Raw genomic sequence first — 115,343 nt, forward strand, 5'->3', positions numbered from 1 at the left:
TGTTAAAGAGCGGTTGGTTAAGAGCTTTCGTCTCAACCGAGGCGCGCATTCTACAGCAGCCTCTGTTGCTGTCAAGCGGTTATTTTCAGAAGTTTTCAAAGTTTCCTCTGCAACTTCAACCACTTGCGCTTCCGATCTCTCGTTAGCGGGAGGCGAATTCTACAGCGTTAGTCGCTGCTGTCAACACCTCTTTTTCTCCGCTTTCGACCGAGAAGATCGAGCCATCAATAAGGCGACAATACCCTGCCCTACCAACTCCTTCTGGCTTCGATGAACTGAAGCGTAACCGCTGTCGAAAACTGCGTAACTCGTTGTTTACCAAGGAGTTTTCCGTTTCGACTGCGCCGGAAGTGGGGCGAATTATAGACGTCCAGGATCTGCCGTCAACCTCTAATTTCACATTTCTGTCATATCGGTCAAAACAGCCCGAAAACACAAAGGCCGACCTCAAGAGGTCGGCCTTCTGCCCTTCTACTTACAAGCTAGGGAATGCGAATTGCGAAGCTTCATGGCTTGCCCGTTGCGGCCAGCGCTGGGTAATAGCCTTGCGACGCGTATAGAACCGCACGCCATCCGGGCCATAAGCATGCAGATCGCCGAACAGCGAACGCTTCCAGCCGCCAAAGCTGTGATACGCCACTGGCACCGGCAACGGTACGTTGACGCCGACCATACCCACTTCGATCTCATCGCAGAACAACCGCGCCGCTTCCCCATCACGGGTAAAGATGCAGGTGCCATTGCCATACTCGTGATCATTGATCAGTTGCATCGCCTCTTCAAGGCTGTTGACCCGGACGACGCACAGCACCGGCCCGAAGATCTCTTCTTTATAGATGCGCATCTCTGGCGTGACGTTATCGAACAAGCAGCCACCCAGGAAGAAGCCGTCCTCATGACCGGCCACGCTCAGACCACGACCGTCCACCACCAGCTTCGCACCGGCGGCTACGCCGTCTTCAACATAACCGCTGACCTTGTCCCGCGCCTGACCGGTGACCAGAGGCCCCATGTCCAGGCCACAAGTTGTACCAGCGCCGATTTTCAGTGCCTTGATCTGCGGTGTCAGTTTGGCCACCAACGCATCCGCCACCTGGTCACCGACACACACGGCCACCGAAATCGCCATGCAGCGCTCACCGCACGAACCGTAAGCGGCGCCCATCAACGCGCTGACCGCGTTATCCAGATCCGCATCCGGCATCAATACCGCATGGTTCTTCGCCCCGCCCAGCGCCTGGACGCGTTTGCCGCGCTTGGTGCCTTCGGCGTAGATGTATTCGGCAATCGGCGTCGAACCGACGAAGCTCAACGCTTTGACTTCCGGCGCTTCAATCAGTGCGTCCACTGCGGCCTTGTCGCCATGCACCACACTCAGCACGCCTTTCGGCAGGCCGGCTTCCAGTAACAATTGAGCGATCAGCAGCGTGGAGCTTGGATCGCGCTCGGACGGCTTGAGGATAAAGCAGTTGCCACAGACAATCGCCAACGGATACATCCACAGCGGCACCATGGCCGGGAAGTTGAACGGGGTAATGCCGGCCACTACGCCCAATGGCTGGAAATCCGACCAGGCATCGATGTTCGGCCCGACATTACGGCTGTACTCACCCTTGAGGATTTCTGGTGCCGCGCACGCGAACTCGACGTTCTCGATCCCGCGCTTCAATTCACCGGCAGCATCTTCCAGGGTCTTGCCGTGTTCTTCGCTGATCAGTTGTGCGATGCGGGATTCGTTCTGTTCCAGCAGTTGCTTGAAACGGAACATCACCTGAGCGCGCTTGGCCGCTGGCGTATTGCGCCAGGCCGGGAACGCAGCCTTGGCCGAGTCGATGGCTTTCTGAATGGTTTCGCGGCTGGCCAACGGCAGCTTGTGGATAACCTGGCCGGTGGACGGGTTGAACACATCGGCCGTGCGACCGTCTTCGGTCACCAGTTCGCCATTGATCAAATGCGGGATGAGGCTCATGCGGGGCTCCTGAAATTGTCCACAGGCGTCCTTTGAAAGGACGCCTTTATATAGAAGAGGGAATCAGTCGATCTTGTTCAGCACTTCGCCGACTGCATCGAACAGACGATCAAGGTCCTGCGGCTTGCTGTTGAAGGTTGGGCCGAACTGCAGGGTGTCGCCGCCGAAGCGCACGTAGAACCCGGCTTTCCACAGCGCCATGCCAGCTTCGAACGGACGCACGATGGCATCGCCGTCGCGAGGTGCAATCTGGATCGCACCGGCCAACCCGTAGTTGCGAATGTCGATGACGTTCTTGCTGCCCTTCACACCGTGCAGTGCGTTTTCGAAATGCGGTGCGACTTCGGCCACGCTCTGCACCAGGTTTTCCTTTTGCAGCAGGTCGAGTGCCGCCAGGCCTGCGGCGCAAGCCACCGGGTGCGCGGAATAGGTGTAGCCGTGCGGGAATTCCACCGCGTACTCAGGCGTCGCCTGGTTCATGAAGGTCTGGTAGATCTCGGAGCTGGCAATCACCGCGCCCATCGGGATCGCGCCGTTGGTGACTTGCTTGGCAATACACATCAGGTCCGGAGTGACACCAAAGCTGTCGGCACCGAACATCGAACCGGTACGACCGAAACCGGTGATCACTTCGTCGAACACCAGCAGGATGTTGTGCTGATCGCAGATCTCGCGCAGACGTTTGAGGTAACCCTGCGGCGGAACCAGCACGCCAGCGGAGCCGGCCAATGGCTCGACGAATACCGCGGCGATGTTCGAGGCATCGTGCAGTTCGATCAACTTGAGCAATTCATCCGCCAGCGCGATACCACCCTGCTCCGGCATGCCACGAGTGAAAGCATTGCTCGCCAACAAGGTGTGCGGCAGATGATCGACATCCATCATCGCCTGACCGAACAGTTTGCGGTTGCCGTTCACGCCGCCGAGGCTGGTGCCGGCGATGTTCACGCCGTGATAACCACGAGCGCGGCCGATCATCTTGGTCTTGGTCGCCTGGCCTTTCAGGCGCCAGTAGGCACGCACCATTTTCACCGCGGTATCTGCACATTCGGAACCCGAATCGGTGAAGAACACGTGATTCAGATTGCCCGGGGTCAGGTCGGTGATTTTCTCGGCCAACTGGAACGACAGCGGGTGACCGTACTGGAAGCCCGGCGAGTAATCGAGAGTGCCCAATTGCTTGGCCACCGCCTCCTGGATTTCCTTGCGGGTGTGCCCGGCGCCGCAGGTCCACAGACCCGAGAGCGAATCGTAGACCTTGCGGCCCTTGTCGTCTGTCAGCCAACTGCCCTCGGCCGCCACGATCAGGCGCGGGTCGCGCTGGAAATTGCGGTTCGCGGTGTAGGGCATCCAGTGAGCGTCAAGCTTGAGCTGGCTGGCCAGGGAAGTCGGGGCGTTTTCAGGCACGTTCATGGGCAAAACCTCGCAGGGCAAAATAAGCGGCGTGGAGATCAAAAGCGTTCTTGCAGCTAAATTGCCACGGGGATAAAGTCGGTGAAATCCAACTTTTCTAACCTTCAGTCAGACCCGGACTAAACTATGAGTACCCGTCGCCCCGATCCGCTGGCGCAAGTCAGTGACTTTGATATCCGCCTGCTGCGGATTTTTCGCAGCGTGGTGGAGTGTGGCGGCTTCTCCGCGGCGGAATCGGTGCTGGGTATCGGTCGCTCGGCCATCAGCCAGCAAATGAGCGATCTGGAGCAACGCCTGGGGCTGCGCCTGTGCCAGCGAGGTCGCGCGGGGTTTTCCCTGACCGAAGAAGGCCGTGAGGTCTACCAATCTGCGTTGCAGCTATTAAGTGCGCTGGAAAGTTTCCGCACCGAGGTCAACGGCCTGCACCAACACTTGCGCGGCGAATTAACCATCGGCCTGACCGACAACCTGGTCACCCTGCCCCACATGCGCATCACCCACGCCCTGGCCCAATTGAAGGAACGCGGCCCCGACGTGCAGATCCAGATCCGCATGATCGCGCCCAATGAAGTTGAACAAGGCGTGCTCGACGGTCGCTTGCATGTCGGCGTGGTGCCACAAGCCAGCGCGTTGTCGGGGCTGGAGTATCAGCCGCTCTACAGCGAACGCTCGCTGCTGTATTGCGCGGTCGGCCATCCGCTGTTCTATGTCGACGACAAACAACTGGATGATGAGCGCCTCAACAGCCAGGACGCCATCGCCCCGACCTTCCGTTTGCCCGCCGAGATTCAGGCCCATTACCAGGCGCTCAATTGCACCGCCAGTGCGTCGGATCGCGAGGGCATGGCCTTTCTGATCCTGACCGGGCGCTACATTGGTTACCTGCCGGATCACTACGCCAGCCTCTGGGTGCAGCAAGGCCGTTTGCGTGCACTGAAACCCAAGGCACGTTTTTATGACCTGAGCCTGGCATCGGTTACACGCAAGGGCCGTCGCCCGCATCTGGTTCTGGAGAGTTTTTTGGAAAGTCTGGCGGCGACTCGCTGAAAGCTTGTGGGAGCGGTGCCCAAGGTTTTATCGCCATAGGACTTGTCTGAGGCCCGTGGGTGCGCTATCAACGCATCTGGTTGCACCCATCTACCTGTTCGGAAGTGCCTATGACCTTTGAAGTCCCAGCCCACGGCGGCAAACCCGCCGGCCGCATTCGTCAGAAGAACGAAGAGACCATCATCAAAGCCGCCGAAGACGAGTTCGCCCGTCACGGGTTCAAAGGCACCAGCATGAACACCATCGCGCAAAAAGCCGGGTTGCCCAAAGCGAATCTGCATTACTACTTCACCAACAAACTCGGTTTGTACGTGGCGGTGCTGAGTAACATTCTTGAGTTGTGGGACAGCACTTTCAATACCCTGACCGTCGAGGACGATCCGGCAGAAGCATTGACCCGATACATTCGCGCAAAAATGGAGTTCTCCCGGCGCCAGCCACAAGCTTCGCGGGTCTTCGCCATGGAGGTCATCAGCGGCGGTGATTGCCTGACTGAGCATTTCAACCAGGACTACCGCACCTGGTTTCAAGGTCGGGCCGCGGTGTTCCAGGCGTGGATCGACGCCGGCAAAATGGACCCGATCGACCCGGTGCACCTGATTTTCCTGCTGTGGGGCAGCACCCAGCATTACGCCGACTTTGCCACGCAGATCTGCCGTGTCACCGGGCGCACCAAGTTGACCAAGCAAGACATGGAAGACGCCGGCAGCAACCTGATTCGCATCATTCTCAAAGGCTGCGGCCTGACGCCGGCTATTTAAGACACCCATGCCTTTTACCCTCAGCGGTTTTTGCGAATACCGCGAAGAGATTCGCAAAAGCCGCTTCATCGCCCTCGCCGCGCCGATCGCCAGCGCAGCCGATGCCCAGGCGTTCATCGAGCAACACAGTGATTTGAACGCCTCGCACAATTGCTGGGCCTGGAAGCTCGGCGATCAATACCGCAGCACTGACGATGGCGAACCCGGTGGCACCGCTGGCCGGCCGATCCTTGCGGCGATTGAAGCGCAGGATTGCGATCAGGTCGCGGTCGTAGTGATCCGCTGGTATGGCGGCATCCAGTTGGGCACCGGCGGCCTCGCCCGAGCGTACGGCGGCAGTGCCAACAAATGCCTGCAAGGGGCACCGAAAGTCGAGTTGATCAGTCGGGTGCCGGTCAGTTGTGCCTGTGCATTTGGCGAGTTGGCGTTGGTGAAGCTTCGGGTCGCGGAGCTGGGTGGTTTGGTGGTGGAGGAAACCTTCACGGCCAATGGTGTGGAACTGCAATTGGCGATTGGCGACGGGCAGATAAGTACGCTGCAAACGCAGCTGGCGGACTTAAGTCGCGGGCGTATTTTGTTGCAGCGTTAAGATCAAAAGATCGCAACCTTCGGCAGCTCTACGCGCCTATGGGCGCTGCGATCTTTTGGGGCACCCCGATTTTCTTTGCTCTCGACACTTGCCCACATCTGCTGTGCACCCGGCTGTGGATAACCTGAGCACATTCTGCTGTAACCCTTCTGTCATGCGGCTTTGCGGGCTTTGCTCATTTTTCGTCCAACTCGCCATCCGCAACGTTTATTCCACGTAAAAACAATCAGTTAGAGTGGTTTATCGCCATTAGAAGAAAGCCCCTCGGTGCTTATGCCCACACGGTCGGCTTGCGCACAGATACTGTGGAACAAGCTGTGGATAACCCGTTCATGGCTGGCGCAGCCCCATGCCTGACAATGCCTGCAGCTTATTGCTCGTTTTTTGACCAATTGATCGCGCGCAAAACCGGAGCCTGATCCAAAACCTTGCCCTCAAGTGGTGCCTCTCCAGGAGTTGGAATAGGTCGAGGCAGCGTCCGCAACGGCTGTGCCAACAGGCTTTTGCCGATTTCCTGACTCAATGGCCAGGAAATTGCTTTATCCACAGGCATATCCTTTTGCGACCCGAGCCTGTCATGTCCAACCCTGCGCCTCCCCCCGATCAAACACCCCGCCTGCAATTGCGCAGAATCAGCAAACGTTACCCCGGTTGCCTGGCCAACGATGCCATCGACTTGAGCATTGCGCCCGGTGAAATCCACGCCCTGCTCGGCGAAAACGGTGCGGGCAAAAGTACCCTGATGAAGATCATCTACGGCGTCACACACGCCGACTCAGGGGAGATGATCTGGCAGGGCCAGCGCGTGACCATGCGCAATCCGGCCCAGGCCCGCAGCCTCGGGATCGGCATGGTGTTCCAGCATTTCTCGCTGTTCGAAACCCTGAGCGTGGCGCAGAACATCGCCTTGGCGATGGGCGCTGCGGCCGGTACGCCGAAGCAGCTTGAACCGAAAATCCGCGAGGTGTCCCAACGCTATGGCATGGCGCTGGAACCGGAGCGACTGGTCCACAGCCTGTCCATCGGCGAGCGTCAGCGGGTGGAAATCATTCGCTGCCTGATGCAGGACATCCGCCTGCTGATTCTCGATGAACCGACGTCGGTACTGACCCCGCAAGAGGCCGACGAATTGTTCATCACGTTGCGCCGACTGGCCGCCGAGGGCTGCAGCATTCTGTTCATCAGCCACAAGCTCGGCGAAGTGCGCGCGCTGTGCCACAGCGCCACGGTGTTGCGCGGCGGACGAGTGGCCGGGCATTGCGTGCCGGCCGAGTGTTCGGACCGGCAACTGGCGCAGTTGATGGTCGGTGAAGCCGCTGAGCTGATTACTGACTATCCGAAGGTCAGGGGGGCTGACGCGTTTCTGAACGTGACCGGATTGTCCTGGTACAACCCGGACCCGTTCGGCTGCTCGCTCAAGGGCATCGATCTCGAGGTGCGCAGCGGCGAAATCGTCGGTGTCGCCGGAGTGGCCGGCAATGGCCAGGATGAGTTGCTGGCCTTGCTCAGCGGTGAAGAACGGCTGCCGGGAAATGACGGGGCGAAAATCAGTTTCGGCGGGCAACCGGTGGCGCACCTGCGGCCGGATGCACGACGCAAACTCGGCCTGGCCTTCGTCCCCGCCGAGCGCCTGGGGCATGGCGCGGTACCGGAACTGAGCCTGGCGGATAACGCCCTGCTCACCGCATTTCAACAAGGGCTGGTCAGCAATGGATTGATCCAGCGCAGCAAAGTCGAGGCACTGGCCGAAGACATCATCCGCCGCTTCGGGGTCAAGACACCCGATGCCCAGGCAGCGGCTCGCAGCCTGTCTGGTGGCAACTTGCAGAAATTCATCCTCGGCCGGGAAATCCTTCAGCAACCCAGGTTGTTGGTGGCCGCGCACCCGACCTGGGGCGTGGACGTCGGCGCCGCCGCAACCATTCACCGAGCACTGATTGCCTTGCGCGACGCTGGCGCGGCGATCCTGGTGATCTCCGAAGACCTCGACGAACTGTTCCAGATCAGCGATCGCCTCGGCGCCCTGTGTGGCGGTCGACTGTCGACACTGCAGCCCACCGTCGACACCCGCCTGATCGATGTCGGTGGCTGGATGGCCGGCCAGTTCGACACCCCTCAATCACCTGCACCCGTAACGCTTTAACGGAGTTTCACATGCTGCTTTCTCTCGAACCCCGTGGCCAGCAATCGCGCCTGATGTTGTGGTGCTCGCCGTTGCTGGCGGCTGTGTTGACCCTGGGCTGTGGCTCATTGTTGTTTATTGCGCTGGGCCACGACCCATTGCTGACCTTGCACACCCTGTTGATTGCACCGATCAGCGACCTGTATGGCGTCTCCGAACTGTTGGTCAAAGCGTTGCCGATCCTGCTCTGTGCATTGGGCCTGGCAGTGGCGTATCAGGCACGGATCTGGAACATCGGCGCCGAAGGTCAGTTGCTGCTCGGCGCCTTGGCCGGCAGTGCATTGGCGGTGAACATCATCGACCTGCAAAGCCGTTGGGCGCTGGTGTTGATCCTGCTCACCGGCACCCTGGCCGGTGCCGCGTGGGCCGGGCTGACGGCATGGCTGCGTACACGCTTCAACGCCAATGAAATCCTCACCAGCATCATGCTCAATTACATCGCGTTGAACCTGCTGCTGTTCTGCGTCCACGGGCCGCTGAAGGACCCGGCCGGGTTCAACTTTCCGGAGTCGGCGATGTTTGGCGATGCCAGTCGTTTGCCGTTGTTGATGGAGGACGGTCGGGTCCATGCGGGCGTGTATTTCGCCTTGCTCGCGCTGGTTGCGGTGTGGGTGTTGTTGCAGAAGAGCTTTGTCGGTTTCCAGATCAAAGTGCTCGGGCTGGACAAGCGCGCGGCGGGTTTTGTCGGCTTTCGCGAGAAGCGGCTGATCTGGCTGGCGCTGTTGATCAGCGGTGGCCTGGCGGGGCTGGCCGGGGTTTGCGAAGTCACCGGGCCCATCGGCCAACTGGTGCCGCAGGTTTCGCCGGGTTATGGCTATGCGGCGATCACCGTGGCGTTTCTCGGGCGGCTGAATCCCATCGGCATTCTGTTTTCCAGCCTGTTGATGGCGCTGCTGTACATCGGTGGCGAAAGCGCGCAGATGAGCATGAACCTGCCGCAAGCCATCACTCAATTGTTCCAGGGGATGATGCTGTTTTTCCTGCTGGCCAGTGACGTGCTGATTCTCTACCGACCACGTTTGAACCTGCGCTGGGTACGGCGCACCTCGACCACCGCCGTACAAGCAGGAGCCTTGTGATGGATATCGATCTGCTGAGCAATATTTTCTATGCCATGGTTCGCTGTGGCACACCGCTGCTGCTGGTGGCGTTGGGCGAGTTGATCTGCGAGAAGAGCGGCGTCCTCAATCTTGGGCAGGAAGGCATGATGCTGTTTGGGGCGGTGATCGGTTTTATCGTCGCCCTGAACAGCGGCAACCTCTGGCTCGGCGTGTTGCTGGCGATGTTCGCCGGGATGCTGTTGTCGTCACTGTTCGCCCTGGTGGCGCTGGTGTTCAACGCCAACCAGGTGGCGACAGGGTTGGCGTTGACGATCTTCGGCGTGGGCCTGTCGACCTTCGTTGGCGCTGCGTGGGTCGGCAAACCGTTGGCGGGTTTCGAGCCGCTGGCGATTCCTTATCTGAGTGAAATTCCGCTGATCGGGCGGATGCTGTTTGCCCAGGACCTGCTGGTGTATCTGTCGTTTGCCCTGTTTGCGCTGGTGGCCTGGGTGATTGTGAAAAGTCGCGTCGGGTTGATTATTCAGGCGGTCGGCGAAAGCCCGGACGCCGCCAGTGCAATGGGCTTGCCGGTGTTGCGCGTGCGTACGCTGGCGGTGCTGTTTGGCGGGGCGATGGCGGGGTTGGCTGGGGCATATTTGTCCCTGGCCTATACGCCGATGTGGGCGGAGAACATGAGCGCCGGTCGCGGCTGGATTGCCCTGGCGCTGGTGGTGTTTGCCAGTTGGCGAGTGTGGCGGTTGCTGCTTGGAGCGTATCTGTTCGGTCTCGCCAGCATCCTGCATTTGGTGGCGCAGGGCTTGGGGCTGGCAATTGCGTCGAGTCTGCTGGCGATGCTGCCGTATGTCGCGACCATTGTGGTGTTGGTGCTGCTGTCCCGGGATGCCGTGCGCACACGATTGTATGCGCCGGTGTCGTTGGGGCAGCCGTGGCGGGCGGGGCATTAAGTGGTGGCCCGCGAAGGCGTACGAACAGGCAACGCTTGGGCCACACCCCACATCAGTTCAAAGAACAGGAAAATCACCAATAGCGAACTCGCCCCACGGGCCAGCGCATAAGCCTGCCAGGCCGAAAACAGAAACCTCCCCACCGCGTCATATCGCCCAAACATCTGCTGCGGATCGCGAATCCGCAGCACGGCCCATACGCACACAATCGAGCCCAACAGATTCGCCATCAACATGTGCACCGGCTCGAACGGCGGTAGCTCGCCGGGCAGATTGAAAGTCTGACTCAGGTTTAACAGCACGCCATGCAACGCCGCAAAACTCCACGGCGTGGCAAATGCCGCCGTGACGATCAGGTCGTACCACCCGCTGCCACGCACCAGTTGACGATATTGCGTTGAAGTCCACATTGGCATTGCTCCATACATTCAGGGAGCAACAAGGCTAAAGCCTGGAGTATGCTCCAGGGTCAAGCCCTCTCGAGACATCAAGGAAGCCATTCATGTCCACGGCAAAAACCGCACTCATCATCGGCGCCTCCCGGGGACTGGGCCTCGGTCTGGTGAAAACCCTGCTGGCCGACGGCTGGCAAGTCACCGCCACCGTGCGCAACCCACAGGGTGCCGAAGCCTTGCAGGCGTTGGGCAAGGTACGGATCGAAAAACTCGACATGGACGACCAGCAAGCGGTCATCGCCCTCAGCCAACAGCTCAAGGGCGAGGTGTTTGACCTGTTGTTCGTGAATGCCGGGGTCAAGGGGCCGGAGGTCCAGACGCCGGGTGGCGCGACCCTGGCCGAGGTCGGTCAACTGTTCTTCACCAACGCCGTGGCGCCGATCAACCTGGCCCAGCGTTTCGTCGCGCAGATTCGTGAAGGCAGCGGCGTGCTGGCGTTCATGAGTTCGGTGCTGGGCAGCGTGACCATGCCCGACGCGCCGGAGCTGGCGCTGTACAAGGCCAGCAAAGCGGCGCTGAACTCGATGACCAACAGCTTCGTCACGCAATTGGGCGAACAGAAACTCACCGTGCTGTCGCTGCACCCGGGCTGGGTGAAGACCGACATGGGTGGCGAAGGTGCCGACATTGATGTGGAAACCAGCACCCGCGGGTTGATCGATCAGGTGAATGCGTATGCCGGCAAGGGCGGGCATCATTTTGTGAACTACCGGGGTGAAACCATTCCCTGGTAATCGGGTGTTGGATTTGACGCCTTCGCGGGCAAGCCTCGCTCCTACAGGTCCGACGCATGACTCTGTAGGAGCGAGGCTTGCCCGCGAAGCTTTTTTGATTGAAACTCCGCACCTCGCCCCCCGCGGCGACCCTGGATCAGCAGACAGGGCAACACTGAGCTGGCAACCCTGAACCCCACTTTCAGAGGAGCCGGCCACTATGCCTGCGACCCGTACCTGGTTAAAAAATCCCCTCGCCATTTTCACGGCCAACGCGCTCGATGCCCGTGGCGGTCTGGTGCTGCAAGACGGTTTGATCGTCGAAGTGCTCGGCGTCGGCCAGCAACCGTCAGCACCCTGTGGACAAGTCTTTGATGCCCGCGAACATGTGATCTTGCCGGGGCTGATCAACACCCATCACCACTTCTATCAAACCCTGACCCGCGCCTGGGCGCCGGTGGTCAATCAGCCATTGTTCCCGTGGTTGAAAACCCTCTATCCGGTCTGGGCCCGGCTCACGCCGGAAAAACTCGCCCTCGCCACCAAAGTCGCCTTGGCCGAGTTGCTGCTGTCCGGCTGCACCACCGCGGCCGATCACCATTACCTGTTTCCGGAAGGCCTGGAAAATGCGATCGACGTGCAGGTCGAGAGTGTCCGCGAACTGGGCATGCGCGCCATGCTCACTCGCGGTTCAATGAGCCTTGGTGAAAAAGACGGGGGGCTGCCGCCGCAGCAGACCGTGCAGCAGGGCGAAGTGATTCTCGCCGACAGCCAACGCTTGATTGCCGAGTACCACGAACGTGGTGACGGCGCGCAAATCCAGATCGCTTTGGCGCCCTGCTCGCCATTTTCAGTAACCCCGCAAATCATGTCCGCCAGCGCCGAACTGGCAAACACCCTCGACGTGCGCCTGCACACTCACCTGGCCGAAACCCTCGACGAAGAAGACTTCTGCCTGCAACGCTTCGGCCTGCGTACCGTGGATTATCTGGACAGCGTCGGCTGGCTCGGCCCACGCACCTGGCTGGCCCACGGCATTCATTTCAACCCCGACGAAATCGCCCGCCTCGGCGCGGCCGGCACCGGTATTTGCCATTGCCCGAGTTCGAACATGCGCCTGGCTTCAGGGATTTGCCCAACCATCGAGTTGACCGACGCTGGCGCGTTGCTGGGCCTGGGCGTGGACGGTTCGGCGTCCAACGATGCCTCGAACATGATGCTCGAAACCCGACAGGCGCTGTACATCCAGCGTCTGCGTTATGGCGCGCAGAAGATCACCCCGGAACGCGTATTGGGCTGGGCCACCAAGGGTTCGGCGCAGTTGCTCGGGCGCAGCGACATCGGCGAACTGGCGGTGGGCAAGCAAGCGGATCTGGCGCTGTTCAAACTGGATGAGCTGCGCTTCTCCGGCAGCCATGATCCGGTGTCGGCGCTGCTGCTGTGCGGCGCGGACCGGGCAGACCGGGTGATGATCGGCGGCAAGTGGCGGGTGATCGATGGGCAGGTCGAGGGGCTGGACCTGAAAGGGTTGATCGCCGATCACAGCCAGGCGGCTCGGCAGTTGATCGCCGGCGTCTAAGTCGACGCAGACCTATTGCGGGAGACACTCGCACCAGCGGATGGCGTGAATTCGCGAGGGTGCACCGGGATGGTTCTGTGGTGGTCGTTAGGGCCCCTTCGCGGGCAAGCCTCGCTCCTACAGGAATTGTGCCTATCGCGGGATTGGGTGCAACGCAAAACCTGTAGGAGCGAGGCTTGCCCGCGAATGCCGTTATGCGGCCACGGATTTTGTTGTCCTGTTGGTCAGCAATTTGCATTGACCCGATACACCTCACAACAAAATGGAGTTCCAGTTCATGCACAAACGTCCGTTGAAGCAGCTGCTTTGCGCTGTCGCCGCAGCCATCGGTCTGAGCGCCAGCCTGACCGCCAGTGCTGCCGCCCCGCTGAAAGTCGGCTTCGTCTATATCGGCCCGATCGGTGATCACGGCTGGACGTATCAGCATGAACAGGGACGCAAGGCACTGGCGGAGAAGTTCGGTGACCAGATCACCACCAACTACGTGGAGAACGTCGCCGAAGGCGCCGATGCCGAGCGGGTGATCCGCAACATGGCCAAGGACCAGTACGACCTGATCTTCACCACGTCTTTCGGCTATATGAACCCGACCCTGAAAGTTGCCAAGCAATTTCCCAAGGTGACCTTCGAACACGCCACAGGCTACAAGCAGGACAAGAACCTCGGCACTTACCTGGCACGCACTTACGAGGGCCGCTACGTCGGCGGTTTCCTTGCGGCGAAGATGACCAAGACCAAGAAAATCGGCTACGTCGCTTCCTTCCCGATTCCAGAAGTGATCCGCGACATCAACGCCATCCAGCTGGCCCTGAACAAGTACAACCCGGGCACCGAGATCAAAGTGGTGTGGGTCAATTCCTGGTTCGATCCGGGCAAGGAAGCCGACGCCGCCAATGCGCTGATCGATCAGGGCGTGGACGTGGTGTTCCAGCACACCGACAGCCCGGCGCCGATCCAGGCAGCAGAACGGCGTGGCGTGTATGCCGTCGGCTATGCATCGGACATGGCGCACTTCGGGCCGAAAGCGGTGTTGACGTCTATCGTCAACGACTGGGGCCCGCACTACATTCAGGCGACCCAAAGTGTGCTCGACCATGCATGGAAATCCCAGGATTACTGGGGCGGTTTGCAGGAAGGCACGGTTGAGCTGCCAATCAGCGACCTGGTGCCGGCCGCAGTGAAAACCGAAGCCGAGCAGATCATTGCCGACATCAAGAGCGGCGCGTTGCATCCGTTCACCGGGCCGATCAAGGATCAGGCCGGCGTGGAGAAAATCCCGGCGGGCGTGAGCGCGACCAATGCGCAACTGGCGTCGATGAACTACTACGTCGAAGGCATGAAGGCTGAGATGCCGAAGTGATTTTTTACCCGTGACACCGCCAAGATCGCAGCCTGCGGCAGCGCCTACATGGATTGACTTACACCTGTAGGAGCTGTCGAGCGAAGCGAGGCTGCGATCTTTTGGCCCCAGCATAAAACCTCGCCTGGAACACTTCATGAACCAACTCCCGATCATCGACATCGCCCCGCTCTACAGCGATGACGCTCAAGCCTGGCAATCGGTCGCCACAGGCATCGACCGCGCCTGCCGCGAATGGGGCTTTTTCTATATCAAGGGCCACCCGATCGCTTCGTCGCGCATCGAGGCAGTGCTCGACCATGCCCAACGCTTCTTCGCCCTGCCCGCCGCCGAAAAACTCAAGATCGACATCACCCGGACCCGCCACCACCGCGGCTATGGCGCCATCGCCACCGAACAACTCGACCCGAGCAAACCCAGCGACCTGAAAGAAACCTTCGACATGGGCCTGCATCTGCCGGCCGATCATCCCGAGGTGCTGGCGGAAAAACCCTTGCGCGGACCCAACCGTCATCCGTCGATGCCCGGTTGGGAATCGCTGATGGAGCAGCACTACGTCGACATGCAAGCACTCGCGCAAACCCTGCTGCGAGCCATGACCCTGGCATTGGGCATCGAGCGTGACTTCTTCGATAGCCGTTTCAAAGAACCGGTCAGCGTGCTGCGGATGATCCATTACCCGCCGCGCCACACTGCCAGCTCCATCGATCAGCAAGGTGCCGGCGCCCATACCGATTACGGTTGCATCACCCTGCTCTACCAGGACGCCGCTGGGGGGTTGCAAGTGCGCAACGTAAAAGGCGAATGGATCGATGCACCGCCGATCGAAGGCACGTTCGTGGTCAACCTCGGCGACATGATGGCGCGCTGGAGCAACGACCGTTACCTGTCGACGCCACATCGGGTGATCAGCCCGCTGGGAGTGGATCGGTACTCGATGCCGTTCTTTGCCGAGCCACACCCCGACACCCCCATCGAATGCCTGCCCGGTTGCCAGGACGAACAGCATCCGGCGAAGTATCCGGCCACCACTTGCGCCGAATTCTTGCTCTCGCGCTTTGCCGACACCTACGCTTATCGACGGGAACAGGAAGCCGTGTAATGAACCGGCTGGTCAGGTTTTACTCATTGTTTCGGCGGGCATCTGTAGAATGCCCCCATTGCACTTGATGAGATTTCAAAAATGTACGACTGGCTGAACGCTCTGCCCAAGGCAGAATTGCACTTGCACCTGGAAGGTTCGCTGGAGCCTGAGCTGCTGTTCGCCCTGGCCGAACGCAACAAGATCGCCCTGCCGTGGAACGACGTCGACACCCTGCGCAAGGCCTACGCCTTCAACAACCTGCAAGAGTTTCTCGACCTGTATTACCAGGGCGCCGATGTGCTGCGCACCTCCCAGGATTTCTACGACCTGACCTGGGCCTACCTGTTGCGCTGCAAGGAACAGAACGTGATTCACACCGAACCGTTCTTCGACCCGCAAACCCACACCGACCGTGGCATCCCGTTCGAAGTGGTGCTCAACGGCATCGCCGCCGCATTGAAAGATGGCGAGCAGCAACTGGGGATCACCAGCGGTTTGATCCTCAGCTTCCTGCGCCACTTGAGCGAAGACGAAGCGCAGAAAACCCTCGACCAGGCGCTGCCGTTCCGTGATGCATTCGTGGCCGTGGGCCTGGACAGCTCTGAAATGGGCCACCCGCCGAGCAAGTTCCAGCGCGTATTTGACCGTGCCCGCCACGAAGGCTTCCTGACCGTGGCCCACGCCGGTGAAGAAGGCCCACCCGAGTACATCTGGGAAGCCCTCGACCTGCTGAAAATCCAGCGCATCGACCACGGCGTGCGCGCCATCGAAGACGAGCGCTTGATGCAGCGGATCATCGATGAGCAGATCCCGCTGACGGTGTGCCCGTTGTCGAACACCAAGCTTTGCGTGTTCGATCACATGTCCCAGCACAACATCCTCGACATGCTCGAACGCGGCGTGAAGGTCACGGTGAACTCCGATGACCCGGCGTACTTCGGTGGCTATGTCACCGAGAACTTCCACGCGCTGTACACCGATCTGGGCATGACCCAGGATCAGGCCAAGCGTCTGGCGCAGAACAGCCTGGATGCGCGGTTGGTGAAACCTTAAAGGTCACCCGATAAACCTGTAGGAGCGGGCCAGCCCGCTCCTACAGGTTCGGTGACTAATTGATGATCACCGGCTCGCTCAATTCTTCCAATGTCTTGCCCCGGGTTTCCATCCCGAAGATCCACACCACTGCCGCCGCAATCGCAAAGCACATCGCCCCCAACGCAAACACCCCGCCCTGCCCCGTCATCGGGAATACCAGCCCGGTCACCATTGGCCCGAGCAGCGAACCCACGCGGCCGATGGCCGAAGCGAACCCCGAGCCCGTGGCCCGTGCCGACGTCGGGTACAACTCCGGGGTGTAGGTGTAGAGCACCGCCCACATGCCGAACAGGAAGAACTGCATCAGCAGCCCCGATGTAATCAACAGGCTGACGTTGCCGCCGAACACCGCGCTCTGACCATAAAGAAACGCCATCACCCCGCCGCCGAGCAAGGTCACGACGCACACCGGTTTGCGCCCCCAACGCTCCACCAGCCAGGCAGCCATGAGGAACCCGGGAATCCCGCCGAGGGAAATCAGCACCGTGTAATACACCGACTGGGTCACGGCGAAACCCGACTGTTGCAGCAGCGCACTGAGCCAGGACGTCAGGCCATAGAAACCCAGCAAGGCGAAGAACCACACGCTCCAGATCATCATCGTGCGCCGGCGATATTGCACCGACCAGATTTCCCGCAGCGCGGAGAAGAAGTTGCCCGGTTGACTCGCCACCCGTGGCAGGCGAATCGGCTCAGGCAGATCCGAACGGCCCAATGAAGCCCGAACCCGTTCTTCAATGCGGTGTAAAACCGTGTCCGCTGCATCATGATGCCCGGCCTGTTCCAGCCATCGCGGTGACTCGGGTATGAAAAAACGAATCGCCAGGACGAACACCGCCGGCACCGCCAACACCAGGAAGATGTCGCGCCAGCCAATCACCGGCAACAGGAAGTACGACAGCACCCCGGCCGCGACGAAACCGAGCGGCCAAAAGCCGTCCATCAATGCGATGTAACGCCCACGACGCTTGGCCGGAATCAGCTCCGACAGCATCGACTGCGCAATTGGAAACTCCATGCCCATGCCGATCCCCAAGAGGATACGGAACAACGTCAGCATTTCGACGTTCTGCGCCGTGGAACACAGGTAGCTGGCGATGCCCCACAACACAATGCTCCACTGGAACACCGGTTTGCGCCCGAAGCGGTCGGCCAGCATGCCGGACAGCGAGGCACCCACGACCATGCCGAAGAAACTCGAACTGGCCAGCAACCCGGCCTGCGCCGTGCTCAGGCCGAACTCGGTTTTGATCGAGCCTAGCAGGAAGGTCATCATCGCCAGGTCCATGGAGTCGAAGAAAAACGCCAAGGCAATGATGATGAAAATGATGCGGTGATAACCACTGATGGGCAGCCGTTCCAGTCGTTCTGCCGCGCTGAAGCTTCGTGTTTCCATGCCACCTTCCCCCAATCCGAAAGTCCCCGGATCGAGTGTGCGCGATAGTGACTGGGGGTTATTGCTGGATACGACCTGCCCACAGCTCTGAACGACGCCTGAAGCCCAGAATCCCGGACATCGTCCCCCAATGGCTCTAAAGCGCCATTTCCAGCTCGGTTTCCTTGGCGAAACGATGGATTTCACGTTGCCCCGTGGCCGTGATCTGCAAGGCTCGCGAATCGCTGGGCAGGCTCAACCAGCCGGACTGCATGAACAGTTGCAACAAGGCCGCCCCCAAGGAACCACCCATGTGCGGGCGTCTTTCGCTCCAGTCCGGGCACGCGCAGGCGACTCTGCCGTTGCGGTGGGCCAGCGCCTGGATGAACACACCGCGTGCTGCCAATTGCGTGGAACCCTTGTGAGTGATCATGACCCGCTGATCGAGCTGCTCGATCCAGCCGGCATCCAGCAGACGCTGGTAAAGATCGGCGGCCAGGGTACCGCCCAGATGGTCGTCACAAAGCCTGGCCCGTAGCAGTGACGAAGGCGCCGCCTGAGGTTTGGCGATAGGGCTCGTGCGTTTGAACACCTCTGGAATATCCCGAGGCGCGCTGGCCAGGGTAGCACTGGCCAGGGCTTCTATCGCGGCGCCGACTTCGGGCGCGGCAAGCCGGAAAAACCGTTTGCGCCCACGGGTTTCGACTTTCAACAGACCGCCGGTGGACAAGCGCCCCAGATGCGCACTGGCCGAAGACGGCGACAGGCCCGCCAGCAACGCCAGCTCCTCAGTGTGCCGTGCCGTGCCGTCCATCAAGGCCCACATCATTGCGCTGCGCTTTGGGTCAGCCAGCAACGTGGCAATCTGGCTGATGCAAGGTGCATGTTCCATGTATTCACTCCCTGTTGAATCGTTTCGTCTACTGCTCAGAGACATCTTGACCAGTAATGTGTCCTCGGCCAAGACGCGAAAACCGCCATAAGCCGGGCAAAGCCACCCGCTCACCCAGGCCATTGCTTCGCGGGTGCAGCGAAGGTCCGGTGATGACCGTAGGGTCTGACCGACTCGAACGTGGACTCGCCATTGCGAGATCGACGGCGCGTACATGAGGCGGGCGCTAGTATAAGCGGGTTAACCGCCGGTTCCTGCCCTCGGGAATCCATTGGTGGTGATAGTTCCTGACAGAAATTTCGCTATTTGCCTGCGACTAATGATCGACACCCGATATCGTCGGAAATTGACTGCTTATCCGAGCGCATCGGCTGGCAAGCATTTCCCGCAAAAGGTTCACCGGCTTACTCAATTGTGCGCGATGGGCGCACAGTAAATTCAGCGGTGCGCGCTCACAGAGCAATTCAGGCATCAGCACTTTCAAGCGACCGGCGAGCACATCGGTGGCGACATCGAGCCAGGACTTATACGCAATCCCCGCTCCCGCCACGGCCCACAGCCGCACCACATCGGCATCGTCACTGAAGCGATCGCCGCTGACGGTCAGGCTCACCTCACGTTTTCCGTCGTGAAAACTCCAGTGATCGTGGACCCGGCTACCGAGCATAAACAGCAGGCAATTGTGCTGCGCCAATTGCTCCAGCTGCCGTGGTTCGCCATGTCGGGCCAGATAACTCGGCGCAGCACACAGCACGCGGCGGTTCTGCGGTGCGATGGGTAAGGCTACCAGGCTCGAGTCTTCCGGCTCGCCGTAACGCAAGGCGATGTCCACCGGTTGGCGGAACAGGTCGGCGATGCGGTCGCCCAGCAGCAACCGTACAGTGAGTTTCGGATGCTCGCGCTGAAACTCGTCGAGCCATGGCAACAGCAGGTTGCGCCCGAAATCCGAAGGCGCCGACAGCTGCAAAATCCCACTGACCTGATCTTGCCCACTGGCCAGCAAACGGCGGCCCTCATCGAGATTGCTCAAGGCGGCCCGGGCGTACTCCAGAAAGCCCTCGCCTTCGGCCGTCAGGCGCAGGCTACGGGTAGAGCGGGTGAGCAAGCGTGCGCCAAGTTGTTGTTCGATGCGCTTCAACGCCGCGCTGGCCACCGCCGCCGACATATCCATCCCCCGTGCCGCCGCCGACAGACTGCCCAGGTCCGCCGCCCGAACGAACAACTGCAAGTCATCGAAACGCAACATCTTCAGCCCCGATTATCAAAAAAATGTTGAAAGAGACTGCTCTTTTAGCGGGTTTTATCTTGCAGAGAAATAACCAATCATCTGTGCCATCGAAATCATCTCTCTCCCAGGATCCCACTATGAAAGCCATTGCCTACTTCGCCTCCCTGCCGATCAGCGACGAAAAATCCCTGCAAGATATCGAACTGCCAGAACCGGTCGCCGGCCCGCGTGACCTGTTGGTGGAGGTCAAAGCCATTTCGGTCAACCCGGTGGACACCAAGATTCGCCAGAACGTGCAGCCTGAAGGTGGCGCGGCCAAAGTGCTGGGCTGGGACGTGGCGGGAGTGGTCAAGGCTGTTGGCAGCGAAGTGACCTTGTTCAAGGCCGGCGACAAGGTGTTCTACGCCGGCTCCATCGTCCGTGCCGGCGGCAACAGCGAGCTTCATGTGGTGGATGAGCGCATCGTCGGCCATATGCCCAAGACCCTTGGTTTCGCCGAAGCCGCCGCCCTGCCGCTGACCGCCATCACCGCGTGGGAACTGTTGTTCGAACGCCTGCAAATACGCGAAGGCAAAACCGATGAGGGTCAGAGCCTGCTGATCGTCGGTGCCGCCGGGGGCGTTGGTTCAATCCTCACGCAATTGGCCAGCCAGCTCACCGGGTTGAAAGTCATCGGCACCGCGTCCCGTGCCCAAACCCAGAGTTGGGTGCGTGACATGGGCGCCGATCAGGTGATCGATCACAGTCAGCCGCTGAGTGAAGCACTCAAACGTGCCGGGGTCGAGCATGTGACCCACGTTGCCAGCCTGACCCAGACTGACCAACACCTGGATCAATTGGTGGAGGCATTGGCGCCGCAAGGCAAACTGGCGCTGATCGATGATCCGAAGGCGCTGGACGTGACCAAGCTCAAACGCAAGAGCCTGTCGCTGCACTGGGAGTTCATGTACACCCGCTCGCTGTTCGAAACCGCCGACATGATCGAGCAACACAAACTGCTCAACCGCGTCGCCGGGCTGATCGATGCCGGCACACTGAAAACCACGGTCGGTGAGCACTTCGGAACCATCAACGCCGCCAACCTGCGTCGCGCCCATGAACGGCTGGAAAGCGGCAAGTCCAAGGGCAAGATTGTGCTTGAAGGGTTCTGACCCGAAGATCAAAAGATCGCTGCGCCAGCGATCTTTTGCCGTCAGTCAGAGAGTTGATCGTTGTCACAATTGCGATCGTATTCAGGTCTACAATCGAAAACTCTGCGAACAATCTTTTACGTGATGTCTTTTGCGAGACGTCTTTCACAAGAGGAACTCAGCAATGAAGATCCTGATAAAAGAATTGGCAACATCCCGCTGGCAGGTTCGCCTGGATCAACACGCTGTGACGTTCCGCAGTGAAGCCGAAGCCTTGGCCTTCACTAAAACCCTTGAAGCGCGCTTGCTCGCGCCCCATCAGATTCCCGGCCGTCAGCAGCGCACTGCTGGCTGAGTCCGTCCTCAGGCCTGGGCTTGTTCCAACGCCCGGGCATTCTGCAAACGCCGGGTGAGCATCGCCACGCTCACCACCACAATTGCGCACAGGCTGATGACCATGGCCATCGGCATGGCACTGCCATCGTGCAAAACACCCACCAGCGCCGCGGCCCCGGCGGCGACGCTGAATTGCAGGCAACCGAGCATCGCCGAGGCACTGCCCGCACGTGCACCCTGGCCGCTCATCGCGCAGGCCGAGGCATTGGGCACGATACAACCCAGGCTGGCGATGCAGACAAAAAGTGGAATCAGCAACGGCCACAAGTGCGCAGGGTGCAGCGAGCTGACCGCCAACAGAGCCAGGCCGCCCGCCAGGTAAAGCCAGACAGTGCGCGCCAGCAAGAAGGCCGGACCGCGTCTCGCCAGCAACCGGGCATTGACCTGGGCCACCAGAATGAACCCCGCCGCGTTGATCCCGAACAGCCAGCCGAAATGCTCGGCCGGCACACCATAGAGTTTGATGAAGACGAACGGCGAGCCCGCGATGTAGGCAAACATCCCGGCGATGGCGACACCACCGGTCAGGGCATGACCGAGGAATATCGGGTCCGCCAGCAACCGACCGTACTGGCGTAGCGCACCCGACAACGGTTGGCGCGGCACATGGGCCGGTAGACTTTCCGGTAGCCCGAGGGCCACCGCCAACCCGGCCAGCGCACTGAAACCGGTCAGCACAAGAAAGATCGACTGCCAACCCGTCGTGTTGACCAACAACCCGCCCAGCATCGGCGCAAGAATCGGCGCCAGGCCCATCACCAGCATCAACTGCGAAAAGACCTTCGCCGACCCCACCGCATCGCATTTATCGCTGACCACTGCCCGGGCGATCACAATGCCCGCGCAACCACCCAGCGCCTGGACAAAGCGGGCGCCGATCAGCCACTCAAGACTCGGCGCGTAAGCACAGGCCAATGAGGCCACAGTGAATAAACCGACACCGGTCAGCAAGGGAAGCCGTCGCCCAAAGCGATCCGCCACCGGGCCGTACGCCAGTTGGCCGATGGACAGCCCTAGGAAATAGGCTGCCAGGGTCAGTTGAACGTGTTTTTCGTCGGTGCCGAAAGCGAGCGCCATCGCCGGGAAGGCCGGCAGGTAGAAATCGATCGCCAGCGGGCCGAAAGCGCTCAAGGCGCCGAGAATCAGGATTGTGCGCAGGTTCATCAGGCGTCCAGGTTGGGCAGACAGGTTAGCCATGGATCGGCAGGCTGACAGTCTAGCCGGGCGTGGACGCCTTGAACATTCCGATAGGTCGCTAACTATTAAAAATAGCTCAGGCCTGTTTTACCCCGTAACCCTCTTCAGTGATGGCGGCGATTACCTGATCGGCTGTCAGCGCACTTTCTACGCCGACTTCTTTTGCCGCCAGATCGATGCGTACGCTGGCTGCCGGATCCTTGGCTTGCAGCGCCTCAGTGATAGCCTTGACGCAGTGACCGCAGGACATGCCTTCAACGTTGAACACTTGCATGGGACGTCTCCTTTAATGAAGCCCTTACATGAGGGTTGCGCGCAGTCTCGAGCTTGCCACCATGGCAAGGTCAAGTTCTGAATCAAGCTGCCGGGCTGGCAATCGGCGTCGCGCTCGGCCAAGCTGCGTCCATCTATGACTCGACATCAGGAGATTCAGCCATGCGCTGGTCAGCTCTCAGCCTGTTTGGCTTCCTCAGCCTCTTTGCCGCGACACCTTCGGTTCAAGCCGCCGGGGAGGACTACGGCGTGCTGATCATTTCCCGCGAGCGTCTGGAAGTGTCGACTTCCTGCGAGATCGGCGTGTACATCCAGGATCAGTTGGCCGGGCGGCTGTTCCAGGAACAGAGCACCTCGTTCAACCTGCCGCCGGGCAATGTGTCCCTGCGCCTCAAACTGCTGCCGGGTCAGGCGCCGGGCTGCAACCCGGGCATGCTCGCGCCGGGGTCGCAGGACATCAAACTCAAGGCTGGGGATGTGTTGAAGTTCCGGATTGCGATGACGCAGGAAGGGATGTACCTCAAGCCTGCAGCTTTGGAATACTGAGTCGGCTGCGATCTTTTGATCTGAGACATGGCACTTGACCTTGCCAGCATGGCAAGGTTGATCCTGTAGGCAATTTCTACAGGGAGCGTGACCGATGTCCGAATCCACCACTTTCGATCTGCCGATTGCCGGCATGACCTGCGCCAGTTGCGCCGGGCGTGTCGAGCGTGCCTTGAGCAAAGTCATCGGCGCCACGGCCGTCAGCGTCAACCTGGCCACCGAACAGGCCCGGGTGCAAGCGCCCAGTGACAGCCTGCCGGCCTTGATGGACGCCGTGCAGCGGGCTGGTTACAGCGTGCCGCAGCAGACCCTTGAATTGAGTATCGACGGCATGACCTGTGCGTCTTGCGTCGGCCGCGTCGAACGGGCGCTGACCAAGGTGCCGGGGGTGAAAAGTGTCAGCGTCAACCTGGCCAACGAACGGGCGCACCTTGAGCTGCTCGGCCAGGTCGATCCGCAAACCTTGATCGGCGCCGTGACCAAGGCCGGTTATTCCGCCCGCGTCTGGGAAGTCGAACACCCGCAAACCGATAATCAGCAACAACGCCTGCAGCGCGAACGCTGGGCCTTGCTGGCGGCCATCGCCCTCGCCTTGCCGCTGGTGCTGCCGATGCTGCTGCAACCTTTCGGTGTGCACTGGATGCTCCCGGCGTGGGTGCAGTTCGCGCTGGCAACGCCCGTGCAATTCGTCTTCGGCGCCCGCTTCTATGTCGCTGCGTGGAAAGCCGTGCGCGCCGGTGCCGGCAACATGGATTTGCTGGTGGCTCTGGGCACCAGCGCCGGCTACGGCTTGAGCATTTACGAGTGGGCCACCGCTGCCGGTCGCATGCCGCACCTGTATTTCGAAGCCTCGGCGGTGGTGATTGCCTTGGTGTTGCTGGGCAAATACCTGGAAAGCCGTGCCAAGCGCCAGACCGCCAGCGCCATCCGCGCCCTCGAAGCCTTGCGTCCGGAGCGAGCCATTCAAGTAATCGACGGCCGCGAGCAGGAGGTTGCGATCAGCGCTTTGCGCCTCAACGATCTGGTTCTGGTCAAACCCGGCGAGCGCTTCCCGGTGGATGGCGAAGTGGTGGAAGGCCAGAGCCACGCCGATGAAGCATTGATCAGCGGCGAAAGCCTGCCGGTGCCCAAAGCTCCGGGCGACAAGGTCACCGGCGGTGCGATCAACGGTGAAGGTCGGCTGCTGGTGCGGACCATGGCGCTCGGCGCAGAAACCGTGCTGGCGCGGATCATCCGCCTGGTCGAAGACGCGCAGGCGGCGAAAGCGCCGATCCAGAAACTGGTGGATAAAGTCAGCCAGGTGTTCGTGCCCGTGGTGCTGCTGATTGCACTGGCGACCCTGGTTGGTTGGTGGCTGTATGGCGCGCCGCTGGAAACTGCATTGATCAACGCCGTCGCGGTGTTGGTGATCGCCTGTCCTTGTGCGCTCGGGTTGGCCACTCCGACCGCAATCATGGCAGGCACCGGTGTGGCGGCGCACCACGGAATTCTGATCAAGGATGCCGAAGCCCTGGAGCGCGCCCACGAAGTCAGCGCCGTGGTGTTCGACAAGACCGGCACACTGACCTCGGGCACGCCGCGCATCGCACATTTGAGTGCCATCGAGGGTGACGAAGCCGCCTTGCTGCAAATGGCCGGAGCGCTGCAACGCGGCAGTGAGCACCCGCTGGCCAAGGCGGTGCTGGATGCCTGCGCCGAGCGCGGCTTGACCGTGGCCGATGTCAGCGACAGTCAATCGCTGACCGGGCGCGGCATTGCCGGCAGCCTCGCTGGTCGGCGATTGGCCCTGGGCAATCGGCGCTTGCTGGAAGAAAGTGGCTTGAATGCCGGGCCATTGGCCGACTCCGCAAGCGCCTGGGAAACCGAAGGCCGGACGCTGTCCTGGTTGATCGAGCAAAGCCCCGAACCTCGGGTGCTGGGCCTGTTCGCCTTCGGTGACACGCTCAAGCCCGGCGCCCTGCAAGCGGTGCAACGCCTAAGCGCCCGCAATATCAGCAGCCACCTGCTGACCGGCGATAACCGCGGCAGCGCCAAAGTCGTCGCCCAAGCGCTGGGCATCAAGGATGTTCACGCCGAAGTACTGCCGGCGGACAAAGCCGCCACTGTCGCCGCGCTGAAAAAAACCGGCGTGGTGGCGATGGTCGGCGACGGCATCAACGACGCCCCGGCCCTGGCTGCTGCTGATATCGGCATTGCCATGGGCGGCGGCACCGATGTCGCCATGCACGCTGCCGGTATCACTCTGATGCGCGGTGACCCACGGCTGGTGCCGGCGGCGCTGGAGATCAGCCGCAAGACCTACGCGAAAATTCGCCAGAACCTGTTCTGGGCCTTCGTCTATAACCTGATCGGCCTGCCACTGGCGGCATTCGGCTTCCTCAACCCGGTGCTGGCCGGCGCGGCCATGGCGCTGTCGAGCGTCAGCGTGGTCAGCAATGCGTTACTGTTGAAAACCTGGAAGCCCAAAGACCTGGAGGACAACCGATGAACATTGGCCAAGCGGCCCGCCAGAGCGGTCTGAGCGCGAAGATGATCCGCTATTACGAATCCATCGGCCTGCTCAAGGCGGCCCATCGCACCGACAGTGGCTACCGGGTCTATGGCGACGACGACCTGCACACCCTGGCGTTCATCAAGCGCTCTCGGGACTTGGGTTTTTCACTGGAAGAAGTCGGCAAACTACTGACCCTCTGGCAGGATCGCCAGCGCGCCAGTGCCGATGTGAAGGCCTTGGCCCGTCAGCACATCGATGAGCTGAACCAGAAAATTCGCGAACTTGGTCAGTTGCGCGACACCCTGCAAGACCTCGTAGAACACTGCCACGGCGACCACCGCCCGGACTGCCCGATTCTCAAGGAGCTGGCCTCGGGTTGCTGCGTCGAACCCGCTCATTCTTGAGCGCCAACCCCTTCACCACCAGCAACAGGGTGAGGGGAATGCCGTGGAACAACAACACCACCGCGCCGGGTGTCCACCAGGAATAGAACGGCGCGGCGATCAACATGCCGACGCCAAACCCGGTCATTTGCAGCAGCGTCAGAAAACTGAAAATCGGCAGGCGCAGGCTGTCCGGTTCACGTTGCAGGCGCGACATCAGGCCAACCTCCGAGAACCCGTCGCCTATCCCGGCGGGCAACGAAAACAGCAGCAAACCGTACAGGGTCTGCTGCTGAAACGTCAGGATGAAACCGCAGGACATCAGCAACACGCCAAAGAAAAATCGCCGCTCAAGGTGCGCGTTGTCCGTGCCTTTCAGGCGACTGGCGATTCGCGCACCGATGAACTTGCCGCAGGCCCACACCGCCAGCATCAGGCCCAGGGTGGTGCTGGCCGACTCGGGTGTGAGCAGTTTTGAAATGATTGGAAGACCGACGTTGTGCGCGGCGCTGCCCAGGGTGTCAGCCATGGCAACGGCCAGCATCGCCGCCAGTACCGGCGCCGTGCGCAAACCCTGGCGCAAGGCCTGCCATTCGCCCTGTTTGTGAAGAGGTTCATCACAGCTGGGGGCCGGTCCGCAAAACCGCAGTGGCACAATCAGCAGCGCTGCCAGCAGGTACGTGACCACGTTCAATGCAAATACTGTTTCAAAGCCAAATCCCGCCACCAACAACCCAGCCACCAGACTCCCGCTGACCATCGCCGCAGACGACGCTGAGGTTATCCAGGCGTTGGTCTTGAGTAATTGCGCCTCTTCGATCAGGTGCGGCAATTGGCTGTTGAGGCCGATGGCGAACATCGAATTACCAAACCCCAGGCCGAACGCGATCAGCGGCAATAGCAACGCTTGTTGGCTGACCGGCAGCACCAGCAGCAGACCCAGCAAACCGGCACGCAGCAGATCGAAGGCAATCAGCGGCAGGCGCCCGGCCCAGCGGCGATAGAACCGGGTACCGATCAGGCTGGCCAGGATACCCCCGGCGACACGGCTGGCGAGGAAGATGCCGACGCTCATGGCGCTATTGCTGAGCAGGTAGACGTAGGTAGCCAGGGCGACCATGTTGAGGAAAGCGCCGAAGTCCGAAATCAGCCGGGCGGCGACGATCAACTGAGCATTGCGGATGGAGTTCACATTCAGTCCTTGAGTGTGCGGGGTATTGCTGGTGTAAAAAACCCGGCCAAAGCCGGGTTTTGGGTCAACCGATCACTGCATCCACGGCGGAGGCGGTTCTTCGGCTTTGCTCGGTGGCGCATCGTCCGCCGCCCGAATCGCTTGGCGACGCTCTTCGTCGAGACGGGCCGCCTCGATCTCGCGCATGATCCCGCCGACGTCCGCCAGTTCTTCCGGCTCGTCGAACTCGCCGGTCAACACGCTGGCCGGGTGCAAGGTGCCGGCTTCGTACAATGCCCACATTTCCTTGGCGTACCGGGTGCGTTTCAACTCCGGCGCGAAGCGTCCGAAGTACGACGCCATGTTGCCCACGTCCCGCTCAAGCATGCTGAACGCGTGGTTGTTGCCCGCCGCATCCACTGCTTGCGGCAGATCGATGATGACCGGGCCGGTCGGCGTCAGCAGCACATTGAACTCGGACAGGTCACCGTGCACCAGACCGGTACACAACATCAGCACGATTTGCGAAATCAGATAGGCGTGATATTCGCGTGCCTGATCCGGCTCCAGCACCACATCGTTCAGGCGTGGCGCGGCATCGCCGTACTCGTCGGCCACCAGCTCCATCAGCAGCACGCCTTCGAGGAAGTCGTACGGCTTGGGCACCCGCACCCCGGCACTGGCCAGGCGGAACAGCGCCGCCACTTCGGCGTTCTGCCAGGCGTCTTCGGTTTCCTTGCGGCCAAACTTGGAGCCCTTGGCCATTGCGCGAGCCTGCCGGCTGTTGCGCACCTTGCGACCTTCCTGATACTCGGCCGCCTGACGAAAACTGCGTTTGTTCGCCTCCTTGTAGACCTTGGCACAACGCAGCTCGTTGCCGCAGCGCACCACATAAACAGCTGCTTCTTTACCACTCATGAGTGGGCGCAGCACCTCGTCGACCAGACCGTCCTCGATCAGGGGTTCAATGCGTTTTGGAGTCTTCATCAGCTTTTATTGTGGGTCCTTTATTACCAAACACGCGAAAGTCATTCGTTATACGGCAATCCTCTCATTCGGGGGAGGGGTTGCCGACCTATGAACGTTCCCATGAACATCAAGAAGCACACAATGTGCCGGATTAATCAGGCAAAACTCATCGACCGCCCCGGATCATAGCTGAGCGAGAACCACTTGTTGACGACGGAGTGCCAAGGTATTTGCGACAGAATCTAACCTCGATCCCTGGCGTTCGCAGGATTTTTCTCAAAAGACCTCAATTTCCCCGCGCTTCAGCCGAAGTCATTAGAGAGAAAAGGAATTGTCTGACAATCGCCTCAACAACAATCAAGAAGGCGCGCTCAAGGATCGGGGCGTATCAAACGTTTTCGGCTGCCAATAATCCGCGAGTCATCAGTACTGCGTGGGCCTACAAGAAAAACTGGAGCGCGGATGAACATCAAACAGAAGTTGACCTGGGCGTTTGCAATCATCGCCTGCTTGCCCGTGGTGCTGGTCGCCACCCTCGTCGTGCTGAACTTGCGCAGTGATGCCAAGGACAATTTTGTCGACGGCAGTGGCCGCGAGATTCGTCAGGTCAGCAATGCCATGCAGCTGTTCTTTGATGGCATCAGCCAGAACGTTGACTACCTGGCGACCCAACCGCTGATCAAGAACTCCGACGACAGCCTCAAGACCTACATGAGCGCCAATGCCGAGAGCATTCCCCAAGGCGAAATGGACAAGAAGGTCTTCGCCCTCCTCCAGGATCTGGGCAACAGCCATCCGGCCTACGCCTATGCGATTCTCGGGACGGCGGCGGGCGGTTACGTGTCCTGGCCGGACGATGCGAAGCTGAGCAATTACGACCCGCGCCAGCGCCCGTGGTACAAGGCGGCCCAGGCCAAGCCGGGCAAACCGCTTCGCACCGAGGCCTATTACTGGGCCCAGGATGACGCGACCTACGTCAGCACCGTGCGCACCATCGATAACAAACTGGGCAGCAATGGCGGCGTGGTCAGCATCGACGTGACGCTCAAGCAGCTCACCGAAATCGTCAAACAGATCAAACTCGGCGAAACCGGCTACCTGATGCTGGTGGAAAACACCGGCACCATACTGGTCGATCCCAAGCAGCCGGAACACAACTTCAAAGCACTGAGCAGCCTCGGCGACGGTTACGCGCAACTCGGCAAGGCCGGCAAAGGGCTGGTGGAGGTTGAGCTCAATGGCGAGCGCTACATGGCCAACGTCTGGCCGTCGGAGCAACTGGGCTGGACCTTTATCGGCCTGATCAAGCAGACCGACGTGATGAGCTCGGCCACTCAACTGACCTGGCTGATCGCGATCATCGCGGCGGTACTGGCGGTGTTCTTCGCCATCGTCGGCGCCAGTTTCGCCAGCCTGATCGTGCGGCCGATCCGCAGCGTGGCCAGCGGTCTGGAAGGCATCGCCCAGGGCGAAGGCGACCTGACCAAGAACCTGCACATCCGTGGCAGCGATGAAACCGCGCAACTGGCCAACTGGTTCAACCAGTTTCTGGCGGCGATCCGCAACCTGATTCAAAGCATCGGCGGCGCCGCGACCAAGATCCTCGCCACCTCCAAGAGTTCGACCCAAGTGTCCAGCGACATGGCCGAAGCCGCCGGGCGTCAGCGTGAAGCGGTGGACATGGTGTCCACGGCGTTCCACGAAATGGTCGCCACCGCCAACGAAGTCGCGCGCTCTTGCAGCCAGGCCGCCGAGTCGGCCGACAGCGGTCAGCGCCAGGCCCGTGAAGGCCAGCAGCAGATCGATGCCGCGGTGAGCAGTGTCGATCGCTTGAGCCAGGAAATCGAACAGTCGGCGCAATCGATGCAACAGCTTGAGCGCGACAGCAACGACATTCAGTCGATCCTCGGGACCATCCGTTCCATCGCCGAACAGACCAACTTGTTGGCCCTGAACGCGGCCATCGAAGCAGCCCGGGCCGGTGAACAGGGTCGTGGCTTTGCGGTGGTGGCGGATGAAGTTCGCGCCCTGGCCAAACGAACTGCCGATTCCACGGCGGAAATCGACGGCCTGCTGGGCAACCTGGCCAAGCGCACCAGTCAGGTGACGCAACAGATGCACGCGAGCCTGGAGGTGTCTCAGCAATCGGTGACCCGCATCGGTGAAGCGCGCAGCAGCTTTGGGCAGATCCGTGAGTCGGTGGATGTGATTCGTGACATGAATACTCAAATCGCCACGGCGGCTGAGGAACAGCATCAGGTGGCCGAGGACATCAATCGGCATATCAGCCAGATTCATGGCGATGCGCAGTTGGTGGCGGAATTGGCAAACTCGGCGCGGCTGGATTCTCAGAGCCTGGCAGGCTTGTCGAATGAGCTGGACGGGTTGGTTCGCCGCTTCAGGACCTGAAGTCACTGATCCAACTGGTCGAAACCGATACCTGTGGCGAGGGAGCTTGCTCCCGCTCGGCTGCGAAGCAGTCGTAAACCGGCAAACGCGGAATATCTAATGCACCGCGTTGGCTGAATTGGGACCGCTTCGCGCTCCAGCGGGAGCAAGCTCCCTCGCCACAATTACTGCTTGAACAACTCACCAGGGGTAAACCCGAACAACCCCTTGAACGCCGCAATAAACGCCGATGTCGAGTCATACCCGCAAGACAGCGCGGCATTGGTCACGCTGTCCCCCTCCTCCAGCAAACTCAACGACGACAGCAGCCGCATGCGCTGCCGCCAACTGCGGAAGCTCAACCCGGTCTCGCGCTGAAACAGCCGCATCAGGGTTTTCTCCGACATGCCCAAACGCTCGGCCCATTCCTGCAAGGTCACCGAGCACTCGGGACTTTCGATCAGTTCGTTGCACAAACCCAGCAGTCGCTCATGCCGGGGCAGCGGCAAGGAAAACCCCACCTCCGGCAGACTCGCCAACTGATCGAGCAGCACGCCCACCAATCGCGCCTCCTGACTGTCGCCCTGTGGATACTCCACCGGCAACTGGCAAAAGCGCTTGATCAGCTCCCGGGCCAAGGGCGTGACTTCCAGCACCCGGCAACGCCCGTCCGCCCATTGGCAGTCCTCGCGGCGCACATACAGGCTGCGCATTTCAGCACGCATCGAGGTCACGACCTGATGCTCGAGATCCGCCGGAATCCAGATGCCCCACTGCGGCGGCGCAAAGAAACTGCCCTCGGCGGTGTGCACGCCGAGAACACCGCTGATGGCGTAGGAAAACTGCACCCAATCATGACGATGAGGCGGCGTCCACGAACCGGCGTTCAGGCTTTCCGCCCGCGCATACAACGGACGCGGCAACACCGTCAGCGCCGGGATGGTCCGCTCGAGGGTAAGTTGTCCGTTAGTCGGCATTGATTGGCCTTATGTCGCAAGACGGCTGATAGGGCCGACGTTAGGCTAAGTCATCAATTCTTACAAATGGATTCGGTGCCGGTTATGCATGCCTTCAAACACCTTAAACGCGTGGTCACCGACTGGTTCTTGTGCGGCATGCTGATCGCCACGCTGCTGGCGTATTTCTTCCCGACCTTCGGCGCTACCGGCGGCGGGATGCACGCTGAGTATGTAATCAACATCGGCGTGTTCCTGGTGTTCTTCCTGCACGGGGTCAACCTCTCCAGCGAGCAGATCCGCCACGGGCTGAAAAACTGGAAGCTGCACGTGATGGTTCAAGTCTTCACCTTTGCGGTGTTTCCGTTGATCTGGCTGCTGAGCGACACACTGCTGGGCTCACACATTCCATCGTTGTTGATGCTTGGTTTCCTCTACCTCTGCGCCCTGCCCTCGACCATTTCCTCATCCGTGGCCCTCACCGGCAGCGCGGGCGGCAACGTACCGGCGGCGATTCTCAACGCGAGCCTGTCCAGTGTGCTGGGGATTTTCCTGACACCGTTGCTGGTGAGTTTCGTGGTCGGCAGCGGCGCTGGCGGCATCGACCTGGGTTCAACCCTGCTCGACCTGTGCGCAATGCTGTTGTTGCCGCTGGTACTCGGGCAATTGCTGCGGCCATGGCTGGGCAGGTTTTTCGCTCGGCACAAGCGCTACACCAACATCGCCGACAAGCTGGTGATCCTGCTGCTGGTGTACTCGGCGTTCTGCAACTCGATGGTCTCGGGGATGTGGCAGCAACAGGGCAACAGCGTGATTCTCACGGCGTTGATTGGCAGCGCGATTCTGCTGGCGATCATCCTGTGGATGACCACCCGCACCGCCCACGCGCTGAAGTTCAGCCCCGCCGACGAGATCGCCGCGGTGTTCTGCGCCAGCAAAAAATCCCTGGCGGCCGGAGCACCGATGGCGGCGTTGATCTTTGGTGCCAACCCCGGCCTTGGGTTGATCCTGCTGCCAATCATGATCTACCACCCGTTGCAGCTGATCGTGTGCTCGGTGATGGCCGAGGGTTACGCCAACCGCAACCGGCAACTGGCCGCGCAGCAAAACGCCGCAGTGCTCAGCCCTCAATAATCAGCGCTCGATAATCGCCGTCACGCCCTGACCGCCGGCGGCGCAGATCGAGATCAACCCTCGGCCCTTGCCCGCCGCGTCCAGCAGCTTCGCCAGGTTGGCGACGATGCGCGCACCGGTGGCGGCAAACGGATGCCCGACGGCCAGTGAACTGCCTTTGACGTTGAGGCGACTGCGGTCGATGGAACCCAGCGGCGCGTCGAGGCCGAGACGGGTTTTGCAGTACTCCGGATCTTCCCAGGCCTTCAACGTGCACAGCACCTGCGCGGCAAACGCTTCGTGGATTTCGTAGTAATCGAAATCCTGCAAGGTCAGGCCGTTGCGCGCCAGCAATCGCGGCACCGCATACACCGGCGCCATCAGCAGCCCTTCGGCACCGTTGACGAAATCCACCGCCGCCGCCTCGCCATCGCGCCAATAGGCAAGCACCGGCAAACCGCGCTCCTTCGCCCATTCCTCGCTGCCCAACAGCACCACCGACGCACCATCGGTGAGTGGCGTGGAGTTGCCCGCGGTCAGGGTGCCCTTGGCACTTTTCTCGAAGGCCGGTTTCAGTGAGGCGAGTTTTTCCAGGGTCAGCTCCGGGCGCAGGTTGTTGTCCCGGGTCAGGCCGAGGAACGGCGTCATCAGATCGTTGTGCCAGCCTTCGGCGTAGGACGCCGCCAGTTTCTGATGGCTTTCGAGGGTCAGCCGATCCTGCTCGTCACGCGGGATGCCCCAGGTCTGGGCCATCAATTCACAGTGTTCGCCCATCGACCGGCCGGTGCGCGGCTCGCCGATACTTGGAAAGTCCGGGATCAGGTGTCGGGGACGCAACTGCAGGAAGGTTTTCAGTTTGTCAGCGGTGCTTTTGGCACGGTTGGCTTGCAAGAGAATCTTGCGCAAGTCTTCGTTGACGCCGATCGGCACGTCCGAGGCCGTGTCGACACCACCGGCAATGCCACATTCAATCTGCCCCAGGGCGATTTTGTTCACCACCAACAACGTCGCCTCCAGCCCCGTACCGCAGGCCTGCTGGATGTCGTAGGCCGGCGTCGTCGGCGACAACCGCGAGCCCAATACGCATTCACGGGTCAGGCCGTAGTCGCGCAAATACTTGAGCAAGGCCCCGGCGGCCACTTCGCCCATGCGCACACCGTGCAGGTTATAGCGCTCGATCAGGCCTTCCAGCGCTGCGGTGAACATCGCCTGGTTACTGGCAGTGGCGTACGGCCCGTTGGAACGGGCAAAAGGAATACGGTTACCACCGATAATCGCGACGCGACGCAGCTGAGTCATGAAAAAAGCTCCTTCTGATAGTCAATGGTGAACACACATCCCTGTGGGAGCGGGCTGCAATTCCTGAAAGACCCGCTAAACCCAAGCTCAAACCAACCTGCAATGTTCAAGCGTAGGCCTTATCTCGTGGATCGAACGACTAATTGCCATTCCTGGTCCACACTTTTAACCCCGGCTTCTGGAGCGTGATTCATGTCTGACCGCTATATCGACTTCGCCAATTCGTCCATCGGCCATCGTGTGGTCGCTGCCCTGGGTCTACCGTCGCCGGTACGGCTGGAACGCTGGCAAGCAGGCCGATTGCGGCCTGTCGAGGGGGCGCTGTTGATTGGCGGTGGCCCGCTGACGGAAAAAATCAGCACCCTCGCCAACCGCTTGACCGACACGATTTACAGCTACTGCACCGACCCGACCCTGGCCACCGCGTGGATTCCCGGCCACGGCCAGAAACTCAAAGCCGTGGTGTTCGACGCCAGTGACCTGGTGCAGGTCGATCAGTTGAAACAGCTGCGCGAATTCTTCCAACCACTGATGAAAAATCTCGATCACCATGCGCACCTGGTGATTCTCGGTCGCGCGCCAGAGACCTTGAGCGACCCGTTCGCCGCCAGCACCCAACGGGCGCTGGAAGGGTTCAGCCGTTCGCTGGCCAAGGAACTGCGCAACGGCGGCACCTTGCAGCTGATCTATGTCGGCGAAGGGGCCGAAGATCAACTCGAAGGCCCGTTGCGGTTTTTCCTCTCGCCCAAAAGTGCGTTCATTTCCGGACAAGTCATACGTTTGAAGGCGTGTGCGACGCAGGTGATGGACTGGACACGCCCCTTGTCAGGGCGCAAGGCACTGGTAACCGGGGCAGCCCGGGGCATCGGCGCCTCGATCGCCGAAACCCTGGCCCGGGACGGCGCCGAGGTGATCCTGCTCGACGTGGCGCCGGCCAAAACCGATCTCGACGCCCTGGCCGCGCGCCTCGGCGGACGCAGCATCACCCTGGACATCTGCGCCGAAAACGCCGCCACGCAACTGATCGAACACTTGCCGGACGGCGTCGACATCGTGGTGCACAACGCGGGCATCACCCGGGATAAAACCCTGGCCAACATGACCCCGGAATTCTGGGACGCGGTGCTGGCGGTCAACCTCAACGCACCGCAAGTGCTGACCAAGGCGCTGCTCGACAGCGGCACCCTGCGCGACGACGGCCGAGTGATCCTGTTGGCGTCCATCAGCGGCATCGCCGGCAATCGCGGGCAAACCAATTACGCCGCGAGCAAGGCCGGGCTGATTGGCCTGGCCCAGGCCTGGGCGCCACTGCTGGCAGGGCGCGGCATCAGCATCAACGCGGTGGCGCCAGGGTTTATCGAAACCCAGATGACCGCGCACCTGCCCTTCGGCGTACGCGAAGCCGGGCGGCGCTTGAGTTCGTTGGGCCAGGGCGGCCTGCCGCAAGACGTCGCCGAAGCCGTGGCCTGGATGGCACAACCAGGCACCGGAGCGTTTACCGGGCAAGCGCTGCGCGTGTGCGGGCAAAGCGTGTTGGGAGCCTGACCATGACCACCGACTGGCACACACTCAATAGCGAACCGGGCCTGCAGACGCTGTATTTGAGAGCGGCGACGCGACGCAAAATCACTGGCACCGCACTGCCTGAGCTGGGTTATCACTGTTGGGTCAACGTCGATACGAAACGCCTGGAGGCTTATCGCAAAGTGTGTGGTTTCGCCGACAACGGGCTGCTGCCACCGACGTATCCGCACATCCTGGCGTTTGCCTTGCAGATGCAACTGCTCACCGCCAAGGCGTTTCCCTTCCCGCTGCTGGGGCTGATTCACTTGAGCAATCGCATTCGAGTCATGCGCCCCATGGGCGGCGTGAGCCGCGTGCGGGTCAGCGTGAAGGTGCAGAACCTGCAACCCCATGCCAAGGGCGCGACCTTCGAGTTAGTGACGACGCTCGACGACCAATTGGGGCTGCTGTGGGAAGCCGAAAGCCAGATGCTCTGTCGCGGGGTCAAACTGGCAGGCGAGCCTGTCGAGCAAGCGTTTGCAACGACCTTGTCGCTGACCGAAGTGGCCCACTGGAAAGCACCGGCGGACATTGGTCGCCGGTACGCCAAAGTGTCTGGAGACTACAACCCGATTCACCTGAGCGCGATCAGCGCCAGACTCTTCGGCTTTCCCAGCGCCATCGCCCATGGCCTGTGGAACAAGGCGCGCACCCTGGCTGCCCTGAGCGATCATCTACCGACGGCCAACGTCGAGATTGCGGTGCAGTTCAGAAAACCGGTGCGTTTGCCCAGCGAAGTGACGCTGATGTCCAGCGCGGCGGGGTCCAGTGGGGACTTCCAGTTAATGGGGGCCGGGGAGATCGAGCATATGGTGGGGCAGTGGCGGCCGGTTGCCTGATGGATTGTGGTGAGGGGGGCTTTCCCCCTCGCCACAGTACGCTCAGGAACTCAGCAAACCCCGAGGCTGCGGAAACAAATTATTCAACGTATCCAACAACCGCACGTGATAGATCGGCTTGCGAAACAGATCCAGCACCTGCAACCGCAACATGTCACTCACATCCTCCATATCCGCATGCCCCGACGTCACAATCACCGGCAAATGCTGACGAGCCGTGTGCTCACGCAGACGCTTGATCAACGATATGCCGCTTTCCTCCGGCATCCGCAAATCAGTAATCACCAGCGCAATATCAGGATGACGAGTCAAATGATGCAGGGCGAGCTTGACCGACGTTGCCGTAAAACAAGTAAAACCCTCGCCCTCCAGCAACTCCGCCAGTTCCAGTAACGCATCCTCCTCATCATCGACCAGAAGAAGCTGTTGCCGAGGGAGGGCTGGAGCGTTCATGGGGCAACACCTGCAATGGACTAAGCCTTGACGTTAGAAGCCCTTTGCAGGATTGGCAAATGACTGCCCATTGCCAGTCTTCAAATCAAAGCGCGGCTGAAATCGTGTTGAACATTGCGGTGACCGCCGTGGAGATGGGTGCCACAAACGTTGCCAGCACCACGGCCACCATGCCTGCAATGATTGCGTACTCGATGCCCGAAGCGCCTTCGGTGTCTTTGGCAAGGTCTTTGTAAAAAGCGATGTGGGATTTGATCTTCTGAACCGTTTTAGAGAAGGACATGACGCGTCTCCTGAATGACAGCGGTTGTTGCACTGCCGCAACATGATTCCCATATGCCAGCATCAGCATTGTCGGCAAACCCATGCCCAACAACTGTAAGAACGCATTAATACTTAAGCAGTAACCGGTTGATTAACGTCACAAAACAGTACTTTGGGCATCAGCCCGTTACTTTTGTCAGATATTTACCGCTCAGTGATGGCATTTTGCTTTACCTGCGCTACCGTCAAATAGCGAAACAGTCCCACGTTCATAACTGCCTGATTACGAAGTCATCTCGTTAGAAGGCTTGGGGGCGTTACGCCGCAGGAAAGGGGGAGAGCCTTCATGAACAGCCGCGTCACCCTGGGCCTGGCCGGGCTGTTTCTGGCAGGCGCCATCATTGCCGGTTACTGGGGGCTGGCGCTGAGTCGCCAACCGGCCCCCGAGCCTGTCGCGCAAATCGGCACATCAACGCCCTCGATACAGGTCTCGGTGGACGACCCGACCCGCCAACCGGTGGTGGTGCTGCTGCGTGATATCGCACCGTTCGAGCAGATCACCGCCGCCGACGTGACCCTGGAAAAACTGCGTACCGCCCCGGTGGGCTGCCTGACCCGTCTCGAACAAGCCATTGGCCGTACACCCTGGCGCGCGCTCACCGCCGGCAGTTGGCTCAATGATCAGAGTTTCGAAGCCGGCGGTACGCTGGCGCGGATGATCCGCGCCGATGAACGCGCCCTCGCCGTGGCGGCGGATGATGTGATCAATGTCGGCGGCCAATTGAGCCCCGGCGATTATGTCGATGTGCTGCTGTTTCTGCGCATGGACACCAACAACCTCCAGCAGTCGGCCCAGGTCGTGGTCCCGGCGTTGCGCGTACTCGGGGTCGGCGAGCAGTTGGGGCTGACGAATGATGGCAAGCCTGCCAACCCGGCACTCAGCCATGAAGAGAAACTCAAGCAGGAACAACTGCGCACCAGCGCCCGCACCGTGTTGCTCGCCGTCCCTGAATCCCTCTTGAGCCGCCTGATGCTCGCGGCACAGGTCGGGGTTTTGCGTCTGGCTGTGCGCAGCGCCGAAGAACAACGCCTGAGCCAATACTGGGCCGGCCGTGGTGACTCATCGGCGAGCCTGGCCAACGCCAACCGCGAGCTGGTGCAGTTCAGTCAACTGGCCCTGGCCGGCACTCCACAATCCCCCGCCCCCAGAGGCGCAGCACCTCGCAAGCCGAGCGTGGAAGTCATTCGCGGCAATGCCGTCACCCAACAAACGCCCTGAATCGAGCGAGGACTCTCCATGCGCAGAAGTTTCACGCCGCACTTCCTCGAAAACGGCCGCGTCGATAAACACGGCGGATTATCGCAATGAGCCAAAGCCAGAACCTGAGCCAGACCTTCCTCGCGATCACACGCAACAACACCGACTTCGAGTGGCTGCAAGGGGCGCTCGCCCCTTTGGGTCGAGTGATCAGCGCCGGGGGCGGCAACCTCGACGAGCTCCTGACGCTGGTGGACGTGACCTTCGCCAGCCTGGTGTTCGTGGGCCTGGACCATGAGCATGTGGTGGCCCAGAGCGCGTTGATCGAAGGTGCCCTGGAAGCCAAACCGATGCTGGCGATCGTGGCCCTGGGCGACGGCATGGACAACCAACTGGTGCTCAACGCCATGCGTGCCGGTGCGCGGGATTTCGTCTCTTACGGCTCGCGGTCCAGCGAAGTCGCCGGCCTGGTGCGACGCCTGAGTAAACGCCTGCCGACCGTGGCGCCGAACACCCAACAGATTCCACAAGGTGGCCTGACCGTACTTTACGGCGCGCAGGGCAATGGCGACGGCGCGTTGCTCGCCAACCACCTGGCGCACGTGGTGCAAAAGAGCGGCCAGCAAACGCTGTTGCTGGATCTGGGGCTGCCCCGTGGCGACAGCCTGGCCTTGCTGGGGTTGGAGAGTTCGTTTCATTTCGGCGATGCATTGCGCCACCTCAGGCGCCTCGACGAAACGCTGATCGACAGCGCCTTCACCACCTGCGACGCCGGGCTGCGAATCCTCGCCTACGCCAGCAACGATGAACCGCTCGAACAGACCAGCGCCGCCGAGCTGTACATGCTGCTCAGTGCCTTGCGCCAACATTTCCAGCACATCGTGGTGAACCTCACCGGCCAGTCGGACAGCGAAGCCTTGCGCACCTTCGTCAGCCATTGCGACAAGTTGCTGTGGTACACCGATCAAAACGTGCTCGACTGCCGACGCAACCTTGAGGTGCTCAGCCGCTGGCGCGAAAAAGGCCTGAAGCTCGACCACGCCAGGTTGCTGGTGGACCGCTACCTGCGCAGCGTCCCGCCGGACTCCGACACCTTGGGCAAAACTTTCGGCATGGAGGTGATCGCGGTGTTTGCCTACAGCCCGGAAGTGCGACTCAACGCCAAGAATCAAGGGCTGAGCCTGTTCGAGCTGGCCCCGCGCGAGGGCCTGACCCAAAGCCTGCGCGCCCTCGGCGAACAGCTGGCCAAACGCTCCGAAAGCCCGGATAAGCCCAAGGCCGGCTGGTTCAACCGGTTGAGGGGCGTGCAATGAGCGGGGAAAAACTCTTCGGCGCGCCTTCGCACGGGCCGACCGGCAATACCGACCACGAAGGCCTGAAACTGGTGCTGCACCGCTACATCATCGACGCCATCGAAGAGTCCGGAAAAAACCTGCTGGAAGGGTCGCGGCCCATGCTGTCGCAGTTCGTCACCGACAAAGTCGCCGAATACATCGCCCGTCTGCACCTGGCGATTTCCCGCTACGAGATGGAACGGCTGGCGGAAGAAATCGTCGACGAACTCACCGGTTTCGGTCCGCTGGAAGTGCTGCTGCGCGACTCGGCGGTGACCGAAATATTGGTCAACGGCCCGCACCGGGTGTTCGTCGAACGTGAGGGAGTGTTGCACCTCAGTGACCTGCGGTTCATCGACGACCACCACGTCGAGCGGGTCATGCAACGGATTCTCGCGCCCCTGGGCCGACGGCTCGATGAGTCTTCGCCGATGGTCGATGCGCGCCTGCCCGATGGCAGCCGGGTCAACGCGATCATCCCGCCGATTGCCCTCGACGGCCCGTGCCTGTCGATTCGAAAATTTCGCAAGGACATGCTCAAAAGCACCGACCTGATGGCGATGCAAACCATCGACCAGGCGATCTTCGAGTTCATTCAGGAGGCTGTGGGCAAGCGTTGCAACATCCTGGTCAGCGGCGGTACCGGCACCGGCAAGACCACGCTGCTGAACATTCTCAGCCAATTGATCGCCCCTCACGAACGGCTGGTCACCATCGAAGACGTCGCCGAACTGCAACTCGGCCATCCTCACGTGGTACGCCTGGAAACCCGGCCGCCGAATGCCGAAGGCCACGGCGAAGTGAAGGCCAGCGACCTGATTCGCAACGCGCTGCGGATGCGCCCGGACCGGATCATCCTCGGCGAGATTCGCGGCGTCGAAGTGGTCGACGTGCTCACCGCCATGAACACCGGGCACGACGGCTCCATGAGCACCGTGCACGCCAACAACGCCCAGGATGCACTGTTGCGCCTGGAGACGCTGGTGGGCCTGACCGGGCGGCTCATCGCCGAACGCACCCTGCGGCAAATGATTTGCGCGGCGCTGGACGTAGTGATCCAACTCACGCGCCTGCCCGATGGCCGCCGCTGCGTCAGCGAAGTGGTGGAGGTCGTCGGTATTCGTGACGACGTCTACGTGACCAACACCCTGTTCCGCTTCGACCGACACACCGGCCGCGGTTTTCTGCGCGAGGCGGCCAACCCCGCCGGCGACAAACTGCGTCGCGAGTCGGCACTCTCTCCCTTGGCGCATTGAGGGTCACGGCATGCTCAAACCGGCGCTGCTCATCCTGCTTTGCCTGACGCTGTTGGGGGTGTCGATCCGTTTGTTCTACAACAGTCTGCGCCAGGCCGGCATCGACCGAACCCTCGCCCGCCTGGCCCAAGGGCAACCGCAACTGACCGTGGCGAAATCATCCTGGTCTGGCCTGGAACGGACCTTTCTACGCGCCGGCCTCGGGCGCCCCACCGAGCGCATCGGGTCGTGGCTGCTGCTCTGGGCCTTGGGCGCCCTGCTGGGGTTTGCCCTCGCGGGCTGGATCGGTTTGTTGATGTTGCTACTGGTGCCGCCCCTCGCTCTGCGGTTGTACATCAGCTGGCGTTATCAGCGCCGGCTCAAGCGCATGATCGAACAACTGCCGACGTTGCTCGATCACACCGTGCGCAGCCTGAAGTCCGGACGCACCCTGGCCGATGCAGTGCTGGGCGCCATCAACGCCGCCGAAGCGCCACTGAAAGACGCCATGGCTCGGGTTCAACGCAACGTGCACTTGGGCGTCAGCCTGCCGGACGCCATCTCGGACCTCGCCGAGCTGTATGAGAAAGACGAGTTTCGCCTGTTCGCCCTGGGCCTGAAGGTCAATCACCGCTACGGCGGCAATGCCAGTGAGCTGTTTGAAAACCTGATCAAAATGATCCGCGAACGAGACCAGGCGGCGCGCCAACTGCGCGCCATGACCGGCGAAACCCGCGTCACGGCCGTGGTGCTGGGGCTGATGCCTGTGGGGCTTGCCGGTTACTTTTTGGTGTCCAATCCGAAATACCTGTTGGCCATGTGGAACAGCGGCTCGGGACAAATGATGCTGGCGACCGCGTTCGGCTTGCAGGTCGTGGGCTGCCTGGCGCTGTGGCGCATGTTGCGAAGCGTATGAAAATCGCCCTGCTGCTGAGCGCACTGCTGTTTCTGGCGGCCACGCTGTTGCTGCTCAGTGGCCTGCTGGACCAGCACCGGCGTGCACGCCAGGTAGCCCAACGGCTGGACGGCAAACCGCTGAGCGACCATCGCGTCAGTCACTGGCTACAACTGCTGGGCGACAGCCGCATCGGTCAGCGTTCGATCCAACTGGACAACGAAACCCAGACCCTGCTCAACCGCCTCGGCTGGCGCAGCGCCCGACAACGCTCGCTGTTCGCCGCCTGCCAGATCGGCACACCGGTGCTGGCGTTGGCCCTGTGCCTGTTGATTCAGGGCCTGTTCTTCCCGCAGGTGAACAACCACTGGATCACTCCAACCCTCGCCACAGCCCTCGGTTACCTGCTGCCCAAACGCTTGCTCGCCGCCGCCGCGCAGCAGCGGCAAAAACAACTGGCGATCGAGGTATCAACCTTCATTCCACTGCTGCGCATCCTGTTCGAATCCGGCATGGCGGTGGAACAGTCACTGCGAGTATTGAGCGTCGAAGGCAAACAACTGCTACCGACCCTGACCCACGAATTGCGCCTGATACTGGCGCGGGTCGATTCCGGTCTGGAACTGGGCGAAGAACTGAACAAGGCCACCCAATTGCTCGCGGTGGACGAATTCACCGACACCTGCGTGATCCTTCAACAACTGATTCACCAGGGCGGCGGCGCGATGAAATCACTGCTGGCGCTCAAGCTGCTGCTCGATGACCGACGCCTGACACGCTTGCAGGAATACATCTCCAAAATGTCCGCGAAAATGTCCGTGGTGATGATGTTGTTTCTCTTCCCGGCGTTGCTGATCGTGCTGGCCGGACCGAGCTTCACCGCGCTGGCGCGGGCTTTTGGTTCTTGAAAGACCGGTGATCCTGCAGGAGCGAGCCCGTGGTGAGGGGCTCGCTCCTGCAAGGGGTCAGCTGTGTGGCGCGGGTTTTGGTACGTCGACGTTATCCAGCACCCGGTTCACCGCCAGCTCGGCCAGCATGATCACCTGCTGAATCGCCAGGAGCGTATGCCGCTGTGGGGCGTCGACATACGCAGCAATGTCGCTGGTCATGACGCTGGCTGAGGCCAGTGACTCGCAGACATGAGCGAGCAGGCTTTCGTTGTCCATGTCCGGGGCGACCTGAAACATCCTGCTTGGTTTGCGGCCTTCGGGTTGTTTGGGTGGTGGCTTGAGGTAGTGGTCGAGCGCGCGTTCGGCGGCTTCGTTGAGTTTTTTCGAATCGGGGGATTCGTAGGGGGAAACGTCGTCGGTTTCAGGGGGATTCGGTGTGGCTTTGAACATGATTACACCTCCGGGATGAAATGGAGCCACTTCCAAATTGCCGCGACGCAATTTGGGGTGGCAGCTGTACGCGGGTTCGCGGACCGACCCCTGAGGCTTGCTCGGCATACCCGAAGGTATCCCGCGCACAGTCGCCATGACACGAAACGACAGACACCAAAAAGTGTTGTTGTTCGGTGGAGCGATTATGCCTCAAGAATCGAGCCGCGACGCCCGGTCGCTGAATTGTCAGCGACGGACAAAGGCTAGAGACGCCGCTTCCGACGGGCAACCTGAAAAACATGTGGGAAGGTTCTGACGTTTTTACCGACCAATAAACATCGTTGCCTGTAAGGCCGTCTTCGCGGGCAAGTCGGATCGCCGCACCGCTCGCTCCTACAAGTGGGTCGGTGTATGTCTGGGAGAGATTGGTCGGCTGTCAGGCCGCCAGGATCAAAAGATCGCAGCCTTCGGCAGCTCACAGGGGAGCGGCATACACCCGCCAAACTACAGGCCGAGCGTTAGCTCGCCTGCCGCTTTTGATCTTGATTCACCCGCCCCTTCGGGAGGCTGAGTGGAGGTGTTCATCTGGGGATTGGCGCGTAGCGCCGTTCGACGCAGTCGAACACATCGCATGTAGGTTGAAGCGAAGCCAACCGTAGGGCGATGCCCCCAGATGAATACCGGAGCGAAGGAACCCCGAGCCTTAGCGAGGGGCCGTACGTTCGGGGCGTGACCTTTTGGTTACTTTTGGGGCGTTTGCCAAAAGTGACCCGCTGTAAGAGCGGAACCCTAAGTGGCCGTTACCGCAGAAATGGATATGTACCCGATCAACAAGAACCTGGTCGGCCCAAAGGCCGCCAAGATCAGTGCGCAGAAACCCGCCGCCCCCCGGCATTCCCGGGCGACAACGCCAACGCCACCTGCGTACGATTATGCATATGCGTCAACCGCAACACCTGCGACACATAAAGCTTCACCGTGTTCTCGGTAATCCCCAACTCACAGGCAATCTGATAATTGGTCTGCCCCTTGCCCACCAACTGCGCCACCTCCAACTGCCGCGGCGACAACTGATTGAACACCGCCGGCATCCCCACCACCCGCTCCGGTTCACCGACCACACCGTCAACTGAACCTGACACAGGTTCCGGAGACGCCCCCCGACGAACCTTGTCCAGATCCTGATAAAGCTCATCGATCGATTCACAAAGATACTGCAGCTTCTGACTCAAATGCCCCAACTGCAGATTTCTCTGCCGCTCCTGCAAGGCCACCTCCTGACGCTGCAAACCTTCGAGCAACTCAGCCAGATCAATCGGCTTCTGATAGTAATCGGCGAACCCGATACGCAAAGCCTTGATCACATCCTGCTTGTTCGCATGCCCGGTGAGCATGATCGCCTCAAATGCCCGATGCTTGCCGGACAACCGCTGCAGCGCCTGGACAAGCTGGATGCCATCCATGTCAGGCATCTGCAAATCACACAGCACCAAGCCGATATTCACGTCTTCGCTGAAACGCTCGATCGCCTGATGGCCGGAGACACAAGACACACAGCGATAACCATTGAGCTCGATGAACTCGCAAAGCTCTTCGACAATCAACGGCTCATCATCAACCACAAGAACTTTTACTGCCGAGGTAAGCTTGTTCACGTGCCACTCCATGCCAAGTCTGGCTTGGCTGCTCCTGCACCGACACCACAGGCTGTACAACAACAATTTTGAAAGTAGACGCACTTTCCAACTATGTACATAGAACAGGGGACGCCTGCGATTAATGCATCCAGGCCAGTGTGAGCAGCACACCCACCAGCACGAACGGCGCAAAGGGCTGCTTTTTTGACGCGCCAGGCTCCAGGTAACGAAGACGCGCTCTAAGCCTCTGCCCCATATGCAGCCAGAGTCTTGGCGCCAGCAGCAGCCAGAGCACACTGGCCACCCCGGCGCCGATGAAACCGCCGAGCAGGTGCGTACCGTCCGTCGCAAGGCCCAGCGTCGCCATCAGCTTCACGTCGCCTGCCCCCATGCGTCGCACTGCATAACCGGGCAAGGTGAAGGCCAATGCCAACAACAAAGCCCAGCCGCCCTGCACCGCCTCGGCCCCCAGCCACGTAGTCCCTGTCCACAACAGATAGATAAGCGCCAGCACACCTGCACCGACGGTCAGGCCATTGGCGATGTGGCGCTCTCGGGCATCCTGTGCTGCGCAAAGCGTCAGCCAGATGAGTAGGACAAGGCTCTGCATCCGGTAAAAAACGTCCGTTTTGGCTGAATGATTCTATGCTGACACTACGCAGTAATTGTCAGGGTAGACGCACTCATGAAAACAGGCCTCCCCCGCAAGCAAAAAGGTGCCGTGGCGATTGAGTTCGCCTTGGTATTCGTGATTTTTTTCGCCGTGTTTTATGGGTTGGTCAGTTACAGCCTGCCGCTGTTGCTGATGCAATCGTTCAATAAGTCCACGGCCGAAGCGGTGCGTCGCAGTGTGGCGCTGGACCCGAGCACCGCCAATTACGACACGGCGGTCAGAAACATCGCGACCACCGAACTGACCCGGCAGCTGGCCTGGATTCCCGCCGCGCTGAACTTCAACGTGGCCACCGACGCCAGCGCCACCTACACCGGCGGCGTGCTGACGGTCAGCATCAACTACCCCACCAGTAAACTGAATCAAGTGCTGCCGTTCCTGGTGCTGCCGGGGATCGGCTCGGTGCCCAATCTGCCGCCGACCCTCACGGCCCAATCGAGCCTGCAGTTTTGAGCTCCGGGGACAAACTCTTCGGGCGTCTGCTCAATCGTCACCCGCCACAGACCCCGAACACGCCAGACCCTGCGAGCGTGCAGCGTGTCGGCTTGCAGCTGCATCTGAATGATGAAGGTCGAGTGATTCAGCTGAGCGGTCCGTTGCGGCATCTGCTGGCGCAACAGATACCCGACGCGCAGTCACCGCACCTGCTCGATTACCTCATGCCCCATAGCGCCCTGTCGGTCGAAGGCACACCGGCCGAGTGGCAAGGACAAAACCTGGACCTGGACTTTTTCAGCCTCGCCGGACAACCGCTGCACCTGCGCGGCTGGGTGCAGCCGTTGGGCGAAGGATGGTTATTGCAGTTGATCGACATCGGCGATCTGTTGCTCGAACGTCGACAAGCGCGCAGTCGTGAACAGTGCCAGTTGCTCGCGGCGCAGGTCAGCGAGCAGTTGCGCCTGTGCAGCCTGACGCGCCTGCCCGAGGTACTGGCCGAACAACTGCAAGGCCTGGCCCAGCGTTTTCAGATCCCGTGCATGGCCATGGCCTTGCTCGATGAACAGGCCGAGGGTTGGTTGATTCACCAGCAGTACGCGGCCTTCGATGCACCAAGGTTGTGGGAAACCCATCAACGCCTGGGCACCGGCCTCGACAGTTTGAATGGCTCAGTCCCCCAACAGCTGACACCCAGCGAGCACCCACGCCTGCAAAGCATCTTCGGCAATGCCGAAGGGTTCGCGGTGCCCTATCGCAATGCCCTGGGCGTGGTCGCGTGGTTGCTCTGTGGTTTCTACCCGGTGCAAGAACGTGCCCCCGACTTGAGTGAGCGCGACTGGTTGCAACTCACCGCCGCCCTGGCCGGGCCGCTGCTTGAGCGCTTGCGCGAGCATCAGCACCACCTGCAACTGGAGCGGCTGGAATCTCTACAAGCCTTGCTCGGTACCGGTTGGTGGGAGGTCTTCAGCGACCATGCCGAAGTGCAATTGGCGCCGTCGCTCGCCAGTACGCTGAACCTTGCGAGCACTCGTTTTCCGCTGCACGACTGGCTCGAACAGATTCATCCCGCCGACCGTGAAGAGCTGACGATTCGCCTGCAATCCTTGCAAGACGAAGGCGCGCCGTTGCTGTTGTGCGTACGGCTGCATCGCCCCGACACGACACAAACGCCGATCTGGTACCGACTGCAAGGCCAGGCGTTGGGCATCGGTAAAAACCGCCGGATGGTGGGTTTCATGCTCGACATCAGCGACATCAAAAACCAACAGCAGAACGCCGCTGCCGCCCATGCCCGGCTGGACAACCTGATCGCCAGTTCACCGGCGGTGATCTACGTGCAGCGCTATGTCGAAGGTGCGCTGCAACCGACGTTTTTCAGCGACAGCCTATTGCCGCTGCTCGGTTGGTCGCTCGCCGATTGCGCCGCAGGCTCGCTGGTGGAGCGGGTCCATCCCGAAGACCGCGACGGCTATTTCGAGCGTACCCGGCAACTGCTGCGCGAGGGTTCGGTGAGCGCCCGTTATCGACTGCGCGACAGTCACGGCGATTACCACTGGCTGCTCGACGAAGCCAAACTGCTGCGCGATGACCTCGGGTTGCCGGTGGAAGCCGTGGGCCTGTGGCTGGATGTCACCGAGGCGACCCTGGCCACCGAGAAAGTCAAACAGAGTGAAGAGCGCTACCGGATCCTGGTGGAAGACTCCCCGGCGATGATCTGCCGCTACCGCCCCGACCTGACGCTGACCTTCGGCAACCGGCCACTGGCGACCTATCTGGAATGCCAACCCGAGCAGCTGCCGGGGGTGAATCTGGGCAGCTGGATGTCGCCGGAGCAGCGCGAAGCGTTCCTCCAGCGCCTCAGTAGACTGAGCCCGGAGTTCCCGGTCAGCACTGCGGAGATCAACCTGCAACTGCCGGGACGGGAACATGCCTGGTGGGTCTGGTCGGATCGCGGCGTGTTCGACGACCAGGGTCGTTTGCTGGAAATTCAGGCCGTGGGCCGCGACAACACTGAGGTCAGGCGCGCCCAGCAGCAGCTTACCCAGAGCGCGAAAATGGCCACCCTCGGCGAAATGGCCACCGGGCTTGCCCATGAAATCAATCAGCCGCTGAACGTGATGCGCATGGCCATCGTCAATGTGCTCAAGCGTCTGAGCAATGGCGATGCGCAAATCGATTACCTGACTGACAAGCTCAATCGCATCGACGCACAAGTCCAGCGCGCCGCGAAGGTGGTGGATCACATGCGGGTGTTCGGCCGGCGTTCGGAGGTCGAGCAGCAGCCGTTCAATCCGGTTCAAGCCATCGAGGGCACGCTGGCGCTGCTGTCCGAAGGCTTGCGCGGCAAAGGCATTGAGCTGCGGGTCAGCGAGAGCGGTTTTGATGTGCAGGTGCGCGGTTACGTCGATCAGCTGGAACAGGTGCTGATCAACCTGATGGTCAATGCACGGGATGCGTTGCTGAGCAAACGCGAGGCCGACCCGGCGTTCAAACCGTGGATTTCGCTGTACGCCGAACGTGATGAGCATTCAGTGCGGCTGTGGGTCGAGGACAACGGCGGCGGCATCGACTCACGGTTGCTGGAGCGGATTTTCGAGCCATTCTTCACCACCAAACCGGTGGGCGTCGGTACTGGGCTCGGGTTGTCGGTGAGTTACGGCATCGTCGAGAACATGGGCGGACGGTTGAGCGTAAGAAACGCGGCCGAGGGCGCGCGTTTCTGCATTGAGTTGCCGATTGTCACGGGCGATCAGATCACCAGCGACGCGCGCCCTGAGTGACAACTGAGGTTGGCGCCGACGTCGACCTTGTTCAAGTCGACCCCAAGGCTTATCAGCAATGTGTTGATCAGACTGTCGAGCAACGGGTTGAGCACGCCGTTGATTGCGCTGACCAGCAAACTGGTCACGCTGCTCAGGATCGCCCCCAGACCGCCGACGAGACTGCCTGACGGGCCATACATATCGACGTGAAGGTTGACCGGGGTGTTGAGCAAGTTGCTGACAATGCTGCTGGTGGAAAATGAGTAGTAAAACGGCGGCTGGTTGATGTCCGGCAGGCTGTTGGCCGGTGGTGCGGAGTAGACATGGGGCATGTTGGTGTTCGCCGCAACACTGGTGTCGGCAACGACATCGATGCCACCACCGACGCCTGGCACACGCGGATCGCAGGTGATGGGCACGAACAAAAACCTGCGGCAGGTTTTGATCCCGATATCGATCAGCTTCAACGGCTGCACCGTGACCGTCGGTGGTACGGTGTTGCTGCCGAACATACTGGCGGCATCGATCCGGCCGATTTTCAGGTTCACCAGCGATGCGCTGGTGTTGGTGGTCAGGGTTTTGTTGGTGTTGCTGATGCAGCTGTAAGCCGTGACGTAACTATCGGCACTGGCGACGTCCAGCGCCACGTCGAGCCGTATCGGCCCCGGTAGCACGATGACGTCGGGCGTCTGACAGGGCACGCCGATGGCACAGGTCAGTGAATTGAGCACCGCCACCAGGTCGAGATTGAGCAAGGCGTTGAGGGTGTTGGTCAGCGGTCCTGCCAGATCCGCCGCGGCATTGACCAGCGCCGCGATGGCGTCCAGCGCCGGCAAGTCGATCGACAACAACGTGCGAAGCTGTGCGGTTCTCACGTAGATCCGATTGGGCCCCAGCGGATCCAGCGCGGCGTTTTTCGGATTGCCGATCGCGGAGAGTTGCGGCGGCTCCAACACCTGCACCCGAGCGGTGATTTGCGCCAGCCCTGCCAGATTGATCGGCACTGTCGCCACCACACCGTTTTTCTTGTTGGCCAGTTGCACGACGCCTTCGATCAGGTTGAACACACTCACAGTCGTCGCGAACGTTGAGACGTCGCTGCCGTTCTCGACGTGCAGCAGATTGCCCAACACCACAGTCGTGGAGCCAGCGGCCACCTTGAGGGCTTGCAGACCGACAATAGTCGCCGTCGCGCCGAGGGTGCCGCCGGGGTCCAGCACATTGACGGCGGTCTGGATCAATTGGCTGACGGCCACCGAAGCGCCCAATACCTGGTTATACCCGGCGGCGTTGAGGCCGAGGTCGACCTTCAGTCGATCAAGGTAACCCAGCAGCCTGATGTTGGTGTTCACCAACCCATCCCACCCTGCCACGGACACGTTCAGACTGCCGCCGAGCAAACCGCCGAACAGCGCATTGAGGGTGGCCGACTTGCTGCTATCGATGCTCAGCGCTGTGGTGCGCAGGGTCAGCGATGCCAGCGGTGGCGGCAGCGCCGCAACGGCGGTCGCCGTCAGGTTGAGGGTGGCCCCGGCCGGCGCACCGCCGAACAGGGCGCCAACGCCACCGGCGAAACTCTGCGGCACTGAATGACTGACGATCACCCGAATGGCTTCGCTGCTGCTTGGGTTAGCCACAAAAACCCGAAGACTGTTGGCGTCCAGGCTCAAGGTGCCACAGGCTACCGCCAGGCTGCGCGTGGGGTCAGGAAGGGTGAAGCCGTTGCGGTTTACGCTGGCGGTGGCATAGGCGGTAGCGCTGGCACCCACGGCGCAATCACCGTTGCGCGTGGCAGCCTCCAGTGCGGCCATGTCGGCTATCCGCTGCAAGCTGCGTTTCTCCAGGTACAAGCGGCCACTGTCGACCACGATCAGCAGGAACACCAGGGCCATGCCGAGGGTCAGCACTGCCATCAAACCGATCGATCCCCGTTGCCGGGCCGGGCTACGAAACTGCAAGCAGGGAGACATGGCGCACTCCTTTGCCGGCGCACCGCCGAGGGCTACCTCCATTGATGAACAGCAGTGTAGACAAGGGTTTGCCGGATTGCTGGCAACTAGCCACCCCACCAACTTATTGTGGGCTTGTGTGACGACGAAGATCCTGTAGGAGCGAGGCTTGCCCGCGAAGAACGATAACGCGTAATGACTGAAAAACCGCGGTGTCTTCTTCGCGGGCAAGCCTCGCTCCTACAGGGGCTGTAGTGTTAGAGGGTTAAGCCATTTAGCGCGGTGGATAGTTAGCCAATATGCGCCCGACCGTCTGGCGTATCGTACTGCTGCGGTCCTCTGGCTTCGGTGTGCGGCTGAGGGTTTGCTCGTCGCTGCCACGCCACACCAGTTTGCCGTCCTTGCCATCGAGCAGGTCGATCTGGATGGTCGCCACCTTGTAGCTGACGTTGCGGGTTTCGTTGTACATCGGCCCGCCCCAATAACCGTTCCATGGGCCACCATAACCGCCACCATAGGAGGTGGTCACTTGTTGCTGGCGATCTTCAACGATCAGGTAGGTCTGCACCTTAAGGTCTGCCTTAGCGCCGGCGGCGGCCGGACGCAAGCCACGCTGATCCAGTTGATCGGCAACGGCCTGGCGGATGCGTTGCTCGGTCAGGTCACTCTTGATCCTTGGGTCGTCGGGACGGTATTGCACGGCGGGCTCTTTCCAGCTCCAACTGCGATAGGCGGCAAAGTCGCGACTGGCATCGAAGTCATGATTGACCTCGTTGGCGGCGCAGGCAGTGAGCAGCGCGGCGATGGCCAGTAAAACGAGACGGCGGAACATGATTTTTCTCCGATTGAAGACATGCACCTGCGGGAGGCTTCCTGAACAGGAAGCTAACTAGGAGGATACGCCGACATGGCCTTTTCGACAGCTTCGCGCAGGGCATCGGCACGTTCGCTCTGGTTGCCCTGACTGCTGGTTTCGGCACTGGCACTCCACACCGGTTGACCGGTGCTTGCGTCGAACAGATCGACCCGCACCACCACAACCTGTACCTGATAAGTACGGACGACCGGCACGCTGTTGTACATGCCGTAACCCGTGCCGTAGCGGTTGTAACCACCGCCGTAATACCCGCCGCCATAGCCGCCACCGTAACCAGAGCCGTCCTGCACCTGGCGCAAGCGGGTTTCCAGATGCAGGTCGGCGCTGACCAACAGGTCCGCCGGGCGGTTGTCGTGCAGTGGGCGCAAGCCGCGCTGGTCAAGGGCATTGCTGACGACTTCGGCCACCTGCTCCGAATCGGCCCAGGCCGTGCCCGCAGGCAGGCGCCCGTTGAGCCAGGCCCAGCTGCGGTAGCGACCGTAATCCCGTGGCGCCGCCGGGTAGGCGCTGCGGTCGAAAGTGCCGGCGGCCTGGGGCGGTGCCGGTGGCAAGGGATTGGACGTCGCGATGTAAGGGTTGCTGCCCTGACAGGCCGCCAACCCGAGACAGATCACCAGTAAACCTGAACGACTATTCATTGCGCACTCCGGTCAGATCGGCCGACAGATCCAGTGCAAGTAGCGCCCAAGCCCGGCGAAGCTTGGGTGACGGCGGTGAGCCAGTTCCATTTCGAGCAAGTCGAGCAGTTCGGCGCGGGCCTGGAATTCCACCGGCATGTAGTCATGAAAAACCCGCACTCCACTCTGGGTTTCGACCCGCCACAGACCCTCAAGTTGCGCTGCCAGCTCCCGTGGATCAAGCGGCTGTTGCGGCGTCAGGCTCTGCTTCTCGCCGGCCATGTCGTTCTTGCGCATCTTGCGGAAATGGCCCTTGAGCAGGTTGCGGTAGATCAGCGCATCGCGGTTATAGAACGCCAGGGACAACCAGCCGTCCGGCTTCGTCAGTTGATGCAACACCGGCAAAATCGCATGGGGTTCGGCCAGCCATTCCAGCACGGCGTGGCACAGCACCAGGTCGTAGGGTTCGGTGAGCTGACCAAGCAACTCCTGCCACGGCGCCTGAATGAACGTCGCTGTCTGCCCGGCTTCGGCAAAACGCTGGCGAGCACCTTCAAGCATCGGCTCGGCGGGTTCGGCCAGGGTCACCTGGTGACCGCGCTGGGCCAGCCACAACGACATGTGGCCCAGGCCGGCGCCGATGTCCAGTACGCGCAACGGACGGTCCGGCAAGGTTTCGGCCAGGTCGGCCTGCAGCACCGCGAGGCGGATCGCCCCTTTTGCGCCACCGTAGATTTTTTCAGCGAAGCGGGTCGCCAACTGATCGAAATGACGGTCGCTCATCAGCTGAACCGCCGTTCGCTGTCCGCGAGCTTGTTACGTACCACTTCATTCATGTCCAGTCCCAACTCGCTGCACAGCAGCAGTAAATACAGCACGATGTCGCCGATTTCCTGCCCGGCATGGGCCAGTTTGTCCGCCGGCAACTGGCGCGACTGGTCTTCGGTCAGCCACTGGAAGATTTCCACCAGCTCGGACATTTCCACGCTCGCGGCCATGGCCAGGTTTTTCGGGCTGTGAAATTGCCGCCAGTCATTGCGGTCACGAATGGCGTGCAGGCGTTCGGTCAGTTCAACAAGGTTCATCGGGCTCTCCTGAAGGCGTATAGCTTCAGGGGGATGACGGGTGAAGGCAAGTGGCAGCGTTGTGCCTGCGTACTTGCGCCATACTCAAAAAAATCGCAGCCTTCGGCAGCTTCCACGGGAACCCGGGAGCACGATCAATAGCCCAAGGCTCGGATCCGGCAACCACGCCACCACTCCATCAGGACGTACACATGCAGGTAGACAGCTTTTTCGAATGGCTCGGCCAGGCAATCGGTTCGGTCATCCGTTTTATCATCGACACCCTCAGTGGCCTGTTCAACCTGTTGAGCAACGCCGGCAGCAATTTTGTCGAAGGGCTGGCCCAGGCATTGGGCATGGAAACCTCGATCATCAGCATCATCACCTTGATCCTCGGGCTGATGCTGCTGTGGTCGGCGATCCGCGCCTTCATGAACGCGTCGATCATCATGGGGATTATCTGGTTGCTGCTGGGGTTGTGGTTACTGAGCTGGATCATTCACTAAGGCAGCCACACAGGCTCGCTTCCACAATGGATCGATGCGGATTCCGAGTTCGTCGCTACAATGCAGGCGCCCCCAAGGAGCCTGCATGTCCAACCTGATTGCCGACTGGCGCGACCGTCCGACCCATCGCCGCGTCTGGGCGCTCGCCGCCCCGATGATTCTCTCGAACATTTCCGTACCGCTGGTGGCGCTGGTCGACAGTACCGTCATCGGTCACCTGCCCTATGCTCATCAGCTCGGCGCCGTCGCGGTGGGCGCCAGTCTGTATACCTTTCTTGCCTGGGCCATGGGCTTTCTGCGCATGGGCTCCACCGGATTTGCCGCCCAGGCGGCCGGGCGTGGGGATGGCGCTGCGTTGCGGCAGATTTTGCTGCAAGGTCTGTTGTTGGCCATGGGCCTGGCCATTCTGTTGGGAGCGTTGGGCGTGCCGTTGAGCGGGGTCGCGTTGCACTTCATGCAACCGTCGGCGGAGCTGGATCAACTGACCCGCGAGTTTTTCCACACACGGCTGTTCGGGCTGCCGGCGGCGCTGGCCAGTTATGCGCTGGTCGGCTGGTTTCTCGGCACCCAGAATGCCCGGGCTCCGCTGGCGATTCTGCTGAGCACCAACCTGGTCAACATCGCACTCAACCTGTGGTTTGTGCTTGGCCTGGAGTGGGGAGTGGTCGGCGCGGCACGGGCCTCGGTGATCGCCGAGTGGACCGGCGCATTGATCGGCCTATTCATGACCCGCAAAGCCCTGCGCGCCTATCCCGGCCATATCGCCTGGGCCGCATTGGCGTTGTGGCAGAGCTGGCGCCCATTGTTGGCGGTCAACCGCGATATTTTCATCCGCAGCCTGGCGTTGCAGTCGGTGTTCTTCCTGATCACCGTGCAGGGTGCACGACTGGGCGATGCCACGGTCGCCGCCAATGCGCTGCTGCTCAACGGCCTGCTGCTGACCGCCCATGCGCTGGACGGTCTGGCCCACGCCGTGGAAGCCCTGTGCGGACACGCCATCGGCGCTCGCGACCGTGATGCCCTGCGCCGCTCACTGGTGGTGGCGTGCGGTTGGTCGCTGCTGGCAAGCCTGGGGTTCGCCTTGCTGTTTCTGTACGCCGGGCACCTGTTCATCCAGATGCAGACCAACATCCAGAGCGTGCGCGACACCGCCTTCATCTACCTGCCGTACCTCGCCGCGCTGCCGCTGATTGCGGTCTGGAGTTATCTGCTCGACGGCCTGTTCATCGGCGCCACCCGCGCCCGGGAAATGCGCAACGGCATGCTGTTGACCGTGATCCTGCTACTGCCCTTCGCCTGGATACTGCAAGGCTTGGGCAACCATGGACTGTGGATAACCTTCCTGCTGTTCATGGTGCTGCGCAGCCTGACCCTTGGCACATTCGCCTGGTACTTGCGCAAGAACGACGGCTGGTTAAAAGGATGACGAGCGACATACCTTCAACCCGTTCAGGGTTGATCGTTCTGCCACAGGTTGCGCAGGCTATCGAGACGCTCCTGCTGGGTGGTTCCCGATAACGACTGCCCTGGCACGGCGTCAGGGTGCTGCAAGCGCAGCCATAACCAGCCATCGAGCACCGGGCGCTCACTGAAACCCAGCGCCAGCCCTTCCTGCAGGTGAGCCCACAAGCTGTTGTAGTCGGTGCCGGTGGATCGGCTCCAGCGCCAGGCATGCTGCTCCAGCAGGCAGGTCTGCAAGCTGTCTCGCTGACGCGAGCTGAGGTTTTCTTCGATGGCCAGCGGCCTGACGGCAAGCCGTGGATTGAACAACTGTTGCCAGCCCAGACAGCCAATGGCCCGATCGGCCCAAGTGCCGCCGAACCAGCGTAACTGATCGATCGGACCGAGCCAGCGACTCAGCTCCTGCGCATCGCAGGCATCGAAAAAGTAACTCGCCGTTTGAGGGTTGTAGTAACTCAACAAGGCCCGGTGATGCAGGCTGAAGGTGACGGTGAGCATGCGGCGCAAATGCTCCAGCAGTTGTGATGAAGAGGCTTCACTGACCAGCAGCAACCCGCCCCATGTATGCGGCTCACTTGAGTACAGCTCGGCGAGTGCCGGGCATTCGCGAAGGTCGACCAACACTGGCCCGTGCTCACGCAACGGATGAAACTCGCTGCCTTCGAACAGCCAGAACCATCGGACATGAGCAAACTGTTGCCGCAACATCGCACCGGCCTGAGGCACGCCCGGCACATCGAGCAACAGCCATTGCGGGGTCGAGTCGGGCGCCTGAACGGCAATCATGCCGCACCGCTCTGGCCAAGCTGCGTCGCTGCCCGGCAAGTGCATAAGGATTGCGCGCAATGACTGAAACTGCCCCCACCTGGCAGCAAACACAGGAGTACCAAGGGTTCGCTGGATTGCAGCAAGCCCAATAAACCATCAACCGCGCGGCTGGCTTCAGTGGTCGAGGCGGATAGCAGCTCGGCCATGCCCGGCTCTGCGCTGGACGGTGCTCCGGGAAGAAATCCGCTGATCAACGGTTGATCAGGATCACCTTCGATAAAGCTCACCAGCACTTGCGTGCCCTCACTCAAGGGCATGACACCCGCGCTTTCCAGCTCGCCAGACAACGGCAACCAACAGTGGCTGGGGGCTGCGCCTTCGCCCTGATATAGCCAGTCAAACTGCACGGCGACCGATCTGCCGGGATCGGGGCGAGATTCACCGACGTCGACTACCCATCCCCTTTGCAGGCTGTGCATCCTGGGTTTCACAACGGGATGAGCCGCGATGTAAGGCACCTCCTGCGCAACGACGCGCAGCTGGTTGCGATACAAAAAATCTGGCTGTTGTCCTCCCTGATGCTCGACATGGGTCACTAGCCAGAGACGATTCCAGTCCGCATACGGATGACCGGACAACGGCATCAGTTGACCGCTGCGCAGCGTTGGCAGGTTCGTCTGCCCCTCGGCAATCTGCCCGCAGCCATGAAGCTTGGACTGATGCACTCCCGGTCGTTCGCTCACATCCTCGAAGACCCTCTCTTCGCCACGGCGAAACTGCCCCGGACCGTCGCCCAAGACCAGACAATGCCCGCGCGTACGGTGCTCGAAGTAGTAATGAAGCCGCTCCTGGGCGCATAGACGCTGGAAAAACTGCAGGTCCGACTCCCGGTACTGCGTGCAGAAATCACGGGACGGGTAATCGCCGTTCAGGTCGAAACGACGATCCTTGCCGGCAATGCCGTGCTCCTTGAGAACCTGGGCGAGAATGTCCGGCACCGAGCGATCGCTGAAAATTCGCTGATTGAAGCGCTGGGCCAGGCAAGCAAGCCTGGGGCCCAGACGCACACGACAAAGCCTGGGCTCATTGCCATGGCCGGGTTGAACGAGGCCAAGCAACTGTCCGTGAATACCCTCCCACTGCGGCCCGAAGTGCAAAAAGGCCGAGCGGTACAGCAGGCTTGCAAGGTCCAGTGTCGGGTCATCGTTCAGTAGATCCACGTCGAACGCAAAAGGCTCGCTGATCGCTTCACTACCGGTAAAGGTCAAGACCTCAAAGGGGTCGGCAAGACCCGCTATATCCAGACGAAATGACGGCTCGTTGACTGAATCGAACATCGGCGATTCTCTACAGGAGGGGCGGCCGGGGATTCTCGCTGAGAGACATGGCCGAGTAGAGTGCCGAAGTACAACTTAGGAAATGACCTACGCGAAAAGAAGACCACATCGCTTGGATTGCTCGGTATGTGGGCTATTTCGCGTGACAAAAGAGAAGCCCCGCACCAGGTCATCTGAAATTTCCGCAACCTACGGAGAAATTTCAGACAACCTGATGGGCGCGGTGCCCTACCTCAAGAAGACAGGTAAGACGAACGGGTCAGGCCCAGACGCAAGGCATCAAGGAACTGGGTGCGCTCGCTGGCGCTGATGCGGGCACTGGCGCACTTGTCGCGGTAGTGAGTCATCAGCTCTTCCGGCGACAAGTGCACGTAACGCAGCATGTCTTCGATGGTGTCGTGGGTTTCGATACCTGCGTGGTACACGCTGCCGTCAGCATTCTGATAGATGTTCACCGAGTCGGTGTCACCGAACAGGTTGTGCATGTCGCCAAGAATTTCCTGGTAGGCACCGACCAGGAAGATCCCCAGCAGGTAGTCTTCACCCTCGTTCAGACCGTGCACCGGCAGGCTGGTCTCGATGCTCTGCTCGTCGACGTACTGCTTGATCTTGCCGTCGGAGTCGCAGGTCAAGTCTTGCAGCACTGCACGGCGCAGCGGCTCTTCGTCGAGACGGTGCAGCGGCAGGATCGGCAGGACCTGGCCGATGGCCCAGGTGTCCGGCAGGCTCTGGAATACCGAGAAGTTGCAGATGTACTTGTCGGCCAGCTTGTCGTTGAGTTCGTCGAGCACCTGACGGTGGGAACGCTGACGGGCCTTCAACGAGTTGTGCAGGCGGCGGCAAACGGCGAAGTAGCATTGCTCGGCCAGGGCTTTTTGCGCCAGGGTCAGCTTGCCATCGGCGTATTGGGTGGCCACGTCACTCATGTAGTGCGTGGCGCGCCAGTAGGTCTCGGTGACCATTTCGATGTCGGTCGGGCCGAGCAGGTCAACCAGCCACTGCACGGTTTCCGGCAGTTCTTCCTTGTTGTCGATCTTCGGCACGTCGTCGTTGTGTTTCTCGACGTCGGTCACCTGCACCACCAGCATCGCGTGGTGGGCGGTCAGGGAGCGGCCGCTTTCAGAGAAGATGTTCGGGTGCGGCAGGCTCTGCGCATCGCAGAATTCCTTGAGCATCCCGACCACGACACCGGCGTAATCGTCCATGTCGTAGTTTATCGAACTGGCGTTACGCGAGTGAGTACCGTCGTAGTCCACGCCCAAACCGCCGCCGACGTCGATGTGATCGACCGGCAGGCCAAGGTTGCGCAGTTCGCCGTAGTAACGAATCGCTTCCTTGAAGCCGTGCTGGTAGTCCGCCAGGTTGGCGATCTGCGAACCCATGTGGAAGTGCAGCAGGCGAATGCCCTGGTCCAGGCCAGCGGCACGGAAACGCTCGACCACCGACAGCAGTTGCGCCGCCGACAGGCCGAACTTGGATTTTTCGCCACCGGTGTCTGCCCACTTGCTCGACGCCAGGGACGACAGACGCACACGCAGGCCGACCTGAGGCTTGACCTTGAGCGACGCCGCTTCTTCGATCACCAGACCGACTTCGGATTCTTTCTCGATCACGATGAACACGTTGTGGCCCAGCTTCTGGCCCATCAGCGCCAGACGGATGAACTCACGGTCCTTGTAACCGTTGCAGACAATGGTGCCGCCCTTCGGCGCCAGCGCCAGTACCGCCAGCAGCTCAGGCTTGGAGCCGGCTTCCAGACCGATCGATACGTTCTGGGTGGCGATGATGTTCTCGATCACCGCTTCCTGCTGGTTGACCTTGATCGGGTACAGCGCGGTGTACTTGCTCTGGTATTCCAGGCGCTCGATGTTGGCGTCGAACGCACCGGTCAGCTGACGCACGCGGTCTTGCAGGATGTCTGGGAAACGCACCAGCAGCGGCAAGGACAAACCGCTTTTGCGCAGTTGGTCGACTTGCTCGAACAGGTCGATAGGCGAACTGGTCGGGCCGTTCGGACGAACTTCGACGCGACCGGCGTCATTGATCGCGAAATACCCGGCCCCCCAATGGCGAATCCCGTAAACACTGCGGCTGTCCGCAACTGTCCATTGGCTGCCATCGTCTTTGCGTGTGCGTCTTACGGACATCGAAGTCCCCTATAAAGAAGTCATAGAGCGTCGCCTTGAGTTCAGGCCGGCGCAGTCTAAAGAATGAAAATGACGTTTCGTCAACGAGGGGGTAGACCTCGCTGACCGCAGTGAGTTTAGAAACCGGTCTTGAACAGGCTCTGTGAAAACCATGGAGACGACGCCAGACCAGAATGAAATCAGGACTGGATCAAGCCGCGGGTGGTTTTCACAGAGGCTGCTAGCCGCCGGACTTCTTCGCTTTGAAACCGTGTTTGATCAGCTCAGCCAAGAGTAGCTCGACATGATCGCCCTGGATTTCGATGATCCCGTCTTTCAACGCCCCACCGGTCCCACAACGTTTCTTCAACGTGGTGGCCAGTTCCTTGAGCGCGTCTTCGGCCAACGGCACGCCGGTGATGGTCGTCACCGTCTTGCCGCCACGGCCCTTGCTTTCACGACGCACGCGAGCGATGCCGTCGCCGGCCGGGATAACGGTTTGTTTGCAGATGCAGGCATCCACCGGTTTACTGCATTCCGGGCAATGACGACCTGCGTCGGTGGAAAATACCAGGCCACCAAGGGCGGCGAAGGATGCGGCTTTTTTGGCCACCGGCAATCCTCTTGGGAGGACAAAGACTGATCGCAACCTTGGGCAAGGTTATCGACCGCGAAGCCCCACTCAGGCAGGGGCAGCGCTACTGAGCCGGGCACTGCCGGTTCAGCTTGAAAAGGTCGCGCAGTGTAACGGCAAAAAGCCGACTTGCTAAGAGCCAATCGGCGCCAATTTACAGCTCTTTTGCGACGTCATCCCCTTGGGCGCGAAGATAGCGCTTCAGGGCTGCCAAAGAGTCCGGGCAGTACGGCTTTTGCTGGATTTCCAGCAGGACCTGATCGATCGGGATAAAGCGCGCTTCCAGCACCTCTTCCGGCTGCAGGATCAATGGGCCGTCCCACACCGCCGAAAACGCCGAACACCAGAGCCGGTTGCCGGTGTCCTCGAAGAAAAAGTGATCGTGGGCGGTCAGTTCCACACCGCTCACCCCCAGCTCTTCTTCCAGCTCGCGGGCCGCCGATTCGGCGTAGGTCTCGGTGGCCAGCACCATGCCGCCGGCCGCCACGTCCCAATAACCGGGATAAATCGCCTTGCTCAGGGTGCGCCGGTGAACGCACAGCTCACCGGCAGAATTGAACAGCATGATGTAGGTGCCGCGCCCGATCAGCCCACGCTCACGCAGGTCGGAGCGCACCAGGGCGCCGAGCAGGTTGTCCCGCTCGTCGACCCAGGCGATCTGTTCGGCATCGGAGGCCGCGCGGTGGGCGGCCTCTTTAGCGCTATCTACCATGACTCAGCCCTGATTGAGCAGTTGACGCAAGTCGATCACCGCGGCGTTGGCCCGGGAGATGTAATTGGCCATGACCAGCGAGTGGTTGGCCAGCACACCGAAGCCGCTGCCGTTGAGGATCATCGGGCTCCAGACCGGCTCTTGCGAAGCCTCCAGCTCACGGATGATCTGGCGCACGCTGACCGTAGCGTTTTTCTTCGCCAGCACATCGGCGAAGTCGACTTCGATGGCGCGCAGCAGATGGGACAATGCCCAGGCCTGACCACGGGCTTCGTAGAACACGTTATCGATCTGCATCCACGGGGTTTCAACGACTTCTTCGTCAACCTGCGGCACCTGGCCGAGCGCCGGGATTTCGGTTTTCAGCGCAGTGTTGAGCTTGACCCGACCAACGCTGGCCGACAGCCGTTGCGACAGCGAGCCCAGACGGGTCCCTACATCACCCAGCCAGTTGTTCAGGTTGTCGGCGCGGGCGTAGAACAGCGCGCTCTTCTGGTCAGGCCCCGACAGGCGTGCCTGATAGCGGCTCAGGGAGTTGATGCCTTCCTGATACTCGGACTCACTGGATGGCAACACCCAGCTCTTGTTGTCGAAGTTGAAGCGCGGCTCGGCCTTGGCCAAATCGGCGTCTTCGGCGGACTGCGACTGGGAACGGGCGAAGTCTTTACGCAGCGCACGGCTCAGGTCGCGGACCTGGACCAGCACGCCATATTCCCAGCTCGGCATGTTGTCCATCCACAGGCCCGGCGGGAAACGGTCGTTGGAAATATAGCCACCCGGTTTGGTCAGCAAGGTACCGGCGACGGTCTTGAGGGTTTCCACCGTGGTGTACCCGACCACCATCTGCTTACCTTCTTTCTCAGCTGCCATCTGGGCATTCTGCTGAACCGGGAACAGCGCGGGTTCCTGGCTCCAGTACCAGCCCAGCGCGATAGCCACCAACAAGTAAAGGCAAATCAGAGTGGCCAGCGCCCGGCTGAACAACAGGCCACCAAAATAACTGCGGGTGGCCGATTTCGGTTCAGCGGCACGCTCAGGCGCGCTGCCCGTGCGGTTCTTCCAGTCCAGCATGGCGATATCCTTTCAATCACTTGAGTTCATCGGTTCGACTACAACCCTACGCCATCGTGCCTTATTTGCCGCGCATTAAATCCTGCGGGACACAGCGAGCCATACAATGACTGCAATCGAAGCCATCACTATAAATGAAGCACAGCGTTGAGCCTATGCGACCAGTCGGTCGGGAACTGAATGATGTCGCTTTGCAGATTATTGACGCAGGACACTCATGCAATTGAAAAGAGATGCTAGCATAGAGCCACCAGTCGATCTCAGCATGCACCCTAACTAGTAGTCAGGATATGACCGAGCCAGAAGACCCCAGCCGTGAGCGCCTCAAGCACCACTTTGCCCAGCGGGTAATTCATCAGGCACGTCAGATTCTTGAGATATGGCAACGTCTGCAACGCAATGAATGGTCCATCACCGACCTGTCGGAGCTGAGCGAGGCCAATCTGCGCCTGCTGCGCTTTGCCGAACGTTTCGAACAACCGGAACACACCCTGCTGGCCCGTCATATCGGCCAGTCGCTGGAGGCCGTCGACGCCAATCGCGGACGCCTGAGCAGCGGATTGATCACTGACCTCAACCGCCTGATGCAGCGCTTGTCCCGCACCGGCCTGCGCCATGGCGATCAGCTCGAACACACCTTCCTGCCGCCGCTGCGCAAACCGATCTACGTGATGCTGCAGGATCACGACCGGGCCGAACGGCTGGCCAAGCAACTTGAATTCTTCGGGCTCAGCGCCCAAGCCCTCGACAGCGTCGCCGCGTTCCGCGCCTCGATGGTCGAGCGCTTACCGGCGGCGATTGTCATGGACGTCGACTTCAGCGGCGCCGGCATCGGCCTGAAACTGGCGGCCGAAGCCCAGCAAGGCTTGGACCAGCCCTTGCCGCTGTTGTTTTTCAGCCTGCACGAAACCGACACCCCGACCCGCCTCGCCGCCGTGCGCGCCGGCGGCCAGGAGTTTCTCACCGGCACCCTCGAAGCCTCGAGCCTGCTGGAAAAGATCGAAGTGCTGACCTGCGTCGCCCAGTACGAACCCTATAAAGTGCTGATCATCGACGACTCCCGCGCACAGGCCTTGCACACCGAACGCCTGCTCAACAGCGCCGGGATCGTCACGCGGACCTTGATCGAACCGATCCAGGCCATGGCCGAGCTGGCGGATTTCCAGCCGGACCTGATCATCCTCGACATGTACATGCCGGCCTGCACCGGTACGGAACTGGCCAAGGTAATCCGCCATAACGACCGCTATGTCAGCGTGCCGATCATTTATCTGTCGGCCGAAGACGATCTGGACAAGCAGCTCGACGCCATGAGTGAGGGCGGCGACGACTTCCTGACCAAACCGATCAAGCCGCGCCACCTGATCACCACCGTGCGCAACCGCGCGGCGCGGGCGCGCAATCTGAAAGCGCGGATGGTGCGCGACAGCCTGACTGGCTTGTACAACCACACCCATATTCTGCAATTGCTCGAAGACTGTTCATTCCGCGCCCGTCGCGAAAACAAGCCGCTGAGCTTTGCGATGCTCGACATCGACCACTTCAAACGGGTCAACGACAGCCACGGCCATCCCATGGGCGACCGGGTGATCAAGAGCCTGGCGCTGTTCCTCAAGCAACGGTTGCGCAAGAGCGACTTCATCGGCCGTTACGGCGGTGAAGAGTTCGCCATCGTCATGCCGGACACCGATATTGAATCGGCCTACAAGGTGCTCGATGAAATCCGTCAGCGCTTTGCCGAAATTCACTACCCCGCGCAGCCCCAGGACCTCTGGTGCACCTTCAGTGCCGGCGTCGTCGAACTGCACGAAGGCTCCGACAGCCTGATGATGGCCACACAGGCAGACGAGGCGCTGTACCGCGCCAAGGACGCCGGACGCAACCGCGTGCAAGCCGCGCGGGAGTCAAAGCAAAGTGCCACTTTTTCATCGGAATCGACCGATTCGGTCATAACGCTGTAACAGAAACGCAATAACTTCAGGCACTTACCATTCTGCCGTTGGTAGTCCGCAATGCGCCTGAAGCTGTTGACCAATCTCAATACCCTCCTTCTGGTCGCCGTGTGCGTGGCCCTCGGCGCGACCCTCTGGTGGTCGCAAAAAGCCCTGGAACGCCCCTATCTGTTGATGGAGCGTTACCTGGGCCTGTCCCAGCAGTTTCAAAATGAAGTGGCGCGCAACGTCGAGGATTACCTGGCCAGCGGCGATGCCCTGCGTCTGAGCAGCGCCAGCCAGGCCATCGACAACCTGCAAAAGGAGCTCGGCGAATTACCTCCGTCCCTGGCCGATACCTTGCACCCCAGCCTGTCGAATCTGGAGGAGTTCAGCAAGACGGACCTGCTGGCCGCTGGCAAACTTGCCGGCGATCCACAAGCCCTGCTGTTGCAAGCTGAACGCGAGCTCGGTGCCAGCCTCGATCAGCTCAGCCAGTACGCCAACGGCAACGCGGCGTACCTGACGCCTTTGCTCGCAGCTTCCCAGCATCTGGGCAAGTTGTCTTTGGCCCGGGACAAACTGGTCAGCAGCGGGCGCAGTGAACTGGCCGCCGATGTCGAGCGCGAAGTCGCCAGCATCCGCGTTCAGGCTGAACAATTGAACAGCTTGCCGCTGCTGGGGGTGACTGCCAGCAGTGAATCGAACACCGATGACTTCTCCGCCATGATGGGCCTGGAGAACACCGAGAAAGCCGTCGCCGAAGACGCCGGCGTCAGCCTCAAGCGCGAACTCAACAGCCTGCTCACCCGCTACCCGACTGAACTGGCACGTACGCGCGAACAGATCCAGAAACGCGCCGACCTCGGCGCCGCGACTCACTTGAAAATCACCGCCGTGCAGCAGGCCATCGCCGGGCTGGAACCGGTAGTGCGCGCCCAGCACGGGCAAATCCAGGGCGAAGTGCGGCTGATGCAGGGCGTGATGATCGGGCTGATTCTGCTGATCGCCTTGCTCATCGATACCTTACAGCGACGCCTGGCCCGAACCCTGACCAATCTGGCGCCAGCCCTTTCGATCTGGGCCGAGGGCGACTTCAGTCGCGACATTCAACTGGGTGCGACCAACCGCGAACTGCATGACATTCAAGCTTCGCTCAATCGCTTGCGTGCCTATCTGGTAGACCTGGTGGGGACCATTCGCCTCAATGCCGAGCAAGTCGCCGGCAGCAGCCGGACGCTGGCCGAATTGAGCAATGACCTGCACAGCGGCGCCGAGCATCAGGCCGGCGACACCGCGCTGATCCGCGACTCTCTCGGTGAACTCGAAGCAACGATTCAACAAGTCGCCGGTGATGCCAGCCAGGCCGCGGACGCCAGTCGTCATGCAGGGCTGGCGGTGGAGCATGGTCAGAAGGTCATCGGCCTGAGCCTCACCGGGCTGCATGCGCTGGTGGGTGAAGTGCAAGGCAACGCGCAGATGATCGAACATCTGGCCGAAGAGTCGGCGACTATCGGCGGCGTGCTGACGGTGATTCGCTCGATTGCCGATCAGACCAACCTGCTGGCGCTGAATGCCGCCATCGAGGCAGCCCGCGCCGGGGAGATGGGCCGGGGATTTGCGGTGGTGGCCGAAGAGGTTCGTTCACTGGCGCAGCGCACCGCCGGTGCCACCGCCGAGATTCAGACACTGATCGCCGGCCTGCAAACCGCCGCGCGACAATCGGTCGAAGGCATGCGCGCCCAGGTCGAACACGCCGAAGCCACGGCCAACCAGGCCCAGGCCGCCGACGGTGCGCTGGATAAAATCGTCGGAGCGATCCAGACCATTTCCGACACCGCCGTGCGCATCGCCGATGTCACTGCCCAGCAGAGCGGCGCTGTCAGCGAAATCCGCGATCACAGTGAGCGGATTCATCAATTGGGTGGGGATAACTTGCTGCGCATCGGCGAGGGGCGTGAGCAAGGAGAGAATTTGCTGGTGCTGGGCGGACGGTTGCATACCGCCGTTCAAGCCTTCCGCGTCTGATAAATCGCCATCGCGGGCATGTTCACCACCCATTCCCCATTCTGCACACCAGCCCATCGTCCGCTATCATGCCCGCACCTCCAATACGCGAGATTGTCATGCGCCGTTTGCTCTGCCTGCTGTTTTTAGTGCTCGCCCTCCCGGCCTTCGCCGCCGGGTTGCTGGACAGTCGCCCCAGTTCCACCCTGGGTTCGATCAACAACAGCGCCGACTTCCTGCCGGTGCGCGAAGCCTTTCAGTTGAGCCTGGTAGAGAGTACGCCGCAATCGATCAAACTGCGTTTCGTCGCCACCGAGGGTTACTACCTCTACCGCCATCGCTTCCAGTTTCGCGCAGATCCGGCCGACGTTGGCCTCGGTGCGGCTCAACTGCCCAAGGGCGAACAAAAGCACGATGAATACTTCGGCGATGTCGAGGTTTACCACGGCATTCTCGATGTAGAACTGCCACGCACCGATTCCCGCGCCTTTACGCTGGCCGTGACCTATCAGGGCTGCGCCGACAAAGGCCTGTGCTACCCGCCCGAGACCGAGCGCCTGAGTATTGATGGCAGCGGTGCCACGACCACAGCCTGGGGCTGGCGCGAACTGGCGCTGTTCTTCCTCGCAGGCCTCGGCCTGACCTTCACCCCCTGTGTGCTGCCGATGCTGCCGATCCTCTCCGGGGTAGTCCTGCGCGGGCAGATTGGCGGTTTACGTGGCTTCAACCTGTCGCTGGCTTATGTGCTGCCGATGGCCATCTGCTTCGCCCTGTTGGGTGCATTGATGGGCATGTTCGGCGCACAGCTTAATCTTCAGGCGCGCTTGCAATCGGCTTGGGTGCTGGTGCCGTTCGCGTTGTTTTTCGCAGTGTTTGCCTTGGCGATGTTCGGGGTGTTCGAACTGAAACTTCCCTACGCCATCAGCAGCCGCCTGGACCGGATCGCCGGGCGCACCGAAGGTGGCTCACTGTGGGGCGCGGCGGTGCTGGGCGTGGTGTCGAGCCTGCTGGTTTCGCCCTGCGTCTCGGCTCCCCTGGCCGGTGCGCTGCTGTACATCAGCGCCAGCGGCGATGCCTTGGGCGGCGGATTGAAACTGTTCATGCTTGGCCTGGGCATGGGCGCACCGCTGTTGCTAGTGGCGACTGGCGGCGCGGCCTGGTTGCCGAAAAGCGGGCCGTGGCTGATCTACGTGAAAAACGCGATTGGTGTGCTCTTGCTGGGGCTGGCGATCGGTTTGCTCAGCCGAGTATTGCCAGGCCAGATCACTTTACTGTTGATCGGCTTGCTCGCCGGTGGCGTCGGTTTGTTCATGGGCGCGCTGGAGTTTGCCTATAAGCCGCCGAGAAAACGCCTGGGGCAATTGCTGGGGATGTTTCTGCTGTTTTATGCACTGGCCTGTTGGTACGGTGCGTTCAGCGGTCAGTCCGATCCATTCAACCCCATTGGCCAGACGCGCCTCGTCGCCAGCAACGAGCAGCAAGCGCCAATCGCCAGCACCTGGCAAACCATAACCTCTCCAGCAGAACTGGATCGTGTCCTCGCCGAAGCCAAATCCTCCGGCACACCGCTGCTGCTCGACTGGTACGCCGACTGGTGCATCAGTTGCAAAGTCATCGAACACGAAGTGCTCAACGATGCCAACGTCGTCGAACGTCTTAAAGGCTATCGACTGATCCGTTTCGACATCACCGCCAGCAACACCGAACAGCGCGCCCTGCTCGACCGCTACAAGCTGTTCGGCCCTCCGGCGCTGATGTTTTTCGGCAGGGACGGCGTCGAACGCACCGATGTGCGAGTGATCGGCGAGATAAACGCCACGGACTTCGCCGAACGTGTTGCGAAAGCAAATGACCGGATTTAATCACCCGGTCACATATTTCGCGCAAACATCGGCCATCGTGCTGCCTATTGCATAGAACTGGACAGTCACAAAGTCTTTGCGGCATAGTCGCCGGGTTCTGACAATTGCACACGGATCACAAAGGAGCAGCAGATGGCGACCCTATTGGTTTTGCACGGCCCTAACCTGAACCTGCTCGGCACCCGGGAACCGGGCGTCTATGGTGCAACCACCCTGGCACAAATCAACCAGGACCTGGAACAGCGGGCGCGCAATGCCGGCCACCATTTGCTTTACCTGCAAAGCAACGCCGAGTACGAATTGATTGACCGCATCCACGCTGCTCGCGGCGAAGGTGTGGACTTCATTCTGATCAATCCAGCAGCTTTTACGCATACAAGTGTCGCGTTACGTGACGCGCTGCTGGCGGTGAGCATCCCATTCATCGAAGTGCATTTGTCTAACGTGCATAAACGCGAACCTTTCCGCCATCACTCTTACTTCTCCGATGTAGCGGTGGGAGTGATCTGCGGCCTTGGCGCCAGCGGTTATCGACTGGCCCTGGAGGCCGCACTAGAGCAGCTTGAAAGACAGGCAACGGCTTGAACAACAAGCGTTAAACGCCCCTGACCGACCCTTGGGAGTTGATGATTCATGGATATCCGTAAAGTTAAGAAATTGATCGAATTGCTGGAAGAGTCCGGCATCGACGAGCTTGAGATCAAGGAAGGCGAAGAGTCCGTACGCATCAGCCGTCACAGCAAGACGCCGGCTCAGCAGTACTATGCACCGGCTCCGATGCATGCGCCGGCACCGGCTCCAGTTGCTGCCGCCGCTCCGGTTGCTGCCGCTGCGCCTGCGGCTCCAGCGGCTCCAACGCTGAACGGCAATGTTGCCCGTTCGCCGATGGTCGGCACGTTCTATCGCAAATCTTCGCCGTCCTCGCCATCCTTCGTTGAAGTTGGCCAGACCGTGAAGAAAGGCGACACCCTGTGCATCGTCGAAGCCATGAAGATGATGAACCACATCGAAGCTGAAGCCAGCGGTGTGATCGAATCCATCCTCGTCGAAGACGGCCAGCCGGTTGAGTACGACCAACCGCTGTTCACCATCGTTTGAATCGCGGAGAGCCTTTGATGACTGCGAAGTTGGAAAAAGTTCTGATCGCCAACCGCGGTGAGATCGCCCTGCGGATTCTGCGTGCCTGCAAGGAAATGGGCATCAAGACCGTCGCCGTTTACTCCAAGGCCGACAAAGAGCTGATGCACCTGGGCCTGGCAGACGAATCCGTCTGCATCGGTCCGGCCTCCGCCGCTCACTCCTACCTGCACATTCCGGCCATCATCGCCGCTGCTGAAGTGACCGGCGCTACCGCCATTCACCCAGGCTACGGCTTCCTTGCGGAAAACGCCGACTTTGCCGAACAGGTCGAGAACTCCGGTTTCGCGTTCATTGGCCCGAAAGCCGATACCATCCGCCTGATGGGCGACAAGGTATCGGCCAAGCACGCCATGATCGCCGCTGGCGTTCCAACTGTTCCGGGCTCCGACGGCCCACTGCCTGAAGACGAAGAAACCGCTCTGCGCATTGGTCGCGAAGTCGGTTATCCGGTGATCATCAAAGCCGCTGGCGGCGGCGGTGGTCGTGGCATGCGCGTGGTGCACAAAGAAGAAGACCTGATCTCCTCGGCGAAACTGACCCGCTCCGAAGCGGGCGCAGCGTTCGGCAACCCGATGGTCTATCTGGAAAAATTCCTGACCAACCCACGTCACGTGGAAGTTCAGGTGCTTTCCGACGGTCAGGGCCACGCCATCCATCTGGGCGACCGCGACTGCTCGCTGCAACGTCGTCACCAGAAGGTTCTCGAAGAAGCGCCGGCACCGGGTATCGACGAGAACGCGCGCGAGGAAGTCCTCGCCCGTTGCGTCAAGGCTTGCATCGACATCGGCTACCGTGGCGCCGGCACTTTCGAGTTCCTGTACGAGAACGGCCGCTTCTACTTCATCGAGATGAACACTCGTGTCCAGGTAGAGCACCCGGTATCGGAAATGGTCACCGGCATCGACATCGTCAAGGAGATGCTCAGCATCGCCGCCGGCAACAAGCTGTCGTTCACCCAGGATGACGTGGTCATCCGCGGTCACGCGCTGGAATGCCGGATCAACGCCGAAGACCCGAAAACGTTCATGCCGAGCCCAGGCACGGTCAAGCATTTCCACGCACCAGGCGGCAACGGCGTTCGCGTCGATTCGCACCTGTACAGTGGCTATGCCGTTCCGCCGAACTACGACTCGTTGATCGGCAAGCTGATCACCTACGGCGCAACCCGTGACGAAGCCATGGCGCGCATGCGTAATGCGCTGGACGAGATCGTTGTCGACGGGATCAAGACCAACATCCCGCTGCACCGTGATCTGACCCGTGACGAAGGCTTCTGCAAAGGGGGGGTGAACATTCACTACCTCGAGCACAAGCTGGCTGGCGAGAAGCACTAAGCTTCAGCCGGAACATGACAAGGCCGCCTTCGGGCGGCTTTGTTGTTTCTGGAGATGCCGCCCGGAAACCTTGTGGCGAGGGAGCTTGCTCCCGCTCGGTTACGCAGCAGCCGCAAGACCATTCATCCGAGTTGTGTCAGACAGAGCCGTATCTGCCATTTTGGGACCGCTTCGCGCTCCAGCGGGAGCAAGCTCCCTCGCCACAGAGACCGACGTCTCCGCTATTGGATGGCAACCCGGTCGTCTTCTGCCGCGCGCTCGCGTAAACTTGCGCGCTTCTCGCAGCCCGCTAGGCTGCAATCTATATTTTTCAAAGGTGCCCGCCATGCCTTGGCTGCAAGTCCGTCTCGCCATCAGCCCAGAACAAGCCGAAACCTACGAAGACGCTTTCCTTGAAGTGGGCGCCGTATCGGTGACCTTCATGGACGCCGAAGATCAGCCGATCTTCGAGCCGGAACTCAACACCACTCCGCTGTGGTCGCACACACACCTGCTGGCCTTGTTCGAAGGCGGCACTGACGCCGCCAGCGTGCTGGCCCACCTGGAGTTGCTGACCGGCAGCCCGCTGCCCGAGCATCACAGCGAAGTGATCGAAGACCAGGACTGGGAACGCAGCTGGATGGATGGCTTCCAGCCGATGCGCTTCGGTCAGCGCCTGTGGATTGTCCCGAGCTGGCACGCCGCCCCTGAGCCTGACGCGGTGAACCTGCTACTGGACCCGGGCCTGGCGTTCGGCACCGGCACTCACCCGACCACCGCGCTGTGCCTGGAATGGCTCGATGGCCAGGACCTGAAAGACTGCAACGTGCTGGATTTCGGCTGCGGCTCGGGGATTCTGGCGATTGCCGCCCTGTTGCTGGGCGCCAAACAAGCCGTCGGCACCGATATCGATGTGCAAGCCCTGGAGGCCTCCCGCGACAACGCCGGACGCAACAACATTGCCGACGAGCTGTTCCCGCTCTATCTGCCGGAAGATTTGCCGCAGGTTCAAGCCGACGTACTGGTCGCCAATATCCTCGCCGGCCCGCTGGTTTCCCTGGCGCCGCAACTGTCCAGCCTGGTCAAGTCCGGCGGTCGCCTGGCACTGTCGGGCATCCTCGCCGAACAGGGCGAAGAGGTTGCCGCTGCCTATGCCCGGGACTTCGATCTGGATCCGATCGCCAATCGCGACGGCTGGGTACGCATCACTGGCCGTCGGCGCTAGAATGAGCGCCTGCATAAACCGGATTGCCGCATGACCGATAGCTTCGTCACCCAATGCCCGCATTGCCAAACCAGCTTCCGCGTCAGCCACGCTCAGTTGAGCGTGGCCCGTGGGGTGGTTCGTTGCGGCTCGTGCTTGCAGGTGTTCAACGCCGCCAGGCAGTTGCTTGAGCAACGGGCCGGCAAGGAAGCGGTAAAACCGGCTGCATCGGCGCCCGTAGAACCGCCCGTGCAGCGGGCCATCAGCCAAAAGCAATGGACCGCGGCCGAGATGGACCTGGACAGCCTGGACCTGGACGAAGAGCTCGCCCGGCTCGAACAGCGGGAAATCCAGCCGACGACGGAGTTCGGTCACCCCCGCGAAGACAGCCTCAGTGCTCGTCGCGACAGCACCGAACACGACGAAGCCCCTTGGCCCGACAGTCTCTTCAGTGAGTCGGCCGCCGATCGTGCGCAAGCCGCCGACGTGCAGACGCCATCACCGATGGTCGAACCGACGATCGAGCCAAGCAAACACTCGCGCACCGAGCCTTCGCTGTCCATGGAGCCCGTGCCGCTGGACGATGAGCCCGAGATACAGCAGCTGCGCCTGCACGACCCGCTCGACGCCCCGATCCCTTTTGGCAGCCTGTCGGCGAAAACCGATGACGACGAGATCGACGATGACCTGCCCTCCGTCGAGCCCCTGCGCAAGCGACGCGAACGCAGCGAACCGGCCATGCGCGCTGAAGTGCTGCAGGACCTGACCGACGACCCGCTGCAACTGGATTGGCAAAAACGCCGCTCCCCCTGGGGTCGGCGCTTTTTCTGGCTGCTGCTGATCCTGCTCGGCGCCGCCGGCCTCGTTGGCCAGTACGTCGCCTACCACTTCGACGAACTGGCGCGCCAGGACCAGTATCGTCCGTGGTTCCAGCAACTCTGCCCGCACATCGGTTGCACAGTGCCGTCCAAGGTCGACATCGCGAAAGTCAAAAGCAGCAATCTGGTGGTCCGCAGCCACCCGGACTTCAACGGGGCGCTGGTGGTCGATGCCATCATTTATAACCGTGCGCCCTTCTCCCAGCCGTTCCCGCTGCTGGAGCTGCGCTTTGCCGACCTCAACGGCCACCTGATCGCCAGCCGTCGCTTCAAGCCCGGCGAGTACCTCAACGGCGATCTCGAAGGCCTGGCCGAAATGCCGCCGCAAACGCCGATCCACATCGCGCTGGACATTCTCGACCCAGGCCCCAAAGCGGTGAACTACAGCCTGAGCTTCCATTCGCCCGAGTGAAACACTCAAGCGTTGCAGGCTTGACGGCGGTTTCCTGACTTTGACCGTTCAAACCAAACCGCTGGCGATAACGAATTAGTTGTTCAGATTTTGTTCAATTCAGCCTTTATCCAGTCATCGAGAGCGGGTATCATGCCAACCCTTTTTCGAACTCTCATGATCCGGCCCCACAACAGGGAAGTCCTATGTCGGCGGTACGCATCGGTCCATATACATTGCACAACGGCTTGATCCTCGCCCCCATGGCGGGCGTCACCGACCAGCCCTTTCGTCAGCTGTGCAAACGATTGGGCGCAGGACTTGTAGTCTCGGAAATGGTCACCAGCGACATGAGCTTGTGGAACACCCGCAAATCGCGGATGCGCATGATCCACGAAGGCGATCCCGAGCCCCGCTCGGTACAGATCGCCGGCGGAGATGCGCAGATGCTGGCGGATGCGGCCCGGGCCAACGTCGAGCTGGGCGCACAGATTATTGATATCAACATGGGCTGTCCGGCGAAGAAGGTCTGCAACAAGGCCGCCGGTTCCGCACTGTTGAAAGATGAAGCATTGGTGACCGAGATCCTGCAGGCCGTGGTGGCTGCGGTCGATGTGCCGGTCACCCTGAAGATCCGCACCGGCTGGGACCGGGCGAACAAGAACGGTCTGACGGTGGCGAAGATCGCCGAACAGGCAGGCATCACGGCGTTGGCCGTACATGGCCGCACGCGTGCCGACCTGTACACCGGGGAAGCTGAGTACGACACCATTGCCGCGATCAAGCAGGCGGTGTCGATTCCGGTCTTCGCCAATGGCGATATCGATTCGCCCGAGAAAGCCCGGTACGTGCTCGACGCGACCGGTGCCGATGGCCTGTTGGTGGGCCGGGCTGCCCAGGGGCAGCCATGGATTTTTCGTGAAATCGACCATTATCTGCGTACCGGTGAAAAACTCCCGGCACCGGAACTGATCGAGGTGGAATGTATTCTGCTTGAGCATCTGGCCGCGCTGCATGCCTTCTATGGCGACGTCATGGGCGTGCGCATAGCTCGCAAGCATGTGGGCTGGTATCTCGCAACCTTGCCGGGCGCCAGGGAGTTTCGCGCCCACTTCAATCGTTTGGAAGATACGGAAGCACAATGCGCCTACGTTCGAGGCTTCTTCGCCGAACGTTACAAGAGCCTGACAGGGGACGGAGAAGGGGTGGCCGCATGACGATGATGACCGAGACTTTAGTGAGTGGAACAACACCCGTGAGCGACAACGTGAATTTGAAACAGCACCTCAATACACCGAGCGAAGAAGGTCAGACCCTTCGCGGGAGTGTCGAGAAGGCGCTGCACAATTATTTCGCCCACCTTGAGGGCGCTGCCGTCACGGATGTGTACAACCTGGTGCTCTCCGAAGTCGAGGCCCCCCTGCTCGAATGCGTGATGAACTACGTCAAGGGCAACCAGACCAAGGCCAGTGAGCTGCTCGGACTGAACCGGGGCACCCTGCGCAAGAAACTCAAGCAGTACGATTTGCTGTAAGCATTCAATCAAACCAGAAAGGCGCCCACGTAAAACCGGTCGCCTTTTTTGCTGACTCCTTTGCTTTTGATGGAAATTGAGATGACCGACCAGACTACCCGCCTGCCGATCCGCCGCGCCTTGATCAGCGTTTCCGACAAGACCGGGATCCTTGAATTCGCCAAAGAGCTCGAAGCCCTGGGCGTAGAGATCCTCTCCACCGGCGGGACGTTCAAGCTGCTGCGCGACAATGGTGTTGCCGCAGTGGAAGTCGCGGATTACACCGGTTTCGCAGAAATGATGGACGGCCGGGTGAAAACCCTGCACCCGAAAATCCACGGCGGGATCCTTGGTCGTCGCGGTATCGACGACGCCATCATGAGCGAGCACGGCATCAAGCCGATCGATCTGGTAGCGGTCAACCTGTACCCGTTCGAAGCCACCATCAACAAGCCAGGCTGCGACCTGCCGACTGCCATCGAGAACATCGACATCGGCGGCCCGACCATGGTCCGTTCGGCGGCAAAAAACCACAAAGACGTGGCCATCGTGGTGAACGCCAGCGATTACGCCAACGTTCTGGAAAGCCTCAAGGCCGGCGGCCTGACCTACGCTCAGCGTTTCGACCTGATGCTCAAGGCCTTCGAACACACCGCCGCCTACGACGGCATGATCGCCAACTACATGGGCACCGTGAACCAGGCGGCTGAAACCCTCTCGACCTCCGGCCGCAGCGAATTCCCGCGCACCTTCAACAGCCAGTTCATCAAGGCTCAGGAAATGCGCTACGGCGAGAACCCGCACCAGAGCGCGGCGTTCTACGTTGAAGCCAAGCCTGCCGAAGTCGGCATCGCCACCGCGACCCAACTGCAAGGCAAAGAGCTGTCGTACAACAACGTGGCCGACACCGACGCCGCGCTGGAATGCGTGAAGAGCTTCGTCAAGCCGGCCTGCGTGATCGTCAAGCACGCCAACCCGTGCGGCGTGGCCGTGAGCCCGGACGCCGAAGGCGGCATCCGTCAAGCCTACGAACTGGCCTACGCCACCGACACCGAGTCGGCGTTCGGCGGCATCATCGCGTTCAACCGCGAGCTGGATGCTGAAACCGCCAAGGCCATCGTCGAGCGTCAGTTCGTCGAAGTGATCATCGCCCCATCCGTCAGCGCAGAAGCCCGCGCCATCGTGGCCGCCAAAGCCAACGTACGCCTGCTGGCCTGCGGCGAGTGGTCGGCTGACCGCGTTCCAGCCTGGGACTACAAACGCGTCAACGGCGGTTTGCTGGTACAGAGCCGCGACATCGGCATGATCGGCAGCGAAGACCTGAAAGTGGTGACCAAGCGCGCGCCAACCGAGCAGGAAATCAACGACCTGATCTTCGCCTGGAAAGTCGCCAAGTACGTCAAGTCCAACGCCATCGTCTACGCCAAGAGCCGTCAGACCATCGGTGTCGGCGCCGGCCAGATGAGCCGCGTGAACTCCGCGCGTATCGCCGCGATCAAGGCTGAACATGCCGGCTTGCAAGTGCAGGGCGCGGTCATGGCGTCGGATGCGTTCTTCCCGTTCCGCGACGGCATCGACAACGCAGCCAAGGTCGGTATCACTGCGGTGATCCAGCCAGGTGGCTCGATGCGTGATAACGAAGTGATTGCGGCAGCTGATGAAGCCGGCATCGCCATGGTCTTCACCGGCATGCGCCACTTCCGTCACTAATAAGACAACGGCCGCACTGAACCCGGTACCTGCTGCGTTGGAGCCGACCTCGATGATGCTCATTGCCAAAAGGCAACTCCGCTCATCGAGGTCGACTCCGCCTTGCATCTACCGGCTTCATTGCGACCTCCTACGGCGTGAAGCGCTTTAGGTTCCAAAACAGAATTAGCGTCATCCGAGGTTTTTGAAATGAATGTTTTGATCATTGGCAGCGGTGGCCGTGAACACGCCCTGGCCTGGAAAGTGGCTCAGGATCCGCGCGTGCAGAAAGTGTTCGTTGCCCCGGGCAACGCAGGCACCGCCATTGAAGCCAAGTGCGAGAACGTCGCCATCGACGTGCTGGCCCTCGAGCAGCTTGCAGATTTCGCGGAGAAAAACGTTTCCCTCACCATCGTCGGCCCGGAAGTGCCGCTGGTTGCAGGCGTTGTCGACCTGTTCCGCTCCCGTGGCCTGGATTGCTTCGGCCCGACCGCAGGTGCCGCGCAACTGGAAGGTTCGAAAGCCTTTACCAAGGATTTCCTGGCGCGTCACAAGATCCCGACCGCCGACTACCAGAACTTCACCGAGATCGAGCCGGCCCTGGCTTATCTGCGTGAAAAAGGCGCACCGATCGTGATCAAGGCCGATGGCCTGGCCGCCGGCAAAGGCGTGATCGTGGCCATGACATTGGCTGAAGCTGAAGACGCGGTGCGCGACATGCTCGCTGGCAACGCGTTTGGCGATGCCGGCTCCCGCGTGGTCATCGAGGAGTTCCTGGACGGCGAAGAAGCCAGCTTCATCGTCATGGTCGACGGCAAGAACGTGCTGCCGATGGCCACCAGCCAGGACCACAAACGCGTCGGCGACGGCGACACCGGTCCGAACACCGGCGGCATGGGCGCCTACTCCCCGGCACCGGTCGTCACCGCCGAAGTCCATCAGCGGGTCATGGACCTGGTGATCTGGCCAACCGTGCGCGGCATGGCCGAGGAAGGCAATGTTTACACCGGTTTCCTCTATGCCGGCTTGATGATCGACAAGGCTGGTAACCCAAAAGTTATCGAGTTCAACTGCCGTTTCGGCGATCCTGAGACCCAACCGGTGATGCTGCGTTTGCAGTCGAGCCTGGTGTTGCTGGTCGAAGCGGCCCTGGCGCAAGCGCTGGACAAGGTCGAAGCACAGTGGGATCCACGTCCGAGCGTCGGTATCGTATTGGCCGCTGGCGGTTACCCGGGTGACTACGCCAAAGGCGTTGCCATCAACGGTCTGGATGCAGCCGCGGCACTGGAAGGCAAAGTCTTCCACGCTGGCACTGCACTCAAGGACGGTCAGGTGGTGACGGCCGGTGGTCGGGTACTGTGCGCAACCGCCATGGGCACCAGCGTCGACACAGCCCAGCAGCAGGCTTACAAACTGGCGGCTAAAATCGACTGGGAAGGCTGCTTCTATCGTAAGGACATTGGCTACCGTGCCATTGCCCGCGAGCGTGGCGAAAATCAGGAATAAGCCATCCATTCGGCCAGGCAAGGGCTTGCAGCCCTTGCCGGACTATTCCGGCGCCGCGCATAGTTATATTCTGGCATCAACCTACGAAGGGATTTCGCCGTGCGCTGGCTCAGGATTGCCATAGGCTTCACCGTCACTCTGCTGACCTTGCTCTGCATGCTCCCGGCCCAGGCCTCGCAAGGCAGTGGCTGGGCGGTATTGCTCGACGAACAGGGCGATCTGCAGCTGAGCGACATCCGCTCCGGCCGCTACACCAATCAATTCAGCCCCGTTGAACTCGACCGCCTCACCGCAGCCGGGCCTGACGGTGCGCTGTGGCTGCGTTTCAGGCTGGCACCCGGCAAACACGAACAGTTGCTGAGGGTGTTCGCTCCCGACCTGTCGCACCTCAATCTGTATGTGCTCGATGGCGACCAGCTGATCGATCAATTGAATACCGGCACCGGGCAGCCTCAGGCTGAGCGCCCCCTGCCCGGCAACGACTTCATGTTGCCGCTGCCGCAAAGCGACAAAACCCTCGACGTCTATATGCGACTGGTCTCCGAACACCAGTTTCGGCCTTACATCACCCTGCAATCGGCGGTCATGAGCGCAGCCACTCAGAACCAGACGTTGATCTACGGTCTGCTCTTTGGCTGTCTCGGGATGCTGATCCTGCATAACCTGACCCGCTACACCTACACCCGCTCGCGCAGCAGCCTCTGGCTGGCAGCGTGCGAAGGGTTGTTGCTGCTCAGCCTGGTGCTGCTGCTGAACCTGGCCCGACCATGGTTGCCGAACTGGTCCGTCGTACAAACACCCGGTGCCTATCTTGCCTTGCTGCTGACCGCACCTTGCGGCCTGATGTTCGCCTACCGTTTTTTCGCCCCGCTCGGCCCGCACCCGCTGAACAAGCTGCTGCTGGGGGACATCCTGTTCATCGTGGCCTGCGGCCTGCTGCTGTTGTTCGTCAACACCCTGCCGCTGAACCTGATCACGTACGCACTGGTTGCCCTGGCCGGCCTGAGCATGTTGTTCGTCAGCGCCCATCACTGGCAAAAAGGTTATCGCCCGGCTCGCCTGTTCGTGGCGGCCATGGTGGTATTCAACCTTGGCACGTTGATTATCCTGCCGGCGCTGCAGGGGCTGACCCTTGTCGCCCCGCAAGGCCTGATCATCACCCTGCTGGTGTTTATCTGTATCAGTGGCCTGTTGATGAGTGTGGCCCTGGGCGAGCGACAGCGTAGCATCACCGAAGACCGTTTCAGCGTCAGTCGCGACCTGGCTGCCAGCAATGCCGAAATAAACGCCAAAGCTGAATTCCTGGCGAAAATCAGCCACGAAATCCGCACCCCGATGAATGGTGTGCTGGGCATGACCGAACTGCTGCTGGGCACACCGCTGTCGGTCAAGCAGCGCGACTATGTGCAAACCATCCATAGCGCCGGCAACGAACTGCTGACACTGATCAACGAAATTCTCGACATCTCCAAGCTCGAGTCCGGACAGATCGAGCTGGACGATGTGCAGTTCGACCTCAATGCCCTGATCGAAGACTGCCTGAGCATCTTCCGCGCCAAGGCCGAACAACAGAACATCGAGCTGATCAGCTTTATCCAGCCACAGGTACCGCGCGTCATCAGCGGCGATCCGACGCGCCTGCGCCAGACCCTGCTGAGCCTGCTGGAAAACGCCCTGAAGAAAACCGACGAAGGCGAGATTCTGATCGTTGTCGCCCTGGATGAACGCAGCGCCAAACCGCGGCTGCGCATCGCCGTGCAGGACAGCGGCCAGCCGATGGAGGCTGAAGAACGCGACGCACTGATGCACGCCGAGCTGCACAGCAAGCATTTCCTCTCGGCCACCAGCCTGGGGGGCAATCTGGGGCTGGTGATTGCCCGTCAGCTGATCCGTTTGATGCAGGGCGAATTCGGCATCAAGAGCGGCGCCAACCAAGGCAGCACATTGTGGCTGACCCTGCCACTGGACCCGGACCGTCTCGAGCATCCGACCTCGGACCTGGACAGTCCGTTGCAAGGCGCACGCGTACTGGTCGTGGACGACAACGACACCTGTCGCAAGGTGCTGGTGCAGCAGTGCAGCGCCTGGGGCCTGAACGTCAGCGCCGTACCCTCCGGCAAGGAGGCCCTGGCGCTGCTGCGCACCAAGGCCCACCTGCGCGATTATTTCGACGTGGTCCTGCTGGACCAGAACATGCCCGGTATGACCGGCATGCAACTGGCCGCCAAGATCAAGGAAGACCCGAGCCTGAACCACGACATTCTGCTGATCATGCTCACCGGCATCAGCAACGCGCCGAGCAAGATCATCGCGCGCAACTCCGGGATCAAGCGCATCCTCGCCAAGCCAGTGGCCGGCTACACCCTCAAGACCACCCTGGCGGACGAACTGAACCAGCGCAACAACGGCCCGGCGACCTCGCAGCACCTGCCCACCGGCCCTACCCTTCCGGTCAAGGTGCCCAGCGACTTCCGCATCCTGGTGGCCGAAGACAACAGCATCTCGACCAAGGTCATCCGCGGCATGCTGGGCAAGCTCAACCTGCAACCGGATACCGCCAGCAATGGCGAAGAAGCCTTGGTGGCAATGAAGGCCCAGCGTTACGACCTGGTGCTGATGGACTGCGAAATGCCAATCCTTGACGGCTTCTCCGCCACCCAGCAATTGCGTGCCTGGGAAGTCGGCAACCAGCGGATTCGCACCCCCGTGGTGGCGTTGACCGCGCACATCCTCGCCGAGCACAAAGAGCGCGCGCGTCAGGCCGGCATGGACGGGCACATGGCCAAACCGGTCGAGCTGTCGCAGTTGCGCGACCTGATCGAGCATTGGGTTGCCCAGCGCGATCATCAGAATCGTACGGCTTCGACGTTCTGAGCAATCTCCCGTCGCGCGCCGACAACTTTCTAAACCGGCTGATAGACTCCGCTCCAACAATCTCCTGCCGCGAGCCGACATTATGCTCCACGTGTTATTCAGCGTTTATCTGAAGATGCTGGTGCTCTACAGCCCGTTCTTCGTGTTGTCCTGTTTCATCAGTCTGAGCCGCGGTTATTCGCGCAAGGAACAACGTCGCCTGGCCTGGAAAGTGGCAATTGCCACACTGGTTTCCAGCGTCTTGCTGTACCTGTTCGGGAGGGTGATATTTGACGTGTTCGGCATTACCGTGGATGCATTTCGCATCGGCGCCGGCAGCGTGCTATTCATCTCGGCGCTGGGCATGGCCCAGGGTAAGTCGGTGGTGCAAACCGACAACGTGCAGCAAGACGTGACCATCGTCCCGCTGACCATCCCCCTGACCGTCGGCCCGGGCACCATCGGTGCGCTGTTGGTGATGGGTGTCAGCCAACCGCACTGGGACGACAAACTCACCGCGATCCTCAGCATTGCCCTGGCCAGTTTCACGGTGGGGGTGGTGCTTTACTTGTCGAACCGTATCGAGCGGATTCTTGGCGATCAGGGCCTGCAAATCGTCAGTCGCTTGATGGGACTTTTTGTCTGTGCGCTGGCAGCACAGATCATCTTTACCGGCGTAAAAGGCTATCTGGTGCCCTGATAGGCGAACAACTCCGTCATCCCGTGAGCGTGGTGATCGCCACACCGCCCCCATCATGTCAAAGGCCGCGAACGGAATCGTTCGCGGCCTTTTTTCATGAACCCGGCGCCAGTCGCTGCTTATCCTGCGACTGCCGGCTCCGCCAACAACTCCTGCAGCGTTGCACTGCCGTTTTTTTCTTTCCTGTCGCGCAACCGCGCCACGAACATCGATACCGGATGGGATTGCAGCTTTTCAAACGCTAGGAACACATCACCGCGCAATGCCGGGTCGACGGAACACACATCACGGAAGATCAGACTGTGCTCACTGTCCGGGTCAACGATGACCAGATGTTCCTGAACAATCTCGAACAGCAATCTTTGCGGATCATCGAAGGCCCAGATCAATTTGCCTGGAATGGCCGGCACTTCACCCAGTGCGTGCCGGCAGTCGACGATGACTGAGTCGAGCCTCAGCCAGACAGCCTTCGTCAGGCGATAAGTCACGGCACCCTGCCCCAATCGCAGAATCAACGTATTGACGTCATCGGGAATCAGCGGCAGGAGATCACCCAGGGTCTTTTCTCCTTCGACAACCAGCACTTCGGCGTTGCGCTGGACATAATCGAACGGCCCGATGCTTCGCCTGTCCGGATACACACGCACCCGTCCTTCCCGGGCCTCATGCAGCAACACATTGACCCGGCCTTGAGCGCCCAGCAGCGAATAATCTGCGGGCAGATCCTTACCGGTAATCCGGATCAACCGGGCGCTTTGGACGGCATACCACTGCAAGCTGCCGGGTTCGGACTCCACAGATACAAATTCGGCATGTTCCGTCGTTTCCAGTAACGCCTGGAGACTTTCGATCAAGTGTTCGCCATGGGCGCTCACCCAGTCGTGGCTGACGCCAGTGATGATCTCCACCTCTTGATGGCGGAGTTCGAGCAGTACGCCGTCAACGGTTGTCCCACGCAAGCCGGCGCCCTCGATGGTCACGTCGGCAAAACGCCAATCCGCCCACTCTGGTTGATGAGCCGGCAACCTGTCGCCCAGTAACAATCGCGAGCCCGTGCCGAATGCCTGATCAAGTTGCTGCGGATCGATGAACGTCTGATTCCAGATTTCACCGCTGGACAGATCGAACAGCCAGACCGCCTGATTGTCCGGGGTAACGCCAAGCAGGCGAATTTCCTTGTCGAGTCCCGGATCGCACAGCACCAGGCGGTTACTCACATACCAGGCACCCACGTTGCCGTTATCGGCGAAATTGCGCAGGCCGACAATGGCAATATTTTTGCCTGGGTAACGCTCGGCAATCGGCTCCAGCGCCTGCCACCACTGGGCGCGGCCGTTGAGCCACTGCTCGCTCAGGCCGCCCAGCTGCACCTCGCCTTGCGCGGTCAGGTTGAAAAACAGCCCCTCCTCATCGAGTGCCACATAGCCGCTCTCGACGGCCACGACCTGCTTGAGCCCGGCGGGCTGCACCCATTGGTGGGCCCATTGTCCCTTGCCCTCTGTCACGGTCCGTTGCAGTCGGCAAAGGGTCTGGGCGAGTCGGTCGTAAATGAAGAATATGTCGCTGTCATCGGCCATCGGCAACAGCATCAGATCGTTCAGGTGCTTGATCGAATCGGCCCAGCCACGCGCGTGTTGAGGTCGGGGCAGCGGATGAATGAGCAATTGATCGCGACTGCGAACCCACGCCATGTCTCGCCGATCCGGGTCAAACTTCCAACAGATCGAAACGTAAGGCGCCGGCTGCCAGTCGACCGTTGTGAAGCCGTCCCGCTCAGGAACAGGATTGAAAGACACATACTTGCCGAACACCGATGACCAGTCGGCCAGCGTTTCGCTGGCAAACACCAACGCCTGCAGTTCCCGCGCCATATCGTGAGTCACGGAACTCAACAGCAATCGACCTTCATGAATCAGGTAACGGTACTGCCTGGCGGCCTGATTGCCCGTGACGTACTCCTGCACGACATGAATCACACCATGAGCATCCGCTTCGATACTGCGAATGGAGCCTTTGCTGTCCTCTAGCAGTAAGCGATAGCGATTCTTGAGCAAGCCTGTGGCGGCATCGACTTGCCAGATCTGGTGGCCCTCCGGTTGGTAGAAATAAGCAGAACCCTCGACCACCATCGACAGCTGCGCCTCGTCGGCCTCAAGGACGGTCTCGTTGCGGATATACAGGAAACGATCTTCAGCGCAGTCATACCAGGCATTGGTGTAACGGGGCTCGTCCGGCGCCTCGTACGGAATCAGGTAACGATGGATCTGCGTGTACGGCAATACCAGTCGATGCTCCTGCGCGAGGCCTTTGTAGTGCGCCAGCAATGCCTGTTCATCGAGTCCTTCAGGCGCTGTCTGCTGGAGAATGTCCAATTGGCGTTTGCCAGGGTCAACGCTGAACAACTGTTTATCCGCCACCTGGATCAGCACCTCATGACGACCTTTGCCGGAAATTTTCACATGGACAGTACCGATGTACAGTTCGCCGTAAGGCTCGATGCGGATGTCACTTTCACTCGCCCAGCTTGCCTGCAACACCCAGCGGCATTGCTTCAGGCTTGGAGAGACAAGACGGATACTTGCACCGGGATTGAGCATCAATGAACAGCTCCCCCCCGCGCCTGTCAGCTCATACGACAGCTTACCGTGCCAGGCATCCGGCAAAACGGGGACCACCAGTGAACGATCCACCGCATCCAGTTGCACCTCGATGACTGTTTCGCGATACACCGGATTCAGGCGGTGGAGGATGTAATGCGACGGAAAGGAATAGAACGTAAACAGAAATAGCCGCTGACCATCCGCTTGCTTTTTTTCAAGGCGCCGGGCCGTGTCAAAACCAGGGTCGTGAAATGCGGAGGCGAACGGCAGCGCCTTGTACTCATAGCCGTAAAAGGTTTGCGGTGTGCATGGCAGCACAATGGCTTGCCCTGTGGGCGGTGCAAATTCTTTTTGACCGGGCAGGTTCAATTCCTGGCGGATATTGATCGCCCGCGTGTAATCAACATCGAAACCCGGCACTCCAAAGTGGTCGTGCAGTGGAAACAGCTTCGGGCTGTCGAGCAGCAACTTGCCAGCACCCAGATCTATGCGCTGGACGATCAGCGAAGGCCGCACGACCCAGGCGCCAACGGTGTGATCGAACCGGTAGCCATGCGAGCGATAACCCCGATCCATGTCGTCGAAGAACTTGCCGACCTCCTCGGCGTCTCGCAAGATGCTGGCAAACCCTTGGGCCAGTGCAGCAACACCAATGGCCAGGCCACCAAGAATCACCCCGGCGCCACCGAGCACCGCAGCGGCGGTCGATGCGCCGGCCAGTCCTGCACCGATACCGCCTGCCGTGAGCGCCAGGCTGGCGGTATCGAATGTCAATTGAGTACCGAACTGGGCCTTCTCGACTTCGTTTTGCGCCGTCGACAGCTGATAAATATCAAAGCCGACGTTGGCCAGCCCCAATACGGCGCCGACACCTTCACCGGCTGCATGCCCCAAAGCTTCGCCGACGACCGGAGCGCAAGTACGAGCGATGATTTTCTCTTCTCTCAACGCGGTGCGAACCAACTGCACCAGGCCAACCACATCCACGACGGTGCCATGCACCAACTGGGCATAGTTGACGTAAGCGTGCAGGCGCACGGCGGTGGTCAATGTCCGGCCCTCCCCTTCCCGGCCACGCAACGCGTTCATCAACGCCTGAATGGCGAACCCTGCGTTGAGGGTGTGAACACTGCCGATCTCGGTCGGATCCACGACACCGCCCGTCCCGGCCGGTTTACGCGCCAGGGTCGAAAACTGTTCCGACAGCCAATTCTTGATCCGCAACAGACGGTGATCGCCGCTGATCACCTGAACCTCGTGTTCCGGGTCTGACGGATTGATCAGACTCACCCGATATTTACCCTCGGGCGTAATTTCCAGCGTTTCGAACAACGGCACCAGCGGCGTTACCGACGCATGCAACTCCTGCAAACCGACGCTGGCGTGTGCGATCTGCTGTCCCCACCAGTGGCTATCGAGCTCCAGCAAACTGCTGCCCAGATGCCAATTGTTGACCAGCGATTGCCCACGGGCACTGTTCAGGCGCTGGCGAATCGGACGCAGCGGTGCTCCCGGCAACGGTTCGGACTTCAGTAGCTGCTCCACGGCAAATCCGGCAGACAGCTTCAAGTCAGACACCTTTCCCCCATGCAGGTCAATCAGGTCAAACTCCGGCCGGGCTTGCGAACCATAGGCCGCGTAATGCCGTGCCATGCCTTGCTTCAGAAAAAAGTATTCCAGCGCCCGCTTGAACATGGCCGGTTGCTCGAATTCGAACAACGCGAAGTTGGGGTCGTAAAAATGATAAGTGGTGTGATCGCCCTCTACGGTCTTGGCCACCAGCATCGAATGATTGTCGGAGTTAAGCATCAGCGCGCGGCTGCCTTCATGTTGCTCGAGAGCGGCAGTGACCTGATCCAGGTCCGCGCGGTCAAGCGGTGCCCCTACATCGTTCAATTGCACATCCCGCAGCTCTTCCAGCGCTTGAAGGAAGGTTGCCGAATCAGCTTGCTCGGGATCGATGGCGGACAGATAGAAACGTTCACGCAACTGCCGGGAGGCCATGTCGTCCTGCAGCAGTGCCGCGCTCATCACCAGGGTCAACGGGTAGCACCGACCACCAACCGCCTCGCCACCGCTGCGCAGCAGCAGATCCTGGGGAACCAGTTTGATGCTGCTGGCTTCGATCTCGTCGAGTATCTGCCCCACCTTCTCGACGATCTGCATGCGATGTTCAAGGGTCGCCACTTGCTGGATTTGCGCCACATGGCGCCCCCACTGGCCCGCCGTCCGCGCCTGTGTCAATGCAGCCTTTTTCAGTTCAAGTGCGCTGCCGGCCGCCCTCGGCGCCGGTTCTGAATCACTGTTCAGACTGGCGATGAATCCCGGTGCCTCGCGCTTGTACAGTTGCCGCTCAATGACGGCGTAACGGCCTGAAGCGCCCTGCCCGACCATGCTGTTGGCCAGATTGTCCAGCTCACCGGTGAACTCCACAAAGCGTTGGTTATGCAGTGAGTCCATCCCCAACAACACCCCCAGCGACAGCCTCTGCAAGGGGGTCGTCTCGACGAAGTGACGGGTGCCATTGGCGATGTCGCTCAGCACTTCATCGACACCCGGGTTGTGGCTTTTCCCATCGTTCAGGAAAGCAGGGGCTTGCGATTCGAGGGGCTGATTACGAATGGCCTGGCGATCATCAAAACTCAGCGGCAGTGGATCTTCGAAGCGGATAGCGCCAGTGTGTCCCCGACTCATCGCCGCCATGAACGGCTCGCCCAGCCCTTCGACCAAACGCTCCAGCACGTGGGTCAGCAGCACCGGCCGCTCTTCGATCACCGGCCAGCCCTGCTCGAACTCAATCGTCGGGCCTTTGAGCAATTGCGCGATATCGCCGCTGTAACGGGTCTTGTATTGGCCTTCCTGCCAGCGTTTCTGCTCATTACTGACCCATTTATCAGGGTCGGTTTCATTGTCCTTCCAGGAATGGTCCAGTTCTTCTTCGGTGGCGCGGTTGACCGACGTGTAGCGCGCAATGGCGGCCTCCTTGCGCACGGCCTCAGCCACCGAGGGGGTAAAGTGGGCTCTTGCGTAATCGGCCATGCCATCACGCACGGCTCCAGGGCCGGTCAGGTAGATAGTCCCTTCGCTCTGAAGCCGAATGCCGTCGCGAAAGTAGGTCGCAATGGCATCGATCAGAAACCCTGCAAATATTTCCTCTTCCATCGACAGCTCAATCAGCGGCCCATACGTTCCTTCCACCACTTCCTGCACCAGCGGTGCCATGGCATCAACATCGCTCAAAGCAACGCCTCGTCGGGCGGCCAACCGGTTCGAAGCCTCAATCACCTCATAGTTGAACCGGAAACGCTCGAGCACGGTTTGCAGAATCGTCGAGCGGGGATGCGCCATCAGAAATGCATTCGTTATCGAACTGCCTTCCGACGCCGCTCGCAGCATAAAGGGTCGGGCCAACCGATCTGCCGGTGGCTGAAATACCTCACTCAGGCCCGGCCGGCTTTTTACAAAAGCCTCCAGTGCCGGCAAATGCTCAGGGGGAATCGTCTCGATGTAACTGGAGGATGCCCGACGCCCAGGCATCCATTCAGGATTGTCATTGAGCAATAACTGCAAAATCCCCAAATGCGCATCGGAACCCAAACCGTGGATATCGACTCCGCCCAGCGTTCTCGATAACGGCGGCAGGTTATCCACATCGGCATAGATGCCACCTTCGCCAAACAGAACTTCAACACGCACCACATCGGACGCCGCCGCCAGATTGCCGCGTAATCGCATTTCCTGTTCGTAGATGCCCTGTAATTGCAACGGCACCTCGGCCGCATCAAGATCGCGCAATTGGAAACCGTTCATGTCCTGCACACTGCGGTGATTGCTTTCCTTCAACGCTTGCAGCTTCGCCGCATCCTGGCCGTAGGCCCGAGTCAGCAAATCCATCCGTGCCTCATCGGCTGATTCACCGTTTGCCACTGCCGCATTGATGTGTGCGTACATCTGTTGCTTCAGAACAATAGCGCGCTCCTCGTACAGGGTTGCCAGTTCATCTTCGGAGATACTTTTGTCTGCGACCTGCGTCAGGGCATGCGCCTTGGCGGCGTCAACAATCAGTTTGTTGGTTTGATATGCCAGCAGCGCATCACTGTCATACCAGAGATTGAGGGTGTAGCCATGCTCGGCCAATACTTGTTTCCATAGGTTGAGGTAATCGCGCTGAATGGCGCCGAGACCGCCACCGAGCCAGACAAAATGCAACACCTTGGGAACTTCCGTCGCCACTGTGTTCATCTGCTCCACACTGAACCGAAGACGCGACTCATACCGTTCGACTTCGTCATGTATCTGCGATAGTTGCATCGCGGTGTCGTCAGCATTGCCCGGCGTCTGCGAATCAAGATTGCGTTTGACTCGCTTGTTGCCCAGCAACAGTGTCAGCGTGTGTTTGAATAACCCTAACGGTTCGAGCAGTCTTGGCGACTCCAGCAGCCCCACACAGGCAAAGTAATAACGCAATAGTTCCTCGTAGTGTGGACTGTCTTTATGCGACGACAATCCGCGCTCAAGATCCGCCAGTTTGAAAAGACTGACAAAATCAACATAACCATCCTTGTTTCGGCGCTCAATATCGTGCATGCGTATCCCGTTTACTGTTTCGGTTTAATTATCAACGAATAGGCCAGCCAATAAGCACAGACACTCAAACAACAGGGCATCTAAAATCTTGGCCTGGAAGTTGAAAACTACGCCTTGAAACAGGCAAGCTCAAACAGGAAGAAATTCAATTAATTTCAATAAAGCAGAAACAAAAAAACTTAACAACACACTCTAACGACACCAAAAGTTACTTAACACACCACGAGCAAACATTAAACTACTACCACTTCAAACAAACCTGTCACACACTCAACAATGCAAAATATTTAATATTTCCGAATAAATAAAACAAGACATTAGCGACAGAAAAAAGACCACAGGCAACCGCGCCAAATCCCATGACAGCCGCTGAAAAGGACGACACGTTCGAACGTGGAAAAAACCAACCCGACCACTGGGATTCCAGTGCTGTGAAGTGACGGAAAAGACCGCGGCCCCGAAGGGCCGCTGGCTATCAGGACGCCGGTTTTTCACCGTACCAGCGTGGCGTATACACCCAATCGCCGCCCTCCGCGCGAGGGAATGCGCAGGTAGTGGAAGAGCCGACGAGCACCATGGTGCGCATGTCCACTTGATCCGGGGTCAACGCCCCCAAGGTGGTCGTGCGTAAGGTCTGTCCCGGTCGGCCGATATCCCGCCCCAGCACCACCGGCGTTTCAGGTTTGCGATGCTGCGCGACGATCTCCAGCGCACGCCCCAGCTGCCATGGCCGTGAACGTGAGATCGGGTTATAGAACGCCAGGGCCAGGTCCGCTTCGGCGGCCAGGTCCAGACGCTTTTCGATGATCGACCACGGCTTGAGATTGTCCGACAGGGACATCACGCAGAAGTCATGCCCCAGCGGCGCACCAGACTGGGCAGCGGTGGCGAGCGACGCGGAGACGCCCGGCAGGATCTCCAGCTCGACAGTGTGCCAGGCCGGGTCACTCGACTCGTGCAAGGCTTCAAGCACCGCCGCCGCCATCGCGAACACGCCCGGGTCGCCTGAGGACACCACGATCACCGAACGGCCCCGGGCCGCCAGTTCGAAGGCGTGACGGGCACGCTGCATTTCTTCGCGGTTGTCGGTGCAATGCAGCACCTGATCCGCGCGGAAGGGACCGGCCATGCGCACGTAGGTTTCGTAGCCGAGCACATCGGTGGCCCGGGCCAATTCGGCCTTGACGGCCGGAACCATCAGTTCGGCGGCGCCCGGGCCGAGGCCGATCACGGCCAGACGCCCGCGTGGGCGGCCGACTTGCGTGAGGTCCAGTGGCTGTTCGGTCACGGCCACAGCCACATTGTTTGTCGTTGCGATGATCGTCGCCTCGGGCACCGCGCTACGGGCCAACGCGCCGATGTCGCTCGCCGGTGCGACAAAACGCAGCGGCACACCCAGCGCAACGGCCGCTGCATGCAACACCGGGCTGGCCATTTCAGTGTCAGCCGCTACCAGGCAGGCCAGCGCCTGCACCGCGACGTTCGCCTGCTGTAACGCCGCGCGAACAGTGCTCGGCAAATCTGCGGCGGCGCCAATCGCCACCGCAACACTGCGCGGATAAATCACCAGCTCATTGGCACTCGCCTCACGGGCGTCGCTGCCGACATGGATCGAACGCTGCGCCAGCGGATCTTCCACCAACTGCGCCTGCTCCAGCCACGGCGCCGCGCCTTCGATGCGCACGCTGTGCCCGGCGAGCAAATCAGAGACAAAACGCTTGCCCAGTTCCAGATCGCCAAGGGCGTAACCGCTTGGCGGATTGAGCAGGCAGGTGCCAAAGCGCAGTTCGCCGCTGGTGGTGATCGCCGCAGCGACCTGCAACCCGCTAGCGATCTCGCGCGCCATGACGTTCACTCCACCGAGGCCACCGAGCAAGGGCACCACCGCGCTGCCGTCTTCGGCCACGGCCAGCACCGGCGGTTCGGCGCCCTTTTCCAGCAACAGCGCGGCCAGGGTGCGAATGACGATCCCCGCCGCGCACAGGGCAATGATCGGCGTGTCCTGCTGATACAGCTCGCGCAGGGTCGCGCCGAATTCGGGATAAGTGCGGTCGGCACCCTCGACCCGTCCGGCCAGGCCGTGGATCAACGCAGCCGGATACACCTGTTGAATGCGGCGGGCAGTGGCCAGACTGCCTTGACCGAGAATGACGATTGCGGGCGTGGAATGAGTCATCAGCCTTGCCACCGCTCGCCGGGAACGATGATCAGCGAGAAATACGGCGAGGACATCGGCTCGACCTGATCCAGCGGCACGATTTTCTGGTTGGCCATGGTCGCGCGCTCCACATACAGCGCACGCTCTGCCAGACCGAGTTCTTCGAGCACCTGACGGACCTTGGGAAAGTTACGCCCCAGTTTCATGATCACTGCCGCATCGGCATCGGCCAGGCGACGCTTGAGGTCTTCGTGGGGCAGCACGCCGGACAACACCGACAGGCTCTGATTGCGATACACCAGCGGCGCGCCCAGTACCGAGGCACCGCCGAGCATCGAGCAGACACCCGGCACGACTTCGGCTTCGTAACGCTCGGCCAGTCGATCGTGCAGGTACATGTAGGAGCCGTAGAAGAACGGATCGCCTTCGCAGATCACCGCCACATCACGGCCGGCGTCCAGATGCGCGGCAAGTTGTTCAGCGGCCGTATCGTAGAAATCGCTGATCACTTGTTCATACGACAACGGCGCCGGCAGCGCTTCGGTGGTCACCGGATAAACCAGCGGCAGCAGGGTTTGTGGATCTTGCAGATGCGCTTCGATGATGCCGAACGCATTGCCCTTCTTGCCCTTGGCGACGAAGTACGCCACCACCGGCGATTCGCGCAGCAGGCGCAAGGCTTTGACGGTAATCAGTTCCGGATCACCGGGGCCGACGCCCAGGCCAATCAAACGTCCAGGTTGCTGCATCATTCGATCTCCGTGGCGAGGGCATTGACGGCGGCGGCGGCCATGGCGCTACCGCCGAGCCGACCTTGCATGATGACGAAAGGCACACCACGGCTGTCCGCCGCGAGCATCGCCTTGGATTCGGCGGCGCCGACGAAGCCCACCGGGAAGCCGAGGATCAGCGCCGGCTTCGGCGCGCCGGCATCGAGCATTTCCAACAGATAAAACAGTGCGGTCGGTGCGTTGCCGATCACCACCACGCTGCCTTCCAGATGCGGGCGCCACAGCTCCAGCGCGGCGGCGGAACGGGTATTGCCCAACTCACGGGCAAGCTCCGGCACGCTGTCGTCGCGCAGGGTGCAGATCACCGGGTTGTTGGCCGGCAAACGCGCGCGGGTCACGCCCTCGCTGACCATCCGCGCGTCGCACAGAATCGGCGCGCCAGCGGCCAGCGCATCGCGCCCGGCCTTGCCGGCGCCTTCGGAAAACTGCAGACCGTCGATGGCCTCGACCATGCCGCAGGCGTGGATCACCCGCACGGCGAGTTTCTCCAGATCGGCCGGAATACGCGCAAGGTTGGCCTCGGCGCGAATGATCGCGAAGGAGTTGCGATAGATCTCCTGACCGTCGCGGATGTAATCAAGCATCAAGGGGGCTCCGTGAGCGGGCGTCGAGCAAGGCTGCGACCGCTTCAATAGTAAGGTTGTGTGCGTGCAGGGCGCCGAAAACCGGCTGCCCTGCATCGCGAAGATAGAGGTCGTAGTGACCGGGGGCGACAGCCAGCAGCGTGATCGGTGCCACATGGGCCGCGGCGCAGGAACGCTGGCAGCCGGACAAATGCACTGCTTGATCGTGACGTTGCAACAGCGCAGCCAATTGCATGGCGTCGCTCTTGGTATCGGCCAGGCCCTTGCCACAGCCAGCGGAACCGGTGCAGGCGATCAACCGTGACACAGGCTGATCAGCGTCACATAGCAGGCCCAGTTGCTCCAGACGCCTAATCACTTCAGGCGCCCGCTCTTTTCGAACGTTGGGCAGCAACAGACTTTGCCATGGAGTGAAACGCAGACTCGCGTCGCCGAATTCGCACGCCAGTTGCGCCACGCCCCTGAGCATGACGGGATCGAGCCGCCCCAAAGGGGGGACGGCGCCGATATAGACGTGTTCGGCTTCACGTTGCGGATGAGCGCCGATGTGCAGAGTGTCCAGGTTCAGTGAACGCTGCCAATCGGCAATCGACTTCAAGGGCACACGCTCGGCCAGGCGAGCGAGAAACTCTGCGAGTGGATACTCGGCCAGCAAATGACGCATTCGTGTTTGATCCGGACGCGCCAGGTCGAGAAACAACTCCAGCACCGCTACCACCAGTGCGTGCCCCTGCTCGAGTGACACCGCGCCTGCGGGCCTGTCCGTAGGGCAACCCGCCAGACCGAACGCCAGCAACAGCTCGCCGTTTCGCTCAGCAGCAGACAACCACAGATCATGCGGGTGTTCGAGCATCGCCAACGCCTCGCCGCCATCGAGTTGCACGGCAAACTTGGCGCTGAGTTCGTGGAAACGTTCGTGGCTTTGCAGCGTCGTGAGGATCTGCTCCGCCAGCGCATGCGTGTCGAAGAGCATGCGCCGGTCAACCCCGGCAGACGGGCTGAGCATCAGATTGCGCACATCGTCGCCCGCCGCGGTACGCGGCCCCAACCCTGCGGCGAGCAGGCTGTCGATCAAAGCCGTCTGCTCACTGCCAATTCCGCGAATCTGCAGGTTGGCCCGGTTGGTCGCCTCGATCACGCCCCCGGCAAACCGTTCGGCCGCGCTGGCCACCGCTTCAGCCTGGGCCGCGCTGATCGAGCCGCCGTTCAATTTGATCCGGCAGATGCCGCCATCCAGCGCCGGGACGATACGCAGCAACCCCGGGCAGGCCGAGGGGCGTAAGGCGGTAGACATCGGGCGTTCGTTCAAAGGGGCGACCGGCTGTGTGGGAAAGGCGCTTCGCGGGCGAAGGCGCGGTATTATGCCTGCTTTGTCCGACGGCATGAAAAGCCTGCCCGTCGGAACACCCCGTTTGAGGCATTTTTTGAGGACTGCAGATGTCGCCCTGGCTGACAGTAGTAGGTATCGGTGAAGACGGCTTCAAGGGGCTGGGCAAGAACGCCCGTCGCGCCCTGCTGGGCGCTTCGCGGATATTCGGCGGCCAACGGCAACTGGATTTGTTGCCCGTGTGCATTCGCGGCGAGCGCCAGCTCTGGCCCAGTCCATTCTCCCTTGAACCCCTATTGGCGCTGCGGGGCGAGCCGGTTTGCGTGCTGGCCAGCGGCGACCCGATGTTCTTTGGCGTCGGTGCCAGCCTGGTGCGGCAACTGCCCGGCGCAGAAATGCTGATCCTGCCCGCCCCATCCTCCGTGTCACTGGCGGCCGCTCGCCTGGGCTGGCCGTTGCAGGATGTGGTGACGCTGTCGGTGGTCGCCCGTCCCGTCGCCGCGCTCAACGCTCATTTGTTCAGTGGTGTGCGTTTGCTGGTGCTGAGCAACGACGGCCAGAGTCCAGCGGCTATTGCGGCGCTGCTGCGTGAGCGCGGTTTCGGGCCGAGTCGCCTGACCGTGCTGGAACATCTGGGCGGCGAAGCCGAACGGCGCATCGAGGGCGCTGCCAACGACTGGAGCGACCCGGCGATCGCCGATCTGAACCTGATCGCCATCGAATGCATCGCTGAACCCAACACACCGCGCCTGTCGCGCCTGGCCGGCCTGCCGGATTCGGCCTTCCAGCACGACGGCCAACTGACTAAACGCGACGTGCGCGCCATCACCCTTTCTCGCCTCGCCCCGATCCCCGGCGAACTGCTGTGGGACGTCGGCGCCGGCAGCGGCTCGATCGGCATCGAATGGATGCGCGCTCACCCGAGTTGCCGGGCGCTGGCCATCGAAGCGGATGAGGGACGGCAAGCGTTGATTGAACACAACCGCGATGCCCTGGGCGTTCCCGGCCTGCAATTGATTCGCGGCAGTGCGCCGCAAGCCCTGAGCGGACTCGAACGCCCGGACGCGATTTTCATCGGCGGTGGCGTCACTCGTGAGGGCGTGCTCGATACTTGCTGGGCGCAACTCAAACCCGGCGGCCGGTTGATCGCCAACGCTGTGACACTGCAAAGCGAAGTGACCTTGATGGCCTGGCGTGAACGGCATGGCGGTGAGCTGACCCGCATTCACGTCGCCCAGGCGCAACCGTTGGGCGAGTTCGATACCTGGCGTCAGGCGCTGCCGATTACCTTGCTGGACGTGACGAAACCCCTCGATGCGTGACGAAACCGCCGAACAACCCGCCCCGCTGCGCAGCGGCCTGACCACCGGCAGCTGCGCCACCGCCACCAGCCTCGCGGCCGCCCGCCTGCTGCTCGGCGGCGTGGAAGCGGACGCCGTCGAGATCATTCTGCCCAAAGGCAAACGGGTGCAAATGCGCCTGGAATTCTGTCGACTGACGGACGACGGCGCCGAAGCCGGAACGATCAAGGACGCCGGCGACGACCCCGACGTGACCCACGGCGCCCTGCTGTTTTCCCAGGTGCGCTTGCACAGCGAACCGGGTATCCGCTTCAGCGCCGGCCGTGGCGTCGGCACCGTCACCCGGCCCGGGCTGGTGCTGAACGTCGGCGAACCGGCGATCAACCCGGTGCCGCGCAAGATGATCACTGATCACCTGACGTTGCTGGCCGAGGAACTGAATTACCAGGGCGGCTTCGAGGTCACGGTAAACGTCGAGGACGGCGAAGCCCTGGCGCTGAAGACCATGAACCCGCGGCTGGGCATTCTCGGCGGCTTGTCGATCCTCGGCACCAGCGGCATCGTCCGGCCATTCTCCTGCGCCGCCTACATTGCCTCGATCCACCAGGGCATCGACGTCGCCAAAACCAACGGTTACCTGCACATCGCCGCGTGCACTGGCAACGCCAGCGAAGACACCATGCGCCGGGTCTACGACTTGCCGGAAATCGCCCTGATCGAAATGGGCGACTTCGTCGGCGCGGTGCTCAAGCACTTGCGTAAAGTACCTGTGGAAAAACTCAGCCTGTGCGGCGGCTTCGGCAAGATCAGCAAACTGGCGGCCGGGCACATGGATTTGCACAGTCGGCATTCAAGCATCGACCTGCCGCAACTGGCCGAATGGGCCGCGGCGGTCGGTGCCGATGCGGCGTTGCAACAGGCGATCCGCGACGCCAATACCAGTCAGCAAGCCTTGGCCATGGCCAGCGCCGCCGGGATCGCCCTTGGCGACGCAGTGTGCCAGCACGCCCTCGACTTTGCCCGCAGCGTGGTGCCGGCGCAGGTTCAGGTCGAAGTGTTCGCCATCGATCGCCAGGGCGGGATTGTCGGCCATGCGGGAGTTTTTCAATGAAGCGCGTGTTGTTGCTCGGCGGTGTCACTGAGGCATTGGCCATCGCCCGAACCCTGGGGCCGGAGCAAATCTACAGCCTGGCTGGCGTCGGTCGTGTGCCGACGGATCTGAACTGTCAGGTCCGCGTTGGCGGCTATGGCGGCGCCGAAGGTCTGGCGCAGTTCATTCGTGACGAAGGCATTGACCTGCTGCTGGATGCGACCCACCCCTACGCGGCCCGCATCAGCCACAACGCCGCCACCGCCGCGAAGTTGAGCGGCATTGCCTGTTGGGCCTTGCGCCGTCCGGCCTGGCAGCCACAAGCCGCAGATGACTGGCGCGAAGTCAGCGACTGGGGCGAGCTGATCGAAGCGCTGAAACCCTTTCGCCGACCGCTGTTCACCCTCGGTCGCGAGCCATTGCAGCACCTGCACGAAATCCCGTCGGAGCAATTCTGGACGTTGCGTGCACTGGACGTTTATCCGGGCAACGCGCGCTGCGAAGTGATCGGCGCCCGTGGGCCGTTTCTGATCGAGGATGAACGCGCGCTGTTCGAGCGGCGGCAGATCGATGTGCTGATCAGCAAGAACAGTGGCAGCACCGCCACCGAGCCGAAGCTGGAAGTGGCGCGGGAACGTGGAGTGCCGGTGCTGGTGTTGAAGCGGCCGGTGTTGCCGGGGGTTGAGCGGGAGTTTGGGGCGGTGACTGAGGTTTTAACGGCCCTCACACAAAACTGGTAGCAGCTGGCGAAGCCTGCGTTCGGCTGCGCAGCAGTCGTAAAATCAAACACCACGGTCTGCCAGGTTGACTGCGGCGCATGGGATCACGACCGCTACGCAGCCGAACGCAGCCTTCGGCAGCTGCTACATAAAATGCGCAATCCCCTACATATCCATCGGACCTAACGCACAACATCATCCAAATCGACTGACTTGTGGGCTCACAACCCAACCCCCATATTTCAAGCCCCACCCATGTAACGGGAAATGGCGGATGACTGAAAAATTCACTCGCTTCGATATCACTGAGTTTCTCCTGACGTCTGCCGATATGTGGCACTACATCAAGGCCTGCGAAGAGGAAGACCCGGGCGATGGAAGCTTCAATCGTGTAGCGCTCAGAGATGTCAAACACACAATCCGGGCAAGAATCCAAAGTGACCCTCAATTCGCTCAGGCATTAAGAGTCGAAGTCGCTACACTCTTTCAAAACGGCGAGGCTGAGCTTGCACGCCGGCTGCTCGATATGCTGACTGACTCGCTGCGACACCACACCGCACGCGGTCTTTTTACTTATCGCCCCTGATCAGGCTAAATAGCCGCGCCTGATCGCCCACTCAAACGGATCTGTCCCATGTCCCGACAACGGCTCGCATTTGCCTGGATCGCCTGCTTTGCAGTGCTGTTCAACATGCTCGCCATGCCGATGTCCGGAGCGATGGCGCAAACGGCGAAATCGCCGGCCGAACAGTTGCTGTGGGGCAGTTTCTGCTCTTCCAGCGGCACGAAGCTGGTGGCGATTTCCCTGGGCGACATCGAGCAGAAAGCCCCGCAGAACGACGATCATTCCAACATGCAGCATTGCTGGTGTTGCTCGGGCTCCGCGCCGTTGGTGGCGTTGCCGGGGCATACGCCGCAGTTGTATTACGCGCGATTCGAGGCCAATCGAAGCGTGCCGCCGGCCACGCTCGACACACCGACACCGCGCCAGCAATGGCCGAGTCTCAACCCCCGCGCGTCCCCTCTGGTGTGATTCCTTCTCGCAATTGACCTGCGTTTTGAATCGTTCTGGAGAACTGCCATGTTGAACAAACTCATCGTCCTGGCTGTGTTGCTGCTGCCTGCCTGTTTTGCCAATGCCCACGAATACAAGGTTGGCGAACTTGAGATCGCCCATCCGTGGTCGCAGGAGTTGCCGCCCAACGCGCCCACCGTCGCGGCGTATTTCGTGATTCACAACAGCGGCAAAACCGCTGATCGGCTGCTCAGCGTCGGCTCGCCGATATCCGGCAAGGCCGAATTGCACGAACATGTGATGCAAAACGATCTGATGAAAATGCAGCAAGTGCCCGACGTCGAAATCCCGGCTGGCGGCGAAGTCACCTTCGCGCCGATGGCGTACCACGTGATGCTGCTGGAGCTCAGAGACCGCAGCCTGTTGAGCGACGGCAAGCACTTTCCGCTGACCCTGCACTTTGAGAAGTCCGGTGATGTAACGGTCGAGGTCTCGGTGCAGAAAAAGGCGCCGGACAGCATGCAAGCGCACATGCACGCCCAGTAATCGCCCCCGTTGAAAACGCCTATGCGCCTGCATAGCGCCAGGCCATCCGTGCGCCGCCGTCAGTCAATGAGCCTGACCCGCGGCAGCTGGATCAGCCTGTTCGCCATGCTGATGATCTTTATCGGCCCGCTGATTTCTCAGTCGATGCCGATGGATTCGCGCGCGGCTGCTTCGAGCATGGCGATAGGCATGTCCATGAACATGTCGATGGACATGGGCTCGGACATGTCGGCGATGGAGCACGCCGACCACGACGCACAACCGGCTGCCGAACACTGCCGGCCGACAGCCGAGCATCACGCGCTGTGGGAAAAATGCGGCTATTGCAGCCTGCTGTTCAATTGCCCGGCACTCACCGGTGGCACTTCATTCACCGCGTTCGACACCCCGTCCGCCACCACCTTCACCATACCCGCCACCCGCCTGGGCCACGCCCGGCAAACCTTCTTCCCCGGCGCCCGCACCCGCGCCCCGCCCATCGTCGCGTAAACACCCACCTCCGATCCCACACGGTCCGCAAGTCAACCCAAGCAACCTGTGGGGGCGATTTTTTTGTGGCGAGGGAGCTTGCTCCCGCCTGAGTGCGCAGCACTCACAAAAGGGGCCGCTGCGCAGCCCAGCGGGAGCAAGCTCCCTCGCCACAAAAGCTCGCTCCTACAGGAATTTGCGTCGGCTGCCGGCCGTGTCGTTTACGACTGTTCGATGGAAATTTTCATGTCCAGGTTTTCTGCTGACACACGTTTGGGCGCTGCCCAGGCTTTTTTTGCCCTGAATCCATCCCGCGTTCGCTTCAGGCACGCCACCGCCGCTCTTTGCGGCTTGTTGCTGACGCCAATGGTGCTGGCCGATGAACACGCCGGCCACACCGAAGAACTGAGCCCGACGGTGATCACCGCCATCGCGCCGAGCTCGCCGCTGACCGTCGTCACCAACCCCAAGGAGCCGCGCCAACCGGTGCCGGCCAGCGACGGTGGTGATTATCTGAAGACCATCCCCGGCTTCGCGCTGGTGCGCAACGGCGGCACCAACGGCGACCCGGTGCTGCGCGGCATGTTCGGCTCGCGCCTGAATATCCTCACCAACGGCAGCATGATGCTCGGCGCCTGCCCCGGCCGGATGGACGCGCCGACCTCGTACATCTCACCGGAAACCTACGACAAACTCACCGTGATCAAAGGCCCGCAAACCGTGCTCTGGGGCCCCGGCGCATCGGCCGGCACCATCCTGTTCGACCGGGAGCCGGAAAGCTTCGGCGAACTCGGCACCCGGGTGAATGCCAGCGTATTGGCCGGCTCCAACGGCCGCTTCGACAAAGTGGTGGACGCCGCCGCTGGCGGGCCGCTGGGTTACGTGCGCGTGATCGGCAACACCGCGCACTCCGATGACTACAAGGACGGCAACAACGACACCGTGCCCTCGCGCTACGACAAATGGAACGGTGATATAGCGCTGGGCTGGACGCCGAACGCCGACACCCTGCTGGAATTGACTGCCGGCAAGGGCGACGGCGAAGCCCGTTACGCCGGGCGTGGCATGGACGGTTCGCAGTTCTTGCGCGAAAGCCTGGGCCTGCGCTTCGAGCAGTCGAACATCGGTGAAGTGCTGGATAAGGTCGAGGCGCAGGTCTACTACAACTACGCCGACCACGTGATGGACAACTACACCCTGCGCACGCCGTCCGGCACCGGGATGATGGCCGGCCCGATGGCTTCCAACGTCGACCGCCGGACTCTCGGCGCGCGGATCAAAGCCACCTGGCGCTGGGCCGATGTGCAATTGATCAGTGGCCTGGATGCGCAGACCAACGAACACCGCCAACGCAGCGCCATGGGCGTCGACGCCTACAAGGATGTGCCGCGCAACAAGGACGCCGACTTCCACAACTACGGCGTGTTCAGCGAACTGACCTGGTACGCCGCCGACCGTGATCGGCTGATCACCGGCGCACGACTGGACCGTGCTTCGGCCAAGGATTATCGGCAGACCATCGGCTCCGGGATGATGGCCCGCCCCAACCCGACCGCCGACGACACCCGCGCCGACACCCTGCCCAGCGGTTTCGTGCGTTACGAGCATGACCTGGCCGACAGCCCGACCACGCTGTATGCGGGCCTCGGCCATGCCCAGCGTTTCCCGGATTACTGGGAGCTGTTTTCACCCAAGTCCGGCCCTGCCGGTTCGGTGAATGCGTTCGACGCGATCAAGCCGGAGAAAACCACCCAGCTCGACTTCGGCCTGCAATACAAGACCGCCGACCTCGAAGCCTGGGCCTCGGGATATGTCGGGCAGGTGCGTGACTACATCCTGCTCAACTACACGCCGGGAATGATGGGCATGACCTCGCAAGCCGAGAACATCGACGCGCGAATCATGGGCGGCGAACTCGGTGCAGCCTACAAACTGACGGCCAACTGGAAAGCCGATGCGACCCTGGCCTATGCCTGGGGCAAGAACAGCAGCGACGGCACTGCCCTGCCGCAAATGCCACCGCTGGATGCACGTTTCGGCCTGACCTACAGCGAAGACAACTGGAGCGCCGGCGCCTTGTGGCGGGTGGTCGCGGCGCAAAACCGCATCGACCGGAACAAGGGCAACGTGGTCGGCAAAGACTTCGACAAAAGCTCGGGGTTCGGCGTGTTCTCGCTCAACGGCGCGTACCGGATCAACAAGAACTGGAAGGTCAGCAGCGGCGTCGACAACTTGTTCGGCAAGGCCTACGCCGAACACCTGAACCTGGCCGGTAACGCCGGTTTCGGCTTCCCGGCCAATGATCCGCAAGCCATCAACGAACCGGGGCGCACGCTCTGGACCAAGGTCGACATGAGCTTCTAAGAGCATCGCGGGCAAGCCTCGCTCCTACAGGGTTTGTGTCGGATGTGGTTATTGCGAACAACCTGAACCTGTAGGAGCGAGGCTTGCCCGCGAACGACTGCGCAGCAGTCACCAGACAATGACAAAAGATCCAAGCCTAGCGGAGCACTCGAAGTGAAACAGCCCAAACCGAATTTCTACAACCTGGCCTGGCGTTGGCATTTCTATGCCGGCCTGTTCGTCGCGCCGTTCATGGTGATGCTGGCCCTGACCGGCATCGTCTACCTGTTCAAACCGCAACTCGATCCATTGATGTACGGCAGCCTGATGAACATCCCGGCCGGTCATCACACCGTGGCCGCCGACGACCTGCTCAAACGGGTGAAAGAGGCGTATCCACAGGCCCGGATCAAACAATACCTGCCGCCGGTCAACGCTGAACGCAGCGCGCAATTCGTGGTGATCAATGAAGGTCATGAACTGAACGTGTTCATCGATCCGTACCACGGCGACATCCTCGGCGAGCAGGATGCGAAGAACAATCTGCAGGCGCTCGCACGCTCGATTCACGGCGAGTTGATGATCGGCACCGTCGGTGATCGGCTGGTGGAGCTGGCCGCCGGTTGGGGTGTGGTGTTGGTGGTCTCCGGGGTATTTTTGTGGTGGCCGCGTGGCCAGCGCGCCGGCATTCTCTGGCCCCGTTTGAACAGTCGCGGCCGCGTGCTGTGGCGTGATCTGCACGCAGTGACTGGCTTATGGGGGGCGGCGCTTTTGCTGGTGATGCTACTCAGCGGCATGACCTGGACCGGCTTCTGGGGCAAGCAATACGCCGACCTCTGGAACCGCTTTCCGGTCGCCATGTGGAATAACGTGCCCAAGTCCGACGTCGAGGCCCGCAGCCTCAACAGCGCCACACGCCAGACCGTGCCATGGGCCATGGAAAACACGCCGATGCCGATGTCCGGCGACCATGCCGAACACATGGCTCACGCCAGTACCCAGGCCGGCCCGGCGGCACCGACCATCAGCCTGCAAGACGTGCAAAACATCGCCGTGCAGCGCAAGGTCGAGCCCGGCTACAGCATCACCTTCCCGACCACCGCGACCGGTGTGTTCACCATCGCGGTGTTCGCCGACGACCCGCGCAACGATGCCACCCTGCACGTTGACCAGTACACCGGCGACGTCCTCGCCGACGTGCGCTGGCAGCATTACAGCAACGTCGCCCGCGCCACGGAGGTCGGCGTGATGCTGCACGAAGGCAAGATGTTCGGCCCGTTCAATCAGATCATCGTGCTGCTGATCTGCCTGATGATTTTGCTCAGCGCCGTCAGCGGCGTGGTGATCTGGTGGAAGCGTCGGCCACAGGGCAAGTTCGGTGTGCCACCCTTGCGTCACGACCTGCCGAAATGGAAAACCGCAATGGTCATCATGTTCGCCCTGGCGGTGATGTTTCCGTTGGTGGGGGCTTCGCTGGTTGTCGTGTGGCTATTGGATTGGGGGCTGCTGTCGCGCCTGGGCCGGCAAATTGAATCCACCTCACCTTCATCATGAAACAGGCGAGATACGCGTACGCGTAAAGCCAATACAATGCGGGCCAGCATTGAATCCTTGGCAAACTGCCAAGTTTTTGTGGCGAGGGAGCTTGCTCCCGCTGGGTTGCGCAGCGACCCCAAACCTGACGCCGCGGTTTCTCCGGGTATACCGCGTTGTCGGGCTTTACGACTGCTGCGCAGCCGAGCGGGAGCAAGCTCCCTCGCCACAGGTTGTGTGCTGGCTTGAACGATCATCAGGAATGAAATGACTTCGCTGAACATCACCAACCTCGCCTGGACACCCCTGGGCCACGGCCACTGCCATCACCAGTTCCAGCTGCGTGACGCCTCCTTGCACGTGGCTGCCGGTGAGTTCGTCGGGTTGATCGGCCCCAACGGCAGCGGTAAAACCAGCCTGCTGCGGTGTGCTTATCGCTTCAGCAAACCGGAACATGGCGAGATAAAACTCGACCATCACAACGTCTGGAAGCAGTCCTCACGCTGGTGTGCGCAACGCATCGCCGTGGTGTTGCAGGAATTTCCCGACGCCTTCGGCCTGACCGTCGATGAAGTGGTCGCCATGGGCCGCACGCCGCACAAAGGACTGTTCGACGGCGACACCGTGCACGACCGCAACCTCGCGGCCCACGCCCTGGAATCAGTCGGCCTCAAAGGCTTCGAAGACCACGCCTTCGCCACCCTGTCCGGCGGTGAAAAGCAGAGGGTGATCCTCGCCCGCGCCCTGGCCCAGCAACCGCAATTGCTGATCCTCGATGAGCCGACCAACCACCTCGACCCGCGCTATCAACTGGAACTGCTGCAACTGGTCAAACGCCTGCAGATCGGCACATTGGCGAGCATCCACGACCTCAATCTGGCGGCGGCCTTCTGCGATCGGCTGTACGTGATCCATCACGGTCGCATCGTGGCCAGTGGCACCCCCAAAGAAGTCCTGACCACACACCTTTTGCACAACGTGTTCGGCGTCGACGCCCTGATCGATGACCATCCCTTGCACGGCTACCCACGAATCACCTGGATAACCCAACCATGACTTTGCGTTCCCTGCTTTGCGTCGCGTTGTTGCTGGGCAGTGCCCATGCCTTCGCCGAGGCCACGAAATACCCGCTGACTGTCCAGAGCTGCAACCGCGCAGTGACCTTCAAGCAAGCGCCGAAACACGCGGTCAGCCACGACATCAACATGACCCAGATGATGCTCGCCCTCGGTCTCAAACCCAGGATGGCCGGCTACAGCGGCGTGACCGGATGGAAATCGGTGACGCCCCAGATGCAGACCATCCTCGATGGCTTGCCGGAGCTGGCAGCCAAGTACCCGTCGGTGGAAACCCTGCTCAACGCCAACGTCGATTTCTTCTTCGCCGGTTGGGACTACGGCATGCGCGTCGGTGGTGACCTCACGCCGCAAACCCTACAACCGCTGGGGATCAACGTCTACGAACTCACCGAGTCCTGCGCCTTCGTGATGAAGCGCCCACCCGCGAGCCTGGAAGACACCTACAACGACCTGCGCAACCTCGGCAAAATCTTCGACGTGCAGGATCGCGCCAATGCCGTGATCGCCCGGATGCAGGCGCAAGTCGCCGAGGTGCGCCAGGATCTGCCAGCGGACAAGCCTCGGGTATTTCTCTACGACAGCGGTGAAGACCGGGCCATGACCTCCGGGCGCCTGGGCATGCCCCAGGCGCTGATTGACGCGGCCGGCGGGCGCAACATTCTCGACGACGTCGAGGCGAGCTGGACCCGGGTCAACTGGGAAAACGTGGTCGAGCGTAATCCGCAGGTGATCGTGATCGTCGATTACGGCGAAGTCACCGCTGAACAGAAGGAGCAGTTTTTGCTGAACAACCAGGCCCTGCAATCGGTGGACGCGATCAAGAACCAGCGCTTCATCGTCATTCCGTACGTGCAGGCCACCCCGGGGATCGACAACGTGCTGGCGGTCGAAACCCTGGCCAAGGGTTTCCACGGCGAATGATCGACCGTCGCTATGCCTTGTTGCTGATCGGCCTCGGCGTGCTGTTGCTGATGTCGTGTGTGGTGTCGCTGGGTTTTGGCCCGGCGCGGGTGCCGGTGGACGTGGTGTGGCGGATTCTGCTGCACAATGCGTTCGGTGTTGGCGAGCAGAACTGGACGGCCGGCCAGGAACACATCGTCTGGCTGATCCGCGTGCCGCGCATGTTGCTCGGCGCGCTGGTGGGCGCCGGCCTGGCGCTGATCGGTGCGGTGCTGCAAGCGGTGACGCGCAATCCATTGGCCGATCCGCACTTGTTGGGCGTGACCTCCGGCGCGACCCTCGGCGCGGTGATTGTGGTGCTGCATGTCGGTGAAATCGTCGGCCTGCTGACCTTGCCCATCGCGGCGTTTATCGGCGCGCTGCTGAGCATGCTGGTCGTGCTGATGATCGCCAACCGTCATGGGCGGCTGGACAGTGATCGGCTGCTGCTGTGCGGTGTCGCGGTGTCGTTCGTGATGATGGCAATCGCCAACCTGCTGCTGTTTCTGGGTGACCATCGCGCCAGTTCGGCGGTGATGTTCTGGATGCTCGGCGGCCTCGGGCTGGCGCGTTGGGAATTGCTCGCCGTGCCCGCCGCGAGTGTGTTGCTCGGGTTGGTGTTGTTGCTGGGCATGGCCCGGCCGTTGAATGCGTTGATGGCCGGCGAGCAGACCGCCGTGACCCTGGGCCTCAATGCCCGCACCGTGCGGCTGCGGGTGTTTTTGATTGCCTCATTGATGACCGGGGTGTTGGTGTCCATCAGCGGCTCGATTGGTTTTGTCGGGTTGATGGTGCCGCACATTGCACGACGGTTGGTGGGGGCCGAGCATCGACGGTTACTGCCGGTGTGCGTGTTGTTGGGCAGCCTGTTCCTGGTCTGGGTCGACGTAGCCGCACGCACCCTGATCGCCCCGGAAGACCTGCCCATCGGCGTCGCCACCGCCGCGATTGGCGGGCTGTTCTTCATCGGTCTGATGCGCCGGCGCTGACTCGCCGCTCCCACAGGGTGATCATTCCCACGCTCCGCGTGGGAATGCCGCCAGGGACGCTCCGCGTTCCGCTTTTGAATGTTTAACGGATGTATCAGAACGCAGACCTTTCCCACGCATCTTTCAGGTTGTCCGTCGGAAGCGGGCTCTCTAGTCTTTGGCTGTCGCTGACAACTCAGCGATCGGGTGTGAGAAGCCCGGCAACTTATGGTCATCCAGTGTCTGTACACGCATAATCGCCGCCAGCTTATTAGCTGCCTGCAAATGTGTTATGGCGGCTGTGTGCGGGCGGACTTCGGTCCGGCCGGGTGTCCATAACCGGTCTTCTCACCTCGCACATAGCTGCCACCTCTTCCCGTGTGAGAAGCGGCAAGTGGAGGCTCCAACGCTGGAGAAATTTTTCAATGGACAAATTAATTCCTGACCCACCCTTCAACACCACCACCCCCAACGCCGAAGCCTCGCGCAACGAAGAATTACTCAAGGATCGCGAAGCCATCAAACGCGCCCTCGACTATTACCTCGATCCCCCGGCGCCCTACACCGAAAAACCCCGCCGCCCCAGCACCATGTTCATCGTCGCACCGAATATGGATACCGAAAGCCTGCTGGCCCACGCCTGTGAATCGTTAGCCACGGCGAGTGTCCTGGCCAGCGATTTCGCCAACGACCTGACCGCCCCACAGCGCTACACGGCGCTGGCGATTCAACAGAGCATCATGCTGGCGGAGCTGGCGGTAAACCGGGCGCTGGATAACGTCGACCCGGCGTAGACCGCGTTATCGACCATCGCGGGCTTGCCCGCGATGGCTGCATCGCCCCAATGTGGCGCATCTTCTCGCACCAACGCGCCAGCCCCGTCCCTTCATGGTGCGTCACGCAAACCCCGCAACCACTCTAATACGACATTTCCTTGCCCGTCCCCGACCGGGCACAGCCCTTGCAAAACAGCCTTCAGTCGTCCGCATCTGCCAACCATAAAAAACTTTAACGTTCATGGAGATCGCACAATGAAGCGTCGCAGTTTGATCAAGGCTTTCACACTCACGGCAAGCATTGCCGCGATGGGCATGACCTGGACTGTCCAGGCCGCCGAGACCATCAAGGTCGGTATTCTGCATTCGTTGTCCGGGACCATGGCGATCTCCGAAACCTCGCTCAAAGACATGGCGTTGATGACCATCGACGAAATCAACGCCAAGGGCGGCGTGAACGGCAAGATGCTGGAACCAGTGGTCGTGGACCCGGCATCGAACTGGCCGCTGTTCGCCGAAAAGGGCCGGCAGCTGCTGACCCAGGACAAGGTGGCGGTGGTGTTCGGTTGCTGGACCTCGGTGTCGCGTAAATCGGTGCTGCCGGTGTTCGAAGAGCTCAACGGCCTGCTGTTCTACCCGGTGCAATACGAAGGCGAAGAGATGTCGCCGAACGTGTTCTACACCGGCGCGGCCCCCAACCAGCAGGCGATCCCGGCAGTGGAATACCTGATGAGCGAAGAAGGCGGCAGCGCCAAGCGCTACTTCCTGCTCGGCACCGACTACGTCTACCCGCGCACCACCAACAAGATCCTGCGCTCGTTCCTGCACTCCAAAGGCGTGGCGGACAAGGACATCGAAGAGGTCTACACCCCGTTCGGCCACAGCGATTACCAGACCATCGTGGCCAGCATCAAAAAATTCTCCGCCGGTGGCAAGACGGCGGTCATCTCCACCGTCAACGGCGACTCCAACGTGCCGTTCTATAAAGAGCTGGCCAACCAGGGCCTGAAAGCCACCGACGTACCGGTCGTGGCGTTCTCCGTGGGTGAAGAAGAACTGCGCGGCATCGACACCAAACCGCTGGTGGGCAACCTCGCGGCGTGGAACTACTTTGAGTCGGTGGAAAACCCGGTGAACAAGAAGTTCGTCGATGACTGGAAAGCCTACGCCAAGAAACACAACCTGCCGGGCGCCGACAAAGCGGTGACCAACGACCCGATGGAAGCCACTTACGTTGGCATCCACATGTGGGCGCAAGCCGCCGAGAAGGCCAAATCCACCGACGTCGACAAAGTCCGCGAAGCCCTGGCCGGCCAGACCTTTGCCGCACCGTCCGGCTACACCCTGACCATGGACAAGACCAACCACCACCTGCACAAGCCAGTGATGATCGGCGAGATTCAGGCCGACGGTCAGTTCAACGTGGTGTGGCAGACCGAAGGGCCGATCCGCGCCCAACCGTGGAGCCCGTTCATCCCGGGTAACGACAAGAAGCCGGAGTATGCGGTGAAGAGCAACTAAGCAAAGCCTCCTGTAGGAGCGAGGCTTGCCCGCGAAAACGGTGAGTCAGACACATTGATGCTGGATGTGCCGCCGTCTTCGCGAGCAAGCTTCGCTCCTACAGGATCCGTCGTCGCCTTTCAGGACGTAGCCATGTCCCTTTATCGCCTGTTCCTTGTTATCGCATTTTTACTTTTGCCGATGGTCACCCACGCCGGCGACGCCGAAGACTTCGTCGCGGCCAATCCCGTGCAGCAAGCCAAGCTTCTGGAAACCTGGGCCGCGCAGCCCGATCCGGCCCGCATCGAACTGATCAACGCCCTGCAACAAGGCGAGCTGACCATCGATGGCCAACCGAAAACCCTGCGCCTGAACAATCGCCTGCGGGGTCTGATCGACACCGCTCTGGCCAGCCACCAATTGCTCGCCGCCGACGCCAAAACCCGTCTGACCGCCGCGCAGCAATTGCAGAAAAGCGCCAAACCGGCGCAGCTGAAATTCCTCGACCAACAGCTGACCAGCGAACAAGACGAAACCGTTCACGCCGCCCTGAGCCTGGCCTTGGCCAATCTGCAACTGGTCGACAGTGACCCCGCCGTGCGCCTCGCCGCCGTGCGTTTGCTCGGCGAAACCGGCGACCCGCTGGCCCGCACCCGCCTCGAAGGCTTGCTCGAACCCGGCGTCGAAACCGACGCCAGTGTGCACACCGCCGCCGAAACCAGCCTGGCCCAGGTCAAACGCAAATTGCTGATCGGCGAAATGCTCGGCCAGGCCTTCAGTGGCATGTCCCTGGGTTCGATTCTGCTGCTCGCGGCATTGGGCTTGGCGATCACCTTCGGCCTGCTCGGGGTGATCAACATGGCCCACGGCGAGATGTTGATGCTCGGCGCGTACTCGACGTACGTGGTGCAGCTGATGTTCCAGCGCTTCGCCCCACAAGCCATCGAGTTCTATCCGCTGATTGCTCTGCCGGTGGCGTTTTTCGTTACCGCCGCCATCGGCATGGCGCTGGAGCGCACGGTGATTCGTCACCTCTACGGCCGCCCGCTGGAAACCCTGCTCGCGACGTGGGGCATCAGCCTGATGCTGATCCAGTTGGTGCGGCTGGTGTTCGGTGCGCAGAACGTCGAAGTGGCCAACCCGGCATGGTTGTCGGGCGGGATTCAGGTGCTGCCCAATCTTGTGCTGCCGTACAACCGCATCGTGATCATCGCGTTTGCCTTGTTTGTGGTGGTGCTGACCTGGCTGCTGTTGAACAAGACGCGCCTTGGCTTGAACGTGCGCGCCGTCACCCAGAACCGCAACATGGCGGCGTGCTGCGGGGTGCCGACCGGGCGCGTGGACATGCTCGCCTTCGGCTTAGGCTCGGGCATCGCCGGCCTCGGTGGCGTGGCGCTCAGCCAGATCGGCAACGTCGGCCCTGACCTCGGCCAGAGCTACATCATCGATTCGTTCCTGGTGGTGGTGCTCGGCGGTGTCGGTCAATTGGCCGGCAGCGTGTTGGCCGCATTCGGCCTGGGCATCGCCAACAAGATTCTCGAACCGCAGATCGGTGCGGTACTCGGCAAGATCCTGATCCTCGCGTTGATCATTCTGTTCATCCAGAAACGTCCACAAGGCCTCTTCGCACTGAAAGGACGGGTGATCGACTGATGAACCAGCCTCTGCTCGTTACCGCGACAAAAAAAGCCGGCCCCAAAGTCACCATCACTGTTGGCGCGGTGATTCTCGTTTTGCTACTGGCGTTGCCATTGCTGTCGTTGTTATCGCCCGACAGCGCGCTTCACGTCTCGGCCTACACGCTGACACTGGTGGGCAAGATTCTTTGCTACGCCATCGTCGCCCTCGCCCTCGATCTGGTCTGGGGCTACGCCGGCCTCCTGTCCCTCGGTCACGGTCTGTTCTTCGCCCTCGGCGGTTATGCGATGGGCATGTACCTGATGCGCCAAGCCTCGGGTGACGGCTTGCCGGCGTTCATGACGTTCCTGTCGTGGACCGAATTGCCGTGGTACTGGACCGGCACCAGCAGCTTCCTCTGGGCCATGTGCCTGGTGATATTGGCGCCGGGATTGCTGGCGCTGGTGTTCGGTTTCTTCGCCTTCCGCTCGCGGATCAAGGGCGTGTATTTCTCGATCATGACCCAGGCCCTGACCTTCGCCGGGATGCTGCTGTTTTTCCGCAACGAAACCGGGTTTGGCGGCAACAATGGCTTCACCAATTTCCGCAGCATTCTCGGGTTTGGCATCACGGAACCGGGGACTCGCGCGGTGTTGTTTTTCGCCACGGTACTGTTGCTGGTGGCGAGTCTGTTCATCGGCTGGCGTCTGGCGCAAAGCAAGTTCGGCCGGGTGTTGACCGCGTTGCGCGATGCCGAGAACCGCCTGATGTTTTGCGGCTACGACCCGCGCGGCTTCAAGCTGTTTGTCTGGGTGTTGAGTGCGGTGTTGTGTGGCCTGGCGGGGGCGCTGTATGTGCCGCAAGTCGGGATCATCAACCCGAGCGAAATGTCGCCGACCAACTCGATCGAAGCGGCGGTCTGGGTTGCCTTGGGGGGGCGCGGCACGCTGATCGGCCCGCTGCTGGGTGCCGGCGTGGTCAACGGGATGAAGAGCTGGTTCACCGTGGCATTTCCGGAATACTGGCTGTTCTTCCTCGGCGCGCTGTTCATTGTCGTGACGTTGTATCTGCCTAAGGGTGTGATCGGTCTGCTGAAGAAAAGGGGTGAACAATGAGGATCACTGCAACGGCTGAATTCATGCTCGAACCGGCCTTTTTCCCACCGCAGCCCAACAAGGATGCCGGTAGCAGCCGCGATGCCATCGGCCTCGGCCAACGCGTCGGCCCCGGCCTGAATACACGTCACGGCACCATCCTGACCCTGGAAGACATCAGCGTCAGCTTCGATGGTTTCAAGGCACTCAACAATCTGAACCTGTACATCGGCGTTGGCGAATTGCGCTGCATCATCGGCCCCAACGGCGCGGGCAAAACCACGCTCATGGACGTGATCACCGGCAAGACTCGCCCCAGTCACGGCAAGGCCTGGTTCGGTGAAACCCTGGACCTGACGCAGATGAGCGAAGTGCAAATCGCCCAGGCTGGTATCGGTCGCAAGTTCCAGAAACCAACCGTGTTCGAAGCCCTGAGCGTGTTCGAAAACCTGGAGCTGGCGCAGAAAACCGACAAGTCGGTGTGGGCCAGCTTGCGGGCTCGCCTGAGTGGTGAACAAAAAGATCGCATCAGTGAAGTGCTGGAAACCATTCGCCTGACCAGTTCGGTCAATCGCCCGGCAGGGTTGTTGTCTCACGGGCAGAAGCAGTTTCTGGAAATCGGCATGCTGCTGATGCAAGACCCGCAACTGCTGTTGCTCGACGAGCCGGTGGCGGGCATGACCGACGCCGAAACCGAATTCACCGCCGAGCTGTTCAAGCGCCTGGCCGGCAAGCATTCGCTGATGGTGGTGGAACACGACATGGGCTTCGTCGGCTCGATCGCCGACCACGTCACCGTGTTGCACCAGGGCAGCGTGCTGGCCGAAGGGTCGCTGGAGCAGGTGCAGGACAATGAGCGGGTGATCGAGGTCTACCTCGGTCGATGATTTTGCCTTTGTCGGAGCGAGGCTTGCCCGCGAAGAACGATAACGCGGTGTTTCAGTTCAACCGTGGCGTCCCCTTCGCGGGCAAGCCTCGCTCCTACAGGGAATGAGAGGAATTTGAAGATGCTGCAAGTCGACAAGCTGCACCAGTACTACGGCGGTAGCCACATCCTGCGGGGCCTGACGTTTGAGGTGAAGGTCGGCGAAGTCACCTGCCTGCTCGGGCGCAACGGCGTGGGCAAGACCACCTTGCTCAAATGCCTGATGGGTTTGCTGCCGGCCAAGGAGGGCGCGGTGAACTGGGAAGGTAAACCGATCACCACGTTCAAGCCGCACCAACGGGTGCATGCCGGTATCGCTTACGTGCCTCAGGGCCGGGAAATCTTCGGCCGGCTGACCGTGGAAGAAAACCTGCTGATGGGCCTGTCGCGGTTTCCTGGCTCCGAGGCCAAGGAAGTCCCGGCGTTCATCTACGAGCTGTTCCCGGTGCTGCTGCAAATGAAGCAACGGCGTGGCGGTGACTTGTCCGGCGGTCAGCAACAGCAGCTGGCGATCGGCAGGGCACTGGCCAGTCGTCCACGGCTGCTGATTCTCGACGAACCCACCGAGGGCATCCAGCCGTCAGTGATCAAGGAAATCGGCGCGGTGATCAAAAAGCTCGCAGCCCGTGGCGACATGGCGATTTTGCTGGTGGAGCAGTTCTACGATTTCGCCGCCGAGCTGGCCGATCAGTACCTGGTGATGTCCCGGGGCGAGATCGTGCAGCAGGGTCGTGGCGAAAATATGGAAGCCGAAGGTGTGCGCGGGCTGGTTACGATCTAACCTGCAGCCTTCTGACGATAAATTAGACGATATGAATTTACCTCTCCCCACTGCGCTGTTTAACCCGAGCTGGCATGCCGAGCTGGAGCTGGGCTACGCCCGTTTCGGCGCCAGCACCCGCCCGGTACAGCGCCGTCATCAAGGCCCGCTGCGGGTGCAAAAGCACTTGTATGCCGAAGGCCCCGAGGTGTGTCAGCACATCATCGTCCACCCGCCGGGGGGGATTGCCGGCGGTGATCGGCTGGACATCTCGGCCAGCGTCGGCACCCACGCCTGGGCACAAATCACCAGCCCCGGCGCCGCCAAGTGGTATCGCGCGGCCGGGCCGGCTTATCAGAAACTCGACTTGCGCGTTGCCGCCGGTGCTACGTTGGAGTGGCTGCCGCAAGAGACGATTATCTTCAGCGCCGCTCAGGCTGAACTCAGCACGAGCATTGACCTTGAGGGCGATGCCCGGTTGTTCTACTGGGACGTGGTCGCGCTGGGGCGTCCGGCCAGTGGCGAGCGCTTCGACCTCGGGCACTTCCAGGCCCACCTGGATATCCGCCGCGACGGCCAGTTGCTCTGGCACGAACGCCAGCGCATTACCGGGGATGACGGTTTGCTGGACTCGCCGATCGGGCTGGATGGGCAACCGGTGTTTGCGACGTTGCTGGTGACCGGAGAGATTGATAGTGAATTGCTGGAGAAGTGCCGCTCGCTGCCCAATGAGGTGCGCGGGGATCTGACGCAGCTGCCGGGGCTGTTGGTCGCCCGGTGCCTGGCCAGCGAGGCGTTGTTGGCACGGGGTTGGCTAATTGAATTGTGGCGATTGCTCCGGCCTGCGTTGCTCGGCCGCGAAGCCGTTCCGCCCAGAATATGGGCCACCTGAACACGATCCACTCTGTAGGAGCGAGGCTTGCCCGCGAAGAACGATAACGCGGTCTTCCCGTTAAACCGAGGCGTCCCCTTCGCGGGCAAGCCTCGCTCCTACAGGTTGAGTACACCTTTAACTGCCGATTATGGATTTCTACGATGGACCTGACCCCACGCGAAAAAGACAAGCTGCTGATCTTCACCGCCGGCCTCGTGGCCGAGCGGCGTTTGGCTCGCGGCGTGAAACTCAATTACCCGGAGGCCATGGCCTACATTTCCGCGGCGCTGCTCGAAGGCGCGCGTGACGGCCAGACCGTGGCCGAGCTGATGCACTACGGCACCACCCTGCTCAGCCGCGAGCAAGTGATGGAAGGCATCCCGGAAATGATCCCGGAGATCCAGGTCGAAGCGACGTTTCCCGACGGCACCAAACTGGTCACCGTTCACCAACCGATCGCCTGAGGCTGCGCCATGACTTACCACATCCGCGATGCGCTGCACGCCGATCTGCCGGCGATCCGCGACATCTACAACGACGCGGTGCTCAACACCACGGCGATCTGGAACGAACAGGCCGTGGACCTGGGCAACCGCCAGGCCTGGTTCAGCGCGCGGCAAGCCCAGGGCTATCCGATTCTGGTAATCGTCGACGGCGACGACAACGTACTCGGCTACGCTTCATTCGGTGACTGGCGCCCCTTCGACGGGTTCCGCCACACGGTCGAGCACTCGGTGTACGTGCGCAACGACCAGCGTGGCAATGGCCTCGGCCCGCAACTGATGGCAGCGCTGATCGAGCGCGCCAAAGGCTGCAACAAACACGTGATGGTCGCCGCCATCGAAAGCGGTAATAGCGCCTCGATCCGGCTGCACGATCGGGCCGGTTTTGTCGTCACCGGCCAAATGCCGCAGGTGGGTACCAAGTTCGGCCGCTGGCTGGACCTGACCTTCATGCAACTGATCCTCGATCCGGGCGCAATGCCACCCGATCCCCACAAGGAGTGATGCCCCATGAACGCCGCCCAACTGCGACGCGTCAATGTTGAAAGCTTTGCGCACTATCGTCAGGGATTGATTGATCTGCTGCTCGACGCCGTCGGCTATGGCGCCAGCGTCGGGTTCATGGCGGATCTGGACGCCACCCAGGCCCGAGCCCATTTCGATGAAGTCCAAGACAACCTGAACAAAGGCAACGTGCTGCTGTGGGTGGTGGTCAAGGACGAACAGGTGCAGGCCAGTGTGCAACTGAACCTGTGCCAGAAAGCCAATGGGCTGAATCGCGCCGAAGTGCAGAAACTGCTGGTGCGTGAACACGCCCGTCGTCGCGGCCTGGGCCAGCAGTTGATGCATGCCCTGGAGCTCGCCGCCCGCCAGCACAAGCGCGGCATGCTCTACCTCGACACCGAGGCCGGCTCCCCCGCCGAAGACTTCTACAAGGCCCTGGGTTACACCCGTGCCGGCGAAATTCCGGACTACGCCTGCGACCCGAACGGGCGCTACAAACCGACCGCCCTCTACTACAAGATTCTCCAAGGAGCCCAGTGATGATTCCCGGTGAGTACCAGATCCAGCCCGGCGACATCGAGCTTAACGTGGGCCGACGCACTGTCAGCCTGAAGGTGGCCAACAGCGGCGACCGGCCGATCCAGGTCGGCTCGCATTATCACTTCTTCGAAACCAACGACGCGCTGACCTTCGACCGCGTCGCCAGCCGCGGCATGCGCCTGAACATCCCCGCCGGCACCGCAGTGCGCTTCGAACCGGGGCAGAGCCGCGAGGTCGAGCTGGTGGACCTGGCCGGGCATCGCCGGGTGTTCGGGTTTGCCGGCAGGATCATGGGCGACCTCGACTGACACGCAAACCCTGTGGCGAGGGAGCTTGCTCCCGCTCGAGTGCGAAGCGCTCGCAACACAGCTGGTGCGATCTATCTGAATAATCGGAGCGGCAGATTTTACGACTGCTGCGCAGCCGAACGGGAGCAAGCTCCCTCGCCACAATGGACCGCGGACTACCGCACTTCACTTTCAAGGCAAGCGCATGAAAATCTCAAGACAAGCCTACGCCGACATGTTCGGCCCCACCGTCGGTGACAAGGTCCGTCTGGCCGACACTGAACTGTGGATCGAAGTGGAACAGGACTTCACCACCTACGGCGAAGAAGTGAAATTCGGCGGCGGCAAAGTCATTCGCGACGGCCAGGGCCAAAGCCAACGGCTGGCCGCCGAGGTTGTCGATACCCTGATCACCAACGCGCTGATCATCGACCACTGGGGCATCGTCAAGGCCGACGTCGGCCTCAAGGACGGGCGCATCGCTGCCATCGGCAAGGCCGGCAACCCGGACATCCAGCCCAACGTCACCATCGCGGTCGGCGCCAGCACCGAAGTGATCGCCGGTGAAGGCATGATCCTCACCGCCGGCGGCATCGACACCCACATCCACTTCATCTGTCCGCAGCAGATCGAAGAAGCGCTGATGAGCGGCGTCACCACCATGATCGGCGGCGGCACGGGACCGGCCACCGGCACCAACGCCACCACCTGCACCTCCGGGCCATGGCACCTGGCGCGCATGCTCCAGGCCGCCGATGCGTTCCCGATGAACATCGGCCTCACCGGCAAGGGCAACGCCAGCCTGCCGGAGCCGTTGATCGAACAGGTCAAGGCCGGCGCCATCGGCCTGAAGTTGCACGAAGACTGGGGAACCACGCCCGCGAGCATCGACAACTGCCTGACAGTGGCCGACCAATACGACGTCCAGGTCGCCATCCACACCGACACCCTCAACGAGTCCGGCTTCGTCGAAACCACCCTCGCCGCCTTCAAGGGCCGCACCATCCACACCTATCACACCGAAGGTGCCGGTGGAGGTCATGCGCCGGACATCATCAAGGCCTGCGGTTT

General features: G+C 61.0%; 101 protein-coding genes and 1 pseudogene (1 of these 102 running past the window's edge). 68 read left to right on the top strand and 34 right to left on the bottom strand.

Features of this window, described 5'->3' with window-relative positions; genetic code table 11:
* Positions 1-475: 475 nt before the first annotated feature.
* Both AC07V0_RS03820 and aptA read right to left on the bottom strand, forming a co-directional pair.
* A complete protein-coding gene (locus AC07V0_RS03820) occupies positions 476-1,969 on the bottom strand; it encodes a CoA-acylating methylmalonate-semialdehyde dehydrogenase (RefSeq protein WP_019582319.1) in 1,494 nt (497 codons plus the stop codon).
* A gap of 63 nt (positions 1,970-2,032) precedes the next feature.
* On the bottom strand, positions 2,033-3,382 hold the full coding sequence (gene aptA, locus AC07V0_RS03825; RefSeq protein WP_018928366.1) for an omega-aminotransferase AptA: 1,350 nt from the start codon (positions 3,380-3,382) through the stop codon (positions 2,033-2,035).
* A 126-nt stretch (positions 3,383-3,508) separates the two neighbouring features.
* On the opposite strand from aptA, the gene AC07V0_RS03830 reads away from it, so the two are divergent.
* The 3 genes from AC07V0_RS03830 (at position 3,509) to AC07V0_RS03840 (ending at position 5,779) form a co-directional block, all read left to right on the top strand.
* On the top strand, positions 3,509-4,429 hold the full coding sequence (locus AC07V0_RS03830; protein ID WP_007940170.1) for a LysR family transcriptional regulator: 921 nt from the start codon (positions 3,509-3,511) through the stop codon (positions 4,427-4,429).
* 110 nt (positions 4,430-4,539) lie between these two features.
* Positions 4,540-5,190: a TetR/AcrR family transcriptional regulator gene (locus AC07V0_RS03835; RefSeq protein WP_018928367.1), complete on the top strand. Its 651-nt coding sequence runs from the start codon at positions 4,540-4,542 to the stop codon at positions 5,188-5,190.
* A 7-nt stretch (positions 5,191-5,197) separates the two neighbouring features.
* A complete protein-coding gene (locus tag AC07V0_RS03840) occupies positions 5,198-5,779 on the top strand; it encodes an IMPACT family protein (protein WP_019582316.1) in 582 nt (193 codons plus the stop codon).
* Positions 5,780-6,149: 370 nt separating this feature from the next.
* Here AC07V0_RS03840 and AC07V0_RS03845 read toward each other — a convergent pair whose 3' ends face one another.
* A complete protein-coding gene (locus AC07V0_RS03845) occupies positions 6,150-6,326 on the bottom strand; it encodes a hypothetical protein (protein WP_258613062.1) in 177 nt (58 codons plus the stop codon).
* 30 nt (positions 6,327-6,356) lie between these two features.
* On the opposite strand from AC07V0_RS03845, the gene AC07V0_RS03850 reads away from it, so the two are divergent.
* From AC07V0_RS03850 to AC07V0_RS03860, 3 genes are read left to right on the top strand one after another with little or no spacing between them, the layout of a single operon-like run.
* The gene (locus AC07V0_RS03850; RefSeq protein WP_495019396.1) at positions 6,357-7,922 is read left to right on the top strand and encodes an ABC transporter ATP-binding protein; all 1,566 of its coding nucleotides are present in this window, start codon (positions 6,357-6,359) and stop codon (positions 7,920-7,922) included.
* 11 nt (positions 7,923-7,933) lie between these two features.
* The gene (locus tag AC07V0_RS03855) at positions 7,934-9,040 is read left to right on the top strand and encodes an ABC transporter permease (RefSeq protein ID WP_018928370.1); all 1,107 of its coding nucleotides are present in this window, start codon (positions 7,934-7,936) and stop codon (positions 9,038-9,040) included.
* Positions 9,040-9,966: an ABC transporter permease gene (locus AC07V0_RS03860; RefSeq protein WP_019582313.1), complete on the top strand. Its 927-nt coding sequence runs from the start codon at positions 9,040-9,042 to the stop codon at positions 9,964-9,966. The genes AC07V0_RS03855 and AC07V0_RS03860 overlap by 1 nt, the downstream gene beginning before the upstream one ends.
* Here AC07V0_RS03860 and AC07V0_RS03865 read toward each other — a convergent pair.
* Entirely contained in the window at positions 9,963-10,376 is a 414-nt protein-coding gene (locus AC07V0_RS03865) for a hypothetical protein (RefSeq protein ID WP_064616089.1), read from the bottom strand. The two genes, AC07V0_RS03860 and AC07V0_RS03865, sit on opposite strands and share 4 nt — an antisense overlap.
* A gap of 92 nt (positions 10,377-10,468) precedes the next feature.
* On the opposite strand from AC07V0_RS03865, the gene AC07V0_RS03870 reads away from it, so the two are divergent.
* From AC07V0_RS03870 to AC07V0_RS03890, 5 genes are all read left to right on the top strand, one after another.
* Complete coding sequence (locus AC07V0_RS03870) at positions 10,469-11,155, top strand: SDR family oxidoreductase (RefSeq protein WP_019582311.1); 687 nt, start codon at positions 10,469-10,471, stop codon at positions 11,153-11,155.
* Positions 11,156-11,354: 199 nt separating this feature from the next.
* Positions 11,355-12,713: an 8-oxoguanine deaminase gene (locus tag AC07V0_RS03875; RefSeq protein ID WP_111455411.1), complete on the top strand. Its 1,359-nt coding sequence runs from the start codon at positions 11,355-11,357 to the stop codon at positions 12,711-12,713.
* 277 nt (positions 12,714-12,990) lie between these two features.
* Positions 12,991-14,073, top strand: coding sequence for a BMP family ABC transporter substrate-binding protein (locus AC07V0_RS03880; RefSeq protein WP_018928375.1), 1,083 nt, complete (start codon positions 12,991-12,993; stop codon positions 14,071-14,073).
* A 136-nt stretch (positions 14,074-14,209) separates the two neighbouring features.
* A complete protein-coding gene (locus tag AC07V0_RS03885; RefSeq protein ID WP_138866734.1) occupies positions 14,210-15,175 on the top strand; it encodes a 2-oxoglutarate and iron-dependent oxygenase domain-containing protein in 966 nt (321 codons plus the stop codon).
* A gap of 81 nt (positions 15,176-15,256) precedes the next feature.
* On the top strand, positions 15,257-16,210 hold the full coding sequence (locus AC07V0_RS03890) for an adenosine deaminase (protein WP_018928377.1): 954 nt from the start codon (positions 15,257-15,259) through the stop codon (positions 16,208-16,210).
* 55 nt (positions 16,211-16,265) lie between these two features.
* Here the strand turns inward: AC07V0_RS03890 and AC07V0_RS03895 are convergent, their stop codons facing one another.
* From AC07V0_RS03895 to vimR, 3 genes are all read right to left on the bottom strand, one after another.
* The gene (locus AC07V0_RS03895; RefSeq protein ID WP_028940369.1) at positions 16,266-17,648 is read right to left on the bottom strand and encodes an MFS transporter; all 1,383 of its coding nucleotides are present in this window, start codon (positions 17,646-17,648) and stop codon (positions 16,266-16,268) included.
* A 136-nt stretch (positions 17,649-17,784) separates the two neighbouring features.
* Positions 17,785-18,519 (bottom strand): ArsR/SmtB family transcription factor, encoded by a 735-nt coding sequence (locus AC07V0_RS03900; RefSeq protein WP_028940370.1) that lies wholly within the window; start codon positions 18,517-18,519, stop codon positions 17,785-17,787.
* Between the two features lie 316 nt (positions 18,520-18,835).
* A complete protein-coding gene (gene vimR / locus AC07V0_RS03905) occupies positions 18,836-19,765 on the bottom strand; it encodes a transcription regulator VimR (RefSeq protein ID WP_019651868.1) in 930 nt (309 codons plus the stop codon).
* Between the two features lie 119 nt (positions 19,766-19,884).
* Between vimR and AC07V0_RS03910 the strand changes: the two genes are divergently transcribed.
* The gene (locus AC07V0_RS03910) at positions 19,885-20,898 is read left to right on the top strand and encodes a zinc-binding alcohol dehydrogenase family protein (protein ID WP_495019397.1); all 1,014 of its coding nucleotides are present in this window, start codon (positions 19,885-19,887) and stop codon (positions 20,896-20,898) included.
* A 163-nt stretch (positions 20,899-21,061) separates the two neighbouring features.
* Complete coding sequence (locus AC07V0_RS03915; protein WP_018928382.1) at positions 21,062-21,232, top strand: hypothetical protein; 171 nt, start codon at positions 21,062-21,064, stop codon at positions 21,230-21,232.
* A gap of 8 nt (positions 21,233-21,240) precedes the next feature.
* Here the strand turns inward: AC07V0_RS03915 and AC07V0_RS03920 are convergent, their stop codons facing one another.
* Both AC07V0_RS03920 and AC07V0_RS03925 read right to left on the bottom strand, forming a co-directional pair.
* Positions 21,241-22,437 (bottom strand): multidrug effflux MFS transporter, encoded by a 1,197-nt coding sequence (locus tag AC07V0_RS03920; RefSeq protein WP_495019398.1) that lies wholly within the window; start codon positions 22,435-22,437, stop codon positions 21,241-21,243.
* Between the two features lie 109 nt (positions 22,438-22,546).
* A complete protein-coding gene (locus AC07V0_RS03925; RefSeq protein WP_111455406.1) occupies positions 22,547-22,744 on the bottom strand; it encodes a heavy-metal-associated domain-containing protein in 198 nt (65 codons plus the stop codon).
* Positions 22,745-22,905: 161 nt separating this feature from the next.
* Between AC07V0_RS03925 and AC07V0_RS03930 the strand changes: the two genes are divergently transcribed.
* The 3 genes from AC07V0_RS03930 to cueR all read left to right on the top strand — a co-directional run bounded on the left by AC07V0_RS03930 (position 22,906) and on the right by cueR (position 26,187).
* Positions 22,906-23,289: a hypothetical protein gene (locus AC07V0_RS03930; RefSeq protein WP_018928385.1), complete on the top strand. Its 384-nt coding sequence runs from the start codon at positions 22,906-22,908 to the stop codon at positions 23,287-23,289.
* A 94-nt stretch (positions 23,290-23,383) separates the two neighbouring features.
* Complete coding sequence (locus AC07V0_RS03935; protein ID WP_192351874.1) at positions 23,384-25,777, top strand: heavy metal translocating P-type ATPase; 2,394 nt, start codon at positions 23,384-23,386, stop codon at positions 25,775-25,777.
* Complete coding sequence (gene cueR, locus AC07V0_RS03940) at positions 25,774-26,187, top strand: Cu(I)-responsive transcriptional regulator (protein WP_007940146.1); 414 nt, start codon at positions 25,774-25,776, stop codon at positions 26,185-26,187. Before AC07V0_RS03935 ends, cueR begins: the two co-directional genes overlap by 4 nt.
* Here the strand turns inward: cueR and AC07V0_RS03945 are convergent.
* The gene (locus AC07V0_RS03945; protein WP_477759350.1) at positions 26,141-27,358 is read right to left on the bottom strand and encodes an MFS transporter; all 1,218 of its coding nucleotides are present in this window, start codon (positions 27,356-27,358) and stop codon (positions 26,141-26,143) included. The genes cueR and AC07V0_RS03945 overlap by 47 nt on opposite strands.
* Positions 27,359-27,430: 72 nt before the next feature.
* Positions 27,431-28,324, bottom strand: a complete 894-nt coding sequence (locus AC07V0_RS03950; RefSeq protein ID WP_086944028.1) for a PA4780 family RIO1-like protein kinase — start codon at positions 28,322-28,324, stop codon at positions 27,431-27,433.
* A gap of 600 nt (positions 28,325-28,924) precedes the next feature.
* Between AC07V0_RS03950 and AC07V0_RS03955 the strand changes: the two are divergent.
* Together AC07V0_RS03955 and AC07V0_RS03960 are read left to right on the top strand one after the other, a co-directional pair.
* Positions 28,925-29,857 (top strand): annotated as a pseudogene (locus AC07V0_RS03955) (cache domain-containing protein); the annotation flags it as partial.
* A gap of 129 nt (positions 29,858-29,986) precedes the next feature.
* Positions 29,987-30,715 carry a methyl-accepting chemotaxis protein gene (locus AC07V0_RS03960; RefSeq protein WP_370694720.1) on the top strand — a complete coding sequence of 243 codons (729 nt, stop codon included), beginning with the start codon at positions 29,987-29,989 and terminating at the stop codon, positions 30,713-30,715.
* 164 nt (positions 30,716-30,879) lie between these two features.
* Here AC07V0_RS03960 and AC07V0_RS03965 read toward each other — a convergent pair whose 3' ends face one another.
* On the bottom strand, positions 30,880-31,671 hold the full coding sequence (locus tag AC07V0_RS03965) for an AraC family transcriptional regulator (RefSeq protein ID WP_064616082.1): 792 nt from the start codon (positions 31,669-31,671) through the stop codon (positions 30,880-30,882).
* 84 nt (positions 31,672-31,755) lie between these two features.
* Between AC07V0_RS03965 and AC07V0_RS03970 the strand changes: the two genes are divergently transcribed.
* Positions 31,756-32,784, top strand: coding sequence for a bile acid:sodium symporter family protein (locus AC07V0_RS03970; protein ID WP_018928391.1), 1,029 nt, complete (start codon positions 31,756-31,758; stop codon positions 32,782-32,784).
* On the opposite strand, the gene AC07V0_RS03975 is transcribed toward AC07V0_RS03970, so the two are convergent.
* On the bottom strand, positions 32,785-34,062 hold the full coding sequence (locus tag AC07V0_RS03975; protein WP_495019399.1) for an acetyl-CoA C-acetyltransferase: 1,278 nt from the start codon (positions 34,060-34,062) through the stop codon (positions 32,785-32,787).
* A gap of 192 nt (positions 34,063-34,254) precedes the next feature.
* On the opposite strand from AC07V0_RS03975, the gene AC07V0_RS03980 reads away from it, so the two are divergent.
* Entirely contained in the window at positions 34,255-35,607 is a 1,353-nt protein-coding gene (locus tag AC07V0_RS03980) for a 3-oxoacyl-ACP reductase (RefSeq protein ID WP_495019400.1), read from the top strand.
* Between the two features lie 2 nt (positions 35,608-35,609).
* Positions 35,610-36,464: a MaoC family dehydratase gene (locus AC07V0_RS03985; protein ID WP_495019401.1), complete on the top strand. Its 855-nt coding sequence runs from the start codon at positions 35,610-35,612 to the stop codon at positions 36,462-36,464.
* Positions 36,465-36,506: 42 nt separating this feature from the next.
* Here the strand turns inward: AC07V0_RS03985 and AC07V0_RS03990 are convergent, their stop codons facing one another.
* Together AC07V0_RS03990 and AC07V0_RS03995 are read right to left on the bottom strand one after the other, a co-directional pair.
* A complete protein-coding gene (locus AC07V0_RS03990; RefSeq protein ID WP_018928395.1) occupies positions 36,507-36,917 on the bottom strand; it encodes a response regulator in 411 nt (136 codons plus the stop codon).
* Between the two features lie 85 nt (positions 36,918-37,002).
* Complete coding sequence (locus AC07V0_RS03995; protein ID WP_138866726.1) at positions 37,003-37,200, bottom strand: Flp family type IVb pilin; 198 nt, start codon at positions 37,198-37,200, stop codon at positions 37,003-37,005.
* Positions 37,201-37,527: 327 nt separating this feature from the next.
* On the opposite strand from AC07V0_RS03995, the gene cpaB reads away from it, so the two are divergent.
* The 5 genes from cpaB (at position 37,528) to AC07V0_RS04020 (ending at position 42,811) form a co-directional block, all read left to right on the top strand.
* Positions 37,528-38,460, top strand: coding sequence for a Flp pilus assembly protein CpaB (cpaB, locus tag AC07V0_RS04000; RefSeq protein ID WP_477759346.1), 933 nt, complete (start codon positions 37,528-37,530; stop codon positions 38,458-38,460).
* An 86-nt stretch (positions 38,461-38,546) separates the two neighbouring features.
* Positions 38,547-39,752, top strand: a complete 1,206-nt coding sequence (locus AC07V0_RS04005) for a CpaE/TadZ family protein (RefSeq protein ID WP_495019402.1) — start codon at positions 38,547-38,549, stop codon at positions 39,750-39,752.
* The gene (locus tag AC07V0_RS04010) at positions 39,749-41,029 is read left to right on the top strand and encodes a TadA family conjugal transfer-associated ATPase (protein ID WP_495019403.1); all 1,281 of its coding nucleotides are present in this window, start codon (positions 39,749-39,751) and stop codon (positions 41,027-41,029) included. Before AC07V0_RS04005 ends, AC07V0_RS04010 begins: the two co-directional genes overlap by 4 nt.
* A 10-nt stretch (positions 41,030-41,039) precedes the next feature.
* Positions 41,040-41,924, top strand: a complete 885-nt coding sequence (locus AC07V0_RS04015; protein ID WP_495019404.1) for a type II secretion system F family protein — start codon at positions 41,040-41,042, stop codon at positions 41,922-41,924.
* A complete protein-coding gene (locus AC07V0_RS04020; protein WP_064616076.1) occupies positions 41,921-42,811 on the top strand; it encodes a type II secretion system F family protein in 891 nt (296 codons plus the stop codon). The genes AC07V0_RS04015 and AC07V0_RS04020 overlap by 4 nt, the downstream gene beginning before the upstream one ends.
* Positions 42,812-42,868: 57 nt before the next feature.
* Here the strand turns inward: AC07V0_RS04020 and AC07V0_RS04025 are convergent, their stop codons facing one another.
* From AC07V0_RS04025 to AC07V0_RS04035, 3 genes are all read right to left on the bottom strand, one after another.
* On the bottom strand, positions 42,869-43,243 hold the full coding sequence (locus AC07V0_RS04025; protein ID WP_495019405.1) for a DUF6124 family protein: 375 nt from the start codon (positions 43,241-43,243) through the stop codon (positions 42,869-42,871).
* Positions 43,244-44,088: 845 nt separating this feature from the next.
* On the bottom strand, positions 44,089-44,892 hold the full coding sequence (locus tag AC07V0_RS04030) for a response regulator (RefSeq protein WP_495019539.1): 804 nt from the start codon (positions 44,890-44,892) through the stop codon (positions 44,089-44,091).
* A gap of 109 nt (positions 44,893-45,001) precedes the next feature.
* On the bottom strand, positions 45,002-45,472 hold the full coding sequence (locus tag AC07V0_RS04035) for a prepilin peptidase (protein ID WP_018928404.1): 471 nt from the start codon (positions 45,470-45,472) through the stop codon (positions 45,002-45,004).
* 75 nt (positions 45,473-45,547) lie between these two features.
* Here AC07V0_RS04035 and AC07V0_RS04040 point away from each other — a divergent pair, with 75 nt between their 5' ends.
* Positions 45,548-45,988 carry a TadE/TadG family type IV pilus assembly protein gene (locus tag AC07V0_RS04040; RefSeq protein WP_018928405.1) on the top strand — a complete coding sequence of 147 codons (441 nt, stop codon included), beginning with the start codon at positions 45,548-45,550 and terminating at the stop codon, positions 45,986-45,988.
* Entirely contained in the window at positions 45,985-48,753 is a 2,769-nt protein-coding gene (locus AC07V0_RS04045; RefSeq protein WP_495019406.1) for a PAS domain-containing sensor histidine kinase, read from the top strand. Before AC07V0_RS04040 ends, AC07V0_RS04045 begins: the two co-directional genes overlap by 4 nt.
* On the opposite strand, the gene AC07V0_RS04050 is transcribed toward AC07V0_RS04045, so the two are convergent.
* From AC07V0_RS04050 to AC07V0_RS04070, 5 genes are all read right to left on the bottom strand, one after another.
* Positions 48,723-50,705, bottom strand: a complete 1,983-nt coding sequence (locus AC07V0_RS04050; protein WP_495019407.1) for a pilus assembly protein TadG-related protein — start codon at positions 50,703-50,705, stop codon at positions 48,723-48,725. The genes AC07V0_RS04045 and AC07V0_RS04050 overlap by 31 nt on opposite strands.
* A 253-nt stretch (positions 50,706-50,958) precedes the next feature.
* Positions 50,959-51,516 (bottom strand): DUF4136 domain-containing protein, encoded by a 558-nt coding sequence (locus AC07V0_RS04055; protein WP_018928408.1) that lies wholly within the window; start codon positions 51,514-51,516, stop codon positions 50,959-50,961.
* A gap of 53 nt (positions 51,517-51,569) precedes the next feature.
* Positions 51,570-52,199 carry a DUF4136 domain-containing protein gene (locus AC07V0_RS04060; protein ID WP_086944037.1) on the bottom strand — a complete coding sequence of 210 codons (630 nt, stop codon included), beginning with the start codon at positions 52,197-52,199 and terminating at the stop codon, positions 51,570-51,572.
* Positions 52,200-52,211: 12 nt separating this feature from the next.
* Positions 52,212-52,961: a methyltransferase domain-containing protein gene (locus AC07V0_RS04065; protein ID WP_019582282.1), complete on the bottom strand. Its 750-nt coding sequence runs from the start codon at positions 52,959-52,961 to the stop codon at positions 52,212-52,214.
* Positions 52,961-53,263 (bottom strand): MazG-like family protein, encoded by a 303-nt coding sequence (locus AC07V0_RS04070; protein ID WP_007937232.1) that lies wholly within the window; start codon positions 53,261-53,263, stop codon positions 52,961-52,963. The genes AC07V0_RS04065 and AC07V0_RS04070 overlap by 1 nt, the downstream gene beginning before the upstream one ends.
* A gap of 191 nt (positions 53,264-53,454) precedes the next feature.
* On the opposite strand from AC07V0_RS04070, the gene AC07V0_RS04075 reads away from it, so the two are divergent.
* Both AC07V0_RS04075 and AC07V0_RS04080 read left to right on the top strand, forming a co-directional pair.
* On the top strand, positions 53,455-53,748 hold the full coding sequence (locus tag AC07V0_RS04075; RefSeq protein WP_018928411.1) for a hypothetical protein: 294 nt from the start codon (positions 53,455-53,457) through the stop codon (positions 53,746-53,748).
* An 85-nt stretch (positions 53,749-53,833) separates the two neighbouring features.
* Positions 53,834-55,174 (top strand): MATE family efflux transporter, encoded by a 1,341-nt coding sequence (locus AC07V0_RS04080; protein WP_018928412.1) that lies wholly within the window; start codon positions 53,834-53,836, stop codon positions 55,172-55,174.
* Positions 55,175-55,197: 23 nt separating this feature from the next.
* On the opposite strand, the gene AC07V0_RS04085 is transcribed toward AC07V0_RS04080, so the two are convergent.
* The 6 genes from AC07V0_RS04085 to AC07V0_RS04110 form a co-directional block, all read right to left on the bottom strand.
* Entirely contained in the window at positions 55,198-55,995 is a 798-nt protein-coding gene (locus tag AC07V0_RS04085; protein WP_086944039.1) for a DUF4123 domain-containing protein, read from the bottom strand.
* A complete protein-coding gene (locus tag AC07V0_RS04090; RefSeq protein ID WP_495019408.1) occupies positions 55,992-57,314 on the bottom strand; it encodes a contractile injection system protein, VgrG/Pvc8 family in 1,323 nt (440 codons plus the stop codon). Before AC07V0_RS04090 ends, AC07V0_RS04085 begins: the two co-directional genes overlap by 4 nt.
* Positions 57,315-57,547: 233 nt before the next feature.
* Positions 57,548-59,461: an arginine decarboxylase gene (speA, locus tag AC07V0_RS04095; protein ID WP_018928415.1), complete on the bottom strand. Its 1,914-nt coding sequence runs from the start codon at positions 59,459-59,461 to the stop codon at positions 57,548-57,550.
* Positions 59,462-59,681: 220 nt separating this feature from the next.
* Positions 59,682-60,053 carry a translation initiation factor Sui1 gene (locus tag AC07V0_RS04100; RefSeq protein WP_007914613.1) on the bottom strand — a complete coding sequence of 124 codons (372 nt, stop codon included), beginning with the start codon at positions 60,051-60,053 and terminating at the stop codon, positions 59,682-59,684.
* Between the two features lie 175 nt (positions 60,054-60,228).
* Positions 60,229-60,786, bottom strand: a complete 558-nt coding sequence (locus AC07V0_RS04105; RefSeq protein WP_018928416.1) for an NUDIX hydrolase — start codon at positions 60,784-60,786, stop codon at positions 60,229-60,231.
* A 3-nt stretch (positions 60,787-60,789) separates the two neighbouring features.
* Complete coding sequence (locus AC07V0_RS04110; RefSeq protein WP_064616066.1) at positions 60,790-61,857, bottom strand: DUF2333 family protein; 1,068 nt, start codon at positions 61,855-61,857, stop codon at positions 60,790-60,792.
* A 290-nt stretch (positions 61,858-62,147) separates the two neighbouring features.
* Here AC07V0_RS04110 and gcbA point away from each other — a divergent pair, with 290 nt between their 5' ends.
* The 14 genes from gcbA (at position 62,148) to AC07V0_RS04180 (ending at position 80,844) form a co-directional block, all read left to right on the top strand.
* Positions 62,148-63,818, top strand: coding sequence for a diguanylate cyclase GcbA (gene gcbA / locus AC07V0_RS04115; RefSeq protein WP_495019409.1), 1,671 nt, complete (start codon positions 62,148-62,150; stop codon positions 63,816-63,818).
* Between the two features lie 954 nt (positions 63,819-64,772).
* Positions 64,773-65,816 carry a methyl-accepting chemotaxis protein gene (locus AC07V0_RS04120; RefSeq protein WP_432416843.1) on the top strand — a complete coding sequence of 348 codons (1,044 nt, stop codon included), beginning with the start codon at positions 64,773-64,775 and terminating at the stop codon, positions 65,814-65,816.
* Between the two features lie 98 nt (positions 65,817-65,914).
* Entirely contained in the window at positions 65,915-67,657 is a 1,743-nt protein-coding gene (locus AC07V0_RS04125; protein ID WP_495019410.1) for a protein-disulfide reductase DsbD, read from the top strand.
* Between the two features lie 132 nt (positions 67,658-67,789).
* Positions 67,790-68,242 (top strand): type II 3-dehydroquinate dehydratase, encoded by a 453-nt coding sequence (gene aroQ, locus AC07V0_RS04130; protein ID WP_007937215.1) that lies wholly within the window; start codon positions 67,790-67,792, stop codon positions 68,240-68,242.
* A gap of 48 nt (positions 68,243-68,290) precedes the next feature.
* Positions 68,291-68,755: an acetyl-CoA carboxylase biotin carboxyl carrier protein gene (gene accB / locus AC07V0_RS04135; RefSeq protein WP_018928421.1), complete on the top strand. Its 465-nt coding sequence runs from the start codon at positions 68,291-68,293 to the stop codon at positions 68,753-68,755.
* Between the two features lie 17 nt (positions 68,756-68,772).
* Positions 68,773-70,131, top strand: a complete 1,359-nt coding sequence (gene accC / locus AC07V0_RS04140; protein WP_018928422.1) for an acetyl-CoA carboxylase biotin carboxylase subunit — start codon at positions 68,773-68,775, stop codon at positions 70,129-70,131.
* Between the two features lie 325 nt (positions 70,132-70,456).
* Positions 70,457-71,335, top strand: coding sequence for a 50S ribosomal protein L11 methyltransferase (gene prmA, locus AC07V0_RS04145; protein ID WP_018928423.1), 879 nt, complete (start codon positions 70,457-70,459; stop codon positions 71,333-71,335).
* A 30-nt stretch (positions 71,336-71,365) separates the two neighbouring features.
* A complete protein-coding gene (locus AC07V0_RS04150; protein WP_495019411.1) occupies positions 71,366-72,604 on the top strand; it encodes a DUF3426 domain-containing protein in 1,239 nt (412 codons plus the stop codon).
* Positions 72,605-72,789: 185 nt separating this feature from the next.
* Complete coding sequence (gene dusB / locus AC07V0_RS04155) at positions 72,790-73,800, top strand: tRNA dihydrouridine synthase DusB (RefSeq protein ID WP_018928425.1); 1,011 nt, start codon at positions 72,790-72,792, stop codon at positions 73,798-73,800.
* A complete protein-coding gene (gene fis, locus AC07V0_RS04160) occupies positions 73,797-74,117 on the top strand; it encodes a DNA-binding transcriptional regulator Fis (protein WP_007907419.1) in 321 nt (106 codons plus the stop codon). The genes dusB and fis overlap by 4 nt, the downstream gene beginning before the upstream one ends.
* A gap of 81 nt (positions 74,118-74,198) precedes the next feature.
* Positions 74,199-75,806 (top strand): bifunctional phosphoribosylaminoimidazolecarboxamide formyltransferase/IMP cyclohydrolase, encoded by a 1,608-nt coding sequence (purH, locus tag AC07V0_RS04165; protein WP_495019412.1) that lies wholly within the window; start codon positions 74,199-74,201, stop codon positions 75,804-75,806.
* A 189-nt stretch (positions 75,807-75,995) separates the two neighbouring features.
* Complete coding sequence (gene purD, locus AC07V0_RS04170; RefSeq protein ID WP_064616059.1) at positions 75,996-77,291, top strand: phosphoribosylamine--glycine ligase; 1,296 nt, start codon at positions 75,996-75,998, stop codon at positions 77,289-77,291.
* 99 nt (positions 77,292-77,390) lie between these two features.
* Positions 77,391-80,165, top strand: coding sequence for a hybrid sensor histidine kinase/response regulator (locus AC07V0_RS04175; RefSeq protein WP_018928427.1), 2,775 nt, complete (start codon positions 77,391-77,393; stop codon positions 80,163-80,165).
* Between the two features lie 82 nt (positions 80,166-80,247).
* A complete protein-coding gene (locus tag AC07V0_RS04180) occupies positions 80,248-80,844 on the top strand; it encodes a MarC family protein (protein ID WP_018928428.1) in 597 nt (198 codons plus the stop codon).
* 119 nt (positions 80,845-80,963) lie between these two features.
* On the opposite strand, the gene AC07V0_RS04185 is transcribed toward AC07V0_RS04180, so the two are convergent.
* The 5 genes from AC07V0_RS04185 to cobG all read right to left on the bottom strand — a co-directional run bounded on the left by AC07V0_RS04185 (position 80,964) and on the right by cobG (position 92,858).
* Positions 80,964-88,031: a TcdA/TcdB pore-forming domain-containing protein gene (locus AC07V0_RS04185; RefSeq protein WP_495019413.1), complete on the bottom strand. Its 7,068-nt coding sequence runs from the start codon at positions 88,029-88,031 to the stop codon at positions 80,964-80,966.
* A 475-nt stretch (positions 88,032-88,506) separates the two neighbouring features.
* Positions 88,507-90,207 carry a precorrin-3B C(17)-methyltransferase gene (gene cobJ / locus AC07V0_RS04190; RefSeq protein WP_495019414.1) on the bottom strand — a complete coding sequence of 567 codons (1,701 nt, stop codon included), beginning with the start codon at positions 90,205-90,207 and terminating at the stop codon, positions 88,507-88,509.
* Positions 90,207-90,938 (bottom strand): precorrin-2 C(20)-methyltransferase, encoded by a 732-nt coding sequence (locus tag AC07V0_RS04195; RefSeq protein ID WP_018928431.1) that lies wholly within the window; start codon positions 90,936-90,938, stop codon positions 90,207-90,209. The genes cobJ and AC07V0_RS04195 overlap by 1 nt, the downstream gene beginning before the upstream one ends.
* Entirely contained in the window at positions 90,938-91,564 is a 627-nt protein-coding gene (locus AC07V0_RS04200; protein WP_007937188.1) for a precorrin-8X methylmutase, read from the bottom strand. Before AC07V0_RS04200 ends, AC07V0_RS04195 begins: the two co-directional genes overlap by 1 nt.
* On the bottom strand, positions 91,557-92,858 hold the full coding sequence (gene cobG, locus AC07V0_RS04205; protein WP_495019415.1) for a precorrin-3B synthase: 1,302 nt from the start codon (positions 92,856-92,858) through the stop codon (positions 91,557-91,559). The genes AC07V0_RS04200 and cobG overlap by 8 nt, the downstream gene beginning before the upstream one ends.
* Before the next feature lie 143 nt (positions 92,859-93,001).
* On the opposite strand from cobG, the gene cbiE reads away from it, so the two are divergent.
* From cbiE to ureC, 24 genes are all read left to right on the top strand, one after another.
* Complete coding sequence (gene cbiE, locus AC07V0_RS04210; protein WP_086944048.1) at positions 93,002-94,213, top strand: precorrin-6y C5,15-methyltransferase (decarboxylating) subunit CbiE; 1,212 nt, start codon at positions 93,002-93,004, stop codon at positions 94,211-94,213.
* On the top strand, positions 94,206-95,303 hold the full coding sequence (locus tag AC07V0_RS04215; protein ID WP_111455273.1) for a cobalt-precorrin-5B (C(1))-methyltransferase: 1,098 nt from the start codon (positions 94,206-94,208) through the stop codon (positions 95,301-95,303). Before cbiE ends, AC07V0_RS04215 begins: the two co-directional genes overlap by 8 nt.
* Complete coding sequence (locus AC07V0_RS04220; RefSeq protein ID WP_495019416.1) at positions 95,300-96,022, top strand: cobalt-precorrin-6A reductase; 723 nt, start codon at positions 95,300-95,302, stop codon at positions 96,020-96,022. Before AC07V0_RS04215 ends, AC07V0_RS04220 begins: the two co-directional genes overlap by 4 nt.
* A gap of 253 nt (positions 96,023-96,275) precedes the next feature.
* Positions 96,276-96,587 (top strand): hypothetical protein, encoded by a 312-nt coding sequence (locus AC07V0_RS04225; RefSeq protein ID WP_018928436.1) that lies wholly within the window; start codon positions 96,276-96,278, stop codon positions 96,585-96,587.
* Between the two features lie 48 nt (positions 96,588-96,635).
* Complete coding sequence (locus AC07V0_RS04230) at positions 96,636-97,034, top strand: DUF2946 domain-containing protein (RefSeq protein WP_019582256.1); 399 nt, start codon at positions 96,636-96,638, stop codon at positions 97,032-97,034.
* 48 nt (positions 97,035-97,082) lie between these two features.
* A complete protein-coding gene (locus tag AC07V0_RS04235; protein WP_018928438.1) occupies positions 97,083-97,562 on the top strand; it encodes a copper chaperone PCu(A)C in 480 nt (159 codons plus the stop codon).
* A gap of 21 nt (positions 97,563-97,583) precedes the next feature.
* Positions 97,584-98,051: a DUF2946 domain-containing protein gene (locus AC07V0_RS04240; protein WP_495019417.1), complete on the top strand. Its 468-nt coding sequence runs from the start codon at positions 97,584-97,586 to the stop codon at positions 98,049-98,051.
* A 225-nt stretch (positions 98,052-98,276) separates the two neighbouring features.
* On the top strand, positions 98,277-100,394 hold the full coding sequence (locus AC07V0_RS04245; protein WP_495019418.1) for a TonB-dependent copper receptor: 2,118 nt from the start codon (positions 98,277-98,279) through the stop codon (positions 100,392-100,394).
* 153 nt (positions 100,395-100,547) lie between these two features.
* Positions 100,548-101,927: a PepSY-associated TM helix domain-containing protein gene (locus AC07V0_RS04250; protein WP_495019419.1), complete on the top strand. Its 1,380-nt coding sequence runs from the start codon at positions 100,548-100,550 to the stop codon at positions 101,925-101,927.
* 246 nt (positions 101,928-102,173) lie between these two features.
* Positions 102,174-102,962: an ABC transporter ATP-binding protein gene (locus AC07V0_RS04255; RefSeq protein ID WP_258613030.1), complete on the top strand. Its 789-nt coding sequence runs from the start codon at positions 102,174-102,176 to the stop codon at positions 102,960-102,962.
* Complete coding sequence (locus AC07V0_RS04260; RefSeq protein ID WP_064616048.1) at positions 102,959-103,906, top strand: ABC transporter substrate-binding protein; 948 nt, start codon at positions 102,959-102,961, stop codon at positions 103,904-103,906. Before AC07V0_RS04255 ends, AC07V0_RS04260 begins: the two co-directional genes overlap by 4 nt.
* Positions 103,903-104,913, top strand: coding sequence for a FecCD family ABC transporter permease (locus AC07V0_RS04265; protein WP_495019420.1), 1,011 nt, complete (start codon positions 103,903-103,905; stop codon positions 104,911-104,913). The genes AC07V0_RS04260 and AC07V0_RS04265 overlap by 4 nt, the downstream gene beginning before the upstream one ends.
* A 404-nt stretch (positions 104,914-105,317) precedes the next feature.
* Positions 105,318-105,686 (top strand): DUF6124 family protein, encoded by a 369-nt coding sequence (locus AC07V0_RS04270; protein ID WP_495019421.1) that lies wholly within the window; start codon positions 105,318-105,320, stop codon positions 105,684-105,686.
* Positions 105,687-105,923: 237 nt separating this feature from the next.
* Positions 105,924-107,189: an urea ABC transporter substrate-binding protein gene (gene urtA, locus AC07V0_RS04275; RefSeq protein WP_007937152.1), complete on the top strand. Its 1,266-nt coding sequence runs from the start codon at positions 105,924-105,926 to the stop codon at positions 107,187-107,189.
* Positions 107,190-107,321: 132 nt separating this feature from the next.
* Positions 107,322-108,821: an urea ABC transporter permease subunit UrtB gene (urtB, locus tag AC07V0_RS04280; protein ID WP_495019422.1), complete on the top strand. Its 1,500-nt coding sequence runs from the start codon at positions 107,322-107,324 to the stop codon at positions 108,819-108,821.
* Entirely contained in the window at positions 108,821-109,900 is a 1,080-nt protein-coding gene (urtC, locus tag AC07V0_RS04285; protein ID WP_086944059.1) for an urea ABC transporter permease subunit UrtC, read from the top strand. The genes urtB and urtC overlap by 1 nt, the downstream gene beginning before the upstream one ends.
* A complete protein-coding gene (gene urtD / locus AC07V0_RS04290; protein WP_018928448.1) occupies positions 109,897-110,766 on the top strand; it encodes an urea ABC transporter ATP-binding protein UrtD in 870 nt (289 codons plus the stop codon). The genes urtC and urtD overlap by 4 nt, the downstream gene beginning before the upstream one ends.
* Before the next feature lie 120 nt (positions 110,767-110,886).
* Positions 110,887-111,585 (top strand): urea ABC transporter ATP-binding subunit UrtE, encoded by a 699-nt coding sequence (urtE, locus tag AC07V0_RS04295; protein ID WP_019582243.1) that lies wholly within the window; start codon positions 110,887-110,889, stop codon positions 111,583-111,585.
* Positions 111,586-111,616: 31 nt separating this feature from the next.
* Positions 111,617-112,456, top strand: coding sequence for an urease accessory protein UreD (locus AC07V0_RS04300; protein WP_495019423.1), 840 nt, complete (start codon positions 111,617-111,619; stop codon positions 112,454-112,456).
* A 143-nt stretch (positions 112,457-112,599) separates the two neighbouring features.
* Positions 112,600-112,902, top strand: coding sequence for an urease subunit gamma (gene ureA, locus AC07V0_RS04305; protein WP_007937143.1), 303 nt, complete (start codon positions 112,600-112,602; stop codon positions 112,900-112,902).
* A gap of 9 nt (positions 112,903-112,911) precedes the next feature.
* A complete protein-coding gene (locus AC07V0_RS04310; protein WP_018928451.1) occupies positions 112,912-113,445 on the top strand; it encodes a GNAT family N-acetyltransferase in 534 nt (177 codons plus the stop codon).
* Positions 113,446-113,451: 6 nt separating this feature from the next.
* Positions 113,452-113,985 carry a GNAT family N-acetyltransferase gene (locus tag AC07V0_RS04315; protein WP_018928452.1) on the top strand — a complete coding sequence of 178 codons (534 nt, stop codon included), beginning with the start codon at positions 113,452-113,454 and terminating at the stop codon, positions 113,983-113,985.
* Positions 113,985-114,293 (top strand): urease subunit beta, encoded by a 309-nt coding sequence (locus AC07V0_RS04320; RefSeq protein WP_018928453.1) that lies wholly within the window; start codon positions 113,985-113,987, stop codon positions 114,291-114,293. The genes AC07V0_RS04315 and AC07V0_RS04320 overlap by 1 nt, the downstream gene beginning before the upstream one ends.
* 184 nt (positions 114,294-114,477) lie before the next feature.
* Positions 114,478-115,343, top strand: the 5' portion of a protein-coding gene (ureC, locus tag AC07V0_RS04325; RefSeq protein ID WP_086944061.1) for an urease subunit alpha. 835 nt of this gene lie beyond the right edge of the window; only the first 866 of its 1,701 coding nucleotides appear in the window; the start codon lies at positions 114,478-114,480; its stop codon lies beyond the right edge, outside the window.

Source organism: Pseudomonas sp. GW821-FHT01E10, from assembly GCF_059422365.1.

Coding starts and splice junctions, on each gene's coding strand:
- AC07V0_RS03820 (WP_019582319.1), bottom strand. CDS start 1,969: ATGAGCCTCATCCCGCATTTGATCAATGGCGAACTGGTGACCGAAGAC.
- aptA (WP_018928366.1), bottom strand. CDS start 3,382: ATGAACGTGCCTGAAAACGCCCCGACTTCCCTGGCCAGCCAGCTCAAG.
- AC07V0_RS03830 (WP_007940170.1), top strand. CDS start 3,509: ATGAGTACCCGTCGCCCCGATCCGCTGGCGCAAGTCAGTGACTTTGAT.
- AC07V0_RS03835 (WP_018928367.1), top strand. CDS start 4,540: ATGACCTTTGAAGTCCCAGCCCACGGCGGCAAACCCGCCGGCCGCATT.
- AC07V0_RS03840 (WP_019582316.1), top strand. CDS start 5,198: ATGCCTTTTACCCTCAGCGGTTTTTGCGAATACCGCGAAGAGATTCGC.
- AC07V0_RS03850 (WP_495019396.1), top strand. CDS start 6,357: ATGTCCAACCCTGCGCCTCCCCCCGATCAAACACCCCGCCTGCAATTG.
- AC07V0_RS03855 (WP_018928370.1), top strand. CDS start 7,934: ATGCTGCTTTCTCTCGAACCCCGTGGCCAGCAATCGCGCCTGATGTTG.
- AC07V0_RS03860 (WP_019582313.1), top strand. CDS start 9,040: ATGGATATCGATCTGCTGAGCAATATTTTCTATGCCATGGTTCGCTGT.
- AC07V0_RS03865 (WP_064616089.1), bottom strand. CDS start 10,376: ATGTGGACTTCAACGCAATATCGTCAACTGGTGCGTGGCAGCGGGTGG.
- AC07V0_RS03870 (WP_019582311.1), top strand. CDS start 10,469: ATGTCCACGGCAAAAACCGCACTCATCATCGGCGCCTCCCGGGGACTG.
- AC07V0_RS03875 (WP_111455411.1), top strand. CDS start 11,355: ATGCCTGCGACCCGTACCTGGTTAAAAAATCCCCTCGCCATTTTCACG.
- AC07V0_RS03880 (WP_018928375.1), top strand. CDS start 12,991: ATGCACAAACGTCCGTTGAAGCAGCTGCTTTGCGCTGTCGCCGCAGCC.
- AC07V0_RS03885 (WP_138866734.1), top strand. CDS start 14,210: ATGAACCAACTCCCGATCATCGACATCGCCCCGCTCTACAGCGATGAC.
- AC07V0_RS03890 (WP_018928377.1), top strand. CDS start 15,257: ATGTACGACTGGCTGAACGCTCTGCCCAAGGCAGAATTGCACTTGCAC.
- AC07V0_RS03895 (WP_028940369.1), bottom strand. CDS start 17,648: ATGGAAACACGAAGCTTCAGCGCGGCAGAACGACTGGAACGGCTGCCC.
- AC07V0_RS03900 (WP_028940370.1), bottom strand. CDS start 18,519: ATGGAACATGCACCTTGCATCAGCCAGATTGCCACGTTGCTGGCTGAC.
- vimR (WP_019651868.1), bottom strand. CDS start 19,765: ATGTTGCGTTTCGATGACTTGCAGTTGTTCGTTCGGGCGGCGGACCTG.
- AC07V0_RS03910 (WP_495019397.1), top strand. CDS start 19,885: ATGAAAGCCATTGCCTACTTCGCCTCCCTGCCGATCAGCGACGAAAAA.
- AC07V0_RS03915 (WP_018928382.1), top strand. CDS start 21,062: ATGAAGATCCTGATAAAAGAATTGGCAACATCCCGCTGGCAGGTTCGC.
- AC07V0_RS03920 (WP_495019398.1), bottom strand. CDS start 22,437: ATGAACCTGCGCACAATCCTGATTCTCGGCGCCTTGAGCGCTTTCGGC.
- AC07V0_RS03925 (WP_111455406.1), bottom strand. CDS start 22,744: ATGCAAGTGTTCAACGTTGAAGGCATGTCCTGCGGTCACTGCGTCAAG.
- AC07V0_RS03930 (WP_018928385.1), top strand. CDS start 22,906: ATGCGCTGGTCAGCTCTCAGCCTGTTTGGCTTCCTCAGCCTCTTTGCC.
- AC07V0_RS03935 (WP_192351874.1), top strand. CDS start 23,384: ATGTCCGAATCCACCACTTTCGATCTGCCGATTGCCGGCATGACCTGC.
- cueR (WP_007940146.1), top strand. CDS start 25,774: ATGAACATTGGCCAAGCGGCCCGCCAGAGCGGTCTGAGCGCGAAGATG.
- AC07V0_RS03950 (WP_086944028.1), bottom strand. CDS start 28,324: ATGAAGACTCCAAAACGCATTGAACCCCTGATCGAGGACGGTCTGGTC.
- AC07V0_RS03960 (WP_370694720.1), top strand. CDS start 29,987: ATGGTGTCCACGGCGTTCCACGAAATGGTCGCCACCGCCAACGAAGTC.
- AC07V0_RS03965 (WP_064616082.1), bottom strand. CDS start 31,671: ATGCCGACTAACGGACAACTTACCCTCGAGCGGACCATCCCGGCGCTG.
- AC07V0_RS03970 (WP_018928391.1), top strand. CDS start 31,756: ATGCATGCCTTCAAACACCTTAAACGCGTGGTCACCGACTGGTTCTTG.
- AC07V0_RS03975 (WP_495019399.1), bottom strand. CDS start 34,062: ATGACTCAGCTGCGTCGCGTCGCGATTATCGGTGGTAACCGTATTCCT.
- AC07V0_RS03980 (WP_495019400.1), top strand. CDS start 34,255: ATGTCTGACCGCTATATCGACTTCGCCAATTCGTCCATCGGCCATCGT.
- AC07V0_RS03985 (WP_495019401.1), top strand. CDS start 35,610: ATGACCACCGACTGGCACACACTCAATAGCGAACCGGGCCTGCAGACG.
- AC07V0_RS03990 (WP_018928395.1), bottom strand. CDS start 36,917: ATGAACGCTCCAGCCCTCCCTCGGCAACAGCTTCTTCTGGTCGATGAT.
- AC07V0_RS03995 (WP_138866726.1), bottom strand. CDS start 37,200: ATGTCCTTCTCTAAAACGGTTCAGAAGATCAAATCCCACATCGCTTTT.
- cpaB (WP_477759346.1), top strand. CDS start 37,528: ATGAACAGCCGCGTCACCCTGGGCCTGGCCGGGCTGTTTCTGGCAGGC.
- AC07V0_RS04005 (WP_495019402.1), top strand. CDS start 38,547: ATGAGCCAAAGCCAGAACCTGAGCCAGACCTTCCTCGCGATCACACGC.
- AC07V0_RS04010 (WP_495019403.1), top strand. CDS start 39,749: ATGAGCGGGGAAAAACTCTTCGGCGCGCCTTCGCACGGGCCGACCGGC.
- AC07V0_RS04015 (WP_495019404.1), top strand. CDS start 41,040: ATGCTCAAACCGGCGCTGCTCATCCTGCTTTGCCTGACGCTGTTGGGG.
- AC07V0_RS04020 (WP_064616076.1), top strand. CDS start 41,921: ATGAAAATCGCCCTGCTGCTGAGCGCACTGCTGTTTCTGGCGGCCACG.
- AC07V0_RS04025 (WP_495019405.1), bottom strand. CDS start 43,243: ATGTTCAAAGCCACACCGAATCCCCCTGAAACCGACGACGTTTCCCCC.
- AC07V0_RS04030 (WP_495019539.1), bottom strand. CDS start 44,892: ATGGAGTGGCACGTGAACAAGCTTACCTCGGCAGTAAAAGTTCTTGTG.
- AC07V0_RS04035 (WP_018928404.1), bottom strand. CDS start 45,472: ATGCAGAGCCTTGTCCTACTCATCTGGCTGACGCTTTGCGCAGCACAG.
- AC07V0_RS04040 (WP_018928405.1), top strand. CDS start 45,548: ATGAAAACAGGCCTCCCCCGCAAGCAAAAAGGTGCCGTGGCGATTGAG.
- AC07V0_RS04050 (WP_495019407.1), bottom strand. CDS start 50,705: ATGTCTCCCTGCTTGCAGTTTCGTAGCCCGGCCCGGCAACGGGGATCG.
- AC07V0_RS04055 (WP_018928408.1), bottom strand. CDS start 51,516: ATGTTCCGCCGTCTCGTTTTACTGGCCATCGCCGCGCTGCTCACTGCC.
- AC07V0_RS04060 (WP_086944037.1), bottom strand. CDS start 52,199: ATGAATAGTCGTTCAGGTTTACTGGTGATCTGTCTCGGGTTGGCGGCC.
- AC07V0_RS04065 (WP_019582282.1), bottom strand. CDS start 52,961: ATGAGCGACCGTCATTTCGATCAGTTGGCGACCCGCTTCGCTGAAAAA.
- AC07V0_RS04070 (WP_007937232.1), bottom strand. CDS start 53,263: ATGAACCTTGTTGAACTGACCGAACGCCTGCACGCCATTCGTGACCGC.
- AC07V0_RS04075 (WP_018928411.1), top strand. CDS start 53,455: ATGCAGGTAGACAGCTTTTTCGAATGGCTCGGCCAGGCAATCGGTTCG.
- AC07V0_RS04080 (WP_018928412.1), top strand. CDS start 53,834: ATGTCCAACCTGATTGCCGACTGGCGCGACCGTCCGACCCATCGCCGC.
- AC07V0_RS04085 (WP_086944039.1), bottom strand. CDS start 55,995: ATGATTGCCGTTCAGGCGCCCGACTCGACCCCGCAATGGCTGTTGCTC.
- AC07V0_RS04090 (WP_495019408.1), bottom strand. CDS start 57,314: ATGTTCGATTCAGTCAACGAGCCGTCATTTCGTCTGGATATAGCGGGT.
- speA (WP_018928415.1), bottom strand. CDS start 59,461: ATGTCCGTAAGACGCACACGCAAAGACGATGGCAGCCAATGGACAGTT.
- AC07V0_RS04105 (WP_018928416.1), bottom strand. CDS start 60,786: ATGGTAGATAGCGCTAAAGAGGCCGCCCACCGCGCGGCCTCCGATGCC.
- AC07V0_RS04110 (WP_064616066.1), bottom strand. CDS start 61,857: ATGCTGGACTGGAAGAACCGCACGGGCAGCGCGCCTGAGCGTGCCGCT.
- gcbA (WP_495019409.1), top strand. CDS start 62,148: ATGACCGAGCCAGAAGACCCCAGCCGTGAGCGCCTCAAGCACCACTTT.
- AC07V0_RS04120 (WP_432416843.1), top strand. CDS start 64,773: ATGATCGGGCTGATTCTGCTGATCGCCTTGCTCATCGATACCTTACAG.
- AC07V0_RS04125 (WP_495019410.1), top strand. CDS start 65,915: ATGCGCCGTTTGCTCTGCCTGCTGTTTTTAGTGCTCGCCCTCCCGGCC.
- aroQ (WP_007937215.1), top strand. CDS start 67,790: ATGGCGACCCTATTGGTTTTGCACGGCCCTAACCTGAACCTGCTCGGC.
- accB (WP_018928421.1), top strand. CDS start 68,291: ATGGATATCCGTAAAGTTAAGAAATTGATCGAATTGCTGGAAGAGTCC.
- accC (WP_018928422.1), top strand. CDS start 68,773: ATGACTGCGAAGTTGGAAAAAGTTCTGATCGCCAACCGCGGTGAGATC.
- prmA (WP_018928423.1), top strand. CDS start 70,457: ATGCCTTGGCTGCAAGTCCGTCTCGCCATCAGCCCAGAACAAGCCGAA.
- AC07V0_RS04150 (WP_495019411.1), top strand. CDS start 71,366: ATGACCGATAGCTTCGTCACCCAATGCCCGCATTGCCAAACCAGCTTC.
- dusB (WP_018928425.1), top strand. CDS start 72,790: ATGTCGGCGGTACGCATCGGTCCATATACATTGCACAACGGCTTGATC.
- fis (WP_007907419.1), top strand. CDS start 73,797: ATGACGATGATGACCGAGACTTTAGTGAGTGGAACAACACCCGTGAGC.
- purH (WP_495019412.1), top strand. CDS start 74,199: ATGACCGACCAGACTACCCGCCTGCCGATCCGCCGCGCCTTGATCAGC.
- purD (WP_064616059.1), top strand. CDS start 75,996: ATGAATGTTTTGATCATTGGCAGCGGTGGCCGTGAACACGCCCTGGCC.
- AC07V0_RS04180 (WP_018928428.1), top strand. CDS start 80,248: ATGCTCCACGTGTTATTCAGCGTTTATCTGAAGATGCTGGTGCTCTAC.
- AC07V0_RS04185 (WP_495019413.1), bottom strand. CDS start 88,031: ATGCACGATATTGAGCGCCGAAACAAGGATGGTTATGTTGATTTTGTC.
- cobJ (WP_495019414.1), bottom strand. CDS start 90,207: ATGACTCATTCCACGCCCGCAATCGTCATTCTCGGTCAAGGCAGTCTG.
- AC07V0_RS04195 (WP_018928431.1), bottom strand. CDS start 90,938: ATGCAGCAACCTGGACGTTTGATTGGCCTGGGCGTCGGCCCCGGTGAT.
- AC07V0_RS04200 (WP_007937188.1), bottom strand. CDS start 91,564: ATGCTTGATTACATCCGCGACGGTCAGGAGATCTATCGCAACTCCTTC.
- cobG (WP_495019415.1), bottom strand. CDS start 92,858: ATGTCTACCGCCTTACGCCCCTCGGCCTGCCCGGGGTTGCTGCGTATC.
- cbiE (WP_086944048.1), top strand. CDS start 93,002: ATGTCGCCCTGGCTGACAGTAGTAGGTATCGGTGAAGACGGCTTCAAG.
- AC07V0_RS04215 (WP_111455273.1), top strand. CDS start 94,206: ATGCGTGACGAAACCGCCGAACAACCCGCCCCGCTGCGCAGCGGCCTG.
- AC07V0_RS04220 (WP_495019416.1), top strand. CDS start 95,300: ATGAAGCGCGTGTTGTTGCTCGGCGGTGTCACTGAGGCATTGGCCATC.
- AC07V0_RS04225 (WP_018928436.1), top strand. CDS start 96,276: ATGACTGAAAAATTCACTCGCTTCGATATCACTGAGTTTCTCCTGACG.
- AC07V0_RS04230 (WP_019582256.1), top strand. CDS start 96,636: ATGTCCCGACAACGGCTCGCATTTGCCTGGATCGCCTGCTTTGCAGTG.
- AC07V0_RS04235 (WP_018928438.1), top strand. CDS start 97,083: ATGTTGAACAAACTCATCGTCCTGGCTGTGTTGCTGCTGCCTGCCTGT.
- AC07V0_RS04240 (WP_495019417.1), top strand. CDS start 97,584: ATGCGCCTGCATAGCGCCAGGCCATCCGTGCGCCGCCGTCAGTCAATG.
- AC07V0_RS04245 (WP_495019418.1), top strand. CDS start 98,277: ATGTCCAGGTTTTCTGCTGACACACGTTTGGGCGCTGCCCAGGCTTTT.
- AC07V0_RS04255 (WP_258613030.1), top strand. CDS start 102,174: ATGACTTCGCTGAACATCACCAACCTCGCCTGGACACCCCTGGGCCAC.
- AC07V0_RS04260 (WP_064616048.1), top strand. CDS start 102,959: ATGACTTTGCGTTCCCTGCTTTGCGTCGCGTTGTTGCTGGGCAGTGCC.
- AC07V0_RS04265 (WP_495019420.1), top strand. CDS start 103,903: ATGATCGACCGTCGCTATGCCTTGTTGCTGATCGGCCTCGGCGTGCTG.
- AC07V0_RS04270 (WP_495019421.1), top strand. CDS start 105,318: ATGGACAAATTAATTCCTGACCCACCCTTCAACACCACCACCCCCAAC.
- urtA (WP_007937152.1), top strand. CDS start 105,924: ATGAAGCGTCGCAGTTTGATCAAGGCTTTCACACTCACGGCAAGCATT.
- urtB (WP_495019422.1), top strand. CDS start 107,322: ATGTCCCTTTATCGCCTGTTCCTTGTTATCGCATTTTTACTTTTGCCG.
- urtC (WP_086944059.1), top strand. CDS start 108,821: ATGAACCAGCCTCTGCTCGTTACCGCGACAAAAAAAGCCGGCCCCAAA.
- urtD (WP_018928448.1), top strand. CDS start 109,897: ATGAGGATCACTGCAACGGCTGAATTCATGCTCGAACCGGCCTTTTTC.
- urtE (WP_019582243.1), top strand. CDS start 110,887: ATGCTGCAAGTCGACAAGCTGCACCAGTACTACGGCGGTAGCCACATC.
- AC07V0_RS04300 (WP_495019423.1), top strand. CDS start 111,617: ATGAATTTACCTCTCCCCACTGCGCTGTTTAACCCGAGCTGGCATGCC.
- ureA (WP_007937143.1), top strand. CDS start 112,600: ATGGACCTGACCCCACGCGAAAAAGACAAGCTGCTGATCTTCACCGCC.
- AC07V0_RS04310 (WP_018928451.1), top strand. CDS start 112,912: ATGACTTACCACATCCGCGATGCGCTGCACGCCGATCTGCCGGCGATC.
- AC07V0_RS04315 (WP_018928452.1), top strand. CDS start 113,452: ATGAACGCCGCCCAACTGCGACGCGTCAATGTTGAAAGCTTTGCGCAC.
- AC07V0_RS04320 (WP_018928453.1), top strand. CDS start 113,985: ATGATTCCCGGTGAGTACCAGATCCAGCCCGGCGACATCGAGCTTAAC.